Consider the following 115,343-nt stretch of genomic DNA (forward strand, 5'->3'; position numbering starts at 1 on the left):
AGCGTTCAGTATATTTATTTCTCACCCGAGTGCCTCGAAGGTTGGAGTAAAGTGTCCAACTTTCGGGGGGCAGTTCACGCCCGCGGGTGCCTCATATCGTTCGTCCCTCACGAGATTCGTTACCCGCGCTACAGTATGCAATAAGTTGAATCTGAAGGTGTTGTAGCGCGAGTAAGCCTACGGCGCACCCGCGGGGCAGCGCGCAGCGGTGCCGGGGTTGGTGAATAACCTTGGTGCTCCCAATCAGCGGTAGGTGCCGCCGCCCGCGGGTGCCTCATATCGTTCGTCCCTCACGAGATTCGTTACCCGCGCTACAGTATGCAATAAGTTGAATCTGAAGGTGTTGTAGCGCGAGTAAGCCTACGGCGCACCCGCGGGGCAGCGCGCAGCGGTGCCGGGGTTGGTGAATAACCTTGGTGCTCCCAATCAGCGGTAGGTGCCGCCGCCCGCGGGTGCCTCATATCGTTCGTCCCTCACGAGATTCGTTACCCGCGCTACAGTATGCAATAAGTTGAATCTGAAGGTTTTGTAGCGTGGGTAAGCCTACGGCGCACCCGCGGGGCTTTGTGCAACAGTGGGTGCCCCATAATTTCGTTACGCCACGCTACATGATTATGTTTATCTGTTTGCTTTTGCGCTGGTACATTGCTTCCAGTTCCTGCTTAAGTGCGGTTTTGGCGGTGTTTTCACCGTGTACCAGACGGATAGTGTGCGGCCAGCGACGCATACGTTTTACGAAATTGAGCAGGTTTTTTTGATCGGCGTGGGCAGAGTAGCCGTTAATAGTGGTAATGCCTGCTTTAATGTCGATACGTTGGCCATCTATTTCTACCCAGCCGCCCTGCGGGCCGTATTGCTGAATAGCCCGCCCTGGGGTACCTGCACCTTGGTAGCCTACAAACAATACTTGGTGGCGCTCATCGCTTAGCATGGCTTTTAGGTAATTCATAATGCGCCCGCCTGCGCACATACCGCTGGCGGCAATAACAACCGCCGGGCGACCAGTTTTCGCTAAGTACTGTACGGTTTGTTCGTGAGCTTCGTGGCTTTCTACTGTGTAGAGGTTTTCGAAATTGAGCGGATGACGGCCACTACGTAGGCGCCGCTGGGCTTCCTTGTCCCAAAAGGGTTTTAGTTGACGGTAAACATGGGTAAAACGGGCGGCAAGGGGCGAGTCGACAATTATTTCCAGGTCTTGCCACTGCCCTTTCTTGGCCTTGCGTTTGGCGTCAAACACAATGCCCTCTAATTCGTAGAGTAGCTCTTGGGTGCGGCCTATGCTGAAGGCAGGTACCATCACTGTGCCGCCGTTAATAAGCGCTTGCTCTATGGCATTTTTCAGCGTGGCGCAGCGTTGGCGTCGGTCTGGGTGTTGGCGGTCGCCGTAGGTGCTTTCCAGTACTAACTGCTCACAGCCGTAGGGCGACTGCGGTGCAGGTAGTAGCGGCGCATAGGGGGCACCTAGGTCTCCACTGAATATCACCCGCTCTTTTTCACCACCAGCATACTGGTGGGCAACTTCTACGTAGCAGGACCCGAGAATGTGGCCTGCACGTTTGAGTTTGATACGGGTGGTGATTTCGCCCTTCACGCCCTTTTCAGCCACGTTATGCCATTTGCCGTAAGGAACGCTGACGATTTGGGATTCCAGCTGAGCTTGAAAGCGCTGGATTAGCTGCGCATTACGAGTGAAACCGATTTTTAGAGCGTCTTCAATGACTAGTGGCAGCAGCTTGGCCGAGGGAATAGAACAGATGATTGGTCCGGTAAAACCTGCGGCCAACAGGTAAGGCAATCTTCCTACATGGTCGATATGTACGTGAGTGATGATCAGTGCCTTAACGGTGCTGATATCGAACTCAATTTGTAATTGCTCGAAGCTATCTTCTGTGGCGTCTTCACCCTGGAAGAGACCACAATCCACCAGCAGTGAGTGTTCGCTGTCGAGTATGAGCTGGTGGCAACTACCCGTTACCCCGGTTGTGCCACCGTGGTGGATAATATCTAGCATCGAAAATTCCTTTTTCGGTGGCGTTAGTTGGCGGCTTCACTGCCGCCACAAATGGTGTAATAAGGTTGAGCTTAAAGGTTTTGTAGCGCGGGTAAGCCTATGGCGCACCCGAGAGAGCCTTGCCAGGGTTGGTAAATAGCCTTGGTGCGTCCAATCAGGCAGTAGGTGCCTTCGCCCGCGGGTGCCTCATATCGCTCGTCCCTCACGAGATTCGTTACCCGCGCTACAGTATGCAATAGTTAGAATCTAAAGGTTTTGTAGCGCGGGTAAGCCTATGGCGCACCCGCGAGAGCATTGCCAGGGTTGATAAATAACCTTGGTGCGCCCAGTCAGGCGGTAGGTGCCGTCGCCCGCGGGTGCCTCATATCGTTCGTCCCTCACGAGATTCGTTACCCGCGCTGCAGTAATGCAATAGTTTGAATCTAGAGTGCTTGTAGCGCGGGTAAGCCTATGGCGCACCCGCGGGCGTAGCAGTACCGGGGCTATCACCTTCTCCCTATCAATCCCTGTGGTCCTTCACGATCATGATGATCATGCTGAGGATAAAGGCCAGGAAGATGGTGATGATAGCGAATACACTGCTGTTATAAAGGCGGTTAGGCTCTGTCGGGTACTCGGGGAAAAGCGGGCTTTGCAGTACGCTAACCTGCTTGAGCTGCCGCGCAGATTCTAAGCGTGTGTTTTCCAGCGCGGCAAGTGCGCTTGAATAGGTTTCCTGAGCAAACTGGGCCTGTAGCTCTAAGGTTTCATACTCTGCGGAAACGCGGTTGAGCGAGTTGCCCGCAGCTTGCGCTAGCCGGTCACGCTGCTCAATGATTTGGTCACGGAGCGCTTCGATATTACGCTCTACTTGGCGCATCTCTGCAGATTGTGCGCTTTGGAAACTCGATAATGCGTTGCGCTGTGCCTGTAGGCGCGCTAAATCGCCTTCCAAGGTGGCAACCACCTGGTTAATGCTTTCAACTGTTGAGGTTGGCGATACTAGGCCGTACTCATTTTGGAAATCGAGCAACTGGGTGCGAGTTTCATTAAAGCGCTCTTCTAAACGTACCATCTGCTGCTCGAGAAAACGCACTTGCTCGTCTGCTAGCCGATGCCCCATCTCATTCATGTGGTTTTCGCCAGCTTCCAGCAGCAGCGTTGCCATGTCGTGGGCAAACTCTGGCGTGTAGCCCTGCACTTGAATATTGAGTACACCGGCATACTCATCCAGGTCTACCTTTACGCGGCGCAGATAGTATTTGTGCAGATCTTCAATGGGTGCATCAGCATCGCGAAGCTTGGCAAAGAAATCGCCGTGCTCACTGTAGTGCTGGCGAATACCTAGCTGCTTATCAAGTAACCGCAGCATATCGACTGAGAGCAAATGTTCACGCAGTAGTAGAAGATCAGCTGAGCTACCGCCACCGCCTCCCATTAACGAGGCAAAACTAAATTCTGGTGTAGCTACTTGAGGGCTTTCCAACACCACTGTGGCACGAGAAACGTAACGCTCTTCTGCCCAAACAGACCAGTAAAAAGAGACGACCAGAATAGCGGCAATGGCAATAGCCCAGTGCGGCGACGTTTTAACAAAACGACCTAATGAAGCTTGCATGAATTATTTCGCCTTTAACCGATCAACAAAGCGCAGGTGCATCAGCAGCCCTACTGAAATTAGTGTGAGAGTGAATAACCAGAAATAGAGCATGCTGGTGCCGTGAACGACCTGATAGGTTTCAAAAAAACCTAGCCGAAGTGTTTCCAACCCATGGGGAATGGGGTTGAGCATCAGGTATTCAAGCAGCCAATGAGGCAACCTATTTAACGGAACAATTACCCCAGATAAAATCATCAGGGGCAAAGATAACATACGGATTACCTTACCAACCTCTGGCACTAGTGTTGCCGCTACAGAGGTCACCAGCCCCAGGCCTAGCCCGAGGCACCATAAAGATAACCACGCGGCCATTACACGTACGGCGTTATCTGGGTACATATCTAACCCCAGCATCAGCCCGCCACCAATAAAGATCAGGAAAACCAGGCTGCGCAACGCACCCTCTAGAAAGTTGCGCACCAGCACTGGGTCCACAGGCTGTACTTGGCGATAGGCGAAAAGCGCACTGTTGCCTTCAATAGCCCCCATACCACGCAGCATTCCCTCACGAACCAGCATAAACCCCATCAAGCCGGCAATAAGCCAGGGGATAAATTCAGCATTCACGACTAACCTGCCGCCGCGAATAAAGCTGCGTATGGAAACCATAATGCCCACAAAGGCGACAGGTTCGAAAATCATCCAGAACCAGCCCATACGGTCAGCCATGGTGCGCGAAAGCGCTTCCCGCATGAACATGGCGTACCATACGCTACGCGTTACCTGCCAAGGCGTGCGGGCGCCTTTTGGCGCCCCTTTTACATTAGCCATAGCACTACTTTTAAATTGATGAAGAGTGGATGCATGGAGGTGTCAGGTAGAGGGGCATTCACCCCTCATCTGTTACAAATCCAATGCGACTCGGGTGGTAACGGCAATGTGGAACAGAAGCTGGGCAAGTGTGGATGCTAACTGTAGGTTGTGAGTTGGTGCTCTGGGCATGATGAGGATCTCATCCCCTGGGCGCAGCGGCGAGTTGCGAGCATGCTCAACAGCACCGTTTTGGCGAACCAGCAGGATGTGGTCTTTATCCGCACGCTCGGTAAAGCCACCGGCACTTTCTACATAATCGATCACGCTCATCCCTGGGCGATAAACGGCCGCTTGGGGAACGAGAATTTCGCCGCTAATGAGTATGGAGTCGCTAATTTCAGGAATGGTGATGATATCGCCATCCTGCAAGCGAATATCAGAAATACCATCGCTTGAAGCAACAACTAGTCGGCCGCTTGGCTCTAGCTCACGGGCACGTTCGATAAAGCGCTCAATCAGCTCAGCTTCTTGAAGGCGGATTTGCGCTTCTTGATCAGTACGCGATGAGGCACCCAGGTAGGTAGTCTCCAAGCGGCGCAGGCTATCTTGAAGTGACTGCGCTTGCTGCTGGCGAACACTTTCACGCTGGAGGGAGATGCTTTCAACGGCGGTCATGTTTTCTGGCACAGCGATGGCGTCCAGCAATTCACTTAACCGTGCGTCGCGAGGTAGTGCAAAACGTGATGGGCCGTAGTAGCTGCCTTCCAGTTCAACCACGATGGTTTCGCTGCGCTGGTCAGCGCTGAACAGTACTTCATCACCACTGCGAATGGTTTGGCCATAAAACATATCGATGGGGAAGTATTGTGCGATGGGGCCATCTGCACGATCGCCGCGTAGCAGCACGTGGGATACGCCACTCCGTAGACGGGCCAGAGCCACTATTTCAGCACCACTCAGCCGGCTGCCTACTAGCTCGTAACGGTGCTCCCGATGCACATCACCACCAACCGCAATTGCCGGGCCACGCTCTTCCACAACGATAGTGTCGCCGTCTTGGAACTGTGGACGAGCGATAGTGCCGTTAATCAGGAAGTCATAAAGATCAACGGTGGCTACAGTGCTGTCGTTGCGCACTACCCGTATTTGGCGATAACTACCTAGGTCTTGGTCGATGCCACCAGCTTGATCAAGAAAGTAAAGTAGTGAGTCGTTGGGCGTACCAGCATAGCGGCCTGGGTTTTCAACATAGCCCGTTACAAATACAGCAACTGGTTGAACGCCCTGGAGGTTGGTGTAGACCTCTACGTTATCAGGGTATACCGAGGTAATCGCTCGGCGGACGCTATTATCAACTTGCTGGCTATTTTGCCCTTGTACGTTCAACGGGCCAGAGCCAGGAATAAAAATATTACCTTGGGCATCTACCGGTAGTACTCGGTCGAACTCAAATGCCCCCCAGGCGCGTACGGTGACCTGATCGCCGGGCTTAACTCGGTAGTCTGCATTTAGGCCATCACCCATGGCGCCGCGGAAGCCACCGGTGAATAAGTTAGCCCCAAACGGTGGTAGCTCATCAAGACTTTGCGTCGGCAAGGAGACAGGTCCGTAAGTGCCACTACGCCAGTCGGCACGGGGAGTGTCATCTACTTCCTCTTGCTGCTGGCCGCTCTGCCCACTTCTTCCGCTCTGCTCAGGCAAAACAGTGTTAGCAAGGCTAAGTGACTGTGCTGAGGCAGCCCCCGCCACAAGTGTACCTAGCATTAACGTGACGGTAAGTACGCTATATTTTAACGACGCTTTTAGAGAAGCCGCTAAAGAAGCTTTTACAGGAACATCTACAGGAGCTTCTACAGGAACCTGGGATATCGGCAGCATCATCTTCATTAGGAGCGCCCCCTTACTACCTGAGTCACAAGACGCTGGTTTACCCAGCCGTTTGGCGTTTCACACACCAGCGCTGTACGCGTACTTCCTGTTGCTTCTATTACGCGTAGCTGCCGGCATTTTCGGCCACTAGCAGCCAGGTAGGCAGATTCAGCGACAATTTCGACATTATCGCCCCATGGGCTGCGCGCCATGGTATGAACGCCGCTGGCAGGCGCCTGTGATAGAAAGCGGTTGAGTGATTCGTCTCCCAGCAGCGTTGCAGCATCGTTAGTGAGCACGTACTGGGCAGTTTGTTGTGAGCTACCAGAGGGGTAGTTGGTGGCGCAGCCGCTAACTACGGCAACGCTTAACGCTGCCAACAGCATGCGAGCTGACCGCGATACGTAAGTAGGGGTATCTAACATTATGATTTCCATTAAAAAGGCACGCTACCGCCCAGGGATTATAACGGGCGCATTCCCTTGCCCTACGCTGTGCGGATGAAATTAGTTAACCTGTGCTATTAAAATACACACGCCATTGTAAGGTATTCGCTTGTTTGGCTCTACATTGACAAGCCTTATACAACAAATTAATGCTCTTTGACTGCTAACGAATGGCTGAAACAAACATGCCGATCTTTTGATCGGCATGTGCTTAACAACTTAATCTTTTTCTCATTACTGGAAGGTTAAGTTCTTTCTGATATTTTGGACTGATTAACAATAACTCCCCACAACACTACCAAAATAAAAGCGTACATCATCACCCCGCTATTATGGGTAAGAAACGCTTGGGAAAGGCCAAAGTCTATGTACGTAACAGGGAGTAAAACTCCCGCAGTTGCTACGCTTCTTGTTGCTAGGTTTTGCGCGTGCAGCTGGCGGGCAAAAAGGCGCATAGGAATAAAGTAAAGTGCTAATAAAGCACATAAACCAATAATTCCTCGCTTAGCAAAGGCATCTACAAACTCATTATGAGCATGACCATATTGAGCGGCTTCAGTATGGATAACACCCTCTTCGCCAAGTTGCCACATGGCAGACTTATAGCCGCTAGAGCCCCAGCCGGTAATGGGCTTTTCCTGAATCAGTAGTGCTGCACCACGCCACATCTCAAACCGGGCACCCACCGAAGTGCCACGATTTTCACCAGAAATGTATAACCCAATATCCTCCACTGCCTGATGGACTCGCCCTTGAACCCCTATTTGAGGCACAGCGTAAGCAATCAAGCCACCTAGTAGCACTATTCCCACAGCCAGCACTTTCAACTGGGTAGCCAAATGAGTACCGTAGGCACGGTAAAGCACCAATAACACAATGGGGAAGCCAACCCAGCCACCGCGACTGCCAGAGAAGAGTGAGCCAAGAATACCCGCCAACGCACCCAGCGAAAGCAAGCAGACCCAAGCCCGGCGATGAGGGTGCGCCACAGCCCACCCCAAGCCCGCCAGACATAGCACGCCCAGCAACATGCTTAGATTACCGAACTGAATAACGTGGGTATGTCCTTGGGCTCGATCAATACCGACAAACAGTTTTTGCCAAGCAGCCCAACTGCCAGCTAACAGTGCGCCTAACGCAAATCCGCTCCAGAGAAACTCAAGCCGCGGCGGAGCGCGCAACACCCATAGTAGCGCCGGTATCGCCAATAGGAAACGGCTGGGCTTGTCGAGCCCTCTGCTACCCTGGCCATCCCACCAGACTTCAGCAATCGCAATCAAGGCGTAGCAAAGCAGCGCAGCGACTACCCAACAGCTTTCTTTCGAAAGCGCAGACACCCTTCCGGTGACCAATGCCGCAAGCCCACCCAGCAATAACAGCACGGCACCCACCGAGTAACCACTGGGCACTACCAGTGAAAGAGCACCTAGCAGAAATACCGCCACACTGGTATATAGCTGCGGTATATTGCCGTGATTTTCCTCACTATGAGGATCAGAAACCAATTTCAAAGCGCACATCCTTTTAATGACGGGCTGGCACCCAGCGAGGAAGCGATACTAGCATAAACCGCTGCCGTTCCCAGCGGCCTCCTTCGCTACGAACTGCTGCCACCGCCAGGTATCGTGCATCATGTCCATCAGCGTTTTTTCCGCCCGCCATCCCAACTCACGCTGTGCCTTTTCGGCACTGGCCCAGAACGCGGCCAAGTCCCCTTCGCGCCGAGGAGCAAAGCGATAAGGCACGGTTACCCCTGTGGCTTCCATAAAGGTATCGACCATCTGTTTAACTGAGACGCCATTTCCCGCACCTAAATTGAAGCAGCTCACACCGGGCTGTTCCAAGGCTTGCAGTGCCATACGGTGCCCAACCGCAAGATCTACCACATGTAAGTAGTCACGCACGCAGGTGCCATCTTCAGTGGGGTAATCATTACCGTAGATCATCAGCTCAGGCAGCACTCCAGCAGCCACTTGGCCGAGATAGGGCATTAGATTGTTGGGAATACCCTGAGGAGACTCTCCGATATAGCCCGAAGGGTGCGCACCAATCGGGTTGAAGTAACGCAGAATAGTAATGGACCAGTGCGGATCACTGCTGCTTAGGTCTTCGAGCACCTTTTCAACCATGGCCTTGGAGGTGCCATACGGACTGGTGCATTGACCTCTTGTCATGGTTTCGACATACGGCGGTTCTGCTTCAACACCGTAGACGGTGGCCGATGAGCTGAAGATCAACTTCTTCACACCAGCCTGCTCCATGGCACGACACAGGGCGATGGCTCCAAAGACATTGGCATCATAGTACGCCAGGGGCTTGGCAACACTCTCGCCAACCGCCTTCAGGCCAGCACAGTGAATAACAGCACTAATCTGGTGGGTATTAAAAATAGTTGCCAGCAGCGCGCTATCGCGCACATCCCCTTGGTAAAAGAGTGGCTCAAGCTGGGTAATGCTTTCAATACGCGCCACAACAGAACGGTCGCTGTTAGAGAGATCGTCCAGAAGAACAACCTGATGCCCCGTCTGGAGCAACTCAACCGCTATATGTGAGCCGATATAGCCAGTGCCGCCTGTCAATAAAATCATAGCGTCACGACATCAGTAAGCATTTGCATGCTTAAAGCCCTTAAAGACCGTCATAAAAATAATTTTTAAATCCAACCAAACCGACCAGTTATCGATATACCAAAGATCGTATTCGACGCGCCGCTGCATTTTTTCCAGCGTATCTGTTTCTCCACGCAACCCATTCACTTGTGCCCAGCCGGTAATACCGGGCTTCACTTTATGCCTACGCATGTAGGACTCTACCAGCTCTTTGTAATATTCATTATGCGCCAGGGCATGGGGCCGAGGCCCTACAATTGACATGCGCCCCTGCAGCACATTGTAGAATTGTGGCAGCTCGTCTAGCGAAGTGCGCCGCAAAAAGGCGCCTATAGGGGTTAGGCGATTATCGTTTTTTGTCGCCTGAGTAACCGCTCCATCTTTTTCCTGATGCACCTTCATTGATCTGAATTTGTAGACTTTAAACACCTTCCCATTCGACCCCGTTCTATATTGCTTAAACAAAACCGGACCAGGAGATGTGAGCTTGATCAATACCGCAATCACCAGGCAGATAGGGGCAATCATTAGTGTTATCAGGCCACCCAGCACAATATCTTCGGCTCGCTTTACAAACCTGGCCATACCACTGATAGGCGAAACACTTAGGTCTATCGCTAAGTGCCCGGCCACTTCACTGGTACGGTGGTTAAGCAAGCGCATATCCTTGAACTCAGGGATAAGGCGTATCTCTTCAGTATGGTTACGCAGCACATAGAATAGGCTGTGAACCGTGTCGCCCATTTCCAGCGGCACACAGATCCAAACCTCAGCGGCACCGGAGTCGCTAATTCTGGCAGCAATTTTCTCCAACTGCTCTTGGCAAGGCACGCCATTCAGGCGCTCAACACCCGCAATAGAGTGCCCTTCCCAGGCAGCTGCCCGTATACCACGGGCGACGTGCAGTACATTCTTTGAGGGGCCCACCAGAAATACTGGCCGCCGGGCGCCACCACGAATGCGAATGCGGCGCAGGCCATACTGCACCAATGCTCTAGCACTCGCTGCGAGCAGAAAAGAGAGCAGCAGCGTCAGGCCAACCCACAGCCTGGAGTAACGTTCAGCAGCGTGAGCAAAATAGATGATCGAGGTAACAATAATACCGACCACCAGCCAGACCAGCATTAGTTTGGTCACGATGTAAAAGGTCGATGAAATCCGCCAACGCTTGTAGCTTCCTGTTGAGTTATTGATTACCACAACCAACAGCGACATACAGAACAGAGCCAGTGCATAGCGCTCGTGCAGGTGTATAGTGCCGAATCGAAGCAGGTAGGCCAGTACGCCACATAGCAGTACTACCAGCAAGTCGAATACCGGGAAAATAATTTTGGGCGGGTAGCGCTCTGAAAAAATCACTCCTCGCTTCTGAGCGGCTCTCGGCTTGCTCTCTGAGTGCATATCTCGTTCTCTATAGTCTAGTTATGAATGACTTGCATCTAGCTGTATATATCTTTTATCAATCGCTTCTTCCCTTGCTCTTGCCCAAGATAAAAGATCATTGAGAGCATAGCGAAGACGCTATTAAAGGCAGAAACAGATAGCGACGACGCAAGTAAAGCACCCAGCACACACAAGGTATCCATCCATGTATAGCCACTCTTTCTAAGAGCACACACGGTGAATGACATCAGGAACACAAGCCCAAGCACACCATGGTCGAAAATAACTCGTATGATGTAGGAATGCAGGATAACCGAGTAACAACTGCCATCTCCTGAAAAGCTGTACATGTCGCTCCAGAAGGAGAGCGCCTCACAGGTTTCTGGCGATAGGGGTGTCAACGGCTGCGTGCCAAGCATGACATTCCACCAACGCCACTCCTCTGTATCATCTAGAAAGTATAGGAGGAACCGCACCCTATCGATGGAGGCACCACGCTCCAGCAAAGAACGAATGCCTCCGCCCTCCGCCTCTAAGCCAGGAGGGGTATCTAACGCAGGCGGATCAGGCTCTGATAAAAGCTCTTCGAGCCCGTCACCTCCAATAGAGATATTCATTCGATCATTGGCGATGCCATATACCAACACGATTAACAGCGGAAACAACAATAGCCACTGTTTTATGAACCCCTTCCCCAACCTGAATACACTGAAAAAGTAGATGACTAGAAAACAAAGAAAGGCGCTTCGCGAACCTGACAAGAAGATAATGAGCATAACCGTGACAAATGAAACACCTTTCCATCGGATATCAGGCAGCACCAGATAAAACAGTAGTATCAGGAACAACAGCTCAAAATTATTTTCTGTAAAAATACCCGGCCGAGAGCTGACCCATGCATCTAGGCCAATCAGTCGTGAATAACTATACTTAATAAAGAAAAGAGCCAGCAGCAAGTAAAAAAACTTGGCCATGTGCTCTTTTTTGAATAGCGGCTCTCCGATGAAGGAGCATAAAAGCACTACATAGAAAAACGCCTTGTAGGCTTGCATGTAATCCAATATATGAGAACGACTGACGAAGTAGGCAATGCCAAACGTGATAGCTAGGTAAGCGCCCGCCACCAGTACAAATAACCAAGAAACCCGACTTTTGGGTGGACACACCATAACGGAGAGTAATAGCACTACTACCTCCAGCACAGGAACCGCTGGCAACACGTTGTAATCATAGGGCGAGAACACTCCAACAACTCCCAGCCCCAGAATAACAACCATCAGCAGCATTGCCACAAGCGACCGGCCCTTACTGAGATAGATCAAGTATGTGCCTTCATACGGATGACGACGTTGCATCCCTTACTCCCAAGAGCCTCGAACAACAAATTAAAATCCCTGGCATTTGTGTTGCACAGGCATTTATTTAAAGAGTTTTCTCAATACTTTCTCGACCACGCCCATTTTCCAGCCTTTCCCCCAGTGGTGGATCAGGTAGGTGTCACTTTCGATATAGCAGTGCATAAGCTGCTTGCGGTCATGGACCTTGGCGTATGGATTATAGGGATAAAAGAAGTGCCAAGGCTTCACCTCGATATCATTCCCATCCTTTTCTACACAGGCATTCGCTACCTCTGGTGCAATAAGAAAAGGCTTCTTCTGCTGGTGGCGCTCTTCGATCAACGCCATGGCGTTCTTGAAGAATGGGTGCCCAGGCACACCGCCAATGACAGCGGTATTCAAACGGTCTTTATCCTCGTAGCCGAGAAAGCACTTACAATCCAACAGAGGCTCTAGCGACTGAACAGCCTCCATATCGACATCCAGGTAAACCCCTCCTTGCTCGTGCAAGGCTGCCATGCGTACGTAGTCTGAAAGGAAGGCCCACCGTTTATTCTCCAAACAATACGCTATGAACGGATTGCTCTTATCGATGTTACTTTCGTTCCACTCAATGATCTCGAAATCAGGCATTTTCTGTTTCCATGTCGCTATACACTCCTTGTAGAGCGTCGACATGGGATTACCGCCAAACCAGCAAAAATGTAATTTTTTAGGAATCATAATTCACTCTATCTTATTTCCGTATTTGATCAGGTTATGGGGGTAATCTTTCAGATAGCGCTTTAGTAGGCGTTTAGGCTCCTTTAGCATGCGGTATAACCAGCGTAGGTTCAGCTTATCCACCCAAGCTGGGTAGTAGAGCTGACCTTTAGCATGAACGAACTGGTCAAGGTAGCCCCCACAGGTAAAGCCCGTGCCTTTCCACCCCGCTTCCCGAAGATCAAGTAGCATACGCTCTTGCTTACCCGCCCCCATGCCAACGACCAGGATATCGGAATGCGCAGCACTCTCAAGACACTGCTGATACTCTTCGGGACTAGCGAAATAGCCGGACCTCACGAAGGCAATAGATAAGCCAGGATACTTTTCTTTAAGTAGCTGCGCTGCTTGGCAAATATTTTCTGCTGTACCCCCTACCAGCGAAACAGTACGGCCGTGTTCTACTGCATGCTTAAAAACGATGGGAGCGATAGACGTATCATCAAAACTAGTACGTACAATCTTCTTGCTTTTGAACAGACGGGCATAGGCGACAACAGCAATACCGTCAGCATAGAATCTTATACGTTTACACTCTTGCTCATTAAACGTTTGCGCCACTACTCCTAATGAAAAGGGGTTAATAAAGCTATAATCCACCCCCTCTTCAAGTTGAAACTCGCTTTCAAGTTTAATCATCAAAACTCACCATCATTTAATTCAGGCACGACTTCGTGGCGATACGACATGTCGCCAGTCGGTCATTAGAAAACCGAACTTCTTTTTTACTACATAGACAGCAGCAACGTTTTGTAGCAACAAGCATATTAGCAGCGCGTAAGCAGCACCTTCGGCACTGTAGCGAGGAATCAGTAGCAGCGATGCAATACCACCCACCACTACGGACCATATGAGTATATTTCGAGCGGCCTGCTGCTGGTCTACCATCAAAAGTAGCAGTATGACGGAGCCTGTCATCACATTAATCAACTGACCTACCACCAGAATTCTCAGAACGCTGGTTGCGCCACTATAGTCAGCATCAAACAGCATTAGTATGGACTCGGGCCATATAACAAAAAAGATGGCTGGGATCAGCGAAAAACAGGTCATCTGAAAAGCGCTTTTTTGGGCAAGACTTCTCAAGCCATCACTGTTACCTTCGTGGTGCAGCCTTGAAAAACGCGGCCCCAGGATACTGTCATAAACTGTCAGTATGAAGCCAATGATCATGGCTAGGCGCAGCCCTAGGCTGAATATGGCGACATCACTTTCGTTGTGAAAAAAACCCAACACGATGCCTACGCCCCACTGAGTGTAATAGAAAATAATTCCCACTAGTAAGAAGTCGGGCAAGCTACGATAAAACCCTTTTGTGAAGCTGACGCCTTCTTTATTTACCAGTTGGCTGTTACGGTAAAATAGAAAGACGATAAATAAAGCAATAGCAAGATAGCCCAGCAAGATACAGGCTAGCGAAGCCATTAATGCCAGTGCACTGAGCGTTATTCCCAGAAAAGCGCAAATCACCACGACGCCGCTTAGAACAATGGAAATACAGCCGATCTCGAACAGGCAGGAAATATTTGCCTTACCCCAGCCTTTCATCAGGAAATTGCAGAGATAAATGACGCTGTACAAAGGTGAGAGTAATGCAGTGACTCTCAACGTTTCAACGGCATTGTCAGTAGCGGAAAGCAACACAGCCGACAGCGCTGGAGCGGCAAACCAAAGCACCCCCCCCAAAAGACAGCCAACCACAATATTGACGAGCATTACGTGCTTATAAATCCACGCAACTTCGCGCCTGTTATTGTTTGACGTAGCAATACCCATGTACTTCAAGGTTGCCCTGTCGGTACCCAGGCTAGCAAATACCTGCACGCCAATCATGATAGACAGGCACAGCATAAATGCCCCAAATGCCTGCACGCTGACAAACGTGGCCAGAACATAAGAGAGCAAAAAGGTACCGCCTGCTGCCAAACCTCTGGCACCAAAAGTGGTCAGAAGCTGACTCTTCAACAGTTTATTAATCATCCATGAATCTCAAAGCAGTCAATTTATTGACTTGTGGGGGCGCAGAGCCACTGCATGAGAATAGCGAGCCTGCCTATTCCCCTCCCCATCCAATCACACAAACCCGGTCTTATACATCTATTCTTATAAAGTCACTTTTATAAACCAGCTTTTATAAACCAGCTTTTATAAACCCGCTCCTACAAGCTTACCTTGTAAAACAGCTTTACAAAAACAGTCTGACAAAAACAGCGCCCGAATAGTACGCATCTAAGTTGTGTCGGGCATGAAGAAAAAAACCGACCCCAATGAGGTCGGTTTCTTTTCTGCTTTTTGGCAGTGTTACAACTTAAAGCAAGGCGTTTTGGCCAGGCTTAGAAGTGGTAACGAGCGCCAGTCAGCCAGTATACGTTGTCAGTCAGGTCGCCCAGAGTGACGTCACGGTCAACGCGAGGTGCGTCGCCGTCGGCAACTTCAGCAAACACGTCAAAGTTGCTGGAAACTTTGTAGTATGCACCAGCAGACCATGCATTGCTGTTGTCTACGTTACCATCACGATCGATGTGGTAGTAATCAACGTTGAATGCCCAAGGACCGGTAGTGTAAGTACCACCCAGACCCCAAGTGTCGTAGCCGCCGCCGCGAGTATCGCTGTTTTTACGACCTTCGTAGCCCAGACGAGCAGAGAACTGGTCGTTGATCGCGTAAGAACCGATCAGGCCGCCCATCAGCTTGCCGTTACCGCCGCCACGCACTACGTCGTCAACAAAACCCAGACCTACAGTGATCGGGCCTTGCTCGTAACGAACACCACCTTGCGCTGCAACTACGTTACCTTCATCACGAACCGGCTCAAGTTCGCCACGCTCGCTGTAGTGCTTGAGCTGCAAGAATGCAGTGAAGCCTTCGATTTCAGGAGTGTAGTAACCGATAGAGTCGCCGCGAGACTGCTTCGGATGACCAGCGAACTCTAGGCCCTTGTCGATGTAAACATCGAACGGCTTAGATACGAAGGTGTTGTAGAAGCTGTCGAAGTTACCGCCTTGAACAGTACCGTACTGCTTGCTTTGCAGACCGATGTAGCTCTGACGAGTCTCACGGAAAGCTTCGCCAGTGCGACGCTCGTCAGCACGGAAACGCCACTCGAGGTGACCGAAAGCAGTCAGGTCAGCGTTAACTTCCTGGCTCATGCGCAGACCAAGACGAGAGAAAACGTCTACGAATTCAGCGCTGTTGTCAATTTCTTGACCTTCATCGTTGAAATCGGGGCCACCACCGGCGATACCCATAGCGATACGGCCGTAAACGTCAAGCTTGGTACCGTCCTGGTCATATACAGTTGCTGCTTGAGCGGCAGCAGAGGCACCCAGGGCGCCAATGATAGCAGTCGCTAAAAGTGTCTTTTTCATGGTATAGGTTCCTTAACTAGCTTACTGTTTCGATCGTTGCTACAGGTTTTAAATAAACCTGCAGGTGGCTCGCGGGTCGCGCTCTTTTTCGCATCCTCCGGTTTTTCCCGGGGTATGTGGCACAACCTCGGCTAAGCCTTGTTATATTCCAATGCTCGCAGGTCAAACTTTATACTGGGATTCCTATGAACGCAATAGAAAAAAACAGTGTTTTTTTACGAATTGCGCTTTTTTGCGGAACCCAAGCGGGTTTAGTAGGTCTCAGTGCGCTTTAAATTTTTGCTGAAGACCCTTCAATTTCTCTTCTAAGCTATTTCCCAAACCATTTCCCAAACCATGAGATTTTGCTTGGCCACTCTTTTCTGTATGGCTCGTTTTCACTTCTGCGCGCACTTCTGTATTTACTGCTTCTACTTCTGCATGGTTCTTGCTTGAATTGCGATTGCTTTCACCCTGAACACCCTCCCCCCGAAAAGAGGAGCTAGCAGCAGACTTTATTTTAGCAGCGTTCCTCTGAGTTGCCACAGAGTTTGTTGCCACAGAGTTTTGTGTCGCGTTAGACGCTTCAGTGACTGGCCGCTCTTTTCGCCGCTCTCGGGCATGCAGTGCAGCCTCTTTATCGACTTTTCCTGCTGGGTTACCGTCCAGGTCAACACGCTCAGCCCCTTCACGCATCGATTTTACATAGCGGGGTAGGTTCACGTAATTAGCCAACGCTCGACGAATCAGCTTGCCAGACCATGGCTCGCTCTGAGCGAGGTCATGATGTATGCCAACTTTGAGCGGTTTGGTATGCCCTTTAAAGAAGGCCTTCGGGTAGCGTTGATACCACTGTTTCAGTAACGCCTGAGGCGACGGAGCCTGGGATACAGGGACCTGGGATGCCTGTGTTTGAGGTGCTTCGGTTTGAGGTACGACAGTCTGAGGTGCTGCTGTTTGAACTACAGCAGCCTCGGGCTCGGCTTGGCAAGACTCCTGATGGGACTCTTCAGGCGCTACGACACCATCTCCATCATGACCATCCTTCTCATAACCATCTCCCTCATGGCCTGGGCTATGCTCATCCCCTTGGCTATGAAAGGAGGCAGCATGACGCTGCGTACTCTCGTCGCTTTTATCACTAGCAGCGCGCTGCTGAGCAGCCAACTGCTGCTTAAGCTGAGCATTTTCTTCTCGCAGTGCGTCTAGCTCGGCTTTTGTTCGCTCAAGCCGTGCCTCTAGTGACTCTAATAAGTGCAGTACGCTGGCGGTCATGATCCCCTCCTTTGACCTAATCAGTCGTTAAGCGCTCGTATACGACGAAGTCATACCGGGGCTGCCCCTCCGCTGGCTTACCCGCTACTCGCTGCACTTCACGCCAATCATCTAAGGAAAACTCCGGGAAAGCAGCGTCGCCATCAACGTCAATATCCACTTCTGTAATATAAAGCCGCTGTGCGAAAGGAAGCGCTTGACGATAAATTTCACCGCCTCCCATCACCATAATTTCTTCAGCCGCTTCGATGGTAGCCTGCTGATCAGCCAGCTCCAGCGCGGCGGAGAGATCGTGGCATACCCGCGTGCCTGCTGCTTGGAAGCTTGTATCACGCGTTACCACAATATTAAGCCGATTAGGTAGCGGCTTGCCAATAGAAGCGTAAGTTTTACGCCCCATCACCAACGGCTTAGCCTGCGTCATACGCTTAAAGAATTTTAAATCTTCAGGCAAGTACCAGGGCAATTTTCCGTCTACCCCTATAATTCGGTTTTTTGCCATCGCGACTATCATGGCTACCGGCACTAATGACTCAAATGTATTTTCTGAGGGGGTCATACGGCCACTTCTGCTTTGATATGGGGATGCGATTCGTATCCTGTGATTTGGATATCGTCAAAAGTAAAATCAAATAAGCTTGCAACACTAGTGTTAAGCGTAAGCGCAGGCGGTGACATGGGAGTACGTGCTAGCTGCTCTTGGGCTTGCTCTATATGGTTGCTATATAAGTGGGCATCACCAAGCGTGTGAATAAACTCGCCTGGCTTTAACCCCGTTACCTGGGCAACCATACACAACAGCAGCGCATAGCTGGCAATATTGAACGGTACACCTAAGAAAATATCTGCACTACGCTGGTAAAGCTGACAGGAAAGGCGGCCATTTGCCACATAAAATTGGAATAAGCAGTGGCACGGCGGGAGCTTCATTTCATCTACTTGGCCTGGGTTCCAGGCAGAAACAATCAGGCGACGTGACTGAGGAGCTGTACGAATCTGCTCTAGCACATTGGTAATTTGGTCTACGCTGCCACCTTTGGGGCTAGGCCAACTGCGCCACTGGTAGCCGTATACCGGTCCTAAGTCGCCCTTTTCATCCGCCCACTCATCCCAAATTCTTACGCCGTTTTCTTTGAGATAACCAATATTGGTATCGCCTTTTAAAAACCACAAAAGCTCATGAATGATAGAGCGTAAATGCAGCTTTTTCGTGGTCAACAGCGGAAAGCCTCGCGAGAGATCGAAACGCATTTGGTGGCCAAATACCGAGCGCGTACCGACTCCGGTGCGATCATTACGGTCAACGCCGTGCTCCAAAACAGTGCGCATCAGATCAAGGTAGGGTTGTTCAAGCGCAGCAGTAGCTGGCGGCGTATCCTTCGTTGGCGCGGGCGTTGTAGCAGTCACAGAAGTTCCAGAGTTACAGGCAATTTGGAAATGTATTCTAGGCCGCTATAAAGCAACGGTCTAGCCCACCCACACAGGCAGAAACGATACGAGGCACATATCGAGCCCTCTCGTAGCGCGTGGTAACGAATCTCGTGAGGAACGAACGTATGAGACACCCGCGGGCGGTGGCACCTACTGCCCGATTGGGCGCCCAGGGTTATTCACCACCCCCGACACCGCGGCCTGGTCGCGGGTGCGCCGTAGGCTTACCCGCGCTACAGCTCTCTTAAGCCCAAGCTATTGCATACTGTAGCGCGGGTAACGAATCTCGTGAGGAACGAACGTATGAGGCACCCGCGGGCAGTGGCACCTACGGCCCAATTGAGCACCCAGGGTTATCCGCCAACTCCTGCACCGCGCCCTGGTCGCGGGTGCGCCGTAGGCTTACCCGCGCTACACCCCCTTAAGCTCAAGCTCTTACACACTGTAGCGCGGGTAATGAATCTCGTGAGGAACGAACGTATGAGGCACCCGCGGGCGGTGGCACTTACGGCCCGATTGGGCGCCCAGGGTTATGTACCAACTCCAACACCGCGGCCTGGTCGCGGGTGCGCCGTAGGCTTACCCGCGCTACAGCCCTTAAGCTCAAGCTCTTGCATACTGTAGCGCGGGTAACGAATCTCGTGAGGAACGAACGTATGAGGCACCCGCGGGCGGTGGCACTTACGGCCCGATTGGGCGCCCAGGGTTATCCACCAACTCCTGCACCGCGGCCTGGTCGCGGGTGCGCCGTAGGCTTACCCGCGCTACAACCCCCTTAAGCCCAAGCTATTGCATACTGTAGCGCGGGTAACGAATCTCGTGAGGAACGAACGATATGAGGCACCCGCGGGCGGTGGCACTTACTGCACGATTGGGCGCCCAGGGTTATTCACAAACTCCAGCACCGCGGCCTGGTCGCGGGTGCGCCGTAGGCTTACCCGCGCTACAAACCAAGCCCATTGCGTACTGTAGCGCGGGTAACGAATCTCGTGAGGGACGAACGATATGAGGCACCCGCGGGCGGTGGTACCTAATGCCCGATTGAGCGCCCAGGATTATGTACCAATTCCAGCACCGCGGCCTGGTCGCGGGTGCGCCGTAGGCTTACCCGCGCTACAAACCAAGCCCATTGCGTACTGTAGCGCGGGTAACGAATCTCGTGAGGGACGAACGATATGAGGCGCCCGTGGGCGGTTGCACCTACTGCCCGATTGGGCGCCCAGGGTTATGTACCAACTCCAGCACCGCGGCCTAGTCGCGGGTGCGCCGTAGGCTTACCCACGCTACAAACCAAGCCCATTGCATACTGTAGCGCGGGTAACGAATCTCGTGAGGAACGAACGATATGAGGCACCCGCGAGCGGTGGCACCTACGGCCCGATTGGGCGCCCAGGGTTATTCACCAACTCCAGCACCGTGGCCTGGTCGCGGGTGCGCCGTAGGCTTACCCGCGCTACAACTCCCTTAAGCTCAAGCCCTTACACACTGTAGCGCGGGTAACGAATCTCGTGAGGAACGAACGATATGAGGCACCCGCGAGCGGTGGCACCTACTGCCCGATTGGGCGCCCAGGGTTATGTACCAACTCCAGCACTGCGCCCTGGTCGCGGGTGCGCCGTAGGCTTACCCGCGCTACAAGCCCAGCCCATTGCGTACTGTAGCGCGGGTAACGAATCTCGTGAGGAACGAACGTATGAGGCACCCGCGGGCGGTGGCACCTACGGCCCGATTGGGTACCCAGGGTTATTCACCAACTCCAGCACCGCGGCCTGGTCGCGGGTGCGCCGTAGGCTTACCCGCGCTACAAGCCCAGCCCATTGCGTACTGTAGCGCGGGTAACGAATCTCGTGAGGAACGAACGTATGAGGCACCCGCGGGCGGTGGCACCTACGGCCCGATTGGGTACCCAGGGTTATTCACCAACTCCAGCACCGCGGCCTGGTCGCGGGTGCGCCGTAGGCTTACCCGCGCTACAAGCCCAGCCCATTGCGTACTGTAGCGCGGGTAACGAATCTCGTGAGGGACGAACGATATGAGGCACCCGCGGGCGGTGGCACCTACGCGCCACCGATCAGCATATTAAACTTTGGCGTCGATAGGCTTATTCCGCGACCACGCTATTAACACTAGCCCAAAGAAAATCATTGGTAGCGTCAGCAGCATGCCCATGGTGAACCAATCAAAAGCAATAAAGCCGATATGAGCATCAGGCAGGCGTACAAACTCCACCATAAAGCGGAACACACCGTAGCCAATCAGGAATAACCCTGACACTAGACCACGCTTGCGGGGCTTGGCTGACACCCACCACAGGATTACAAACAGCACTAAGCCTTCCAGCACCGCTTCATATAACGCGGAGGGGTGACGCGGCTCCGGTCCCAAACCAGGAAATGGCATTCCCCAAGGCAATGATGTAACCCGCCCAGGCAATTCGTGATTGATAAAGTTACCAATGCGCCCTGCCCCCAAACCAATTGGCACCAGAGGTGCAATAAAGTCGGTGAGGGTAAAAAACGCCAGCTGTTTGCGACGAGCGAAGAGCCATGCGGCAAGCAGGACACCTAGCAGCCCTCCGTGAAAGCTCATCCCGCCATCCCACACGCGGAAGATCCACAGCGGGTCTGCTGACCACTGCCCCAAACCATAAAACAGCGCATAACCAAGGCGGCCACCGGCGACCACGCCTACGGCGCAGTAGAACATCAAGTCGCTAATATCATCTTTGGTTAGCCCTATGCGCGATGCCCGCTTACATCCGAGCCACCATGCAGCTACAAAGCCAACCACATACATTAGGCCATACCAATGCACTTGTAGCGGGCCGAGTGAAATCGCAACTGGGTCTATCGTTGGGTAGTTGATCATTAAAAATCTCTAAGCGAAAAGAAGTAAGGCAGCCAATGAGAAAGCAGACGTTGCTTCATGAAAGTGGTTCAGAAATAAGTGTGTTACAAACCCTTATGCAAAGATAAAACGCAGGCCAACCACGCTCAAAAGCCCTGCAAAGGAGAAGCGTAACACTTGGCTAGGCAATACATGGGCAAGCCTTACCCCTAGCCGAGCAAAGGGTACGCTAGTTAGCACGATACCTAGAAATGCAGGCCACATGACAAAACCGGTGGCCCACGGCGGTAGCAGCGGATGCCCCCAACCAACAATGATAAACGTAAGGGCCCCCACAACAGCGATTGGCAAACCACAGGCAGCCGAAGTTCCTACGGCCTGGGTCATGGAAGCGCCACAACGCGATAGCCATGGAACGGTCATCGCTCCACCACCAATGCCAAAAAGCGCGGAAACTGCACCGACAACAGCGCCTGCAACCACCATTGCAGTCCGACCCGGCTGTACCGTCCCTGGCTTGGGGTTAAGACCCAACACCATCTTGGCCGCCAGTAGCAGCACAAAGATGCCGAATAGTGTACCCAGCACCGTGCCGGATAAGTTACCAGCAATAAACACGCCGCCGATCGCCCCCAACATCAACCCTGGTAGTAACGCCATAAACCATGGGCGATATACACTTCCTCTACGAAAATGACCAAGCGCTGAAGATGCCCCTGTCACCACAATAGTGGCCAACGAAGTGCCTACCGCCAAGTGCATCGTAATTTCAGGGGCGACGTTTTGGATACCGAAGGCGAACACCAGTACTGGCACAATAATAAGGCCACCGCCTACACCAAATAGACCAGCCATTGTGCCCGCCACTGCACCTAACGCTAAATAACCCGCAATAATCGCTATTGCTGTCATATTGCTATTACTGTCATGAAGAAGAAGTCTCGTTATTAGCGGTAGGCACCCACTTGGTAATCATGCCCACTAGTGTTTCAGGTTGGTAGGGTTTTGCTAGCACATCGTCTATCCCAGAGGATTCACAGATGCCACGACCAGCATTATCAACATTTGCCGTAAGAGCGACCAGCACACTACGAGGGCTATTGTTTGCACGCTCATGGTTACGCCAACGCCGAGCGGTTTCAAAGCCATCTAAGGTTGGCATAAAAATATCCAAAAATACCAAATCATAAAATGTGGTTTGTTGTCGCTCCAGCGCTTGCTCGCCACTACTTACCCCGTCAACGTAAAACCCCTGGGTCTCTAACATTTGGCGTGCCAACATCAAATTAACCGGGCCATCATCAACTACTAGTACTTTCAATTGCCGCTTAACGTTTGGTGGCGATATTTCACCACCATCTACTTTACCAAAGCTTTCTTGGCCTTCTTGACTTTCTTGGGCAAAGCTAGCCAGCAGGGCACGGATGTCGGCCAGCCGATTTTGCATATGGCTAATATTTTGCTGGCACTCTTCGCAACTACCCTTCTGCACTAAATCATTCAGGTAGGCAAACAGACTATCGGCTTCACGCTGAAGAAGCGTTAGATAGTCTGACTTTAAGCGCGATTCTTCTCTTGCCCGGTCACGCCCTGCCATCAGGTGTTTTAGCTGTTGCTGTTGATGATGCAAGTCGTCCAACAGCGTTTTCTCATGCTTGGTCTGCTCAGCGACTACAGGGGCTGTAGACACCCTTCCTCTGAAGCGTACTAACTCCGCAAGCCGCTGGTTGACACCAGATAAGCGATGCAGAGGCATCTGGAGCGCCTGTATTGAAGGCTGTTCTGGCTGTTCATTATGTGCTGCTTGCGACACGACGCTGTAGAGCGCCTCAGCATTGCACTCAAGCTCTGCTAGCCCTTCCATAAGCAGCGCGTCCTTATGCTTAGCCCGTGTCTTTAACAGCATCAGAAAGGCACCAACATTCATACAGCTGCCCAATAGTAATGCCAAGGTAAGCCAAAGCGTCGCGCTCCAGGAAACCTGATTTGGTGACATACCCCAGATAAATAACCCAACCAGCACACACAGCATAACCAGAGCGGCTTGAGCAAGCAGCAAAGGCCATAGTATTGGCCAGACAACGGCATTCCAAAAGTGCTCTCGCGCGTAGGGTTGCATAGTTTGGGTCCTGGGTTCCGGGCAAGCATCTGTGGTCAAACACCCTAAAGTAACGTTAGTGTACGTCTACACTGCAACGCTGTCATGCCACCCTTTCAGAGGGTAGTATCTTCCTTGCCTGAACTTAGGGGTTAAAAGAATTCGCGATGTGTCTGATCACCTTTGCCTGGAACCCAGGCAGCGCTCAACCTCTCCGCTTAGCGGCTAACCGTGATGAGTTTCACGCACGCCCGACTGCTCCTCTCATGGCCTGGCATGAACCTACAGGGCTGATAGGTGGACGGGACTTAGAAGCAGGGGGCACTTGGTTAGCGGCCAACCAGAAGGGGCAGGTAGCAGCGTTAACCAATGTGCGCGACCCTCGGCTTGCTACTCCAGTAAACGCACCCAGTCGAGGTGAGCTAGTTGCTAGTGCTCTACAGAGTGACGATATTGAAGCTTGGCTAATGACATTAGCCAAGACAGAAGCTGAACGCTACGCTGGTTTTAACTTGTTGGTCGCGACTCAAGACCACTTATGGCACTTACACAGGGGATATAGTGGCGTTGCACTGACTGAAGTAGCAAAAGGCGTACACGGCCTTTCCAACGCAACACTCAACACTCCCTGGCCGAAATTAACCGCCGTAAAGCATGCCTTAGCCCATAGCAGCCCTGATAACTGGCGCAGCGCTACTCAAAATGCTCTGCATAATCCGTCACAGGCCGCCGACGCCCACCTACCCGATACAGGCGTGGGCCTGGCGCTTGAGCGCCAGCTCTCCGCAGCTTTTATTATCGGCGAACAGTATGGAACCCGCGCTACCAGTTGGCTAACACTTAACCAACAGGGGGATGTGGAGATAACCGAACAGCGCTTTGGGCCGCTCGGTCGTTTTGAGGGAGAAACCATGCTCTCAACAACATTCTCTACAATGCTTTCAACGACGCTTTCAAAATCAGGTAACGTTTAAACGCAGGCCCTCATGACTTGCCCCTATAACCTTCTCTTATGGCTTTCTCTTATGACCCTCTCTTATGGTTAGTCTCTTGGTGGCAGCAGGTGCGAGAGCTGCCACTCATCCATGCGTGCATTTAAGTGCGTATGCACTTGGGAGGGGGTATCCAGCTGCATAATCTCCTGGAGCAGTGCCTGTGCATCCGTGAAGCTTACCCGACGAATTGCCGCCCGCACTTTGGGCAAGCTGGGGGCATTCATGGAAAGACTGGTGAACCCCATGGCCATTAATAGCAGCGCGCCAGCAGGATCCCCGGCCAGCTCTCCACACAACGAAACCGGCTTATTGAGCCGCTTGGCATCCTGGGATAGCTCTTGCAAGGCGCCAAGCAACGCTGGGTGCAGCGCATCATAAAGGCTAGAGACACGCGGGTTGTTGCGATCTACCGCCAACAGGTATTGGGTTAAATCGTTGCTACCTACCGAAAAGAAATCAACCCGCTTGGCCAGTGCATCCATCTGGTAAATCGTTGCAGGCACTTCAATCATTACGCCTACTTGGGGCCTTCTGACGACAATACCCTCCTCGCCCAGCTCCACAATTGCGCGGTCCAACAGCCGAAGCGCCTCGTCTACCTCATCCACATTGGTAATCATCGGGAAGAGCACGTGGAGGTTATTTAGGGCGTGGGAGGCTTTAAGCATGGCACGCAGTTGCACCATCAATACTTCGGGGTGATCAAGAGTCACCCGCATGCCGCGCCAGCCCAAGAAGGGGTTGGCTTCTTCAATGGGGAAATACGGTAAGTCTTTATCGCCACCAATATCCAGGGTGCGCATAACCACCGGCAGCGGCGCAAAGCCTTCAAGCTGTTCGCGGTACATGCGCATTTGCTCTTTTTCGCCCGGGAAGCGCTCTGTAATCATAAACGGCACTTCAGTACGATAAAGCCCTACACCACCAATACGGCTTTTAAGCAGCGCGCTGGCATCTACCGCTAAGCCAGTGTTCACCATTAGCGGCATGGCGTGACCATCCGGTGTTTCACTGGGCAGGTCTTGCTCATGCTCCAGCACTTCGCTGAGGGCTTCTTCCTCGGCGATTAAACTGGCGTAGCGGGCTTTTAACTCGGCAGCTGGGCGCACAAACAGGCGGCCCCGGTGGCCATCCAGCACCACGGGAGCGCCATTTAAGCGAGGCAGTGGTAAGTCTACCATTCCAAGCACGGTGGGTATGCCCATGGCTCGGGCAACAATCGCCACATGGGAGGTGCTCGAACCACGTACCGATACTAAGCCTTTGAGCTTATCTCTCGGCACTTCACCCAGCATCGCCACACTGATTTCGTCACCGACTAAAATGGCGTTATCGGGATAGGTCTCTGGTGTTGAGGGAGTGTCTTCCTGCAAATGCGCCAATACACGGCGACCAAGATCGCGAATATCCGCCGCTCGCTCACGCAGGTAGTCATCGTCAACCCGCTCTAAGTACTGCACGTGGCGGCGTACTACATCGGCCAGCGCCCCTGGCGCCCACTGACCTTCGCGGATACGTTTTTCCACCTCTTCCGAGAGTGCCGCTTCGCCAAGCATTTGTTGATAAACATCAAAGAGCGCGAGTTCCTGAGCAGAAATACGGCTCGCCAAGCGTTCGGCTGCTGCGCGAATTTCGCTACGCGTTTTGCCGATGGCTTCTTTCAGGCGCTCAATCTCATACTCCTGATCGCTAGGTATTAGGTCTGGCACGCTATTGAGGTCAGCGGGCGGAGAAATCACCACCGCCTCACCCATCGCCATACCGGGAGATGCTGCTACACCTTTAAACATCGCCTGACCACCCGGTAACGCAGGACGGGTCAGGTTGCCGGTGGCAAGCGCGTGAGCCAGCACGCCCGCCAACTGGGCTGCCATGGTAACCAGGAAAGCTTCATCTTCATCGTCGTACTGACGCTTTTCCGCCTGTTGTACAACCAAAACCCCCAGCATTAACCGCTGGTGGATAATCGGTACTCCCAAGAAACTTGAGTAACGCTCTTCGCCGGTGGCTTCAAAATAACGAAACTGCGGGTGGGCCTGAGCGTTTTCTAAATTGAGAGGCTCACTACGCTTGGCCACAAGCCCCACAAGCCCCTCCCCTAGCGGCAGAACTACCCGACCTACCGCCTGGGTACGCAAGCCGATGGTTTCCATTAGCACCAGCGACTCGAGCTCTTTGTCGTACAAATAGAAAGAGCACACGTCGGTCTGCATGGCTTTGCGTATACGACGTACCATGGTTGACAGCGCGGCGTCGAGGTTGCGCGCACCATTCACTTCCTGAATAACGCGGCGTAGCACCTCAAGCATGGGGGTTTTACTGTTCACTATTATTTGCCTCGCTGAGGGGTTCCCGGCTGGCTCTGCAACCCAACTGGGGCAGCAAAGCACGCATTATCCTTCGTTATCTTGTGCTAGACGCTGTACACGTGGAGAAAGCTCTCGCAGCGCGCGCCGATATACCTCTCTTTTAAACGGCACTACTTGCCCCAAAGGGTACCAGTAGCTTACCCAACGCCAGCCATCAAACTCTGGTTTGGGTGTGGCCGTCATGCAGATTCGGTTCTCTTGACAGCGAATCTTAAGTAAAAACCACTTTTGCTTCTGACCAATACAGACCGGTCGCGAGTGGGTACGAATCATGCGTCGTGGAAGACGGTAGCGCAGCCAGCCCCGGGTGCAGGCAACAATATCAACATCGTCGGCGGTTAGACCGATCTCTTCGTGAAGTTCACGAAAAAGCGCTTGTTGTGGAGTCTCACTTGCTTTAATGCCTCCCTGGGGGAATTGCCACGCATTTTGTCCTACACGACGCGCCCAAAGCAGCTGCCCCTGGCTATTGGCAATAATAATGCCAACATTGGGGCGAAAGCCGTCAGCGTCGATCACGGACATCACCTTCATAAATTTTCAGTTATGCCCATTTTTCCACAAGGGAGACAAGCGTATCAATACAATATAACGCTAAGTGGTTAAACCAGGGCGACTCTGCGATAATCCGCCGCTTTGTGTCTCGCTATCAACGACCAACACTAACATAAGGGGAGCGCCGTGAGTCTGGCCATTTTCGATTTGGATAATACGCTGCTATCCATCGACAGCGATCACGCCTGGGGGGAGTTTTTACTCGAACAGGGAGCCGTTGATCCTATTGCTTATCGCGAAGCCAACGAACGCTTTATGGCCGACTACAACGCGGGCACCTTGGATATGGCAGCGTTTCTGGAAGTGGCATTAAAGCCGCTGGCAGATAATACACCGGAACAGCTTACTGCCTGGCACCAGCAGTTTATGGCTAGCAAGATTGAGCCCAACATTTTACCTAAGGCAGAAGAGCTGCTGGCTCGTCACCGCACCAAAGGCGATACACTGCTGATTATTACCGCAACCAACCGCTTTATCACCGCACCAATTGCGGAGCGCTTGGGTGTAGACGATTTAATTGCCGTTGAGCCTGAAATACTTGACGGCCGCTATACCGGACGCGTTTCAGGCGTACCTAGCTACCGTGAAGGAAAAGTCACCCGTTTAAAGCAGTGGCTTGAGAATCAGGAACTCACCATGGATGGCGCTTGGTTCTACAGCGACTCCCACAATGACCTGCCGCTGCTTGAGCAGGTAGAGCACCCGGTTGCCGTCGACCCCGACGACACTCTCCGCCAAATTTCCGAAGAACGTAATTGGCGGATTATGAGCTTACGAGATTGATATCGAGCTCTCCCGCGGGTGCGCCGTAGGCTTACCCGCGCTACAAATCCCCTAGATTCAAACCATTACATTACTGTAGCGCGGGTAACGAATCTCGTGAGGAACGAACGATATGAGGCACCCGCGAGCGGTGGCACCTACCGCCTGATTTAGCACACCAAGGCCATTCACCAACCCCAGCACCGCTTCGCGATGCTTTCGCGGGTGCGCCTTAGGCTTACCCGCGCTACAAATCCTCTAGATTCAAACTATTGCATACTGTAGCGCGGGTAACGAATCTCGTGAGGGGCGAGCGATATGAGGCACCCGCGAGCGGCGGCACCTACCGCATGATTTGGCGGTACAAAGTTTATTCACCACCCCTTGCACCGCTGCTTGGTCGCGGGTGCGCCGTAGGCTTACCCGCGCTACAAGTCCTTTAGACTCAAACCATTGCATCACTGTAGCGCGGGTAACGAATCTCGTGAGGAACGAACGATATGAGGCACCCGCGAGCGGTGGCACCTACCGCATGATTTAGCAAACAAAGGCATTCGCCAACCCTGGCACCGCTGCTTGGTCGCGGGTGCGCCGTAGGCTTACCCGCGCTACAAGCCCTTTAGGTTCAAACTATTGCAGACTGTAGCGCGGGTAACGAATCTCGTGAGGAACGAGCGGTATGAGGCACCCGCGAGCGGCGGCACCTACCGCATGATTTAGCACACCAAGGTTATTCACCAACCCTTGCACCGCTTCGCGATGCTTTCGCGGGTGCGCCGTAGGCTTACCCGCGCTACAAGCCCTTTAGGTTCAAACTAGTGCATCACTGTAGCGCGGGTAACGAATCTCGTGAGGGACGAACGATATGAGGCACCCGCGGGCGGTGGCACCTACCGCCTGATTTGGCCCACCAAGGCCATTCACCAACCCCAGCACCGCTTCGCGATGCTTTCGCGGGTGCGCCGTAGGCTTACCCGCGCTACAAGCCCTTTAGGTTCAAACTATTGCATCACTGTAGCGCGGGTAACGAATCTCGTGAGGGACGAACGATATGAGGCACCCGCGAGCGGCGGCACCTACCGCATGATTTAGCAAACAAAGGCATTCGCCAACCCTGGCACCGCTTCGCGATGCTTTCGCGGGTGCGCCTTAGGCTTACCCGCGCTACACGTGTGTGTCTGCAAGCTGTATTCGCGATTACGCCAACAAAAAACCCGCAAGCGTGGCTTGCGGGTTTTTGCATTTACTGAGCGTTACTAAAAGAACGCTAGCAGACGCGCTTAGCCGAGCAGGTGCTCAACTGCAGCGCGCTCTTCACGCAGTTCTTTCTCAGTAGCTTGCATTTTCTCTTTGCTGAACTCGTCCAGTTCGAAGCCTTGAACGATTTCATATTTACCACCCTGGCAGCGAACCGGGTAGGAGTAGATGATGCCTTCTTCAATGCCGTAGCTGCCATCAGACGGAATCGCCATGCTGACGATGCCGTCGCAACCCAGCGCCCAATCACGCACGTGGTCGATGGCCGAAGAGGCTGCAGACGCCGCAGAAGATGCGCCGCGTGCTTTGATGATTGCTGCGCCGCGCTGCTGTACGGTGGGGATGAAGTCGTTTTCGTACCAGTCGCGCTCAACCAGATCGAAAGCCGCTTTGCCGTCTACTTTGCACTGGGCCAGATCCGGGTACTGAGTGGCACTGTGGTTGCCCCAGATAATCATGTTTTCAACATCGGTGACGTGCTTGCCAGTTTTCTGCGCCAGCTGCGTCAATGCACGGTTGTGGTCCAGACGAGTCATAGCAGTGAACTGACCAGCATCCAGGTCCGGCGCATTGCAAGAAGCAATCAGCGCGTTGGTGTTAGCCGGGTTACCTACTACCAGTACTTTCACGTCACGGCTTGCGTGATCGTTCAGCGCTTTACCCTGTACAGAGAAGATTGCTGCGTTGGCTTCCAGCAGATCTTTACGCTCCATACCTGGGCCACGCGGACGTGCACCCACCAGCAGAGCGAAGTCGGCGTCTTTGAACGCTACGTTGGGGTCATCGGTAGCCACAACGTCTTGTACCAGCGGGAAGGCACAGTCATTGACTTCCATCACCACGCCGTTCAGGGCGTCCATCGCTTGGGGAATTTCCAGAAGCTGGAGAATGACAGGCTGATCCGGCCCCAGCATGTCACCAGCGGCGATGCGGAAAATAAGAGAGTAGCTGATTTGGCCGGCACCGCCGGTAATCGCAATACGTACTGGATCTTTCATCATTGCTCCTTGATGGTTTGCCTAATATAGAGGCTCACCTGAGGGTGGTCGATAGAACTCAAGACGCCAAGATGGTATGCCCAGACGTGCAAAAACTCAATCAGACATGAGACTACTACCCATTCGCGCTGACGCTTGGTACTCGCCGACAAGCTCTGGTTGCGCTATTGTGTGGCAGGCAATTCTACCCTGCCTTCAGCGCTGCTGCGTAAGATTAGAGTAAGAGTTCACCTATTACTGTTATTAAGACTGTTAATACTGCTTTTTGGCTTATACGGATATAGCTCCCTCATGCGACGAATTCCTTTCTCTTATGCCCTCGCTAGCCTGCTGGTATTGGCGCTAGTGATGTGGCTTGCCTTGGGCGATTTTCAGCATTTTCAAACTGCCCCACCCGAGACGAATAACGCTGAAAGCGAGGCTCTCCCACGGGTCGAGGTAAAGATCCAGCAAAGCGCGCTTTATGTTCCTCAGCAGATTATTCAAGGTCAATTAACCGCTGAGCGTGAAATCACCTTACGCGCCAATGTAGCTGGGTTTGTGGCACAAAAGCCTATCGTTCAGGGGGCTGTAGTGGCCCAAGGCGACACCCTGCTAGTACTGGATAGCGAAGCTCTGCCCGAGCGACTGAAACAGGCAAGGGATGAATTGGCTGTAGCAGAAGCAGAGTTTGCTGGGGCACAGAACCTACGCCGCCGGGAGCTAATTTCACAGCCAGAGCTACTGCGCTTACAGAGTTCTCTAAGCGCAAGTGCTGCCCAAGTGGCTCAGCTAGAGAAACAGCTAAACGATACTCGCCCTACCGCGCCTTTTGCAGGCGTGCTTGACCGGGTGCAAGTTGAGTTAGGCGACTTGCTGCAACCCGGTGACGAATGGGGACGCTTAATTGATGACCGCCGTTTAACCGGTACCGCTTGGGTATCTCAGCAGCAAATAGGCGAACTAAGTATTGGGCTACCGGTCACCGCTCGGTTGTTAAACGGCAATTCGGTGAGCGGAGAGATAACACATATCAGTAGCCGCGCAGAGGAAGCGACTCGCACATTTTATATTGAGGTGACACTGGATAACCCCGACCGGCAGCGTCTGGCAGGGGGCAGCGCAGAGTTCACTATTACCCTGCCACCACGTCAGGTCCACACTCTTTCCCCTGCACTGCTTAGCCTTAACGATCAAGGCCAACTGGCCGTTAAGCATGTGGCAGATGAAAACCGGGTTGCTCAAACCGCTGTTGAGCTTGTCAGCACAGATACCGAACGCGCCTACGTAACAGGCCTGCCGGATCCGCTTCAGCTGATTACCCTAGGTGCTGGTTTAGTCGCTCCTGGCGAGACTGTCACACCAGTACCCGCAGCTGAACAGGAAGGTGGTAATGCGCCAATTAATTAATGCGGCGCTTACCCACACGCGCACCACACTGCTCTTACTGGCAGGACTGCTGTTAGCAGGCATCGCCGCTTGGCAAACAATTCCCAAGGAAGCGAACCCCGACGTCACAATCCCTCTTATTTACGTCTCACTGTCACTGGAGGGCGTCAGCCCCGAAGATGGTGAGCGGCTGCTAATCCGCCCTATGGAGCAGGAGCTACGGGGCATCGAGGGGCTACGTAAATTGACCGCGCAGTCCAGCGAAGGGCATGGCTCGGTGACGCTTGAGTTTGACCCTGGGTTTGACCCGGACACAGCGCTTTCTGATGTACGCGAGCGGGTTGATATCGCCCGCAGCAGCTTACCGGACGAAGCCGATGAGCCGCGCGTTATGGAAGTTAACGTTTCAGAGTTTCCGGTGCTCAGTATCGGCCTATCCGGCGACCTGGATACCCGCGAGCGCATGGCGATTGCACGGCGTTTGAAAGAAGAAATCGAGGGCATCGCCAATGTGCTGGAAGTGGATATCGCCGGGGAGCGTGAAGATCTTTTGGAGATCGTCGTCGACCCACTAGTGCTGGAGAGCTACGGGGTTGATTTTGATACGCTGTTCAACCAAATATCACGCAATAATCGGCTCGTTGCCGCTGGCAGCCTGGACACAGGCGCTGGGCGTTTAGCGCTCAAAGTACCGGGCATCATTGAATCCCTTGAAGACGTCATGCAGATGCCGGTAAAGGTTGAAGGCGACCAAGTGGTTACCTTTGGCGAGGTGGCATGGATTCACCCTACCTATAAAGACCCGGAAGGCTTTGCCCGCATTGATGGGCAGCCAGCCGTAGTGTTGGAAATTTCCAAGCGGGCCGGTGCCAATATTATCGCCACTATTGAAGCGGTGCGGGAGCGCTTTCATCAAGCCGGTAGCCTGCTGCCAGAGCAGCTAAGTATTACCACCATTATGGATGAGTCAGTGACGGTTCAAAGCATGCTCTCTGAGCTGTTGAACAACGTACTCACTGCCGTGGTGTTGGTGCTTATCGTGATTGTGGCCGTGATGGGTTGGCGCATGGCATTACTGGTTGGTTTAACAATCCCTGGGGCATTTTTAACCGGCATTCTACTGGTGTGGGCATTTGGTTTTACGCTCAACATTGTGGTGCTGTTTGCCCTCATTCTGGTAGCAGGCATGTTGGTGGATGGCGCCATTGTGGTCAGTGAGCTGGCTGACCGCCACTTGCATGAGGGGCAATCGCCTCACCAGGCATGGCTAAATGCAGCATCACGCATGAGCTGGCCTGTCATTGCGTCCACGGCTACCACCCTGGCAGTATTTATGCCCTTGCTGTTTTGGCCCGGCGTGGTGGGGCAGTTTATGAAGTACCTACCCGCCACGGTGATTTTATGCCTGCTAGCCTCGCTGGCTATGGCTCTGATCTTTCTCCCCACCCTGGGGCGGCTGGTAACCCGTCCGACAAAACCCGCTGCGGAGGACGGGGCTGCCGCTGCTGATGGGTCCGTAAGCCTCCCCGAAAGCACAGCGTTGGGGCGCCACTACCGTAGTTTGTTAGCACGGCTGCTACGCCACCCTGGCTGGGTGCTGCTGTTCGCCCTACTGTTGATCGGCCTACTCTATACCGGCTATGCCCGTTTTAATCATGGCGTTGACTTCTTTCCTAACGTGGAGCCGGACAGCGCCCAGGTATTAGTGCGCGCTAGGGGCGATTTCTCGGCCATGGAAACCGATGCGATCCTGCAACGGGTAGAGCACCGCCTGGGTGAAATGAGTGAAGTTGAAGCCCTTTATGCCCGCTCCTTTGCCGTGCCCAATCAACAATTGGGCAACGATGTAATCGGTATGCTGCAGTTCCAGTTTGTGGACTGGCACCAACGAAGGCCAGCCCGTGCAATTCTGGCCGATATGGCTGAGCGTACCCAGGATATTCCCGGCATCATCCTGGAGTTCCAAGAGCAGGATATGGGCCCTGGTGGCGGCAAGCCGATAGTGCTGGAAGTCAGCGCCACCGACCCTGACATAGCCAACGCAGGCGTTGACCAAATCAGCACGTTAATGCGTGAGCTAGGCGGCTTTACCAACATTCAGGATAACCGTAGTCTGCCTGGGGTGGAGTGGCAGGTGAACGTTGATCGCGAAGCGGCTGCCCGCATGGGTACCGATATCACAACCATCGGTAGTGCGGTGCAGCTGCTCACCACGGGACTACAGGTTGCCAGCTACCGCCCACCGACAGTAAACGATGAGGTGGATATTCGTGTCCGTTTGCCCGAGCACTGGCGAACGCTGGATCAGCTTGAGCGATTAACCATTAACACCCAGCGCGGCCAAGTGCCTATTTCCCACTTCGTGACGCTTACCCCAGCACCTAAAGTAGGCACGTTGAACCGAATTGATGGGCGGCGAGCGATTACCATTGAGGCCGATTTAGCCCCAGGCTACCTAGCCGATGAGCGTTTACGGGCATTGTTGGCGGCAGGTAACAATCGGCTGCCTGATGGGCTAATGATTAATGTGGCAGGCGAGCAGGAAGACCAGCAAGAAGCCATGCAGTTTTTGATTAGTGCGTTCTTGGTCGCTATCGGGCTGATGGCGCTTATTTTGGTCACTCAGTTCAATAGCTATTACCAGGCGGCATTGGTGCTTTCTGCCATTGTATTTTCAACCGCTGGGGTACTAATGGGTCTGCTGATTACCGGGCAAGCCTTTGGCATTGTGATGGTGGGCATGGGTGTTATCGCCTTGGCAGGTATCGTGGTAAACAACAATATTGTGTTAATTGATACTTACAACGAGATGCGCCGTGCCGGAATGCCCCCTACAGAAGCAGCACTTGAGGCGGGCTGCTTGCGCCTACGTCCGGTACTGCTTACGGCGATTACCACGGTGCTGGGCTTGATGCCCATGGTGCTAGGGATCAACGTAAACCTATTTGCGCCAGCCTTGGGCTTTAACGCCCCTTCTGCCCAGTGGTGGACACAGATGTCGAGCGCCATCGCAGGGGGCCTGACCTTCGCGACTGGCCTTACCCTATTGCTAACGCCGTGTATGCTGGTGCTCGGGAGACGCTAGCCTACTCTCCCTAGCGCCTGGCTTCACCTATGCATGCTATCCAACAAGGGCTATGTAAGACAAAAGGGCTACTTAAGAATAATTCACAAGCACTGTTAGTTAGTGCTGTGCTAGCAAGTGCTGTGTCAGTAAGTGCTGTGTCAGTAAGTGCTATGTTGTGAGCAAGTACTATGCTAGCAAGCACTTTACTGGGCAAAAAGGCTAAGCTATAGCAGTAAAATTATCGTAGTGAGGCCATTGCAGTAAAACCATCGCAAAAACCCATTGCAACGGGCTGCCACTGTGCTAGTCATATTGTTATTTAACTACATTAGAGGTTAACCCACGTTAGCGAAACTGCAGCGTTAGCCTTATGCAATACAATAAGTTGCCACACATACTAGGGTCTGTTGACGCTGCAACATGGTTTGCGATAAGGCATTCACAATCCCTAGCACGATGTTACTAGCAACAAGCCGGGGTAATCTTTATTATCTGGCGTCTTTTTACTAGGTTAGGAGCGCGACATGGATAAGCGAGCACCTTGGGTTATCACGCTCTTATTAGTAACAACCGCATATACCACACAGGTATTTGGTAATACCTCACTAAAGATCATCGCATCATTCACAGTGATTGAAGATTTAGTTAAGCGGGTAGCTGGCAACAACATCAGCATTAAGACCGTTGTTCCGGCCGGGGAGGATGTCCATCGCTGGGAATTAACGCCCCCCAATGTATTGGCCATTGAGGAGGCCGATATTGTTTTTTTTAACGGGCATGGTTTAGAGCCCTGGATGCGCCACGTAGAAGCGATGGCCCATGACAGCCTCACTCTAACCGCCCTTGCAGAAAATGCCGACTATAAGCCTTTACCAATTTTAACCGGTCAGTACAAAGGTAACCCAAACCCCCATATGTGGATGGACCCTAAAGGAGCAGCTGCTTACGTGGAGGTCATTGCCAAAACCCTAAGCGAACACTACCCCGAACACGCAGCAGCATTTAATGCGCGAGCAACTGGTGCAATCGAAGATTTAACGCTGCTGGACCAACAGCTATCAGAGCGCCTAGAGGGCATTCCCCAAACCAATCGCCTGCTCTTTACCAGTGAAGCTGGGATGAGCTATTTTGCCCGCGCTTATGACTTTGAAGAGGCGTCCATCTGGGGGCTAAATCATGAAACGCTAGGCAGTGCTCAGGCCATGGAATCAATGAGCCAGCGGCTGGTTGACAATCGCCCACAGGCGCTATTTTATGAAAGCACCGTTCCCTTTATTCACATGGATGCCCTTGCCCGTGAGGTCGGCGTGCCCCTTAAAGGCCCACTGTATGTGGATACCCTGAGTGCCACAGACGGCCCTGCCTATAATTACCCCGCAATGCTGCGCCACAACGTGGAGCAGTTGCATGAAGGCCTTGGCGGAGCACGGGCAGAGTAGCCCCAGGCTCACTCCATCAACGCTGACAGTGAGCTAATTAACAAATCCGGCTGGCTCTGCTCTATTGGTTCGCCATGGTTATAACCATAGGGCACCGCCACGGTGGTAAAACCTGCGGCTTTTCCCGCTGCTATATCGTGGCGGGAGTCACCCACCATCACGCTTGCTGAAGGCGCTATATCTAACTGACCTGCAGCGTGCAGCAACGGCAGCGGGCTGGGCTTCTTCTCAGCTAATGAGTCGCCACCTAGGCAAAGAGTGAACTGCGACAGTAGCTCGAAGTGGCTTAAAATCGGGGCAATAAAGCGTTCCGGCTTATTGGTGATTAATACCAGTATGTATCCCGCCGCATGCAAGGCATTAAGCGTCTTCCGCACCCCAGGATAAAGCTGAGTAAGTGCATTGGGCGCCGCGTCATAGTGGCGCATAAAAGCATCATAGGCTCTAGCCTGTAAAACTTGATCCGGCACCTGCTCCAGCGCCCAGTTAAGCGCTCTTTCTACCAGCACTGGTGCGCCATTACCCACCCAATCGCGCACATTAGCTTCACTGGGCGCAGAGAGTCCCACTTCCCTCAGGGCTTTTTGCACGGCTACCGTCAAATCCGGCACAGAATCAATTAAGGTGCCATCTAAATCAAACGCAACTAACCGCTTTCCCTGCAAAATGGTATGCACGCTGCTGCTCTCCCGTTTGGCCATTGCGGCGCTTAATATCCAAGGTAATCACTATTACTTTTGCTATCTTACCTAGGGCATTTCATCCGGCAAACTAGAATCAGCGGACTAGCATCGACAAGCTAGAAAGCTCTATGCTGTGATTATCTTAAGCAAGGGGAGCGTTATGGCTATACCACGAATTGTAATTGTGGGCGGCGGTGCGGGAGGGCTTGCACTTGCTACACGCCTTGGGCGCACGCTAGGCAAAAAAAAGCGTGCTGAAGTCGTATTACTAGACCGTAATGCTACTCACGTATGGAAGCCGTTGCTGCACGAACTTGCCACTGGAGTCCTTAATTCCAGCATGGATGAGGTGGACTATCGTGGTCACTCCTCAACCCATCACTATCGCTACCAACGCGGCTCACTGAACGGCCTGGACCGAGAACAGAAAGTCATTCATCTCGCTCCGATACTGACCGAGGATGGTGAGGAAGTTCTTCCTGCCAGGGAGCTGCACTACGACTACCTGGTGCTGGCCCTTGGTAGCGTTTCAAACGATTTTGGCACCGAGGGCGTCGCTGAACACTGCCACTTTATCGACTCGCCCCAGCAGGCTAAGGCGTTCCAGCGCGATATGATTAACACTTTTTTGCGCTATACCGACCCCAAGCTACGCCAGCATACTCAATTAACTATTGGTATTGTCGGCGGTGGCGCCACTGGTGTAGAGCTTTCTGCAGAGCTGTTAGACGCCTCGCGCCTGCTTAACGCCTACGGTGTTACCGCCCTTGATCACCAAACTATCAGCGTCCATTTGATCGAAGCTGCCCCACGCTTACTGCCCGCCCTTTCTGAGCGAATTAGCCAAACCGTTCAGCAGGAGTTAGACAACATGGGGGTATCCGTACACGTAAACACCTCTATTCAGCAGGCCCAAAAGTACCAATTAGTGACGGGTGATGGGGAGATTATTAAAACCGACCTAAACGTATGGGCTGCGGGTATAAAGGCACCGCCCTTCCTGGCTGAACTTGGTTTAACAGCGAATAACAAGAACCAAATCAAGGTGACTCAAACGCTTCAGAGCGTGGATGATCCGCATATTTTCGCCATGGGTGATTGCGCCAGCTGCCCCCAGGGGGAAGAGAGCACTGTACCGCCCCGCGCCCAGGCGGCCCATCAACAGGCCAAATTGTTGGCTAAAAACCTGGTCAACATACTAAATAGTAAGCCGCTAATAGAGTTTACCTACCGCGACCACGGCTCACTGGTGTCGCTCGCTCGCTATGACGCAGTAGGTAACTTAATGCGTAGCTCCGCTTCCCGCGGGCTATTTTTAGAAGGCTGGCTGGCGCGCCAGTGCTACGCATCGCTTTATCGTATGCATCAGCTGTCTATTCATGGCGCGCCTAAAACGGGGCTGACATGGCTAGTCGATAAGCTAAACCGCTACCTAAAACCCCGCATGAAGCTGCACTAACAAGCTGCTTTGGCCTGTTGGTTTGAATTGCGGGTTTGAATTGCTGGTATGAACTGCTGGTTTAGCGCTTCACCTTGACCAGTTCGTTACGCAGTTGCTGAATAACGCTGTCGTAACCATGGGGGTCTTTGGATTGGTGGGCATTGAAAATCGCCGAGCCAGCGACAAAGGTGTCAGCCCCTGCAGCAGCGATATCAGCAATGTTGTCTACCTTTACACCGCCATCAATCTCTAACCGGATCGGACGGCCAGAGGCATCAATGCGTGCCCGCGCTTCACGCAGTTTATCCAGCGTTCCAGGGATAAACGACTGGCCACCAAAGCCAGGGTTAACGCTCATCAGCAAGACCATATCGATCTTGTCCATAACGTAATCCAGGTACGCAAGCGGGGTTGCTGGGTTAAACACCAGCCCCGCTTTACAGCCACCATCGCGGATTAGCTGTAGCGAACGGTCAATATGCTCAGAAGCCTCTGGGTGAAAGGTAATATAATCCGCCCCTGCCTCAATAAAGTCGCTGATCATACGGTCAACCGGCTTCACCATCAGGTGCACATCAATAGGTGCAGTAACGCCGTGCTGGCGCAGCGCTTTACACACCATAGGGCCAATGGTCAGGTTGGGCACATAGTGGTTGTCCATAACATCGAAGTGAACAATATCAGCACCGGCAGCCAACACATTATCGACCTCCTCACCAAGCCGCGCAAAATTAGCGGAGAGAATCGAAGGGGCTATCAGAAAGTCGTGCGCAGCGGACATAATGCGTTCCTTGGTTAGCTGGGGTAGTAAGCGCATATCTTACCAGAGCCATCCACGAAGCCCCATCATCACTCGCCAAGCCCTATTATCATTTGCCAAGCCCTATCATCATTTGCCAAGCCCGTCATGCTGTCCCCGCATAGGCGAACGTAGCAGCACACTTATATTCCCAAAAAGAATATAAAACACAATTGTAATTCCACAATTACAGGTATAACCTTAGTGCCATTGCGATAAAGTCGCCCCAGAATTTAAGGAATCAGCCATGTCTCTGCCAACTTTTTCACGTACTCACTTCCGCCGTAGCCTGCTAACTATTGCCCTTGGCGCAGCGGTAGCGAGTGCTGCAGTATCCAGTACGGCGGCTGCCCAAGAGCGGGAGTTACTGAACTCCTCTTACGATATCGCCCGTGAACTCTTCAGCGCTATCAACCCTGAGTTTCAAGCTTGGTGGCAAGAAGAGCACGGCGAAGAGATTGGTATCAACCAGTCCCACGGTGGCTCTTCCGCACAGGCGCGCGCGATTCTGCAAGGCTTACGCGCTGACGTTGTGACCTTCAACCAGGTTACCGACGTTCAAGTACTTGCTGATGCCGGTTTAGTGGCTGAAGATTGGCAGGAGGCCTTTGAGAATAATGCCTCCCCTTATTACTCTACTACCGCGTTTTTGGTGCGCAAAGATAACCCCAAGGGCATCGAAAGCTGGGATGATTTGGTGAAGGAAGACGTTCGCATGGTCTTCCCTAACCCTAAAACCTCCGGTAACGGCCGCTATACCTACTTAGCTGCCTGGGGCTTTGCTGAGAACGAGTTCGACGGTGACGAAGAGCAAATCCAAGACTTTATGCGCACCTTCCTGCGCAATGTAGCAGTATTTGATACTGGCGGCCGTGGTGCCACCACAAGCTTTATCGAGCGCGGCATTGGCGATGTACTGATCAGCTTTGAATCGGAAGTGAACAATATTCGCAGCGAGTATGGCAGTGATGACTACGAAGTGATCGTGCCGCCGGTCAGCATTCTGGCCGAGTTCCCGGTGGCGGTGGTTGGCCCCAACGCTGAACGTAATGGCAATAGTGACCTGGCCCAGAGCTACCTTGAGTATCTCTACAGTGAAGAGGCCCAGCGTCTGTTGGCAGGATTTAACTACCGCGTGCACAACGAGACCGTGGTCGCAGAGTTTGCCGACCAGTTCCCAGAAACCGAGCTGTTTGAAGTGGAAGATGTGTTCGGTAGTTGGGAAGAAGCCATGGAGGCCCACTTTGCAGGTGGCGCCCTACTTGATCAACTGCAGCGTCGTTAACGGAACATCATGCGCCAATTAGCATTATGGCGGCCCGGCAGCACTCGCGTGCTGCCGGGCTTTGGCCTTTCAATGGGTATCAGCGTGCTGTTCATCTCGCTGGTACTATTACTGCCAATTACCGGCCTGTTTGGCCAGTTGGCTGGGCTTAGCCTTGCCGAGTACTGGGCCATTATTACCGAAGGCCGTGTTGTGGCCAGTTACATGGTTACTATCGGCGCTGCGGCAGTTGCCGCCCTGGTCAATGGGGTATTCGGCTTACTGCTAGCCTGGGTGTTGGTACGCTATGAGTTTCCAGGCAAGCGTCTGCTGGATGCCTTAATGGATTTGCCCTTCGCGCTGCCTACTGCAGTTGCAGGTATTACGCTTGCCACGCTTTATGCGAGCAACGGTTGGATGGGCAGTATACTGGAACCCCTAGGCTTTCAAGTAGCCTATACCTGGGTAGGTATTGCACTGGCCATGGCGTTTACCAGCATTCCCTTTGTAGTGCGTACGGTACAGCCAGTACTCGAAGATTTACCTGCCGAGGTAGATGAAGCGGCAATGTCGCTTGGGGCAACGGATGGTGTAGCGTTTCGCCGGGTCATCATGCCGCACCTGTGGCCTGCGCTAGTCACCGGTACCGGGCTTGCCTTTGTACGCTCGCTGGGCGAGTTCGGGGCGATTATTTTTATCGCTGGCAATATGCCCTACGAGACTGAAATTACTGCATTGATGATTTTCGTCAAACTGCAGGAGTACGACTACGCAGCAGCCTCGGCCATTGCATCCGTGGTGCTATTTGTGTCGCTTGCTCTGCTGTTGGCAATCAATATTTGGCAAGGCCGATTTGTGCGCCGCTTGCACGGAGGTAAGGGGTAATGCGTAGAATTGGTGACGCGCCCTCGGTGCGGCGTTTATTGATTGGCGCTGCGCTTTTGCTATCAGCGCTATTTTTGCTGCTACCACTAGTCGCTATTTTCGCTCAGGCGTTTTCCCAGGGCATGGCAGTATTTTGGGCTAATGTGAGCAATACGTTTACCTTACATGCGATCGGCCTCACCCTCATTATTGCCCTGCTGACGATCCCCATTTGTTTGGTATTTGGCGTTGCGCTGGCATGGCTGGTTACCCGTTTTAGCTTCCCTGGGCGGCGTATTCTACAAACGCTGATTGATATTCCGTTTGCCGTTTCACCCGTGGTAGCAGGGCTTATCTACCTACTGCTCTATGGTCGTAATGGCTGGATTGGCGGCTGGCTAGATACTCATGATATCCAGCTAATGTTCGCCTGGCCCGGCATTTTAATGGTGACGATTTTTGTTACCTGCCCGTTTGTGGCGCGGGAACTGATTCCGTTAATGCAGGCCCAAGGCTCCCGTGAAGAAGAAGCGGCTGTGACGCTGGGTGCTTCCGGCTGGACTATCTTTCGCAGGATCACCCTTCCCAACATCCGTTGGGCTTTGCTGTACGGCATTATCCTTACCAATGCCCGGGCAGTGGGTGAATTTGGTGCGGTATCGGTGGTCTCAGGTGCTATTCGCGGGCGAACCAATACGTTACCGCTGCATTTAGAGCAGCTCTACCAGGACTATAACGCCGTGGGCGCCTTTGCCAGCGCTTCACTACTGGCCCTAATTGCTCTGTTAACCCTTGCGGCCAAGGCAGGCCTGGAATGGCGCGCGTCGCGTCGGGAGGCTTTGTTATGAGTATTCGTTTAGAGCGTATTGCCAAGCACTTCGGTAATACCCAGGCGCTTGAACCAATCAATCTAGATATCCAGGAAGGCGAACTTGTCGGTTTGCTAGGCCCTTCTGGCTCAGGCAAAACCACCCTGCTGCGCATTATTGCGGGGCTTGAGAGCGCTGATCGCTCGCCTACGCCGGGTAAAATTATCTTTGGCGACCGTGACGTGACCAATGTTCACGTGCGCGACCGTCGTATTGGCTTTGTTTTCCAGCACTACGCGCTGTTTCGTCATATGAGCGTGTACGATAACGTCGCGTTTGGCCTCACCGTTATGGCTAAAAAACATCGCCCTTCAAGCGGCGAGATTCGTGCACGAGTATTTAGGCTACTGGAAATGGTGCAGCTGCAGCACTTAGCAAACCGTTTGCCAGCCCAGCTCTCTGGCGGCCAGCAGCAGCGTGTATCGCTTGCCCGCGCCCTGGCCGTTAAGCCTGATGTACTGCTACTTGATGAGCCATTTGGCGCACTTGATGCCAAAGTGCGCCAGGACCTGCGCCGCTGGTTGCGCCGACTACATGAAGAACTGAACTTCACTAGCGTGTTTGTCACCCACGACCAAGAAGAGGCGTTGGAGCTATCCGACCGTGTCGTGGTGATGAGCAATGGTCGTATTGAGCAGATCGACACACCCGACAAGCTCTACCGCTCGCCGAAAAACCGCTTTGTGTTTGAGTTTTTAGGCGATGTGAATCATCTGGAGGGGCGTGTTCAAAACGGCGTACTCACCTGCGGTGATGCCCACTTGAACGTTGAGCTACCCGACGGCGATGAAGAGCTGCTGCTACGACCTCACGAAGTCCGCCTAACCGAGCAACCCAGCGCTGAAAGCCACTTACCAGTCACCATTACCGCTATTTCACCGGTGGGTGCGGAGGTACGCGTTGAGCTGGAAGCCGACTGGCTGGCGAAACCATGGCTAGCAACCGTGCGCCATGCGGATTTTGAGCGCTTAGAGATGCGCCGTGGCCAGCGCTTGTTTGCCCACCCACGCCAGTGGCATCGGTTTAAAGACACGTCTCCTCAGCCGTCTGAACAAACACACGTCGCTTAATATCTTTTCAGTAGAAACGTAGCGGCTCGGTAGAACATAGCGACTCAGTAGAAACATAGCTGCCTCCTAGTGGGGCGGCTAAGCCTTGATATTGATTTTGGTTGACTCACATACGCATTTGCCTAAAGGTCAGGCTAACCCTAGGCCCTACGTTTTTCTTGGTTTTAGGAAGACTGTGTAACCAATTTTTCTGAGTCGTGCTTTTCATGATTAACAAACTACCGTGAGCTAGATTCAGCGATACACGTTCACCGGACTTTTTATGTTTAAACGAAAATCTTCTTTCGCCACCTAAGGTCAACGCCCCAATAGCCCCATTGTCAATCAACTCCTTCTCGCCATCACTGTGCCAACTCATGCCCTCGTCGCCTGAGCTATAAAAATTACACAGGCACGAGTTGAATAACTCTCCGCTGCTATGCTCTACCCGCTGTTTAATCTCCTGCAAGAAATCAGGCCATATTAAAGCCACTTTTGTATGACCGGAATACTTATAGGGAACAGGCTTATCCGCATACCATGCCACCTTTCTTTTGGTGATAATTTCTTTCCCATAAATAAAAGCGCGATCACTCTCCCAGTTTAAGCTATCTATACATTGGGCCAGATACAGATCAGCCGTAACAGTGTCTAGAATGTTGCCGCAATAATAGACCTCACCCTCTTGTGGAAGTAGATTAATCAATTTTAAATCTTTATTTTCAAAAAGATCATTATGCATCATGCGTTAGCACCCTTTTTGCCCCTTGCACCCTGTCCTCAATGCCTCTTTGAACCCGATTCTCGCAAGGAGATCAGCGGCAATACAATCTTAGCGTATCAAATCTACAAACTTAAAACCCAAAACGACAAGTGAGCAAGAAACGGGTTTTTTCGACCGTGTCAGCAGGTAATACTCACTGTCATTGAGCATCAGCAAGAAAAGCAGTTAAACGCAGCCAATTACCTGGCTATTACGAATGGTTGCCCCAGAAGGAGAGGCACGGCAATGAGAACAATAGACTATATGCGACTACTCTCTTTAGCCGCTATCTGGGGAGCAAGCTTTCTTTTTATGCGGATTACGTCACCGGAAATCGGAGCAGTTAACACAGCATTTTTTAGAGTTTTTTTTGGTCTCACCGGGCTGACTATACTTATCTTTTCTATACAAAAAAGCCTAGAGTTCAGGGGGAAATTAGGTAAGATTTTAATTCTTGGCACTATTAACTCAGGCATTCCATTTCTTATGTACGGAATAGCCGCCACACTGTTACCTTCTGGCTACTCCGCCATTTTAAATGCCACAACGCCTTTAATGGGTGCCATGATTGGCTTTTTTGTCTTTAGTGAGACTTTATCCATTAGAAAATGGCTAGGTATAATGCTCGGTATTATTGGCATTGCCGTCATTACTACTGTGGGTGACTCAAATGTAGCAGGCAATATATTCATTGGCGTTATCGCCTGCATGGTAGCCACTATTGGCTATGGTTTTGCCAGTTTTTTAACAAGGCGCTGGATAACTCAGCAGGGAGGGCTAGATTCAACGCTGGTTGCATTTGGCAGTCAATTAGGCGCGACTATATTTCTGACACCCTTCTTAGTGTGGACGATTGCAACCGGCCCCAACATCGACTGGTTCCAAGGTGACATTTGGCTTAGCCTGCTGGCACTTGGTTTTGTATGCACCTCTCTGGCTTATCTCCTTTATTTTAGATTAATCGCAGACATCGGTCCGTTACGCTCTCTGACCGTTACTTTTCTCGTGCCCCCTTTCGCTGTGTTATGGGGTTTTTTAGTGCTCGACGAAACGATTTCCAGCGGCTTTTTGCTTGGGTCTCTCATCGTTTTACTTTCAGTTTGGTTAATTGTTAGCCCCGACTCCCAAACACAAAAAATAGCATAGTGTATTCAAGCATTGATGACGTTACATACCGTCAACGCAGCACTCGCGCTATACTGGCGTTTTAGAATAGCGGAGGAAAACCAATGCGTCGGCGTCATTTTTTACGCTTTTCTGGCGCGCTGCTAGCCAGCGTTATGTTGGTTGGTTGTGCAAGCCCTCAGTATCTTCAGCTTAGCCCCCAGCGAAGCGCTAGCGTACCGCAAACCGGCTCTGGGCAGCAGGTTACGGTCATTGTGGCAGACGCCAGAGACAGTGAAGTGATTGGCACTCGATCGGGTGGTAATATGTCGACCGCTCAAATTACCGTAAATAGCCATGAGCTCATTCCGCGCTTGCAGGCAGAAACCGAGCGAGCCGTTCGCGACATGGGCTTTAACCCAACTCGTGAAGCCGCTCAGGGGCGTCCTTCCTTGAAGCTTGAGTTGGCCAGCCTCCATTATGGTCGTGGAGATAGTGGACAACCGCTGGTAGATGAAGCACGCATTGAAGGGGTGTTCCGGGCAATTGCCCAGAACAAAGGCTCTACCTATACGGGAACTTACACCTCACGGCGTACCCAAGGCTATGCGATCAAGCCCGGCGAAGACGCCAACACCCGCATGCTGAACGACCTGTTAAGCGATGGGCTCAACCGTGCATTCAGTGATCCAGAACTTGGCCGCCTACTCGCCCGCTAGAAGAGTCGCTAGAAGAGTATAAGCTGCTATATCAGGCGTGGCTCTCTTAAACGAGCGGGCCACGCCGCTTTAATGCCCACACACTTTCACAACGCCCCCGATCGTCCGCCTCTCCATTTTCAAGCAGTTCAAGACGAAAATTAGGTGTCATCAAGCGTTCAATTTCCTGGCCCGATACACTGAACGGCGGCCCTGCCTCCTGATCATCGTGGGTTAAGCTGATTAATAGGCCTTGAGCCCCGGGTGGTACTAGCTGGGCTAAATGAAAGGCGTAGCGCTCACGGGTTGCTGGTGGCAGCGCGATTAGCGAAGCACGGTCATAAAATGCCCCGACCTCCGCTGCCTGCTGAATATGTAAATGAAAAAAATCGCCGCACCACAGCTCTACATTGCCCTGACGCGACACATCAAACCCTGCCTGGGGATAACGGGCAACACCGGCGCTACGCTGGGCAAAGAACTGCTCTATCGCTTCCGGCGCGAGTTCAATGCCCAACACTGGGTGCCCCTGTTCAGCCAACCAGCGCATATCCAGGCTTTTGCCACATAGCGGCACCAGCACCTTGGCCCCAGGCCCAACCCCGAGCGCAGGCCAATAGCGGACCAGCGCAGGATGCGTTTCATGCAAGTGAAAGCCGATACGCCCCTCTTTCCAGCGCTGCCGCCAGGGGTTTTTCATTACTATACCCCCTCGCTTAGAACCAACGGTCACGCTTTTTACGACGGCGCGGTAAGTGCGGGACAATCAGCCCCAGCAGTAAGCCTGCGCCAGCCACGCCACCACCATACATAAAGTAGCGCATTAGCAGGTCTTCTTCCTGGGTATCCAAGCGCGCTTGTAGTGCACGCACTTGTTGGCGAGACTGCTCCGCCTCACTGTCTAGCTCGCGGTTGCGCGCTTCTAGCTCGGTAATGCGCTGCTCGCGGATTTCCAAGGTTTCCCGCATGGAGCTAACGCGCTGCTCCCAGGTATCATTAATTCCCTCTAACTCTTCGGTGAGTTCACCGACCTGGGATTCAAGTACCGGCAACTGCTCACGCGCACTGGGCGTTTGCTGCAACTCGCCGCTTAATACCCACACCGTATCGCCATTGTTACTGCGCACACGAGTGTAGTTACCGCTGGTTTCAAGCACTTCAACCTGCTCACCGGCATTGAGCGTTCCCACAATACGATACCCATCCGTGGGACCGCTGCGTACATAGGTGCTCAATTCGTCGCTTACCCAAGCCTGGCTATCAGACTGGGCAAACGCAGCAGTGCCGCTAACACTTAACAACACGCCAACGGCGGCTGCATAACAACTCGAACGAAATTTCTCTACTGGCATGACGTCATGTCCTGATCATAAAACGTGCGTTGGCCGACGAAGCCACCCGCACGTATCGCTTATAGCATTGCGCTTGTCTTAGGCGCTTACCCTTCTCCGCGGGGAGGCAGCGGAAAGGGACGAGGAAACTCCGCAACGCGGGCATCGCTTTTTACTGCCTTTAAAGGGCCTTCGCGCTCTACTTCATCAATACGCACAATCGCATTAAGCGGTAGATAACTGCGCTTCACTCCTTCAAAGGTCCGTTGCAGCTTTTCCGCTCCAGGATCAACAACTACCCGCGAGGCATCATCGAAGACAAACTCCTCGACTTCAATAAAGCCCCAGAGTTCGCTTTGAAAGATCTCTCTTACATATAAATCCCAAATTTCACCCTGCTGGTGAACCACCACACGATAGATCGGCTTAGCCGCCATCTTGGCCTATTCCTCTTGCCATTTGAAGGTAACGTTTTCACGACTAGCCTACCATATTCCAGTGTAGCCCTTTAGCAGACATCACCAAATGCAACGAATTCCCACCCATTTTCCTTTCAGTGGTTACTAATTAGCAGACGGTAGGCCCCGTCGTGTATGGTGAAAGAAGTGGTAAGGCAATTTTATTCACCCACCCACAGGAGTTACCATCATGCAAAAGGATCCCAAGAAGGGCTATATCGCCCTACTAGGCTGGAGCCTCAATGCGATAGAAGCGGCGGAGAATTTTGACCGACGCTACATAGTGGTTGCACCAGATTGGGCCGAAGAGTATTGCCAAAAGCACGATATTCCTTATGTTCCCTGGAATTTTGAGCGTCTCAATGACCGTTCGATCGAAATTGCCGAAACGCTGAAAGAAAAAGGCGTTGACGTCGCTATTCCGCTATTTGAAGAAACGGTGGAGTGGGCAGGCGCAATTAACTCCGTGCTGCTGGACAACCCACGCCTTTATGGCCAGTCGCTACTGCTGCGCGACAAAGCGCTCATGAAACGCCGCGCCCAATTAGGCGGTATTCGCGTGGGTATTTTTGAAGAGGCCCACGATAAAGAAGACGTTATCCGCTTTTTGAAGCGCGTCAACCAGACCCTGCTTAAGCTGGATGGCGACCCCAACGACCCAATTCACCTGAAAGCCTTTGATAAGGCAGGCTGCCTTGGCCACCGGGTCATTCGCACCCCGGACGAAGTCGATATGATTCCCGATGAGGAGTTTCCGGTGCTGATGGAATCGCACCTGGACGGCTGGGAATTCGCGGTGGAAGCCTGGATACACAATGGCAAAATCGCCTTCCTGAATATTTCTGAGTATGTCACCCTCGGTTATTCAGTATTTGTGCCTGCGTCACCAGAACTTGAGAAGTATCGCGAGCAGATCACTGCGCAAATCGAAAAGCTGATCAAAGCGTTTGATATTGAGTTTGGCCTGATTCACCCTGAGTACTTCGTCACCAGCGATGGCGAGATGTACTTTGGTGAAGTCGCCTACCGACCACCGGGCTTCAAGGTTTTTGAGCTGTTGGAACGTGTTTACGGCTTTAACGCTTACCAAGCGTCCATGCTGGTCTTTGATCCTAAAAGTACCCAAGAAGAGGTGGCGGCGTTCTTCCCCAAAGAAATTGTTGATGCTGACGGCTTCGCTGGCTGCTTTGGCGTGTACCCGCGTCGTCGCGTCGTCAGCCGCCTGGAAATCCCCGAAGAGACTGAAGATCACCCATACTTTGAGTCTCATGAGCTGACGCCACCGGCTGAAGAGACGGTCACGAAGCGCACCGCCTTTGGTACTCACTGGGGCTTGATTTACTTTAAAGGTGAGGATGCACACACCATCCGCGACCTACTCAAACGCCAAGAAGATCTCGACTTCTATGTATAATCCCCGCTACGGCAAGGATAAGGAATCTATGTGACGACCAATCAAGAGGCATCTTCTTCTGAAGATGGCAAGCTCAACGGATTGCTGAGTAAATTTGATGATGCGGTGCGCCTGCTTTCTCAGGCGCCAGCATTTTCTAAACCGGCAAAGCTGCCCCGCGTACTAGATACCGCGCGCCGAATCTTGATGCAAGATGGCGGCCCTGCTGGCCTTGAAACACGCGCCGCAGATTTTGAATCTGCGGGCGTGTTTGCAGGCTCTGATTGGGACACCCCCCAATACTTGATTCCTACGTTCACAACGTTTTCCCTAAAAAGCGCTGATGCCAATGTCGTGGTAATAGAAGCCTTGAGCGAACTGCGGCTATTGGCCGTTGCCAAGGGTAAGTACCCGCACTCTCTCGTCTCTCAGGAGCATGCTCACCATTACCTGACCCAGGTGATGGCCATTAACCTGTGGCTACTGTTTAATGCGCCAAGTGAGGCCGAACGGGAAACTCAGGGAAAGCTGGCCATTATTCCTCGCCAGCTTTTCCAGCACTTGGCTGAACGCATTGGCTACGAGCACGTCATCGACCAGCTGATCGACGAAATCTGGCGAATTCTCAAGCAGCGCCCGATTCAGGTCGATGCCATCAAGCAGATGATTACCCAAATCGCCCTGTGCCAAGCAAACCCTGAGATTGATCTAGGCGCCAGTGGGCAAGGTGCCGACCGGTTGGTCAGTTCGCTTTTCGGGCCGACCCAAGCCTGCCGCGAAGACCCTGGCATTGAGCTTTATCGTGAGCGACTGGAGCGCATGGACAGTGCGGCACTGCAGGCAGAGTCCACCGGTTTTGCCCGTGCTATGCACGATACTGGTTTGGTTTCGCCCTACCACGCCGTGCTACTGCGCCACCTCCTTGAGGAGGGAGATCATCTGCTGTCGGAAGCACTGGGGCTTTCTGCAACTGGCCGCGACTGCCTGTTGTGCTACCGTGAGCTGGTGCACGCGCTGATTCGCAGTGGCGTTTACCCTGCAACAGCCCAGGCTGTTTATGGCCTAGCACTGCTGCTTGAAAGAGGCATTTTTTATCAGCCACCGGTAGCACCGGCCATGTGGCGCCAGCTTAATCTAAAGCTCTCAGAATGGGCCCAGGCACGGCTGAACGTTGCCTACGGCACTACAGCATCGCCCAAAGCGCGGTTAATAGAAGGTGTGCTTTGTATGTTGGGGCTACCGCTAGGCGTTGGCCAGGGCAATAACCCTACTTGCCAGTCAGCCCGCGCACTTTCCATGTGGGCCTACAATGACCCTGATTATCTACTGCAAATGGTGACCTGGGCGGCGCGAGACGACGAAATCATTATGCATTTCGAAGGTCAACCAATCTCCTCTATGGAGAGCGCTCTGGGCGTTGCCTCTGAGCTTCCCATGGACCTGGATCCTGTTTCGCTGATTGTCGTCCCCCACTTAGATCGTATTTATGCGGAAATGGGCCGTCGCTGCATTGGCCGTGAGGGTGATCCACACCGCTGGGTAAATCCTGAATTTCATGGCTGGTGGTCGGGCCGTGGCTTTAGCATCAATGTGGACGTTGCCACTGGCCAGCTCTGTGATGTTGATAACTTTGTGCGCCACTTCTATGCAAGCTATCACCCTTACTACAACGGCAACCAACCGCTGATTCATCCCCAGCCAGCAGGTATTGCGGTAACTGACAGCGCTGCCCGCTTTATTGGCTGGCACGCTATTACAATTTTGCGGGCCTCATTGGGCCCAACTGATGTAATGCGTGTCTACTTCTACAACCCTAATAACGATAGCGGGCAAAACTGGGGTGATGGCGTTAAGGTAAGCACCTCGGGTAACGGTGAACGCTTTGGCGAGGCATCTCTTCCCTTCGACCAATTCACCTCCCGGCTGTATATTTACCACTACGATCCGCTAGAGCGGGGCGAGCTTGCTGACGTTACGTGCGAAGAGCTTGAGTACGTCAAAGGCTATCTGCATCGTAGCTGGGGAGCAGCCCGTCTACCGCCGACGGACCTTCAGGCCGACGAAGGCCCCCTGGTGCCGCCAGAAGACCTCTTATAGCCGCGTAAAGTGACCTTATAAACCCCATGATTAGACTTGATCAACTGCTGGTCAGCCAAGGGCTGGCCAACTCACGTACCCGTGCCCAGCGACTTATTCGTAATGGGCGCGTTTATCACACGGATGGCCGTACGCTCACCAAACCTTCGGAGAAGTGGCCCTTAGATACTGCTTTACGTATTGAGGATGATCCTGAGGAGCGCTATGCCTCCAGAGCGGGGTTGAAACTTGAAGGCGTTCTGAAAGCACTGGAGTTACGCTTAGATGGGCGGGGCGTGCTGGACATTGGCCAATCCACTGGCGGCTTCACTGACTGCGCGTTGCAGTTTGGTGCACAGCATGTAGTCGGCGTGGAGGTTGGTCATGGACAGCTTGCAGAAGCGCTCCGCGACGACCCCCGCGTTACCTGTTTAGAGGGCCTAAATGCCCGTCAAATGAGCCAATCTCCGGCGCTTCAGGAAGCGCTAACCAAGCACCCTATTGACCTTGCCGTCATGGATGTCTCATTTATTTCGCAAACGTTGATTTTACCTGAGATTGCCACTCTGCTCCCCCTACAGGGGCAGCTCCTTTCGCTGGTAAAACCGCAGTTTGAGCTTGAGCCTGGCGCGCTGGATAAACGCGGTGTGGTACGTAATCCCAGCCGCTATGCCGAGGTAGAGCAGAAAATCCGCACCGCTTGTGCGCACTGCGGGCTTAGCATTAGCCACTGGCAAGAAAGCCCGATCACCGGCGGCGACGGTAATCGGGAGTTTTTATTGCTGGCGGTTAAACACTAGCCGGGCCGGATTAGCATTGATGCCATTAACTCAGATTGGCAGGTGGTAGCTTCTTGGCTGACTGCACTTTGACCGATTTTCCGTCGTCAGGGTGCAGCCATACGTCCATTTGCTCAAAGGCAACCCTTACTCCCGCATCACGGAACAGTTCATCCACCCGGCAGTTAACTTCATCGGCGGCAAACAGCCGATCAACCAAGTCGTTAACGAAGATGCGTAGCTCAAAGTTTAGACTGTGCTGCCCATAGCTTAAGCAGAATACCTGGGGTTCCGGGTCCGTTAGTACTCGCTCGTTTTCATCGGCTGCTTGGCGTAATAGTTGGTGCACTAGCGGCAAGTCAGAGCCGTGGGAAACGCCATAGGTGAGCACCACCCGGGTAACGTTATCTGACAGTGACCAGTTAATAAGCTGGTCGGTAACAAAGGTCTTATTGGGAATAATAATCTCTTTGCGGTCGAAGTCGGTCACTGTAGTAGCCCGTATACGTATCCGGCTAACGGTACCGTGAAGATTGCCGAGCGTAATAGTGTCACCAATACGTATAGGGCGCTCAAATAGAATAATCAGACCGGAAATAAAATTAGCAAATATCTCCTGTAAACCAAAGCCTAAACCAACGCTCAGTGCCGCTATCAACCACTGCAACTTATCCCAGGAAACACCAAGTGTGGCCAGAGCCATGACCACCCCAGTACCGACAATCGTGTATGAGAGCAGAGAGCTGATGGCATAAGCACTACCTTGCTTTAATACCAAGCGTGACAGCACCATCACTTCCAACAGCCCTGGCAGGTTTCGAGCCATAATAAATGTTAGTGCGATAACCAGCAGTGCAGCAAAAACATCCGAAATAGACAGTGTATCGCCGACGAGGTCTCCCTCTTCAGCATCCCATAACGACACTTGATCCAAGTAGCCCAGCACCGCCAATAGATCCGACCAAACCAAATACAGCAGCGTGCTGAAGCCAATGAGCAGTATCAGTTTAGAGAGCCGTAGAGACTGGGTGTTGATCTTTTCCATATCCAGCGGCGGCTCATCTACTACTTCCAGCCCGCCTTCGGCGCCCTCTTGCACCTGGGCATGACGCCTAGCCAGCGCCCGCCGGTAAGCCAGCCTACGCGCAGCTACCGCAAGGCTGCGCACAACGGTGGCTTCAACCACCACCCACAGCCCTAACAAGTAAAGAGTGATGGCAAAACGCCCTATTAAGCGCAAAGCGGTGTATTCATAACCCCATGCAACCAAGCCTAGTAGGATTAGCGGCACTGCCGCCATTGCAAGCCCCAGCATCAAGCGAAATAGTCTGACGCCAAAGAATGGCACGTGGGATAAAATCAATTGCGCCAACCACCAGCTCATCGCTAATAAACCTGCTGCCAGCACTCCTATCGCGACTGGCCGCAGTGCTAAGGGGGTTTCCATCTGCCCAGACATCGCTGCAATCGCCACCACCGGCGCTAACGCTACACCTAGCCCCCCCAGTAGCTTACGCAGCCGTGCGTTATAGGCTGGCGACCAGGTAAAGTGCCGCTCTGCAACACCATCGGGCACCAGCAAACGACGCCCGAGAGCCACCACTCCCCAGCTTAGGCCCAGTTGTAACAGGGCTGGCGCTACGCTGTGTGCCAGCGCACCCTCTGCCGCCTGAAATCCAACGCCCATACCCGCCAAGGCAAGTGGTCCTGGAATAGCCAGGAGGGCATTTAATAGCACGGCTTTTGGAGTGTGCAGTTGGGTATCACTTTTCAATCGCCCAATTTGCGAGTGAATCAGCGCTAGGCGCGCCTTAATGCGCCGACGCAGCCCAACCAGCAAAAAGCTCATTAACAGCAACGGCGCACCCACTAGCATTTGCCACGAAAACCCTTGCCAGTGAGCAGGCAAAATGGCACGCCACTCCCCTTCACGCCACTCTAGCCGAAGGTTTTGGGGCAATTGACGAAACCAGTTCATGTCCAGCGGGCGACTGTTGGCGACCCAAAACAGATGTTCATCGATGGTGGCGCGCAAGCTACGCGTGGTCGTTAGTAGCTGTTGCTGATTAAGCTGTAGCTCAATTGCCGCACTGAGCAAACTACCGTAGGACTGCTCAAGCTGCTCTACCAGCTCACGGCGAGACTGGTAAAGCCGTGTGAGAGAGTCCAACAAGCCAGGAGTGACTTCTAATCCCGCCTCTTGCAACCGCTGGCTGGCTAGGCGCTCGCCTTGGCGAAGTTGGTCACGCTGACGGACCAAATCAAACTGCTTTAAACGTAGGTCTGCAATTTCGTCCTGCAAATCGCGGCGAGGAGCAATAGAAGGAAGTGACTGACGCTGCTCACGTAAGATGCGCGACAAAAGCTGGCTGCCACGAATTGCCTCTAGCTGTTCATTGAGACTACGCTGTAGCTGGCGCACTTGCTCCAGCTGGCGTTGTGCTTCGATATTTTCCCGTACGATACCATTGGCACGGTCTGTGGCACGCAGTAACTCTAGACTTAGCTCTTGGTTAACTTGCTGGGCACGCAGCACCACCGGATGCCCTTCGGCAATAAGTGGGTCGTCTCTGGCGGCATCGGCAATGGCCTGCTCTGACTGCAGGCGCCGCTGACGATCAATGACCCCTTGAAGTAAGTTGAGTTGCTGCTCTAAATGGTCAATTTGCAGCGACAATAAGTCACGCCGCTGCTGAGCTAGCTCACGTAACCGGCTGTTAGCGCCCAACTCACGTTGATTCAAGCTTACTTCACGCTCAGCCAGCGCCCGCTCAAGGCGCAGCTGGATCAGTCGTATGTCGTTTTGCGCAGTAAGTTGCCGTCCTTCCAGCAATGCTTCCCGCTCGTCGTGGTCACGACGCAGGCTTTCAGCGCGCTGCAGTGCATCGGAAATAGCTTGCTGGGCACGCTCGGGTAGCGTCTGGGCAGCAAGTAGCTGGGAGTTAACATCCGCTAACTGGCTCTGTAACTGCTGAAGCTCTACCACGGCTCCCGCTTGCTGGGATTCCAGCGCCTCCAATGGCATATCGCTTAAATCATCGACTGAGCGCTGCTGGCTCGCTTCCTCTGCCTCATTCTGCTCACGCTCTAAGCGCAGTAATAGCTCAGGCGCTTGGGCAATACGCTGCTCCAGCGCGCTTAAGCGCTCATCAACGGCAACCAATCGATCGTAGGCATGCAGCGCCGCCTCCAAGGCCTCCATGTCACGTCTCTGTTGTGCGCTTAGCTCACCTTCTTGTGTTTCAAGCTCGGCTAAGCGAACGGACAATTGCTCCTTGGTCGGCACGCCATCGAGGGAATCAGCACCTACCGCAGTGACGCTGCTCCCGATAACCAAAGCTAATACCCAAACGATTTTTATGACCACCTTGACTGCGAATCTCACCACGTCTCATAAACCTCATCGGCACGGAAAACCCGCAATTTCGGGAAGAAGCGCCATTGTCAGGCGTTCTCTTCTGCAGCGCAATCTAGAGTAGTTGACTTGTGCCTATAGACTGTATAGTAACGACGCTGATAACTGTTTAATCTTTATTTGCGAGCCACGTTGATGGTCACCCGAAAACTGCTGTTTACAGGATTTATCCTACTCTTAGGCGCACCAACGCTCGCTACTAGCAGCGCACTAGCCGACTCTAGAGAGGAAGTCGAAGCACGTATTCGTGCTTTAAATACCGAGCTTCATCAACTGCACCAGCAGCTGCAGCAAATTGATGAGCCAGAAGATGCGGCATTGGATTTGCCGGTGGAGCTTCTTCCCGAGGAAATGGCGCTTGAAGACCTAAATGAGCGTCGACAACTTGAGCAAGCGTCTTCCCGAAACCCTTTTTCGATAACGACTCACCGCGCTAACTATTTATTCCCTGTGAGCTATAACACTCACCAAAATGCTGAAAACTTTCGCAATATCACAGAAGATAGCTCTCCGGACAGCGCAGAGGTAAAGTTCCAGTTTAGCGCCAAGTTCAATCTGGCTGAGAATGTCTTTGGCGATATTGGCGATGTTTACTTTGGCTACACCCAGCGTAGCTGGTGGCAAGCTTACAATACCGATGCCTCTTCGCCTTTCAGGGAAACTAACTATGAGCCAGAAATCTTCATCGATTTTGACAACGCATGGCGCGCACTGGGTTGGGTAAATACCCGCAACCGGTTTTCCTTTAACCACCAGTCTAACGGTCGTTCAGACCCGCTGTCCCGTAGCTGGAACCGAGTGTATATGGAAAGCACCTTTCAGCGCGGTGATTGGGCGCTTACCCTGGCCCCCTATTGGCGTGTACCTGAGTCCGACAACAGCGATGACAACCCTGATATTCATCGTTTTATGGGCTATGGCGACATCCGACTAGCTAGACGACTAAGTAATAACCATGAAATTGAAGGCTTAGTCCGCGGAAACCCTAGCGCTGGCAATTACGGCACCCAAATCGACTATAGCTGGCCTGCTTTCAATAGCGTGCGGGCACACCTGCAGTACTACTATGGCTATGGCGAGAGCATGATCGACTACGACAACCGGGTACATCGTGTGAGCATTGGCTTCAGCTTGAACCCTTTATTTAGTGCTACAGGACTGAACCGCTAGAGATAAGAGGTTGTCTACTGAGCGACGGCTGCTATGCTTAGGCTGAAGCCGTATTTATTCACTCGTCAAAGGAAGACATCATGGCTAAACGTAACACTGACTCCTCCACTCGCGCTGACCAGCTTAAAGAAGATCTACGCCATCTCAGCGAAACTGTTGAAGAGCTAGTCAACGCTACTTCAAAAGACGCAAGCGGTGAAATGCGCGATTTACGCGAGCGTGCTGAGCGTCGTTTAAAAGATACCCGCTCACGGTTAGAGGCAAAAGGCGAGCGTCTTTATGACGAAACACGCGAGACCCTCTCTAACCAAGTTGATTGCTGCGACCGTTACGTGCATGAAAACCCCTGGACAAGCATCGGTATCGGTGCAGCCGCTGGCTTGATCGTTGGTATGCTGATCGGTCGTCGCTAATGGCTTTGGGGCCAACCCAACGCGTATTCTCTGCCGCCAAACGCTTACTAAAGTCACTGATTGCTAATGGTGAAACCCGCCTGCGTTTGGCGGTTTTAGAGCTAGAAGAGGAACGCGCACGTCTACTGACCCTAATACTTTTAGCGGGCGCTAGCCTACTGCTTCTTCTATTGGGCATCGCTACGTTAACAGCATTGGTGGTCGTGCTTTTTTGGGATACTTATCGTCTCACCGCTATCGCTGTAAGTGCGTTTGTTCTGATTGCGATGAGTTTCTTGCTTGCTTTTGTTGCGCTACGCCAAGCTAAACGTCATACACTGCTAAAGGAGACGTTAAAACAGCTGGCTGCCGACCGTGCGTTACTGGAGACAAATGACGATGACATCTCCCAAAGTCGCCGCTAAACCGCTAACACGCGCAGAACGCAAAGCTGCTCTATTAGCTGATTTAGAGCAGCAACGCGTTGATATCTTAGTGAATAGCGATCACCTGCTACGCGCATCGGCCCCCTTAGATCGACATTGGCGTAGCCTAAAAATCCCTCTATATGTTATCGGCGGCGTCGCTGCTTTTAGGTTAATACGCCATCCTGGTGGTGCAATGGCAGCAGGGCGTAAAGCGCTAGCAGGCTATATGCTATTTCGTAAGTTTAAGCTGTTAGCTAGAGTGACTTCTTAGCAAACGTTAGCTCATTAGCAGAAGCCAGCTCACTGGCAAAAGCAACCTCTTGGCAGTAGCTACCCGACAACAGCACGCCAGCCGCCTTCTTAAGCCGCATCAACGGTTTGCCATCACCGGTGCGGCTAACAGGATTCTCCACAGGCAACACCACTCGCCCACGCCCACTGGAAGTTGTACCCTCCCAACTCACCGGTCACATCAAGCACCTCTCCAATAAAGCGTAGCTGTGGCAGGCTTTTCACTTCAAACGTTTTTGAAGAAACGGCGTCTGTACTAACTCCTCCCATCGTTACTTCAGCCGTCCTCCACCCTTCTGTACCCGCTGGTTTTAGCTGCCATTGATTCAGCCGTGCTGCCCAGCTATCCAACGCATCATTGCTATAGTGTGCCAAGGGCCGAGTCAGGTCACTGTCAGTCCCCCACTCAAGTAGCGCCTGTGTGAAACGTTTAGGAAAGCGTTCACCAAGCCAAGTAGACAACTGACGCTTAGGGGTACTGTTACGTGCCTCGCGTAGCGAAGCGGCTGCATTTTCATCCGGCAGTAAGTCAATTTCAATTGAGTTACCCGGCTTCCAAACGCTGGATATTTGCAACATTGCAGGCCCGGAGAGCCCCCGGTGGGTGAACAGCATCGGTTCGACAAACCGACGCCCGTTACAGCTAACGGCTGAGGGCAGACTGATTCCTGAAAGCTCGGCGGCCCGCTCTTTCCAAGTATCGCTGAGCGTAAACGGCACTAAGCCAGGGCGAGTAGGCAGCACCTCCAAACCAAACTGGCGGGCAAGCTCATAGCCAAACCCCGTTGCCCCCATCGTCGGAATTGAGAGTCCACCCGTCGCGACCACCACCACTCCCGCATCAATACTGCCAACGGAGGTGGCTAAACGCATACTATCGCCCACACGCTCCACAGAAGTAATATGAGTACTTAGCGCTATCTCTACCCCTGCCCACTCACACTCTGTTAGCAGCACACGTAAAATTTCTTTAGCAGAAGTCGCACAAAATAACTGGCCAGGGGCTTTCTCTACGTACTCAACGCCATGGCGCTCCACCAGCGAAACAAAATGCTCCGGTCGATAACGCTTTAGCGCTGAAATACAAAAATACGGATTTTCAGAGTAAAAGTGCTGAGGTGTAGTGCCAAGGTTGGTAAAGTTGCAGCGTCCACCGCCCGACATCAGAATTTTTTTGCCTGCTTTTTTGGCATGATCGAGCACCAGAACACGCCGTCCTGCGTAGCCCGCTTGAGCTGCACACATTAAGCCTGCAGCACCGGCGCCGATTACTACGACGTCATAAACCATGAAAGAGGCTCCCAGCATTTAAAGCCGCGCATTTTAACAGGTATAAGGGGGATAGCTTGCTGTACTTCAAAACTAGTGCGTATAATTTATGTATAAATTTATTCTCAAGCAGTTAGTCACTGTCGAAGCCAAACGCAATAGACCTCCTGTTTAGGCACTTTTTTAGGTACTTTTTTTAAGTACTTTTTTAATCCCCTGAGACGCCCATGCACGTTAATAGATGTACTGCACTGTTTGTTCTGGTGACGCTGCTCTGCCCCTTGCCTGTACTCGCACAGTCACCTCCCACGGTGATTGGCAGCTATGTCCAATCCACGACCTGGTCAGACCCACTGGAAGCGCTAGGTACGCTCAGCGCAGATGAGAGCGTTACGCTATCTGCTACCGTCACGGAGACAGTTGCTGAAATCAACTTTCAAGATGGTCAGCAAGTTGAGCGAGGTCATCTGCTTATCCGGTTAGAAGACGCAGAAGAGCAGGCACAGCTTAGAGCAGCCCAGGCGCTGCGTGATGAACGGCGCAATGCATCAGGACGAGCCGATCAGTTACAGCAGCGTAATTTAGCCGCTCGTGCCGATGTCGAAGACGCTCAGGCACGGCTTCGCCAAGCAGACGCCGATGTGCAAGCGCTGGAAGCGCGACTTGCTAACTATAGAATACAAGCGCCTTTCAGTGGACGCGTTGGTTTTCGCAATATCAGTGTCGGTGCGCTCGTTACCCCAGGCATGGAATTAGTAACTCTCGATAAACTAAACGTCATGAAGCTTGATTTCAGTGTTCCAGAGGTTTTTCTGGGGCGCTTGTCACCAGGACTAGCATTAAGCGCTAAAACTGCGGCCTTTCCTGATGAGATTTTTAGTGGTCAGATCGCCAGCATCGGAACTCGTATTGACCCTATCTCGCGCAGCGTGAGCGTACGCGCAGAGCTTGATAACCCAGGATTGCGCCTGCGCCCTGGTATGCTGATGGAAGTGATTGTCCAGCAGCGGGTACGCAATGCATTAGTACTTCCCGAGTCGGCCCTTGAGCCCAGCGGTGATCGCCACTATGTAATGCTGATTCACCAACACGATGGCGCTACGCGCCTTGAGCAACGAGAAGTGAGCATTGGCGAACGGCGCCATGGCGAAGTGGAGATCATTGAAGGCATTGCCCCAGAAGACCTCGTGGTAGTGCATGGCCTTCAATTAGCCCGAGATGGCCAAGAAGTGCGCCTGTTAGGGGTTGTCGATGATGACACGAGCATTCGCGCGCTGTTAGAGGCTGATCGCTAATGCGCTTATCAGATATTTCGGTTCAGCGCCCAGTGCTTGCAATGGTGATCGCTGCGCTTATCGTTGCTTTTGGGTTACTGGCGCTCAATCGACTGCCACTACAAGAGTACCCTAGCGTTGACCCACCCATCGTAAGCATAGACACCCGCTATCCAGGCGCGTCTGCAAGCGTTGTGGAAACCCGTATTACCCAAGTGCTTGAAGACCGTATCGCGGGTGTAGAGGGGATTGAGCTGATCACTTCCCAAAGTGAGGATGGTCGCTCACGCATTGAGATCGAATTCGCGCTCACCCGAGATATTGATGCGGCAGCTAACGATGTGCGCGACCGCATAGCCGGGGCTCTGCGCAACTTACCCGATGATGCCGATAACCCTGAAGTCACCAAAGCCGACAGTAGTGAAACGATTGTGATATGGCTAAGCCTTTCCGGGGAAAATTATTCCATTACCGAATTGACTGACTATGCCAATCGCTTTTTAGTCGACAGCCTCTCTGTGCAACCAGGGGTTGCGCGGGTACGGGTGGGCGGTGGCCGAGATTATGCGATGCGGGTCTGGCTAGACCGCAATGCCCTCGCTGCTCGCGGGCTAACCGTCAGTGATATTGAGAGTGCGCTACGCGCTGAAAACGTCGAGCTACCGGCAGGCTCTATTGAGTCCATGGACCGTCAGTTTATTGTTCGTTTGCCACGTAGCTTTGCCACCGCTGATGACTTTAAGCGCTTAGCCCTAAACCAAGGGGATGACGGCTATTTAGTGCGCTTAGCCGATGTAGCCAGAGTGGAAGTTGGCTCGGTGGAGGACCGTTCAGTGTTCCGCGCTAACGGTGTGCCTATGGTGGGCCTGGGCATGATTATGCAGTCTACTGCGAACATCATAGAGCTATCGGAAGCAGTACAACAGGAGATGGTGAGGCTACAGGGTACGCTACCTGAAGGGATGTCGCTTAATCTAAACTTTGATGCCTCGGTATTTGTCTCGGGTGCTATTCAGCAAGTGGTCATGACGCTATTTATCGCCATGGGACTTGTCGTCGTGGTGATATTCATCTTTCTGGGTAACTTGCGAACAACCCTGGTGCCCGCGGTAACGGTTCCCATTGCCGTAATTGGTGCCTTCACCGCGCTGGCGGCGATGAACTTTTCGATCAATTTGCTAACACTTCTGGCACTAGTGCTAGCGATTGGCTTAATTGTCGATGATGCCATTGTAGTGCTTGAAAACATTAACCGTCGCATGCATGACTATGGCGAAACACCACTGGTAGCCGCATTCCGCGGTACGCGTCAAATCGCCTTTGCTGTCATTGCCACTACCTTGGTGCTGGTGGCGGTGTTTGTACCATTAAGTATGCTGCAAGGCGACATCGGCCGGCTATTCTCCGAATTCGCCCTCACCATGGCAGCGGCGGTGGTAATCTCAACGCTATTAGCGCTCACCTTAACGCCCATGATGGCGTCTAAAATCTTAAAGCCCGGCATGCACGATAGTCGCATTGGCCAAGGCGTACAGTGGCTGTTAAGCGGCACTCAACGCCGCTATCAGCGCGCATTAGAGATAGTACTGCGACTTAAATGGTTGGTCGTTGGACTCTTTGCTTTGCTAATTGCAGCAACGGCGTGGCTCGCATCTGAATTGCCCAACGAGTACACCCCTCAAGAGGATCGCGGTAACTTTATCATTCTGGTGAATGGCCCTGAAGGGGCAACATTTGACTACATGATGGACTACATGGATGAAATTGAAGCTCGATTAACGCCCTTCGTTGAAGACGGTGAGCTTGAGCGCATTGTGGTACGTGCGCCAAGGGGATTTGGTAATATAGAAAACTTCAATAGCGGTTTTATTATCGTCAATATGGCGGACTGGGGAAGCCGTCGCAGCGCCTGGGAAATTATGGCCGACGTTCGTAAAACGCTGAACTCGTTACCGGGTGTGCAAGCATTTCCGGTAATGCGTCAGGGCTTTGGCCAACGCACCCAAAAACCCGTGCAATTTGTTCTTGGCGGTGGCACTTATGAACAGCTAGCCCGCTGGCGAGATACTCTGGTTAACCATGTTCAGCAAGATAACCCTCGCCTAACTGCGCTGGAAAGCAACTACAACGAAACCCAGCCCCAGTTACGTGTAGATATTAACTATGAACGCGCAGCCGCTCTGGGAGTTACCGTCACGGAAATCGGCCGTACACTTGAAGTACTGCTGGGGGGACGCAATGTCACTCGTTATGTGGATGATGGTGAGGAGTATGATGTCATTTTAGAGGGCGACAGAGGCCGTCAAAACAGCCCGCGGGCACTGGATAATATCCAGGTGCGTTCGGCACGCTCAGGGGAGCTGATCCCACTCTCAAGCCTGGTCACCCTTTCCGACTTTGCAGGCGCCAGCACGCTTAACCGTTTTGATCGGGTACGGGCGATTACGATTGAGGCAAACTTAGCGGATGGCTACCCATTGGGTGAAGCGCTCGCTTATCTTCAGCAAACCGCTGACGATATCCTGCCAGAGGAAGCCCAAACCAACGTGGCGGGGCCATCGCGGGACTTTCAACAGGCCAGTGGCGCCACAACCTTCTTGCTGGTACTTGGTGCAGTGGTTGTCTTCCTGGTGCTTGCTGCGCAGTTTGAAAGCTTGATCCACCCCTTTGTTATCATGCTTACCGTACCTTTAGCCATGAGTGGCGCCCTGCTCGCCCTGCTATTAACCGGGCAGTCGCTTAACATCTATAGCCAAGTGGGGCTGGTTCTTTTGATTGGTCTTGCCGCTAAAAATGGCATCTTGATTGTTGAGTTTGCTAACCAGCTACGTGATGAGGGCCAGGCATTTCGCTCTGCTCTTATCGAAGCGTCAGTGACACGGCTACGTCCAATCCTGATGACCGCGGTGACCACTATGGCTGGCGCGATCCCGCTGATTGTTTCAAGCGGCCCCGGCTCAGAGTCTCGCTTGGTGATCGGTACGGTGATTATGGCGGGTGTCGGAGCAGCCACAGTTTTCACCCTGTTTGTGGTGCCAGTAGCCTACGATCTGCTTGCTCGCCATACAGGCTCGCCGGGAGCGGTGAAACGCAGGCTTGAAGATGAGATTGCAGATGCCCCAACAGCGCCTCACGAGCCACTTGAAGCACAGGAGCGCTAACCCCGGCAGTAGATCTCCCTAAAGAAGACTAAGGGACCTTGAAAGACTAAGGGACCTCAAAAAACTAAGGGCGCCCCATATTTAGGAGGCGCCCTTAGTTTTACTACGGCGTTGACTTAGGAGTGACCGTTAAGAACGAGCTTGTTGGCAACTCGATACAGCGAAGCAGCCTCAGCGCAGCTCTTATTGGCAATTGCCAATGCGCTCGCCTTCAATCACAGTATTCATCGTCAATTCACCCATGGGGGATTGGGTAAAGATATCGACGCTGCCTTCGATTTTTTCGCCCATAAAACGCATCTCGCCATCAATGGTCGCTTCACCACCTTCAGCGCGGCATACCATGCTGTAGGAGAGACCATCGGCATTCATATCCTGGTTGAGCAGCTCGCAGCCCTCTTCCTCTTCAATAAAACCAAACTCAGCACCATCTAGCTCTTCTTGGGTAATACACTGGCGCTCGGTTTCGGTTTGGTCTGGGATCTGCATATCGCCACTCATGCTGGTCACGCTGACGAACTCCCACTCGCCAGGCGTTACGTTAGGTGTGTCTGCCAGGGCGACCATCGGGAAAGCCAAAAAGGCTGCTACTGCCATGTTACGTATCATCATCGTCATTCTCACTGCGTTGCTTTAGAAACCCGTCAATATCCTACCTGATTCGGCAAAGCGATGCCCACTGAGAAGAGGCACTGCTACACTCACCATAGAGTATTTATTAAAGGAAAGCCTGTATGCAAGATGATGCTTTGGTTAACCACGCGTTTCACTGCCCGTACTGCGACACAGCGCTTACCTTTGTCATCGATACCTCCCAGGGAAGCCACGACACCTGGGAGGATTGCCATCAATGCTGCGCACCTATCCAACTGCAGGTGATTATTTCGCCGATAACGGGTGAGCTAGAGAGCGTGCTAACCGGCCGTGACGATGATGTGCTTTAAGCTAAGCACTGTGCCAACCAAGTGCAATTCAACTGGCAATGTGAACTAGGCGTTATCGGCCTGCTTTAATAGCGTTAAGCGTTTAGCCTCGCTGCGGCGCATAAAGTACCACGCTAATAAGGTGACTAATGAAACCGTCAATATAATCAGCGTCGCCAGGGCGTTGATCTTCGGCGAGACCCCCATACGTACCGATGAAAACACCACCATCGGTAGCGTGTTTGCCCCTGGGCCAGAGACAAAACTGGCAATGACCAGATCATCTAGCGATAGAGTAAACGCCAGTAGCCACCCTGCCGCCAAGGCGGGCGAAATGACCGGTAGTGTTACAAAGAAAAATGTTTTCACTGGTGGCGAGCCAAGGTCCATTGCTGCTTCTTCAATCGAGCTGTCAACTTCGCGTAGACGAGCAGCCACTACCACTGCCACATAGGCACTACAAAACGTGGTATGAGCAATCCAGATCGTCACCATTCCTCGGTCAGCGGGCCAGCCAATGAGCTGAGCCATCTGCACAAACAGCAACAGCAAGGAAAGCCCTGTAATAACTTCCGGCATCACCAACGGAGCCGTGACCATACTAGATAGCGCCGTTTTACCGCGAAAGTTGCCATAGCGCGTCATAACAAATGCTGCAACGGTACCTAAACACACGGCCATACTGGCGGAGAAGAAAGCGATTTCAAGACTGGTCCAAACCGCAGCCAATATTTGCTTATCGCGAAATAGCTCCACATACCATTGGGTAGAGAACCCCGCCCAAACGGTGACCAATCGTGAGGCATTGAAGGAGTAAACCACCAACACCACCATCGGTAGATAGAGAAACAGAAGGCCCAGCACCAGCATCACTGTCGTAAAACTGGGACGACGGCGAGCGCTACTCATTTTTCAAGCTCCCGGGATTGGTAACGGTGGAACAACACGATAGGTATTAACAGCAGCAATAGCATTACCATCGCCAGTGCAGAAGCTACCGGCCAGTCGCGATTTAAGAAAAACTCTTCCCAAAGCACTTTACCGATCATCAGTGTATTGGGGCCTCCCAGTAGCTCGGGGATGACAAACTCACCAACAGCGGGAATAAATACCAGCATAGAGCCCGCAACGATTCCTCCCATAGAGAGCGGCAGCGTGACCATTAGAAAGGTATTGAGTTTGCGCGAACCAAGATCAGCAGCAGCCTCTAGTAGAGAGTTATCAAGCCGCGTTAAGTGCGCATAAAGAGGCAGCACCATAAACGGTAGGTAGGCGTACACGATCCCAATAACGACGGCAAATTGGGTATTCATCATGCGCAGCGGTGAGTCAATGACCCCTAACCCCATCAGTAAATTATTGATTAAACCGCTGTTGCTCAAAATCCCCATCCAAGCGTACACACGGATCAAAAATGAGGTCCAGGAAGGCAGCATCACCAGCAATAGCAGGATAAGCTGCCAGCGAACCGGTGCCCGTGCCATGGCGTAAGCCATTGGATAGCCAATTAGCAAACAGACGGCAGTAGAAATAAACGCGGTTTTGATCGATCCCCAGTACGCCGCAACATACAAAGAGTCCGACAGCAAAAAAAGATAGTTTCCCAAATTGAGAAACACCTGCAGCGTTTGGTCAGCGTACTCCACCAAAGGCCCATAGGGCGGAATGGCAATCACTGACTCAGACAAGCTGATTTTGAGCACTAACCCAAAAGGCAGCAGAAAGAACAGCGTTAGCCAGACGAGAGGAAGCGCAATCACCGCACGACGGCCTAATTGTAGGCGTTTCATCAAACCAGCGACACGAGACAGCATCATTTAAGGCGATCTCCTAAGGGCCAACAAGGCATTAGCGGTTCAGTACGATAGCGCTATGGTCTTCCCAATAAACGTAGACGCTATCCTCCCAAGTGGGACGATCGCCACGACGCTCAGTGTTAGCCATACTGACTTTGATTCGCTGCCCGGACGCAGTGCGTACGTAGTAAAGTGAGTAGCCACCTAGATAGGCGATATCATCTACCTTACCCGCTTCCCAGTTGTACTCTGCCGTGGGTTGTTCGCGGGTCAGCCAGACTTTTTCCGGGCGAAGCGCAGCCCATACCCGGCGGTCTACTGCTTGGGTCGTAATACCATGGTCAATATAAATTGGCCGGGAGAGCACAGGCGAGGCAATTCGGCAGTGGTCGGCGGCATCTTCTACAATCTCGCCTTCGAACAGATTCACGGTACCCACAAATTCCGCCACCATACGACTGGCCGGGCTTTCGTAAATATCTACCGGCGAGCCCACCTGCTCAATCCAGCCGTCTGCCATGATGGCAACGCGGTCAGCCATGGTCATGGCTTCTTCTTGATCATGGGTCACCATAATGCAGGTAACCCCCACCTGCTCGATAATCTCCACCACCTCTAGCTGCATTTCTGTGCGCAGCTTTTTGTCCAGCGCGCCCATAGGCTCATCTAACAACAGTAGTTTGGGCCGCTTGGCTAACGAGCGCGCCAAGGCTACCCGCTGGCGTTGACCGCCAGAGAGCTGGTGCGGTTTACGTTTTGCGAACCGCTCCATATGCACCAGCTTGAGCATTTGGGCCACCCGCGCCTCGATCTCTGCTCTGGGTAGTTTGTCTTGCTTTAACCCGAAGGCAATATTTTGTGCAACGTTCATATGCGGGAACAGCGCATAGGACTGAAACATCATATTAATCGGGCGTTTATGGGGCGGCATATTAGTAATATTTTCGCCACTTAATAAGACCTTACCTTCGCTGGGTGTTTCAAAACCTGCCAACATTCTCAGCAGAGTGGATTTGCCCGATCCCGATCCACCCAATAGCGCAAAGATCTCGCCGCGCTTTACCTGCAGGTTCACGTCATCCACCGCTAGGGCATCATCAAAACGCTTACTCAAGCGCTTTACCTCCAGCACGACATCCTCGGCAAACCGTGGGGTTTTACCCTGAGGGCGTGCAGCAGTCGAGGCTAAGGGTGCAGAGGAGGACAACTCGTTCGACAGGGGCGTAGTGACCATTAGTCACTCCCATCAAAAGGCCCAGATAACCGGGCGTTTAAAAGACAAACAGCGAGCCAAGCAAAACGCTTGGCTCGCCGTCAGGCGATGAATAGATTAACGGCCGGATTTAACGCGGTTCCAGATACGGGTCAGTGCGCGTTGGGCGTTTTGCGGTTTCTCCAAAGGCACAAATAACTTCTGCATAATGTCGGCTGCAGGATAAATTGCCTGGTCTTCAAGTATCTCTTCCGGCAAGTAAGCATTCGCGGCGCTATTAGGGTTGGCATAGCGCACATAATCAGTAATTTCTGCGGCGATCTCAGGATCAAGGATAAAGTTGATAAACGCATGTGCGTTTTCAGGATTCGGGGCATCTGCCGGAATGGCCATCATGTCGAACCACAGCTCAGCGCCTTCCTTGGGGATGCTGTAGGCGATCGTAAAATCACGCCCGGCCTCCTCTGCGCGCTCTGCAGCCTGGAAGATATCGCCGGAGTAGCCAGCGGCTACGCAGATGTCACCATTCGCCAGATCAGAGATATAGCGGGAGGAGTGAAAGTAGGTTATATCGTCCCGAATACGAGTAATGACCTCCCCTGCGGCCTCCAGGTCATCGCTATCGTTGCTTTGCGGATCCAGCCCCAGATAAGCCATCGCAGCGGGTAGCATTTCAATACCCGAGTCCATCAATGAGATACCGCAACCCGCACTACTCAGCGCGCTGGTTACGTCGGGATCAAAAAGAAGTGCCCAGCTATCGACGGGGGCATCTTCGCCCAGAATCTGTTCGATACGGTCGGCATTATAGCCAATGCCATTGGTGCCCCACATGTAAGGAATAGAGTACTCGCTATCCCCATCAATATGTTCCAGGCTAGCCATCAATTCGGAATCAAGGTTGCTAAGATTGCTCAATAGCTCATGATCCAGGGGCTGATAGACACCCGCATTCAGCTGGCGGGTAAAGAAGTGGGTAGAGGGTACGACAACATCGTATCCAGAGCGGCCTGATAACAGGGCTGCATCCAGAACTTCGTTGCTATCGTAAACATCGTAGGTGACGCTAATACCAGTACGTTCGGTGAACTTTGCCAGTGTCTCTGGTGCAATATAGTCTGACCAGTTATAAACCCTCACTTCATCAGCGTGGGCTACTGCGGCCGTTACGACAAAAGATATGGCCGTAACGGCCCCAGAAAGTTTGTGAATATTCCCCATTCCACTGCTCCTCATCTCAAAATCTAACGATCACCAAACATCCAGCGGCCAGCAAATCTCCCATAACCACCTAAGTTCCCATAACCACCTAAGCTCCCATAACCACCAGAGCTATCGAGCATAGCCGTCGCACAAATCTAGCCCCCTACCGTCCAGTCATCTTGTCGGAGCTAAAAACAGCGTAGGCAATTATGCGAACCGTGCGAATTTTGCGGTGCAGCGCGGTCTATCGCAAGTCAATGTGAAAAATTCTTGCTATATAGCCGCAGCGCCCCCACCTACAGAGTCGTGACGTCAATGCAGCGTCATTATTTAAATTAGCTATCAGTAGAATTATTTTTTACAATTTTAGCTATTAGTCGTAGGGCGGTATAGTGTCTTACAAATTTTCCCACTACCGATCACATCAAATGGAGATTATCTAAATGTCTTTGATCAATACTGAAGTAAAACCGTTTAAAGCGACTGCTTACCTGAACGGCGAATTCGTTGACGTTACTGAAGCAGACTTGCAAGGTAAGTGGTCTGTGTTCTTCTTCTATCCCGCTGACTTCACCTTTGTTTGCCCGACAGAGCTAGGTGACCTCGCCGATAACTACGAAGAGTTCAAAAAGCTGGGCGTTGAAATCTACAGCGTCTCAACTGACACCCACTTCACTCACAAGGCTTGGCACGACAGCTCCGAGACTATCGGCAAACTTCAGTACCCGATGATCGCGGATCCGACGCTGCAAATTTCTCGCAACTTCGAAGTACTGATCGAAGAAGCTGGCCTGGCTGAGCGCGGCACTTTCGTTGTTGACCCAGACGGCAAAATTCAGATTGTTGAAATCAACGCTGGCAACATCGGCCGTAATGCTGAAGAACTGCTGCGTAAAGTAAAAGCCGCTCAGCACGTTCGCGCCAACCCGAACGAAGTTTGCCCGGCTAAATGGAAAGAAGGCGAAGAGACATTAGCTCCGTCTTTGGATCTTGTAGGCAAAATCTAAGCTGTCTATCGCTGCCAAGTAAGGGCTGCCAAATAAGGATTATTCCTTATAAGGGTTACCCCCTTAGGTAGCACGACACCCGGGCGCTAGGCTCGGGTGTTTTTCTTTGAGTGCTCGTTCTAACACTCCCAGCGTTTTCCCTAACACCTTTGATGGCTACTGTGATCTAAGCACAGTAAGCGGTGTTTTAGGTTGAGAACTTTATACTGCTGACTATGAGGAACCACTGTCATGTTGGACGCCAATTTAAAAAATCAGTTGAAAGCTTACCTAGAAAAAGTGACTCAACCGTTCGAGATCGTTGCGTCCCTCGATGACGGTGCCAAGTCACGTGAACTGCTAGGGCTATTAGAAGATATCAGTAGCTTAAGCGACAAAATCACGTTGCAGACCAGCGGCCAGGATAGCCGCACGCCATCGTTTGCCATTAACCGTCCTGGTGAAGAGACCGGTGTGGTGTTTGCTGGCATCCCCATGGGCCACGAGTTTACCTCGCTGGTACTAGCGCTGTTGCAAGTAGGTGGGCATCCACCCAAGACATCGGAAGAACTGCTTAATCAAATTAAAGGCCTCGACGGTGACATGCTGTTCGAGACCTACTACTCGCTCTCCTGCCAGAACTGCCCAGACGTTGTGCAAGCGTTGAACCTGATGGCGATCTTTAACCCCAACGTTCGTCACGTTGCTATTGATGGCGCGCTGTTTCAGGACGAAGTGGAAGCACGGGAAATTATGTCGGTCCCCAGCATCTACTTGAATGGGAAGCCCTTTGACCAGGGGCGTATGACCCTGGAGCAAATCTTAGCCAAAGTAGACACAGGTGCTACTGAGCGGGAAGCCAAAAAACTAAGTGAGAAAGCTGCCTTTGATACGCTAGTGATTGGCGGCGGCCCGGCTGGTGCATCAGCAGCCATTTACTCTGCCCGCAAAGGTATTAATACCGGCGTTGCGGCAGAGCGTTTTGGTGGCCAAGTAGCCGATACGATGGGCATTGAAAACTTCATTTCAGTCACCCATACCGAAGGCCCCAAACTGGTCAGCGCACTGGAAGAGCACGTTAAAGAGTATGAAGTTGACGTGATGAATCTACAGCGTGCAACCTCTTTTAAAGCTGCAGAAACCGAAGGCGGCTTGCATGAAGTGAGCTTTGAGTCAGGTGCCAAGCTGAAAAGTAAGACACTTGTGCTGGCCACCGGCGCACGCTGGCGTGAGATGAACGTACCCGGCGAGCAGCAGTACCGTAACAAAGGCGTTGCCTATTGCCCCCATTGCGACGGCCCGTTGTTTAAGGGCAAGCGGGTTGCCGTTATTGGTGGCGGTAACTCAGGCGTGGAAGCGGCGATTGATCTTGCCGGTATCGTTAGCCATGTAACGCTTGTGGAGTTTATGGGTGAAATGCGTGCTGATGCCGTACTTCAGAAAAAGCTCAAGAGTCTGCCCAATGTAGACATTGTTTTGAACGCGCAAACCACAGAAGTCACCGGCGATGGCAGCCGCGTCAATGGCCTGACCTACAAAGACCGCAACACAGACGAAGTTAAAAACATTCCTCTGGAAGGTATCTTTGTCCAGATCGGCTTGGTGCCTAACACGGAGTGGCTGAAAGGCTCGCCAATTGAAATGTCACCACGCGGGGAAATCATTGTGGATGCCCACGGTATGACCTCGGTACCCGGCGTATTTGCCGCTGGGGATGTCACCACCGTTCCGTACAAACAGATCATTATCGCCATGGGAGAAGGCGCAAAGGCATCACTGGGCGCCTTTGATTACCTGATTCGTAATTAACTAGCTAAAAGAATCAGCCAAAGGGCGGCCCCCACCTGCTGCCCGTTGGACTGTCCCTTTTGACGCAAAAGACCGTGACGTCACGCCCGCTATCTAGCGGGCGTTTTTTTGAGCACTTAACCGCCCTGCCCACACACCGTACAAGCGGGGTCACGGGGTACTTGAAAGTGGCGCCATTGACCACTTAAACCCTCAAAGGTAGAGAGCCCTTGATGGGGTTTTCCAGCCCCACTCAATAACTTAAAAGCCTCAACCGCTTGAAAGCAACCGATCAATCCAACCAGCGGTGCCATCACACCACTTTCAGCACAGCTAAGGGCTTCGTCATCGCTGTCATTGGGCGGGTAAAGGCAGGCGTAACATGGGCTGGCCGAATCGCGAGGGTCAAATACCGCCAGTTGCCCAGAGAAGCGTATCGCCGCCCCCGAAACAAGCGGCACACCCGCTTGCTGCGAGGCTGCATTAATAGCGTAACGGCTGGAAAAACGGTCGGTACAGTCCAGCACCACATCCGCCGCCGCCACTAGCGCTAGCAGTTGCTCCCCTTCTGCGTGCTGCTCCAAGGCAACCACCTGACATTCTGGGTTCAGCGCTTGCATGCTGGCTTTAGCAGAGCGAGCCTTGTTAATACCGATACTTGCCTGTTGATGAGCAATTTGGCGCTGCAGGTTAGAAAGCTCCACCACATCCGCATCGGCAATCGTGATTTTTCCGACGCCTGCAGCGGCTAAATAGAGCGCTGCAGGCGAGCCTAGCCCTCCACCGCCAATAATCAGCGCGTGGGCGCCACGCAGGCGCTCCTGCCCTTCAATATCCACCTCGGGCAGCATAATTTGGCGGCTATAGCGCAGCAGCGCCTGATCGTCCATCATCGGCTTACTTATCCTCAAATTCCTCAAAGTCGGGTATGTGCAGGCTAAAGCTCTCTTTCACCTCTTCCATCACCACGTAGCTTTTCGACTCTTTCACTCCCGGCAGGGTCAGCACCACATCGCCTAGCAACTGACGGTAGGCCGCCATTTCAGGAATCCGGCACTTCAAAATATAATCAAACTGGCCAGACACTAAATGACACTCTTGTATCTGAGGCAATTTTTCTACCGCCCGGCGAAACTCATCAAACACTGCCGGGGACTGAGTTTCCAGGCTAATCTCTACAAACACGAGTAGGTTAGCTTTTAATGCTCGCGGGTCGAGAACCGCCTGGTAGCCACGAATAATACCCGCTCGTTCAAGGCGCTTGACGCGCTCTAGGCAAGGGGTTGTGGATAAGCCAACTTCTGATGCAAGGTCTACATAGGAAATACGCGCATTTTCCTGTAGGCAGCGCAAAATCTTAAGATCGATACGGTCCAGCGTTCTATTTTTAGGTTTCATGGCAGGATCCAATACTGATGAATCAGGCAGTTATTAAAGGTGCCCTAGGGTAACCCGTTCATGGCCGCTGATGTCTTGCACACTTTCAACGTTGTGATAGCCAGCGCTAACCAGTGCTTCCCGCACATGGCTCGCCTGGGTATAGCCGTGCTCTAGCGCCAACACTCCTCCCATTGATAGATACTCTCTTGCCGCATCGACCAAATGTATCAAATCAGCCATGCCGTCCGCCTCGGCTACCAGCGCAGATAGCGGTTCAAAACGCACATCCCCCTCGCGCAAGTGAGGGTCATCGGCGGCAATATAGGGCGGGTTGCTAACAATAATATCGAATAGGACTGTTGGCTCAGAGGAAGAAAAAGCACTAAACCAATCGCTTTGTATAAACTGTGCGTTGGCAATAGCAAGCGCCTTAGCATTGCGAGCAGCGAGCTGAGCCGCTTCGGGGCGAATATCGGCACCGGTCACCTTCCAGCCAGGTTTTTCACTGGCGAACGCTAATGCAATCGCGCCAGTTCCCGTGCCTAAATCAAGCAACCGACCGGTCTCTGCTGGAGTACGGGCCAGCACAGCCTCAACTAGCGTCTCAGTATCAGGCCGTGGGATAAGCGTGTCCGGAGAGGTGGCTAACCGCAACCCCCAAAACTCCCGCTCACCAGTTAAATAAGCGACTGGCTGTCCTTGGGCACGGGCGGCAATTAGCGCATCGAAGCGCGCTTGCTCCCAAATAGCACACTCTCTGTCACCCCAGGTATAGAGCCAAGTACGATTATGCCCCGTAGCATAGCTAAGCAGCACTTCGGCATCGATTCGTGCTGAGGGCGAGCCCGCCTCACTAAGCCGCTGTGCCGCCTGTAACAGCAGAGCATCGTAGGTCACATCACCTACCACCATCAGGCCTCCTGAAGGGCTGAAAGCTGCTCGGCTTGATATTCATGAATCAGCGGGTCGATGACTTCATCCAACTGTTCGCCACTGATCACTTCGGTGAGTTTATACAGTGTGAGATTAATGCGGTGGTCGGTAATACGACCCTGGGGGAAGTTGTAAGTACGAATGCGCTCACTGCGATCCCCAGACCCTACAAGTGAACGACGGGCATCCGCTTGCTCTTGGCGCTGAGAGTCTACCGCATTACGTTTGAGCTTCGCGGCTAGCAGAGACATCGCTTTAGCACGGTTTTTGTGCTGACTGCGCTCTTCCTGACACTCTACGACGACACCAGTGGGTAGGTGAGTAATACGAATAGCGGAGTCGGTGGTATTAACGTGCTGACCACCAGCTCCACTGGAGCGATAGGTGTCTACACGTAGATCGGCGGGATTAATATCAATATCGCCGACATCATCCACTTCTGGCATCACTGCGACTGTACAGGCTGAGGTGTGAATCCGCCCCTGAGACTCAGTGGCCGGTACACGCTGCACTCGGTGTGCGCCAGACTCAAACTTCAAGCGCGCGTAAACGCCATCGCCCTTAACTCGGGAAATTACCTCTTTATAGCCGCCCTGCTCGCCATGGCTGGCACTAACCACTTCAACGCGCCAACCGCGTTTTTCGGCATAGCGCGAGTACATGCGAAACAGGTCTCCTGCAAAGATTGCCGCTTCATCACCGCCAGTACCTGCGCGCACTTCCAGAAACACGCCACGACCATCGTCTGGATCCTTCGGCACCAGTAAGCGCTTAAGCTCAATATCCAGGCTTTCAAGCTGCTCCCGGCCGTCGCTAATTTCCATTTCTGCGAGTTCGCGCATCTCTGGGTCGTTATCGCGGCTAAGCTGCTCGGCCTCTTCAATGCTATTTTCAACCTCGCGATAACGCTGCCAGGCAGCAACCAGCTCATCTAACTCAGCGTACTCACGGGAGTAATCACGAAAACGCTGTTGGTTGTTGATCACCTCAGGATCAGATAGCAGCATTGCCAACTCTTCAAAACGGTCAGCAAAACTATCTAGGCGTTGGCGCAAAGTCTCTTTCATGCGGGTGTATTATCCTTCTGGCGTTTTACCGAGCACGCAGGCTGCTCAAAAGCAGGTTTGGCAGGCAACAATAAATGCGGCACAGCATTCAGCAGTTCGTGGTTTTCCTGAGAGGCAGCTTCTCGCAACGCAAGCGTTGGGTGGTGCATCAAGCGGTTGGCTAATTGATGCGCTAAGCGCTCGATCACTTTAGCAGGGTCTTCACCACGGGCTAAGCGTTCAAGCGCCTGCTCGCGGGAGTGGTCACGGATTGCCTCGCCGTGGCGACGGTAGTCGCGAATCAGCTCGCCGCCCTTACGAATGCGACGCTCGTGTAGCCAGCTCCCCACACCGTGCTCAATCAGAGACTCGGCTTGGTCAGCAGCTACCTGACGATGACGGCGATTCTCTTCGATAACTTCTTCAAGATCATCAACAGTGTAGAGAAAGACATCGGCAAGCTCCCCCACTTGTGGTTCGATATCCCTCGGCACTGCAATATCCACCATAAACACAGGACGGTGCCGACGCTTTTTCAGCGCTCGCTCCACCATCCCTTTACCCAATATGGGCAGTGGCGAGGCGGTAGAGGAGATGACGATATCGGCATACTCCAAAGCATCCGGGATTTCAGACAGCGTGATTGCAGTGCCCCCCAACGGGGAAGAGACTTGCTCTGCACGCTCACGGGTACGGTTTGCTACCGTAAGTTGACGCACCCCCGCCTCATGAAGATGACGGGCAACCAGTTCTATGGTTTCACCAGCCCCGATCAGCAGCGCTCTGGCACGGCCAAAATCATCAAAAATACGGCTGGCCATACTCACAGCAGCATAAGCTACCGACACTGGGTTTTTACCAATGCCGGTTTCTGTGCGCACTTGTTTAGCTACCGCAAACGTGTGCTGAAAAAGGCGCTCTAACTCACCACCTAACCCATTTGCCTGGCGCGCCTGTTGATACGCTTCTTTTAACTGGCCAAGTATTTGCGGTTCGCCCAGCACCATAGAGTCCAGGCCAACTGCCACACGCATCAGATGTCGCGCAGCATCGTTGTCTAGGTAGTGATAAGCACAACGTGAAAGGTCTTCGACACGTAAATTATGAAAGCGCCCAAGCCAGTCCAACACAGCCTGCTCCCCGGCGGCATCCGTTACGCAGTAAAGCTCGGTACGGTTGCACGTCGATAGCACGGCTGCTTCGTTGATTTGCGGTAGGCTACGCAGTTCCACCAACGCGCTTTCGAGCTGCGTCGGGGTAAAAGCCACCTGTTCACGCACGGCCACACTGGCAGTACGATGATTTATTCCCAGGGCAAGAAGCGTCATGCGTTATGCGTCTTCGCTAGTGGATCGGTCGTCACGTCACTGTCGGTCTATGTGTCTCGGGCTTACGAAAGAGAGAGACAGCATTAAGAAATTGTAATGGTGCTGCTCTTTTTCAAGGTGAAATATTCTATCACAGCACAGCATGATCTGATGCACACCACTTTGCCGCAGGCGGCCAAGCCGCTATGCTGAACACTCGGCCACTTGATCGAGAAACGCATGCCCCTTCGCGCAACACTATCGGGTTTACCCCTGCTGCCTTTGGCCGCCACGCTATTAATGAGCGGTTGCCAGTCTACGCCCTCTTTTTATGAGGACGGGTTAATGCCCTATTCAGGCGACCCCATGCAGTCGGCTCCCCCCATTACCCGTGGGCTTGATGCGGCTGGACTTCGCACGCTGCTGGCTGCCGAGCTTGCTGGTCAGCGAGGTAACTACCGCTACGCCAGCCAGGGCTACCTGGAGGCTGCCCAGCGCTATGGCGTACCAGCGCTTGCCGAGCGCGCGACCTTTGCTGCGCGATTTGGCAATGATATTGCGCTAATAGAAGCATCTGCGCTGCGCTGGCATGAGCTAGCTCCTCAAGCAGAGGGCCCAAACCGTCTACTTGCGACCCTTTCCCTGCAACGCGGTGATTGGTATGACAGCCTAGAGCAGCGCTTGGTGATTGTTCAAGCGGGTGGCAACGGGGAAATAGCGGCATTTGCTGAAATTGCCATAGCCGAAGAAGCTCCTCTCCATCTGCTGATGCAACCTCTGCAGGCACACCTTGACCAACCTGGCGCCGACCAACTTGAGTTTCACAGTGACGTACTACTGGGCACGGCACTCATTGAAGCTGCGCTTGGTAACCTGCAAAGCGCTCAGCTGCGACTGGACCAAGTCGCCCGCCAGGATCCTGAATCAACATCACTATGGTTAGCCAAGGCGCGTCTTGCCTTGGAAAGCGGTGATCACCCTGCAGCCCAGCGCGCCGCTCGACAAGGGCTGAACCTAGCTCCTGACGATGTGCGCTTTTTACTAATGCTTGCTCAGGCTGAAATCCGCCTAAACAATATTGCCGCCGCCGAAGTGCAAACCAACAGCCTGCTGGAAAACCACGGTGGCAATCAGGATCTACGCATCGCACTTGCTCAGCTCTATTTGGAAGAGGGTCATAGCGAACCTGCCTACAGGTTGCTACAGCCCCTTATTGGCCAAGGTAGTATTCCCAATATCGCCTATTACCTGCTGGGAGCGATCAGTCAATCCCAAGGCGAAATAGATGACGCCCTGCTCTACTATCGCCAAGTAAGCGAAGGTGACGAGTTTCTGCCCGCCCTTGCCACGGCAGCACGCATGTTGATCGAAAATGATCGCCTTCTTGATGCACGTGCACTGCTACGTATTGAGCGGATGCGTAATGAAGACTATTTCGGCGACCTAGTGATGTTAGAGGTACAGCTATTAGACGAGTTAGGTCTTCAGGAGGATGCTACAGCACTGTTAAACCGAGAGCTTACCCGCACCCCCGACGACACTAACCTGCTATATTTAAGGGCAATGCGCTTCTGGGAAATGGGCGACTTTAACGCCATGGAGCAGGACTTGCGTCAGATACTGCGCACCGAGCCTAACAACGCCATGGCCCTGAATGCACTGGGCTATACACTGGCTGACCTTAACGTGCCAGAGCGACTTGAGGAGGCCCGTGAGTTAATTGAACGCGCCTACGAAGCCGACCCAAACAACCCAGCGATTCTTGATAGTATGGGCTGGGTATACTTCCGGCTTGGCAAGCCCGATGAAGCACTAGCATGGCTAGAAAGCGCTTACGCTCAGATGCCCGACCAAGAGATCGTCGCGCATTTAGCCGAAGTATTGCATGCTCTCGGGCGCAGTGATGAAGCCCGTCGGCTACTTCAGCAGGCACGTAAGCGTACCTCACAGCACCCACAAATCGATGAGCTGCTTGAGCGTTTCCCTGAACTAACGCCATCCAATACACCCTAACGCCGACTTTATTAACCACATCGATTAGCCGTATCAACTTTAAGCAACACTGACATGGAGCCAGTTTATGTTGACCAAACACCTTGCTTTTTCCCGCTGTGACAAGCTTCGCCTGGCCGCGCCTTGCCTCCCTAAGCTGATACGCTCCAAGCTTACGCACTCAGCACGCCTACTAATTACTAGCGCTGCCCTATTGGTAATTGCCGGCTGTGCCAGCCAAGTACCGATTGATGAGAGCGGCCGCCAAGCAGGCCAATGGGAACGCCAGCAAGCCGATGTTGAGGCATTCGACACATGGACAATGGTGGGAAAAGCGGGACTGAGAACACCCCAGGAAAATACCAGCGCTAATTTAGACTGGAACCAGCACCCCTACTATTTCCGCATGTTGATTAGCGGGCCATTCGGTGGTGGCCGTAGCGTGCTGGAAGGCCGCGAGGGGCGCTTCTCACTCACTACCAGCGATGGCCGCTTTGAGGCAGAAACCCCCGAGTCGCTGATGGAAGAGCAGCTTGGCTGGTCGTTGCCAGTTAGCGCCATGCCAGACTGGGTTCGCGGCCTGCCTAGTAACCACTCCAGTTATCAGATAGAAACAGATGAGCTTGGTTTTCCCAACCACCTTCAACAAGATGGCTGGGAAATCGATTACCGCGACTGGGAACAGGTAGAAGGCATGTGGTTACCCCGCCGACTAGTAATGAACTACGCCGATGTGCGTATTACGCTGGTGGTCAACCAGTGGCGTCCTTCCAACAGCTGACACACTGACTGAGAGCCGGAATGCCAGCTACCATGTTAATGCCAACCTCTACGTTAATACCATCCTCTACGTTAACGCTTCCCTCCCCCGGGAAGCTAAATCGCATGTTGCATATTGTGGGCCGTCGTCAAGACGGCTACCACGAACTGCAGACCATTTTTCAGTTTATCGACCTGTGCGACCAGCTTCACTTTTCACCTCGCCACGACGGCGTCATTGAGCTTACCAACGCTATTACCGGCGTCGCCCACGATGACAACCTGATTGTGCGAGCGGCTAGGCTTCTTCAGCAAGCAAGCGGTACGCGCTTAGGCACATCTATTAGCATTGACAAAAACCTGCCCATGGGTGGTGGCCTCGGTGGCGGGAGCTCTAATGCGGCAACGGTGCTGATGGGGCTTAACCATTTATGGAAGCTTGGCCTTACCAAGGCTGAGCTAGCCAGGCTTGGGCTTACTTTAGGTGCTGACGTCCCCGTCTTTGTGCATGGACATAGTGCCTGGGCAGAGGGTGTAGGTGAAAAACTCACCTCAGTGACACTAGACACCCCCTGGTTTGTGGTCATTCACCCCAGCGTAAGTGTTGCGACACCAGCCATCTTCCAAGACCCAGAATTGACACGCGACAGCCACCCCATTACTATGGCGCGCGCATTGCAGGGGGGAGCGTCAGAGTGGCGTAACGACTGCGAAGCTACTGTCAAAAAACGCTACCCGCCCATTGCGGTAGCCCTTGACTGGCTCGCGCAGTATGCACCTAGTCGACTGACCGGTACCGGCGCCTGTTTGTTTGCGGCCTTTGATTCACAGCAAGCCGCACAAACTACTGTCGCTGGATTGATGCATCAACAGAAGCATCAGCACTGGCAGGCGTGGGTAGCACGCGGACTCAACGCTTCCCCCCTACAAGATGCTCTGGGCTGCTGAAAGCGCCCGGTCATCGCATTAGGTTTATTGCTGGGGTATCGCCAAGTGGTAAGGCACCGGTTTTTGGTATCGGCATTCCCAGGTTCGAATCCTGGTACCCCAGCCAACCTAATTATGATCTGCGTTTTCTCCCCTGATCCCCAACACTGCAAAGGTGGCTGCGCGTGTCAAAATTGATGGTTTTCACCGGGAATGCCAATCCCGAACTCGCTCAAAAGATTGCCGAGAGCTTAGACAGCCGTATGGGTAATGCGACGGTTGGTCAATTTAGCGACGGCGAAATCGCGGTCGAGATCAATGAGAACGTGCGTGGTAAGGATGTCTTCATCCTTCAATCCACCTGTGCACCTACGAATGACAACCTGATGGAACTGATCCTGATGGTCGACGCATTACGTCGTGCCTCAGCCGCTCGAATTACCGCGGTAGTTCCTTATTTTGGCTATGCCCGCCAAGATCGTCGCGTACGCTCCGCCCGCGTTCCCATCTCAGCAAAAGTTGTCGCTGACATGATGGTGAAAGGCGGCGTTGATCGCGTTATGACCATGGATCTGCACGCTGACCAAATCCAGGGTTTCTTCGACGTGCCGGTTGATAACGTTTACGGCTCGCCCATTTTACTTGACGACATTGAGCGCCAAAACTACGACGATCTCGTAGTGGTATCGCCCGATGTAGGTGGCGTTGTTCGCGCTCGCGCTATTGCCAAGCAGTTAAACGCTGACCTGGCAATTATTGATAAGCGTCGCCCTCAGGCTAACCAAGCCCAAGTCATGCATATTATTGGCGAAATCGAAGGCCGCACATGCGTGGTCGTCGATGACATGATTGATACTGCTGGCACGCTATGTAAAGCCGGCGAAGCATTAAAAGACCACGGCGCTGCACGCGTCGTGGCCTATGCCACACACCCGATATTGTCTGGCCCTGCGGTCGACAACATCACGAACTCTGTGCTGGATGAAGTTGTCGTGACCGACACTATCCCACTCTCTGACTATGCACGCCGGAGTGGGAAAATTCGCCAGCTGAGCGTTGCCGGACTGATTGCGGAAGCGATCCGCCGGGTTAGCAACGAGGAATCCGTTAGCGCGATGTTCCACTAATCGTCTGACGTTACAGCCCCCTAATGGGCCCTGGAAGCGTCGTCGCCTGGTCGCGGTCGGCGATGTTTCCTTACTTAAACCAAGAGGCAAATTACATGTCTGATTTTATCCTGAAAGCCAGCGTTCGTAACGACCTGGGGAAAGGTGCGAGCCGCCGCCTGCGTCGTGCGAACCAACAAGTACCGGCCGTTGTATACGGCGGTACTAAAGGTGCGCAGTCAATTTCTGTAGAAAAAACTGCGTTCTACAAAGCAATTGAAGACGAGTCTTTCTTCTCTTCGGTAATCAACCTGGTTATCGACGGCACAGAAGAGCAAGTGGTTGTTCGTGATCTGCAGCGCCACCCGTTCAAACCGCTTCTTACTCACGCTGACTTCATGCGTGTTGATGCTACTCACGCCATCACTATCAACGTGCCGCTGCACGTTCTTAATGAAGAGAAGTGTGTTGGCATCAAAGACCAAGGCGGCGAACTGCACGTCCTGGCTAACGAAGTGGCTATCAGCTGTTTGCCGAAAGACCTTCCTGACTTCCTGGAAGTTGACATCAGCAAAGTTGAGCTGGGCACAACCCTGCACCTGTCTGACCTGACCCTGCCGGCCGGCGTCACTTCTGTTGACCTGTCCCACGGTGAAGAGCATGACAATGCCGTTCTTAGTATCACCAAAGTGAAAGTGCGCGGCGGCGATGCAGAAGAAGGCGAAGAAGAAGCCAGCGCTGAATAAGCTCTGGTAGTCAGCACCTTGTGGATTACTCCACCAAGCAGTGCTGAGCTTGGGCTACCCTCATTGCCCAAGAATGCTAAAATCAAGCGCCTCGGCGCTTGATTTTTTTTGCGGCCTGCCAGCCGCTGACACGATGTCAAAATTTCTCCCAGACGTTTTGGAGGCGGGAAAATGAGCCAGGTAACGGCCATTATCGGACTAGGAAACCCCGGTCCAGAGTATGAAGCCACACGCCACAACGCTGGTTTTTGGCTGGTGGATGCCATTGCCCGCAGCGCCCATACAGAGCTTCGTCCTGAGAAAAAGTTTTTGGGCCTCTACGCCAAAGCACGCATTGGCGAACAGGACATACACCTGCTCAACCCCACCACCTTTATGAATCGCAGCGGTGCTGCGGTGGCAGCGCTGGTTCAGTTTTTTAAGCTAGCGCCCGAAAACCTGCTAGTTGTTCACGATGAACTGGACCTACCTCCGGGGCAAGCCCGCTATAAGACTGGCGGCGGCCACGGTGGTCATAATGGCCTACGCGATATCATTAGCGCGTTAGGCAACCAAAACCAGTTTCACCGCGTTCGCGTTGGCATCGGCCACCCCGGCGAAGCACGCCAGGTCACTAACTATGTGCTTGGCCGCCCTGGGAAAGTCGAGCAAGAAGCCATTGAACGCGCCTTGGACGAGTGCCAAGCTACTCTACCTTTTGCGCTATCCGGCGAATGGGCCAAAGCCATGAACCGCCTGCATAGCGTAAAATAGCGGCACACTTAAAAGTACACGCTTTTAGCACCTTCTTTTTCAATTTGGGCAAGCGCCTCGTTAATGGCGCCGCCCCAGCGGCCAGGAAGTAACTTATGGGCTTTAACTGTGGCATCGTCGGTCTACCCAACGTAGGCAAATCCACGCTTTTCAATGCACTAACAAAGTCAGGCATTGATGCAGAAAACTTTCCGTTCTGCACCATTGAGCCCAACGTAGGCATCGTCCCAATGCCTGACCCCCGCCTTGATAAGCTTGCCGAGATCGTCAAGCCACAAAAAGTGCTGCCGACCACGATGGAGTTTGTGGATATTGCAGGCTTAGTGGCCGGCGCCTCCAAAGGTGAAGGGCTAGGCAACAAATTCCTGGCCAATATTCGCGAAACCCAGGCTATCGCCCATGTAGTACGCTGCTTTGATAACGATAACGTTATCCATGTCGCCAACCAGGTCGATCCACGCGCAGACATCGAAACCATCAACATTGAGCTAGCGCTTGCCGACTTAGATACCGTTGAGAAAGCCAGCCAGCGCCTGGTTCGGTCCGTGAAAGGCGGCGACAAAGATGCCATCGCCACCAAGGCAGTGCTAGATAAAATCCAGCCTCACTTAGCTGAAGGTCAGCCACTGCGCAGCTTTGACCTCTCAGACGATGAGAAGCGCCAGGTAAAGAGCTTTGGGTTCTTAACACTCAAGCCCACCATGTACATTGCCAACGTCAATGAAGATGGTTTCGAGAGCAACCCTTACCTAGATATCGTCAAAGAGATTGCCGCTGAAGAAGGCGCGGTGGTCGTGCCAGTATGTAATCAGCTAGAAGCAGAAATTGCCGAGCTGGACGACGAAGAGCGCAGCATGTTCTTAGCCGAAATGGGCATGGAAGAGCCGGGATTAGACCGTGTAATTCGTGCAGGCTACGCCCTCCTAGGCCTGCAGACCTACTTTACTGCTGGCGTGAAAGAAGTACGCGCCTGGACAGTTAAGCAAGGCGCTAGCGCACCGGAAGCAGCGGGCGTCATTCACACGGATTTCCAGAAAGGCTTTATTCGCGCAGAAGTCATCGCGTATGACGACTTCGTCTCACTTGGCGGCGAGCAAGGGGCCAAGGATGCCGGCAAGTGGCGCTTAGAAGGCAAAGAATACATCGTGAAAGATGGCGACGTGATCCATTTCCGCTTTAACGTTTAACCATCACAATAAAAACTTGACGGGCAGCTAAACACTGAGTATCATTCGCCCCCGTTGAATGGCTACGTAGCTCAGCTGGTTAGAGCACATCACTCATAATGATGGGGTCCCCTGTTCAAATCAGGGCGTAGCCACCAAACGAATATAGACAGAATATTGAAAGGCCGCTGACACTGTCAGCGGCCTTTTTGTTTACAGCCTCACTAGCGCAGCGTACGACGGTTCAAGAACACCGTTAGCGCCTGAGTTAAGTAATCGACATCTTTTGTACCTGCAGTCTCACGAATGGAGTGCATCGCCCACTGCGGAAGCCCAACATCAATTGTTGGCACACCTACTTCCGTCGCGGTAATTGGCCCAATCGTGCTACCACACCCCATGTCCGCCCGAGTCACAAACGTCTGCACCGGCACGCCCGCTTCACGGCACACATCACGGAACAGCGCCCCTGTGACACTGTTAGTGGCATAACGCTGACTAGCGTTCACTTTAATCACAGGGCCGCCGTTAATTGCAGGACCATGGCGCTCATCATGCTTATCCTGAAAGTTTGGATGCAGTGCATGGGCATTATCACAGGAGATCATCAACGAGGACTGAATCAACTGAATCAGCGACTCTTCAGAGCCACCTCCCACTTGAGCATTTAAACGCTTGAGCACATCACCCAAAAATGGCCCCTGGGCACCACAAGCGCTGGCACTGCCCACCTCTTCGTGGTCATTGGCAACCAGCAAAGCACCCTGACTTGCATCACTCTCGAGCAACGCCTCTAACCCGACAAAGCAGGACAACAGATTATCCAGCCGGGCACTAGCAACCAACTCCTGACGCAGACCAACCAACGATGGCGGCTGAACATCATAGAAACCCAGTTCAAAATCCACTACCTCTACGGCACGCAGGCCATGCTGCTCCTCAAGCCACTGACCAATCAGATCGTTTAGTTGAGAAGTATCACTCTGCATTAGCACCGGCGACATCTGGGTTTGCGGGTTAATTACCCGCCCGGCATTCACTTCGCGGTCCATATGAATTGCCAAACTGGGGATCATCGCAATAGGGCGATCAACATTTAACAACACACTTTCTAAACGCCCATCAGCATGGCGTACATGAACCCGGCCCGCCAAGCCCAAGTCACGATCAAACCAAGGAGACAACAGCACCCCGCCATACACCTGTACGCCTAACTGCATCCAGCCAGCTGCATACTGAGTCGCATTAGGCTTCAAATGCAGCCCAGGACTGTCAGTATGGGCACCCAACATACGTAGACTGGTTAACTGGCCATCAGGCAATTGGAAGGCAATAACAGAGGAGTCGTTACGCGTCACGTAGTAGCGCTTTCCCGACTCCAGCTGCCAGCTCGCCATCTCATCTAAACGCTGAAAGCCCGCCTGCTCTAAACGCTGCGACATACAGCGTGTTGCATGCCATGGTGTAGGCGACTGACGCAGAAAATCACATAGCCGCGTTAAACGTTCTGCGTTGAAAGCTTCGGACATGGAAATCCTCATAACTGTAATGATTGAGTCTCACAGGCGAAATGACCTGCTACAATGCTCCCTCGGCCTACGCAACTCATAGGCCATCTGCGAGTCTAGGGAAGAATGAGTTTACACAAATCCGGGAGAGCTTGACTGATGAGCTTGTTTGCAACGCTTTCGCGCTCGGTCGCCCTTGCCGTGATGCTGGTCATTACCAGCCCGGCAGCGCTGGCGCAACTTGCGCCGACCGACGAACAACGCCAAGCGGCAGTGGAAATTGCGGACTCGCTCCGTTATGGCCACTATGCTGATATTACCTTCGACGAGCAGTGGTCTCAGGAAGCTTTCCAGCGCTATCTAGACATTCTAGATGGCCAACGGAGCTACCTTCTAAGCCGTGATATCGAGCCCTACCGTCATTTGGAAAGCAGCATGGCGGAAATGCTGTTCGAGGGCAATCTAGACGATGCCTTTGAGCTTTACAACCGCCTGAGCGAACGGCATATCGTGCGTCTTGAATGGCTTCTTGAGCGCCTGGATGAAGGACTCACCTTCGAGTTTGAAAGTGATGAACGCCTAGAAATTGATCGCGAAGAAGCCCCCTGGGCCACCCGCGACAGCGAGCTGGATGAGCTATGGCGTAAGCGATTGAAAAATGATGCTCTCACACTGGCCTTAACAGACCAGGACGATGAGCAAATTGAAGCTAATTTACGCCAACGCTATGAAGGGCAGCTCAAGCGTATTCGCCAAACAGAATCTGAGGATGTCTTTGGGCTATTGATGGCGTCAGTTTCCAGCACCATCGACCCTCATACAGGCTATCTCTCCCCCCGCCAGGGCGAGTCTTTTGATATTCAAATGAGCCTCTCCCTAGAAGGTATTGGCGCGCTACTACAAGCCGATGGCGAATACGTCAAAGTATCCAGCTTAGTGCCCGGCGGCCCTGCCGACCGTGCAGGTGTGCTGGAGCCGGCCGACCGCATTATTGCTGTTGGCCAAGAAGATGGCGAGATGGTCAACGTTATAGGCATGCGCTTAGATAACGTGGTGGATCTGATTCGCGGCCCGAAAGGCTCCGTGGTGCGCCTTGATGTAGTGCCTGCCCAAGCAGTAGACATGACCCGCTCGCAGATTGTCGAAATTACTCGCGACACGGTAAGCCTGGAGGACCAGGCGGCCAGTAGCGAAATAATCGAAGTACTGCGCGATGGCGAACCTCACCGCATCGGCGTTATTAGTATTCCCACCTTTTACGTAGATTTTGATGCCTGGCAGGCCGGCGAAGAGGGGTACCGCAGTACCACTCGCGATGTTGCCCGCGAGATACAAAGCCTCAAAAAAGAGGGTATTGAGGGCATTGTACTTGACCTGAGCAACAACGGCGGTGGCGCGCTACAGGAAGCCAACTCACTAATTGGCCTATTTATTGATCGTGGCCCTACCGTGCAGGTACGTGACGCCCAAGGCCGCATTCAGCTCTACGGCGACACGGAGGCAGGAACACTCTACGATGGCCCGTTGACCGTACTGGTAAACCGCCTTTCTGCCTCTGCCTCGGAAATTTTCGCAGGTGCAATTCAGGACTATGGTCGCGGCATTGTCGTGGGCTCCCCCACCTTTGGTAAAGGTACGGTACAGACCTTAAACGACTTGAGCCATGGGCAGATTAAGCTGACTCGCGCCAAGTTCTACCGCATTTCCGGCGACAGCACCCAGAACCGCGGTGTCGAGCCGGATATCACTTTCCCGAGCTTAATCGACCCTGATCGCATTGGCGAAAGTAGCCTGGATAACGCACTAGCCAGGGACACAGTGCAAAACGTTCAGTACCGCCGCTACGGCTCCCCTGAGGACGTCCTAGCCACACTGATTACACAGCATAAAACCCGGGCTGAGCAGAACCCCAATTTCCGCTACCTGGAGCGCCAGTCTACGCTTGCCCGCCAACTACGCGAGCAGCATACCAGCGTGAGCCTTAACCGCGAGCAGCGCCAACGTGAGCTAGATGCACAGGAGGCAGAGCAACTATCCCTTGAAAACCAACGTCGACGCGCCCTGAGCCTACCAGAGCTAGAGGAGTGGATGGATGCTAGAGGCGACGGCAGCGAGCCTGACGCTACTGACGAGGACGATAACAACGACGAAATGCCCGTTGATCGTGCTCACGTGCTAGAGGCCGCCGAAATTCTACTTGATTATGCTCACCTACAAAATATACAGCGGATGGCCAGACGCTAACACGCCTCCCCATCAATGTAGGTAAGCGCACCACTAATGCCAGCCTGTTCACGCTTAATGACAGGCTGGCGTTTTTATGCGCTTAACTAACTTTTTATGCACTTAACTAACTTTTTATGTATTTAACTAACAGAGCACAGCTCGACGCGCTGGCCGATCTCCCATTTTAGCGAGTCGCTGGTGGAGCTTATCTACGCGCACCGCGCTACCCACAGCAGCAGCGTTGATAATAGTTTGCGCCCACTCAGGCAGCTGAGGCGCCAAGCGGTAGTGCACCCATTGCCCTTCCCGCTGATCACTCAGCAACCCACACTGACGCAACTGAGCCAAATGGCGCGACACTTTCGGCTGCGACTCTTCCAGTGCAAAGGTCATCTCACAGACGCACAGCGACTGCTCCTTAGCAATCAAGAGAACCAGCATCAAGCGCGTTTCGTCGCTTAAACACTTCAACACCTGCAACGCTTGCAGGCTAGCCGCTTTACCCACGACACCCTTCCCAACCAGTGAATGATAGATATAGTTTACGCTACTGAAACGGCTAACGGTAAGGCACAAAAAAACACCCAAGGCACCACTCGGCAGCAGGTGTTATGATCGATACAAAGGAGTAGCACAAGAAAGCCAGCCAGTTATAAAATCGGCAAGCTGTAAAGTCGGTAAGCTATAAATGGAGAAAATATAAAAAATTGAGAAAATATAAATGGGAACGCTATAAAAACACGGGATCTTAAAACAGGAAGGTGAAAACAGACATTGTGAAAATGGCGCTTTCAAAGCAGAGATCTAACACGAATTAAATGGCTCCCCGAGCAGGACTCGAACCTGCGACCCAATGATTAACAGTCATTTGCTCTACCAACTGAGCTATCGGGGAATGTTTACCGTGTAAGGTAAATACAGCAGAACAGCAATATGGCTCCTCGAGCAGGACTCGAACCTGCGACCCAATGATTAACAGTCATTTGCTCTACCAACTGAGCTATCGAGGAACATTACGTATTGCCTTTATGTTTTAAACAGAGCCTTGACACCACCACTTATTTGGCAATGTATTGGCTCCTCGAGCAGGACTCGAACCTGCGACCCAATGATTAACAGTCATTTGCTCTACCAACTGAGCTATCGAGGAACTGCTCAAACACGGTGCGTAGTATACTGATAGAAACGCTCGGGTCAAGTATCGTTTCTAGGTGAATGCTAGCCCCTGGTTTCTTGTGCCCGTATAATGCAGCCATTCAACGGCAGCGCATTAAGCTGCTTATTACTGCGTTTTTCTATTACTACGTTTTCATTCATCCCTCGTCCCCCCGACGACCCATAGACGACAGGTACCGATGGCGAAGAAGCTTTTCATCAAAACGCACGGCTGCCAAATGAACGAGTACGACTCCTCGCGTATGGCGGACCTACTCGGCGAATCTCACCAGCTGGAATTGACCGATAACGAGAAAGAAGCAGATGTCATTCTGCTGAACACCTGCTCAATTCGCGAAAAGGCGCAGGATAAGGTCTACCATCAGTTGGGGCGCTGGAAAAAGCTTAAAGACGCCAACCCCAACCTAGTCATTGGTGTAGGTGGCTGTGTGGCTAGCCAGGAAGGCGAAGCTCTGCGTAAACGCGCACCCTTTGTGGATATGATTTTCGGCCCGCAAACGCTCCACCGCGTGCCGAAGATGCTTGACGCTCGCAACAATAACCAAATTGCAGCGGTGGATGTCACCTTCCCCGAAATCGAAAAGTTTGACCACTTGCCACAGCCAAAGTCTGATGGCGCAACGGCATTCGTTTCAATCATGGAAGGCTGCTCGAAATACTGCACTTTTTGCGTAGTGCCTTACACTCGTGGCGAAGAGGTATCCCGGCCTTTTGAGGCAGTGATGGATGAAGTCATTCACCTGGCTGATCAAGGTGTGCGCGAAATCAACCTATTGGGGCAAAACGTCAACGCTTACCGTGGTAGTAATGACGACGGTGATGAGATTGATCTTGCCGAGTTGATTGCCTGCGTGGCCGCGGTAGACGGCATAGATCGTATCCGCTTTACCACCTCGCACCCGGTGGAGTTCACTGACAGCCTGGTGGACGCCTTTGCCGATATTCCAGAGCTGGTCAGCCACCTGCACCTGCCGGTGCAATCTGGGTCAGACCGTATACTGAGCGCAATGAAGCGTGGCCACACTGCCGAAGAGTACATCGAAAAAATGGAGCGGATTCGTGCTAACCGCCCTGACATCAGTTTCTCTTCTGACTTTATTATCGGCTTCCCCGGCGAAACCGAAGAAGACTTCGAGGCGACGATGGATCTGATCCACCGCATCGGCTTTGATCACTCTTTCAGCTTTGTTTACTCAGCTCGCCCAGGTACGCCAGCATCAGGCTTGGCAGACGATACGCCGGAAAGCGTTAAGAAACAGCGCCTAGCTATTTTACAGGAGCGCATTCTTCAGCAAGCGGCACAAATCAGCCGGCGCATGGTAGGCAGCACGCAGCGGATTCTGGTGTCTGGCTTCTCTCCAAGAGATCCAGGCCAGCTCTCAGGACGCACCGAAAACAATCGCGTGGTTAACTTCCGTGCGGCCAACCCTACCGAGCTAATCGGCCACTTTGTCGACGTAGAAATTACCGAAGCGCTGCCCAATTCGCTGCGTGGTGAACTTGTTTCTGCTGAGCGTTATTAATTATTCACTTATCCTAGGTAATTGCCCCGGCCGAGCCGGGGCAGTAAGCTGAGACTCACATACATCAACTAACGGATTCCCTACTCTTGAGCCAGCCATCACCTCAGGCCAATCGCATTATCACCCTAAGCCTTGAACCCAATGATCCGCAGCGGCTTGCTAGCCTATGCGGCCAACAGGACGAGCATCTGAAGCTGATTGAGAGCCGCCTGGACGTGACATTGCGCAATCGTGGCAATATCTTCCAACTAGCCGGTGCCGCCAACCGCATTAAAGCCGCCGCTAACGTACTTGAACATCTTTACCGCGAAACTGCGGCAGAGGAGCTTGAGGCCGATACGGTTCACCTATTCCTTCAAGAGTCTGGCCTGGAAGCGCTAGAAGAAGAGGATGATGGCGAAAACAGTGGCGACGAGGTGGTGATGCGCACTCCGCGCACCATGATCAAGCCCCGGGGTTTAAACCAACAGCGCTATGTGCAGAGTATCCGCGAGCACGATATCAACTTCGGCATTGGGCCTGCTGGTACTGGTAAAACGTACCTGGCTGTTGCAGCCGCCGTGGAAGCACTTAATCAGCAGGAAGTTCGCCGTATTCTACTCGTACGCCCGGCGGTGGAGGCTGGTGAAAAGCTCGGCTTTTTACCCGGCGATCTTGCCCAGAAAATCGACCCTTACCTACGCCCGCTGTATGACGCGCTGTACGAGATGATCGGTTTTGAACAAGTTGCCAAACTGATTGAGCGGCAGGTGATTGAGATTGCACCGCTGGCCTATATGCGTGGACGCACGCTGAACAACTCGTACATCATTCTGGATGAGAGCCAAAACACCACGCCGGAACAGATGAAAATGTTCCTGACCCGAATTGGCTTTGGCTCAACAGCGGTAATTACCGGCGATATAACCCAGGTGGATCTCCCCCGTGGGCAACGCTCCGGTTTGTCTCAGGTGCTAGACGTACTGAAAGAGACACCTGGGATTGGGGTTACCCACTTTGCCGCCAAAGATGTGGTGCGGCATCCGCTGGTACAGCGCATTATCGAAGCCTATGACGAGTTTGAATCCCAGCAGGAAGTGGAAGAGCGCGCGCGTCGCGAGACTCGCCAGCAGGAGCGTGAAGCACGCATTCAGCACCGCGATGCTTATGAGCGCTCTTCTGGCCATTCAGGGAACGCATCATAATGAGCAATATCATCATTGATCGCCAAACCGCAATTAATGAGCAGCAGTTGCCCACCCTTGAGCAGCTCACCCATTGGGTGGGCTGCGTATTTTCGCGCCATCCAGACGATGAACGTAAAGAGCTGACCATTCGCTTCGTAGATAATAGCGAAAGCCAAGCGCTTAACCGAGACTATCGTGGCAAGGACAAGCCTACTAATGTGCTGTCTTTTCCCTTCGAGAACCCGCCAGGTATTGACCTCCCCCTGCTGGGTGACCTGATTATTTGCCATGCAGTCGTTGCTCAAGAGGCCTGCGCGCAGCAAAAGTCACTTACTCATCATTATGCCCATATGGTAATTCATGGCACCCTGCATTTAATGGGGTACGATCATATTGATGAACAGGAAGCAGAGGAGATGGAGCAACTTGAACGTGAGCTGTTAGCTACGTTGGACATTCCTGATCCTTATCATGCATAAGCTGTTACCCTGAGCAATAACTGCTTTTTAAGGTGGTGGATAATGCCGCGCAGTGATAAAACAGCAAGCTACCTGCTTATAACTCGCCACACCTAATATATTTGCCCGTAACAATGAGAGATTTGACGCAATGAGCGAAGACAGATCGAGCAACCCTAATCAAAAATCCTGGCTCGAGAAACTCTTTAGCGCCCTTTCTGGAGACAATGACGAACCCAGCTCGCGAGATGAGCTGATGACGTTTTTACGCCACACCGCAGGCAAACTGAAGCTTGATCAAGATGCCATTATGATTATTGAGGGCGCACTTGAAATTAGCGACCAACAGGTCCGTGAAATCCTCATTCCGCGCTCTCAGGTCTCAGCAATTGCACTTGATCAAACCAGCGATGGCTATCTGCCGCTCATACAGGAAACCGGCCACTCACGTTATCCAGTCATTGGTGAGAACCTTGACGATATTAAAGGCATTTTACTAGTTAAAGACCTGCTTCCCCTGCTGTCTCAGTCCCAAGAGCATCGCGATGCTTTTAAGCTGGAAGATGTGCTACGTCCCGCTATGTTTATCCCTGAGTCTAAACGCCTGAATAGCCTGCTCAAAGAGTTTCGTGATACCCATAACCACATGGCGGTTGTGGTGGACGAATACGGTGGTACCGCAGGCATTGTGACGATTGAGGATATTCTGGAGCAAATTGTCGGTGACATTGAGGATGAGCATGACACGGATGAAGAGGACGATATTCGTACACTGGAAAATGGCCACTTTGCTATTCGCGCCTTAACCCCCATTGAAGACTTTAACGAACGCTTTGGCACCGAGTTCTCTGATGGTGAGTTCGATACCGTTGGCGGCCTTGTTATGCAGCAGTTCGGCCACTTACCTGGACGTGGCGAGCATACTTGTTTTGGCGGTTGGCGTTTTGTGGTACTCAATGCCGATAATCGTCGTATCCGCTTACTTGAAGCGTATCCAGATAAGAGCTCTGATAGCGAAGACACAGGCAACAACTAACCTACTTGTTTACATCACACCTATCGATAGGATATCACCATGGGGTTGATGCCCTCTTTTGCACTACAGCTGCTGGCTGCCCTTATTGCAGGCGGATTTACCACACTAACTGCCTCCCCCTTTGAGCTATGGTGGCTAGGGCCAGTAGCTATTGGTCTTTTATATATTGGCTTGCACACGTTAAGCCCTGCACAAGCCGCGCTGAAAGGCTGGCTATATGGCGTGGCGCTGTTTGGTAGCGGGACTTCTTGGGTATATGTCTCTATTCATGATTATGGCTATACCGGTATGCCCCTCGCAGTGTTTCTTACCGCACTGTTTGTGGCGGTATTAGCGCTCTTTTTTGCAGGTACTTTTTGGCTCTATCGGCGTTTTTTTGGCCCCCGCTGGGCACTACTCACCTTTACGGGCGCCTGGGTCTTAGGGGAAGTGCTACGCACTTACCTGTTTACCGGCTTTCCATGGCTCCTGATAGGATCTAGCCATGTCGACTCACCGCTCGCCAGCTGGGCTCCTATCGGTGGTGTTTACCTACTTTCACTCCTTGTTGTATTAACAGGTACGTTAGGGGCAGAGCTACTGCGCCGCCAGTGGTGGGCGGTACTGCCCCTGGCGGCTATCTGGCTCGCTCCACTTGCCCTACCCAACCACTGGACCACACCAGCTAGCGAGCCTACCCGTGTCGCGTTATTACAAGGCAATCTACCTCAGTTGCTAAAGTGGACGCCTGATGGTCAGCGAGTGGCGGCCAATACCTATAGCAATTTAACCCGCGAAGTTGCCGACGACGTTGACCTCATCCTGTGGCCTGAAACTGCGCTACCTATGATGGAGCACCAAGCCAGACCTGTACTTGAACGGGTTCAGTCCACCCTGCCGCTAGATGTCGCCCTAATGACCGGCATCGTTCAGCTGGATGAGCAAAATCGCTATTTTAATAGCGTAATTGGGGTCGGTAATGTGGAAGGCAGTTACCAAAAAGAGCACTTGGTACCCTTTGGTGAATATCTTCCGCTGGAGAGTGTATTACGTGGCGCTATCAACTTCTTCGACTTACCTATGTCGAGCTTTACTAAAGGTGCTTCCGCACAGGCGCCTATGCAGGCTGCAGGCGTTAGCATTGGTAACGCTATTTGCTACGAAATCATTTACCCACAGCTAGTGGCGCGCCGCGCGGTAGATAGCGAAGTTATTGTCACTGTCTCTAACGACACCTGGTTTGGCGCGTCGATAGGGCCACACCAGCACTTACAAATGGCTCGCCTGCGCGCGCTTGAAAATGGCCGCTATGTGGTACGTGCTACTAGCAATGGTATTACTGCAATTATTAACCCAAGAGGCGAACTTGTTGATCGCGCTCCGCAGTTCGAAACCACCTTTTTGACCGGTGAATTCTACGCCATGGAAGGGTTAACACCATTCACCCGCACCGGCAGCTGGCCTGCATGGTTACTCGCCGGCTTACTACTGTTGCCAGGTTTAGCTCGTCGGCGCTAACGACCAGCTACGCCTTAATTTCTGGTTAGCTCATCTTTATAAATTCGACCGCCTTTCATGATCATTCGAAAATTACGCTCGGGGTCGGTAAGAAAATCTAGACGTTGGCTTGGATCACCATCAACGACCAATAGATCAGCCAACGCCCCAGGTTCGATACGTCCAATAGTACCTGGGTAAGGGTTACGTGGTCCTGAGAGCGACAGTAAATCGCCGTTGTGACCAGTTGCCATTGCCAGCACCGTAAGCGGATCATAAAAGCGCGTTAACTTAGCCAAGTGGCGTAGCTGGTTAGGTGTATTTTGAGGGCTAAAGAGAATGTCAGTCCCCCAGGCGGTTTTGACATTAAAACGCTGCGCCATTTCATAAGCACGAACCGTTCCTTCAGCTACTTGGCGTTGGGATTCACGCCGCGCAGCATCTGGATAAACATTGGCATCTTCATCTTGTAGGAAAGGCTGAAGGCTCCACCAAGCGCCCTCTCCTGCCATCATTCGCACGCTCTCTTCATCGGCCAGCTGGCCATGCTCGATCGACTTAACACCGGCACGCAGAGCTCGTTGAATGCCTCGGGGTGTATACACATGCACCATCACATAGGTGCCCCAATCATCAGCAGCTTCAACCGCGGCACGCAGCTCCCGCTCGGTAAACTGGGTACTGTCTAACGGGTCATAAAGTGATGCAACACCGCCACCAGCCATCAGTTTGATTTGAGAGGCGCCTAGCATCAACTGCTCACGAGTACGCCTAAGCACTTCAGTTTCACCATCAGCAATCATGGCTACACCTTGGCGCTCTGCTTCGCTTAGCGGCGTTGTGTTACCGCGAGGAATGTCATGGCGCATTCTGAAATCACCATGCCCCGACGTTTGCGAAATCATTGCTCCTGCAGGAAATATCCGAGGTCCATTAACAATACCTTCATCAATGGCGCGCTTGAGAGCAAAAGAGGGCCCTCCCACATCACGAACAGAGGTGACACCACGCATAAGCGTCCGCTCTGCTTCTCTAGCAGCCACAAGGTGTACATAGCCTATATCAGCGGTCATTGCCTCCATTTGAGAAATAGCGGCTAAGGTTGTATGCCAGTGCGCATCAATTAACCCAGGCATCAAGACGCGACCACCGCAGTCGATAACGTCTTCTCCTTTCGCTTCACTCCCATCATCAAGAATCGCGTCAATACGCCCATTGTCTATCCGAACAGACACTCCGTCGCGCAATGGGCCACCATGGCCGTCAAAAAGCTTTAGGTTGGTTAAAAGTACGGGGCCATCATTACCAGCCTTTGACTGCTGCCCGACAGCAAAAGGTACATGAAGCCCTGCAAAAAGTGCCATTACCGCTGCCGCCCCACCGATCATTTGTCGCCGTGTGATTTCCGCCATGACGCGCTCATGGAAACGCTGCAAAATCGGTGAACCACAGCAACAGGGACCGTGGCTGTGATGAGTGTGAGTATTTAGTACTGGAGAAAATAAAGGACGGGCGGTAGGCGGCATGGTTAAAGCCTCGTTTAAAAGAAGGGAGCACAAGCAACTCGCTTCAGGATAAGTAAATCTTACATTGGTTCACACTGAGCAATATATCCAACAGGCCAGCAAGCGATTATATAGCGCACTTATCAGAGAAGTTATCAGACACTTACATAACAGCTGCTTTATCGAAAAATTTCAATAAAAACTAGTCAGCCAACATAAACTCCCAAAGCTACTGAGTAAGACCAACGGAATACCCACGATTAATTAGCAAACATTTATCCGTTTATTTTATTTAGCACCCAAACGACATTAGCAATTGTAATACACAACTTAGTTACTCTGATTCCAGTCAAACCCGGCACACAGAGATATTTGGCGGTTAATTGTATGGGCACGCCATTCACCAGCACCGGGCGGGCAATCAGCATACTGCTTGGTTTATGCATGCTGTAGGCAGTTGGAAATACTTGTAGCGCTATTGAAAATAACAGGCTAATCAGGCGCTTCTGGTATGGGGAGTTTAGTGCGGAAGATACTGCCAGCTCACAACTGGCAGTGGATAGTACCGTAAGGTTTTTTCCTTACGCTCACCACCCACCGCCCTTTATTTAACAATTCAAAGGTACCACTAATAGCTAGCTGCTTATTGAGATGCTGGGATCTCACCTAGTACTTCGGGAATAGTCATTTTCACGTAGCGCCCAGGGGCACTCTCGATAACGCTTAATCCACCCTCTCCTGGCTGCCGCACGGGCACCATTTTTTCTGGATCAGGGTCAGCATAGCCATTTTTAGTCACCCATGACTGCCAGTGTGGCCACCAGGAGCCCTCATTAAAGGTTGCCTCCTCTTGCCATTCTTCATGGGTCTCAGGCAGCGTATCGTTCGTCCAGTAGCCATACTTATTTTTGCTAGGTGGATTCACAATACCAGCAATATGACCAGAACCACCCAGCACAAACGTCACCGGCCCTTTTGGTAATAATGCGCCATAGTAAGTGCTATTCCACTTAGCGATATGATCTTCTTTGGTCGACACAAAATAACATGGGGCGGATATCTTGCGCAGATCGATTTTGACCCCATCCAACTCAATACCACTTGGCTCTACTAAACGGTTTTCCAGGTACATATGGCGTAGGTACCAGGCATGGGTGCCTGCGGCCAAATTAGTTCCATCAGTATTCCAGTACAATAAGTCAAAGGCTGCAGGAATTTCCCCTTTAAGATAATTATTGATATAGAACGACCAGAAAAGATCGTTTTCACGCAATAAATTAAAGGTATAGGCCATTGAACGGCCATCTAAATAGCCCTTCACCTGCAACGTCTGTTCGATCCCAGCAACAACGCGCTCGTTAAGGAATACGCCTATATCACCTGGGTCACGAAAGTCTTGCAGCGTCGCCATATAGGTCACTGACTTCACTTTACGGCCACGTCGGGTACTGGTGAGGTAAGCCACGGTAGACGCTGTTAGCGTGCCGCCCACACAGTAGCTCAACAAATTAACTGACTTCTCACCGCAGGCTTTTTCAATCGCCTCCATTGCGCTGATCGGGCCCATCTGCATATAGTCAGCCCAAGTAATATCACACTGCTCGGGGCCAGGGTTACGCCAAGAAATGAGGAATACGGTATGCCCCTGGTCTACCATCCACTTCACCAGCGAGTTATCTTCCCGTAAATCAAGAATGTAGTATTTATTAATCCACGGCGGCACAATCAAAAGGGGCGTTTTGAAGGTTTTTTCCGTGGTTGGTGTGTACTGAATCAGCTGAATTAGCTCATTTTCGTAAACCACCGCACCTGGGGTAATGGCAATATTGTCGCCAACACCAAAGGCACTACGATCAGTCATCCGGACGTTGATGCCTTCTGCTGAATTGGCCAGATCCTCCCGCAGACGGGTGAGGCCATCCACTAGATTTTGCCCACGGGTTTCCAGTGTACGTCGCATAACTTCAGGGTTGGTAGAGACGAAGTTAGTGGGCGACATAGCGTTAACCAACTGGCGGGCATAAAAAGCCAAGTTACGCTTATGGGTGGGATCTAGCGTATCCAGCTCTTCGATTAGCTCCTCTACCATCTGCGAAAATAGCAGGTACTGCTGCATAATTGCTAAGTAGTAGGGCTCTTGAGTCCATGCGTCGTCTTTAAAGCGGCGATCGCTTTTATGGGGCGTAATCAGGGGTGCTACCTGCTCGCCAGCCATAGCGCGAGCTCCCTGCTGCCAAAGCAGCCACTGATCTTGCAGCAGTCGTGATTGTGTCTGCCATAGCAAGTTAGGGTCGCTCATTAACGATTTCGCGGCCGCTTCAAAGCTTTCGCGCATATCGCTATAGATGGAGTCTGCAGCTTCACTGGGTGCTATCCGCGACAGCAAGTCCTCAAGCAGACCTCTATACTGTTCACCGATATCGCTAATTTGCGCCTTCCATGCCTCGATATCATCTTGAGACATACCTTGAGACGGCATTTTCCACCCTGACTGCATACTCGCTCTCCCCTAGCCTGCTTATGTGGCGTAGCATTCGCCCAGGCAACATTCATAACAATCATAACAACACGGCGCCTAAAAGGCGCCGCGAACACTGCTACGTTTAGTTTTTGCGCGAAGCCTGGCTGGAAGCTTTCGCGGGCTGCTCACTTTTAGCAGCAGAGGATGTAGCAGCGGAGGATGCCTGCTCACTCATTTTCTGCCCAGCTTCACTGAACAGCTTTTCCATTTCGGATTTAAACTGTAGGCTCATTTCGCCCATCACACGAGCATCTTCCTGCATTTGCTGGGATAGCTCGTTCATCATTTCAGCTTGTTTAGTACCAAAATCACGCAGGCTTTCTGCGTCTTTAATTTCAGTTGCACTACGAATACGCTCGGTACCCATTTGGCTGTAACGCTTCATTGCTTCTAGCTGGTATTGCGTCAGCTTTTCCATATTGTTGAGCATTAGCGAATTCATTTGACGCATTGGCTCAAACATCTGGCGGGTTTGAGTATTGAAAGCGTCCATTATTTTATCTTGCATTGTGTTTGCTCCTGTCTCTCGTTCCTTGGCTTGAGCCTAGAGTGGCTCGTCACACTGCGCATTGCTGCACTGCAAAAAGAGTAGCCGCTGGCATGCTGCTTTGCAACACTCTTAAGTGCCCTTACCACTTACCCTTTTGCCCGAGAGCGAGAAGAGGCAGTTGTCTTCGCCTTACTGCCTCTCTCACTCGTGGTACTTTTGCTGGCATCTTCTTTACTGTTTTCGTTATTGTTTGTATCACTATCGCTGCTACCGCTGTTACTGGAACCTGCTTGGCGCAGCATATCCAGCATCATCTGTTGATAGGTACCAAAGTTAGCAAGCCCCTGAGAAAGCCCTTGCTGCATCATCGGCTGCTGCAAGAAGGGCCGCATCAAGCTCATTGGATCGTAGCCTTCTACGCCAGACTCCATTTGCCGCTGAATATTTTCCAACAAGCTTTGCTGAAATGCCTCAACATCGGGCAGCCCTAATGACTGCCGAAACTCGTCCGGCGTCAGGTCAAACTCAACGTTAATTTTCATAGGCGATTCCTTACCATTTTTATTGAGTGTAGCAGTGAACCACCTCCCCTACCGTTTGTTATCGCTGAACTAACCGCGGCGTATCAACGCTAACATCGGCATTTTGACCACGGTGGCGTAACCAGTGATCAAGCAGCGTAATCGCCATCATTGCCTCAGCAATCGGGGTTGCCCGAATGCCCACACAAGGGTCATGGCGGCCTTTAGTAATCACTTCAACCGGCTGCCCCTGCACATCAATTGAGCGTCCTGGCGTGGTAATACTCGACGTCGGCTTAAGTGCCAAGCGAGCCACAATTGGCTGACCACTGGAGATTCCACCCAGCACGCCGCCTGCGTGGTTAGAGAGAAACCCTTCTGGAGTCATCTCATCGCGGTGTTCACTACCACGCTGGGCGACAGAGCCAAAGCCTGCACCAATCTCGATCCCTTTTACCGCATTAATACTCATTAAACCGTGCGCTAGATCAGCATCCAAACGATCAAATACCGGCTCACCTAACCCCACCGGCACGCCATCAGCAATTACGGTTATTTCTGCACCTACGGAGTCCTGGTCTCGACGCAACTGGTCCATATAGGCTTCAAGCTCAGCGACTTTATCCGGGTCAGGGCAGAAAAATGCGTTCTGACCTACCGCATCCCAGGTTTTAAAGTCGATTTTGATTGGCCCCAACTGGCTCATGTAGCCGCGTATTTGAATACCTTGAGCTGCCAAAACTTTTTTAGCGATAGCGCCAGCGGCAACGCGCATCGCAGTTTCCCGTGCGCTGGAGCGACCACCACCGCGGTAATCCCGGTGACCATACTTATGATGATAGGTATAGTCGGCATGGGCAGGCCGGAACTGATCTTTGATTTTTGAGTAATCTTTAGAGCGCTGGTCGGTATTTTCAATTAACAGACCAATCGAGGTGCCGGTAGTTTTACCTTCAAAGACGCCAGACAGAATTCGGACCTGGTCAGGCTCCTTACGCTGGGTAGTGTGGCGAGAGCTGCCAGGGCGACGGCGATCTAAATCACCCTGCAAATCTTCTTCGCTGATCGGAATGCCCGGAGGGCAGCCATCAACAATGGCGCCCAAGGCAGGGCCGTGGCTCTCACCAAACGTAGTCACAGTAAATAGTTTGCCAAACGTATTGCCAGACATGGGCGTTAATTCCTCACGCAAAAGACGCCGCATGGGCGTCGAGTTCAGCGGCGCTCAAGGCAAATACACCCTGGCCGCCACGCTCGAATTCAAGCCAGATAAAGGACACATCGGGGAAAGCGGCCTCTACATGGCGGTCAGAGTTGCCAACTTCAACAATCAGCCAACCCTCGTCGGTTAAATGCTGCCGCGCATCACGTAGAATGCGCCGCACAATATCCAACCCATCACTACCTGCACCTAGCGCTAGCGCCGGTTCATGACGAAACTCAGCGGGCATGGTGGCTAAATCACGGGCATCCACGTAGGGCGGGTTAGAAACAATCAAGTCAAAACGCTGGCCTTCCAGGCCGTTAAACACATCAGATGCCACCACCCGTACCCGGTCGCCTACATCGTGGCGGGTTATGTTTTTTCGGGCAACAGCCAGTGCATCTTGGCTAATATCTGCCAAAGCGACTTCGCAGGTAGGCAGCACCAGGGCAGTGGCAATGCCGATACAGCCAGAGCCGGTACATAAATCCAGCACGCTAGCGGGCGGCTCTTCAGGGAACCAAGCGGTAAAGCCATCTTCAACCAGTTCGCCAATAGGCGAGCGTGGAATCAACACCCGTTCGTCTACGCTGAAGGGGTAGCCAGCAAAGAAAGCTTCACCTAGCAGGTAGGGTAGCGGTCGCCGGCTAGTCACCCGCTCACGTGCCAGGCGAATAATACGTTCACGCTCAATGGGCAAAAGTCGTGAGTCTAGTACAGCGGGATCAACATTCCACGGCAGGTGCAGCGCGCCTAAACAGAGCGCTACCGCCTCATCCCAGGGAGATTCTGTGCCGTGTCCATAGTGCAGCCCCGCCAGGTAGAACTCGCTGGTCACCCAGCGCAGATAGTCACGCAGTGTTAAAAGATCGCTAAGTAGCGTTGAGTCTGGCAACAAAAGCGTTGAGTGGGAGGTCTCATCATTGAGATGCGTAGTCACGGCGGCTCCGGGCGTAATAAGTTCGTAGAAGGATTGTACCTTTGACGCCGCTCGGTTCACAGCAGCGTGGCCACTGTCTAGCGGTTCTCAACCAAGTGGTTCACAGGCACGCCAGTATCGCTATACTGTGCACCTCTCAATTATGCTTCTTCGCTAACCGTTTATCTTTGCCATTTGAGCCGACCATGACGCGACACCTGCCTAACGACGACGATATCAGTGCCTTTCGCCAAGCGCTGCAGGCAGCAGGCGTACGCCGTATTGCCACCAACCAAGCGGACCCTGGCAAGCCTAAGCGCAATGATGATGCCCAGCAGGCGCGACGGCGGGCTGCAGTGGAAAACAGCACAACACAAGCCAGTGGGCGCACCTCCGATGGCCGGGTAGAGGCTGTTCGGCCTTCGGAGTATTTAGAGTTCAGCGTTCCCGATCTGCCCTGGCGCACCTTTAGTCAGCTCAAACGTGGTCATACCGCTTGGCAGGCCGGACTTGACCTACACGGCTACACGTTAGAGGAAGCGCGCATTGAGCTTGAAAGTTTTCTGCGCGATTCTGCTGCCCAGGGACTTCGCTGCGTGCTGGTAGTCCACGGTAAAGCTTGGGGGACTACCTCGGACTTCCCAGTGCTCAAAAGCCACACCAATGCGTGGTTGCGCGAATGGCCTGGGGTACTAGCCTTCTGTTCAGCCACCGATATCGATGGTGGCACTGGGGCGGTGTATATACTGCTGCGCAAACGTGGCCTGTAGGCTACTGCGTAGCATCTGAAGCAATGCTAGGCATTCTGCGATCCAACGCTTGGCCTGCCAAATGCCGTCCCAGCCGGATTAAGTCTTTGGCACGGTGAAACTCGTAGGTACTGCAGACTGTTTTGGGGATTTCGATTAACACATCCGGTGGGTAGCCAGCGATTTTGTACTTTGCCAGCGCCGCTTGAGTAATATCAAACGACTCTAGAATCATATCCAGCTTACCCCACTCCCGCCTGCCGCGAAGGTCAACCGTTTCATCAACGTCACTCACTTCGCCGCTGCCGCCACCCAACTCATCCCATAGCCGCCGTGTGGTAGCACGTACTTCATCCATCCAGCCACCAATATTGGCATCCCGGTCACGCTCTAAGTCGGTGCGAGTGTCATTGGCCTCTTCACGGGGCAGTAACTCTTCCAATGTTACCGGTTGAGGGCTATGCGCGGTGACGTTCACAGCTACGACAAAGTCTGCTTCATGGGCGGCGAGTATTGGCATCATCGGCAATGGATTCAGCAACCCCCCATCGACTAGTACTTGATCGCCGACATGCACCGGCGTAATCACACCGGGCACTGCAATAGAAGCTCGAATCGCTCTCAGCAGTGGGCCATTCTGAAACCACACTTCGCGCTGACGCACTAAGTCAGTGGCTACCGTAGTGACAGGAATAGGTAAGTCTTCGATCAGTGCATCGCCTACCAGGGATTCCAGCTTACTCATCACTTTGTTCGCCCGCATGGCACCCATCGGGCTCCAGGTGACATCGACTAGCTTGAGCACATCCAGATAGTCCAGGTTACACACCCACTCCCGGTACTCTGGCAACTTTCCTGATGCATAAATGCCAGCAATCAGAGCCCCCATGGAGCACCCGGCAATAGAAATTATTTCAAAGCCACGCGCTTCAAGTTCCTCAATAACGCCTATATGGGCGTAGCCCCTGGCTCCACCACTACCCAGTACCAAAGCCACTTTGTTGCCGCTACGCTCACCACCCTTGGTGCTACTAGCACTCGCATGACTTTCTGCGACGTGAGTTAGTTTATTCATGTCGTTAGCCCTACTGCTGCCCAGCATCTTCTTTATAACCATACTGAATCACCACATTGGCTACCTGATCAACGGCCTGGGGTTCTAAGTGCAGGTGGTGGCCTCCTACGAGCACACGTCGGGTTAAGTGAGGTACCGCTTGGCGCGCCTTAACCGCCCAGGTTCGGTCACCAAGAATACCGCGCTCCCCTTCTATCAATAACACTGGCGCTTGAATACCTGATAGTAGTGCTAACACCTGCTGTGGCGTAAAGCGCACCAACGAAGGCTTTAGCAGCCGGCTGTCTGTACGCATTCGCACATGTCCATCTGCCGTGGGCTCGGTATTGCGCTCCACCAACGGAGTAGCGGTCATAATATCTAGCGGGGTTACCCCACCAGCCACTCTTGCGGCAACTGCACTTTCAATATCAGGATAGCGAGGCGCACGGGAAAGTGGGCGCCGATAGGCTAATAACCCTTTACGCAGTTGACTGGTGGTCTCTTCAGCTTCGGTATTTAAAGCGCCTAAACCATCCAACAAGATCAACTGCTTAACGCGCTCTGGTAGCGCTGAAGCGAGTAAACATGCCACCGCAGCCCCCATGGAGTGGGCAAGTAGCACAGCCTGATCAATTGCCAGGGCTTCCATGGCATCCAACACGTCATGGGTATAGTCCCACAGCGCATAATCGGCGCCTGCAGGTATATGAGCAGAGTGGCCATGGCCACGAAAATCAAGCGCAATAATCCGTATATCTAGCGCTTCCACTAAGCGTGGCGCAAGTCGTGTAAAGCTCGCCGCATTATCTAGCCAGCCATGCAGTGCTAGCCAGGTAGGCGCATCGGTACGCCCCCAGCTCAGTGCAGCCAAACGTCCTTGGGCTAGAGCAAGCGGCTGTGCTGTTAAGGCTGCTCTCATCACGTTTGCGGGTTCGGTCATAAGCGGTTTCTCTAAGCGAAAGTGCTGAGTATTTGTTTGGTATCAGCAGGCTAGTTTAAGCGTTGTAAGGATGACGCTATACGACGTAAACGTTACCATGCCCCGCATTAGTCTTCCGCCGTTTTCACACCCACTACTGCTATGGAGTTTGCCATGAAACCCCGCCGCGACACCCGTGCCCGTAACTTAGTGTTCTTCATCACCATCGTAAGCGCCTTAGTCGTAGGCCTTTGGCTGGCACGCTAATTTAGGTTTGCCAAGAGAGGTCGCTTGCATTTTTTTGCTCATGAATAAATACTGTTTATAATAACTGTATATAAACACACTATTTACTCATGAGGATGCTAATGATGTCGCTAACGTCTCAGCCGCTGCCTTTTCCAGCACTACATGGCCGCGCTGGCTTTAGCGGCTTCCCTTCTCCCGCCCAGGATTACGAGCATCGCACGCTGGATCTCAACGTGCGTCTAATCAAAAACCCCACCCAAACGTTTTACCTTACGGCCAGAGGCGACAGCATGGAGGGCTGGGGTATTTTCGACGGTGACCTGCTGGTGGTGGATCGCAGCGTACAGCCTCGCTTAGGCCATATATTGGTGGCTATGTTTAACGAAGAAGTACTGATTAAGCGTTACGCATTACATCACGGTGCGCCGCACCTCTGCTCTTCTCACCCCCATTACCCGCCGTTACCTCTGGACGACACCGAGTGCCAACTATGGGGGGTGGTACGTGCCGTAGTTCACGAGTACCTGCCATGATTGGCCTCGTAGACGCTAACAACTTTTATGTCAGTTGTGAGCGGGTATTTAGCCCCGCACTTGAAGGCAAAGCCGTTGGCGTAATGTCCAACAACGACGGCTGTGTCATTGCCCGCTCGGCCGAAATGAAAGCCTTGGAGATTCCGATGGGCACGCCAGCCTTTCAGCTAGAAGGGTTAAGGCGGCGTGGCGCCATTCACTTAGTGTCATCCAACTACGAGCTGTATGGCGATATGTCAGCGCGACTTGCTCAGTTATTACGGGACGCCTGCCCAAAGGTGGCCCCTTACTCTATTGATGAGATGTTTATCTATTTAGATGGGCTGGGTACTACCAAGTGTCTCGCCATCGGCGCAGCACTACGTCGGCGCATTCGTCGCCACTTGGGGCTACCCGTGTGTGTAGGACTTGCCCCCACCCATACACTGGCAAAGCTCGCTAACCATGTAGCGAAAAAACAGCCTCACTACCAGGGCGTCTGCCTACTCAGCGAAAATAGCAGCGCCACAACAGCGCTACTCAAGCAACTTCCGGTCAGTGATGTATGGGGCATAGGAAAACGGCTTGCCAATCAGCTAGCCATAAATGGTATTCATACCGCGTGGGATCTGCGCAAGTGCGACCATAAACGGCTGCGCCAACAATTTTCTGTGGTACTGGCTCGCACAGCCCTAGAACTGCGCGGAACGCCCTGCCTGCAAATGAATGCGCTAGAGCAACCGCGCCAGCGGATTATGACCTCGCGCTCGTTTGGCAAAGCGACAGGCATAAAGGCCGAGTTATACGGTGCGCTGCAGTGCCACGCTCAGCGCAGTGCTGAAAAACTACGCCAACAGCGTAGCTTGACCCGCGCCGTACTGTTATTTTTGAGTACCAACCGCCACCGCAAAGATCAGCCTCAGTACTTCCCCCGGGCGATGGTTCCTCTTCCCACTCCCAGCGACGATACGCGGATTATTCTTGCTGCAGTACGCGAGGGTCTAGAGCAGATATACCGCCCCCATCATCACTTTATAAAGGCCGGTGTGATGCTGGTGGATTTAGTTGATACACAGCAGCAACAGCTTTCACTACTCCAGAGGCCTGCTAAGACACACCCGCACTTGATGGAGACAGTCGATGCCATTAATCAGCGCATGGGCCAAGGCACGATACATTTCGGAATGACGGATGCACAAGCACCATGGCAACTACGCTGTGCCCATCGTTCAAAGCGCTATACCACACGGTGGGATGAGCTGATGGAGGCTGGCACGCATCCAGGTGCTATACAGGCGTTTACATCGCCCCCGTAACCGTTACCGAGGTCCACGCAAGCGACTTTTAAACGACATTTCCCCCACCAGCCAAACGCCGCTAAGGTGGAAATCATCTCTCAGCAGCGGCGCCTGTTATCTGGACAACGACTCTAATGCGTTACGCAGGCTTGAACGCTTGGCGCAAGCGTGGGCTAAAGGTTTCCCCCACCGTCGCCATTACTACTAAAATCCCTAGTAGCCACGGCCAATGGATGGCAAACGAGACTTGGTAAAGCCCTAAGGCGTCCACAAAAATAACCAAAATCCCCAGTGGGCTAACGTAACGCACCATGGTTAACCACAGTGCGTAAGGCAACGGCGCTAACCCAAGCTCATCGCGGAAAGTTTCACTTTTCAGCACAAAGCCCGCCAGCACAACCATGCCCAGGCCGCCAAGCGGCATCATCCAACGGGACGTTAAATAATCCAACCAATCGAAGAATGTTCTGCCTGCCAGCGTCCAATCAGCTCCCAGGTTAAACGACAGCATGGCCAAGGTGCTGATCAACCACAGTACAATTCCCGTCGCCCAGGATGCCGACTTACGGGTCATACCTTTGTTATCGCATAGCCAAGACACCGTGGCTTCCACCATGGAAATAGAAGAAGTTAATGCGGCCATCGAGAGCATTAAGAAAAACAGAATGCCAAACAGCGTGCCCAGCGGCATTGCCTGAAAGGCCAGCGGTAGGCTCATAAAAATCAGCCCTGGACCTTCGCCAGGATTCATCCCGTTAGCAAAAATTATCGGAAAAATGGCCAACCCCGCCATTAGCGCCACGACGGTATCAGCTAACGCAACACTGACCGTAGTGCGACCAATAGAGGCCTCTTTTGGCAAGTAGCTACCGTAGGTAAGGATGGCACCAGAAGCTAGGGAAAGAGTGAAGAAGGCGTGGCCTAGCGCCGCAAGCATCCCTTCACTTGAGAGGCTGTTCGCGTTGAACGAGAACAAAAAGCTCACTGCATCAGCAAAGCCGCCGGAGAACATACCAAAACCAATCAACACCACCAGCATGATGACCAGCCCCGGCATCATCCAACTGACGCTCTTTTCTATGCCCTCCTGCACACCTTTACCCACAATCAGCATAGTGAGTAGAGTCACTAACGTGCTCCACCCCCCTAAATTGAACGGGTTGGCATTGTTGGCACCAAACACGGTGGCCATTTCATCGACACTGCCGCCGCTTAAACCACCGGTTACCATTTTCCACAGATAAGAGAACGACCAACCCGCCACTACTACATAAAACGACAGGATCATAAAGCCGCACAGCATGGCCATCCAACCAATCAGCGACCAAGCAGAGGAGCGGCCCGACTCATTCACCACGCGCCGTATCGCATCAATTGGGCTACCGCGACCACGGCGGCCAAAGGAGATCTCGGTCATCATTACCGGTACGCCCACAGCCAGGATGCACGCTAAATAAACCAGCACGAAGGCGCCGCCACCATACTCCCCGGTGATGTAGGGGAATTTCCAAATATTGCCCAGCCCCACCGCCGAGCCGGTGGCTGCCAACATAAAGCCCCAGCGGCCCAGCCACTGAGTGCGAGGTTGCCCAGAAGAGGTCATTTGCCCAGTTATCCTGTTAGAAAAAGGCGCCTATCCTAGAGGATTTTGCGACGAAACCCCAAACCTCTCCTGTGTAATAAGCCCACAATTCATGCTTTGGTTAGGGTTTCGCCTCAGTATCCAATCGCTGGGCAGTATGGTCGACCTGGCGCGGCCATACTGACAGCACGCTGTAAGGCATTTCAGGCAGCGCGTCATGACCACCTAGGTCGGGGTGCGGCTAGATATAGACCTCCAGACTTAACAGTAAAAACGACAGTGTTTTGCCATGCCCGTCCAAGTTAAGCGCACCATTAACACCGCCCTGCAACACGTCATCAATCACAAAGTTCATACCCGCCAAATTGGGCAAGGGGTAACGCCGTACTCGGCTGGCACCACGGTGGGCAAACAGTGCTAGCACCCGCTCTTCGGTCACTTGTTCCAGCAAGGTGGAATAATGATCGGCATCATAGGCAAACAGTGCCACATTAAGGCGTTCGCCCTTATCCCCTGCGCGGGCATGTGCTAATTGGTGAAGAGTCACTGCGGTATGAGAACATTCGGTGTGCAGATTGTGTTCAGTTTGCAGCATGGCGGCCACTCCTCCTAACACCTATTAGAGCCGTTTCAAATAGGCTGGCATAGGCCTGAATATCGCTACGCTTTACCAAATAAGAGGCGGTAAAAACCCGCCGTTGAAACTGGCGACGTACACCGCCTCCGCCAGCAGGTCCTACACAGTAAAGCGCTAATAGCTCTTGGGTGGCGCGTGCTACCCAGCGCCGCTCGCTATGCTCGGCTGCTAACCGCAGTCGGTAATCGCCGCTTGTGGAAGTTGCTGCGCTGCGCTGCAGCTCACCGCTGTCACTGTCAAACACGCTGGCAAGACCAATAATATCCAAACGGGTGCGTAGCTCGGCGGGGGCACGAAACATTAGCCGTTCACGCAACACCTGTGCTGCAAGCTGCGCCCGAGCCAACGCATTGGGGCCTGCATAGGATATTTCCGCCTCGCCCTGCCAGCCACCCTCGTAACACACCGTGGTTTTTAGCCGCTCAGGGGCAGGCTTGCCGCGAATCCCCGTCACCGCTACACGATTGGGCGAGAGCTGGCGTACTTCAGCATGAGAAAGATCCACCGTGACATCCGGAGTCAGGTAATTAGCCGGGTCGTGAACCTCGTAGAGCAGTTGCTCTTTCACCGTTTGCTCTGTGACGCAACCTCCAGTATTGGCAGGTTTGGTAATGAGCAGGCTGCCATCCTGCTCTACTTCGATAATCGGATAGCCTACCGTAGCGAGCCCAGGCACGTCTTTAAAGCCAGGATCAGCAAAATAGCCACCACTCACCTGAGCACCACACTCCGCCAAATGCCCCGCCATCATGCCGCAGGCTAGGCGATTCCAGTCGTCCCAGCGCCAATCAAAGTGGTGCATCAACGGCGCCAAAAACAGCGCTGGATCGGCAACACGTCCAGTGACCACCACGTCTGCTTGCATGGCTAACGCATCGGCTAACGCTTTTGCGCCCAGGTAAACATTGGCTGAAATCAAGGCGTCATCACCTGGCATATCGAGCCGCTCGGCCTCCCAACGCTGTAAATCCAAATGATGTAACTGCTGACGGATATCGTCACCATGCACCTGAGCAATACGTATATCAGTACGGCCAAGCTCGGCGGCCAAATCAGCAATCACCTGGCAAGCACCACTTGGATTAGCCGCACCGAAGTTGCCTAAAACTTTAATATTGTTATCTAGGCAATCACGCAGTACCGGCGCCAGCAGTTCATCCAACAATGGTTCAAACCCGCTTTCAGGGTCATCACGCATCGTCCGATGAGCCGCCGCCAGCGTGCGTTCGCCCAAGGTTTCAAACACTAACGCAGATGGCTGCTGACGTTTAATTAATTCAGCGACCACCGCGACGGCGGCATCGGTACGGTCACCGGAAAAGCCTGCTCCACTGCCTAATAGAAAACTCATAGCTGTGTCTCCTTGGCTTGGAGGGAATGGCGGTCGTTGGGGAGAGCCACTACCTCGTTATCCAGCAGCGTATGACGGCGAATAAACAGCCCAATGATTAACCCCAGAGCAGCTAGCGTAGAGAGCCAACCAGGTGTAAGCGCAAGTCCAACCACCACAATTAGCGCTATCACATCAATCACGCGCTTACCCGTCATTGCGACACGCGACATAAGCGAAGCAAACGCCACCACAAACACCACTCCCTGGCAGCTGGCTAACGCAACTGCCCAGGCGGAACCAAACCCTGCCAATGCTGGGTAAATCAGCAACAAGAAAGGGATGACATAGATAGCCGCCGCCAAACGTACTGACTCAATAGCAGCAGGCAGCCAGTTAGTACCAGCAATCCCTGAGGCGACAAATACCGCAATGCAGACAGGAGGCGTAATCACCGATAACGTAGCGAAGTAAAAAACAAACAGGTGGGCAATAAGCGGCTCGACGCCTATCGCTGTAAGCGCGGGGGCCAGTACAGAAGCCACCAGTACGTAGGCTGCGGTGGTAGGAATCCCCATGCCCAAGATCAAACAAACGCCGCCAACGATAAAGGCAACCAGGAACAGTGACTCACCGCCCACAGAGACAATAAGACTGGCTAACGTCACGCCGATGCCGGTCATGCCAATCATTGCGACCAATATCTGCGCCCCGGCAAGCAGCACACCGATAATCACCATGCCTTTACCCGCGTCTACTAATCCCGCCACCAGCTTGCCCACAATCTCGCGCAGCGGCATTTTGGCCATCAGCGCAAAGGGTACAAAGGTGAGGATGGTCATGAAGATGCCGTAGAACGCCGACATCTGAATCGAACGGCCGCTAAGCACGCCGTAAAACAACCCACCTAAGGCAGCTAGAATGGGAATAATGCGCTCAGGCCGAATTACCTCAGACCAGGCGGGCAGCTCATCTTCAGGTACCACCTGTAACTGGCGGCGTTTAGCCACTAAGTGAATGGTGACAAACACCCCAAGATAGAACAGCGCCGCGGGCAGTAAGGCCGCTAACGCAATACGTAGGTAACTTTCCCCTAAAATTTCCGCCATGATAAATGCCGCAGCGCCCAAGATTGGTGGCGCAATTTGTCCACCGGTGGAAGCCACCGCTTCCACCCCTGCGGCGAAGGGACGGGGGTAATTCAAACGCTTCATCATCGGAATGGTAAAGTTGCCAGTGGTCGCCACATTGGCCACCGCACTGCCGCTGACCATGCCAAACAGCCCAGATGCCACCGTTGCTACCTTGGCAGCGCCACCCGGTGAACGGCCGCTAATGCGCAGCGCCAGATCCATAAAGGTATTGCCGCCCCCAGTATGCAGCAATAAACAGCCGAACAGCACGAAAGCAGCAATGGTAGTAGCGGCCACACCCACCAGCATGCCCCATACCCCCAAATCACCGAGGTAGATGGTTTCGGTCATGTAATAAAGGTCGAACCCACGGTGGCCAAGCGGCCCTGGGATCGCAGCACCCAGCCACGCGTAAGCTAACCCCGCCAGTACCAGCAGTGGAAAAATAATCCCAATGGCACGCCGCGAAAGCTCTAAAATAGCCGCCAGCAGCACGCCGGTTAGCAGCATATCCCGGGATGTTGCCCAGGGCAGCTCAACCAGAATGCGTTCATGATTGAGAGCCACATAACTGCATGCCAGTACAACGCCCATGGCTAGTACCACATCAATAACAATCCCAAGCGGGCGCCAGCGCTTGCCAGCACCTAGGGGATAAACAGCAAGTCCCAGCAAAATGACCAGCGCAAGAAAGATGCTCCGCTGAATCAAACTCTCGAAAGGTCCCGTCGCAGAGGTGTAAAGGATTAGACCGCCCAGCAGGAGCGCTAAGCCTTTGGTGACTATCTCACGCATGGTCATCTTCTCCACTTTGCCTTACTCAACAGGCTGCAAGGCATCGGGGATGTCATACCCCTGCTCTTCAAAATAGCGCGCCGCGCCAGCATGTAGCGGCACGGTACCTACTTCTAAGGTCATCTTCGCTACATCCGCATCACGCATAGCAGAAAAGGCGTTGACCTGTGGCTCAGGGTTTTCCATCACCGCTTTTACAATTTGGTAGGCAGTCTCTTCATTCATATTCGGGTGGGCATGTACGGCAACGCCAAATGCCCAAGTGGTGTAACCAGGAATCCCCTCTGCCGCACCTTCAGGCACATCTACAATCGCCACATCAGGCATTTCAGTGCGTAATGTTTCCGCTTCTTCTTCATTGAGCGACAGCACGCTAATCGGCGTAAAGGTGGCAATATCCATGGTGGAGCCATCTAACCGCTCACCTACTCCCGACTTTACCGAGCCCATCACGCGTCCATCCTTCATAGCATCCACCATGTCACTGGTAGAACCACGCACGTAGCTGGGCTCAATACCTAACGCTCGCATGACCGCTTCGGTGGTTTTTTCGGTGGCAGAGCCGGTAATACCTGGGTTGAAGCGAACACCCTCTAAATCAGCAAAGGTGGCCACATTGGCATCTTGGCGCATCACAGCATTTTGCGGCGCCACGGTGTAGACCCAAAGCAAGCGGTTATCAACCGGTCGACCTTCAAAGTCTTCCTCGCCTGCGTAGGCATGATACCCCGTGTTAGTAGTCACCAAGCCCATATCTATCTGGTTACGGCCTAAACGACGCAGGTTATCCACCGTGGCACCGGTTTCCGCCACAGACGAGCTCACTCCTTCAACTTGGTTGTTAATAATTTGATTAACCGCGACAAAGTAGCTGTAGTGGCTTGAGGAGCTTGAAGTGGAACCAATCAGTAGGCGCTCATCGGCGTGAGTGGTAGCGGCGACCAGCACACCGGCGCTCGCCACCATGGCGGTAAGTAGCGTTTTCATTGTGTCTCCGAAGCTCGCGCAACGAGCTATTTGTTTTTATTAAACGTGGTGATCGCGACGCTTGTTGCATGCGATAGAACAAGCATGATTCGAGAGATTAATTTTGTATATTGAATAGTTTTTAATTTATGTTTTACTTTCTAAATGAATCCAAGCATCCAGCAGTTGCGTGTTTTTGTCGCCGTCGCCCACTCCCGCAGCCTTGCGGAGGCTAGCGAGCAAGTGCATCTTTCCCAACCAGCGATCTCTATAGCGCTGCGCAAACTTGAAGAGAACGTAGGTGGTGCACTATTTACGCGCACTAGTCGCCAGCTCGCTCTCACGCCCGAAGGCGAAGCATTCCTACCAGTCGCGGTACGATTATTAAATGATTGGAACGAAGCCTTTGAAGACCTCAATGATCGATTTTCCAAACAGAGGGGTAAGGTGACCGTGGCTGCGCTGCCCACTTTGGCAGCGGGGTTATTTCCACGGGTGATAAAGCGTTTCCACGAAGCTTACCCACGTATTAATCTGAGCCTACACGATGTACTGGCCGACCAAATTAACCAGATGGTGCGTGAAGGCCGTGCCGACTTTGGGCTTTCGGTTCCCCCCAGCGATGCTGACGATCTCACGTTTGAGCCTGTACTCGAAGATAGCTATGTGGCTGTTTGCCCCTGTGGGCACCCCCTATTGGCGCAATCTTCAGTGCTCTGGAGCCAGTTGGCCGCCTATCCATTTATCGGCATCAATCGCCTTTCCAGTTCACGCCAGGATATTGATCACATTATGCAGAGTGTAGGGGAACGGCTGGATATCTTGTGCGATGCACGCCAGATCGCTACGGTAGGCCGTATGGTAGCTGCTGGCTTAGGAGTGAGTGTGCTGCCCTCATTAAGCTTTCGACAAATTTCTACCGATGGCATCGAACACCGCCCACTGATAGAACCGACGATCCGTCGAGAATTGGGCATTGTACATAGTCGTTACCATCCTCCCTCTGCCGCAGCAACAGCATTACGCCAGTTGATCCACTGTCACGATTAAAAAGGAGTACGGATAAAAGGGAGTACGGATAAGCATTTTCAATGCTGCTTTCTCTACACACGTGGCTGGAATCTGGCAGACTAAACGTGATTAACACCCACCGTCATAAGTGAGCAAACACGATGAGCGATACCGCACAACCCTGGACGCAGCCAATGCCCGACGCGCAATTCAATATCATGCGCGATATTCTTGCTGCTCCCAGTCCCGTTGGCCTGGAAGGTGCCATGACCTATGGCGTACTAAAGCCCTACTTTGAAAGTTTCGCGCCAAGCGACTGGCATCTGCATCAGTTTAAGGGCAATGCTGGTGTAGTGCTGGATACTCATCCCGGCCGTGATGATATGTTTAAACTGATGATCATCGGTCATGCGGATAAGATCCGTATGCAGGTACGCTCGATTGGCGAAGATGGCAAAATCTGGATCAACACTGACTCCTTTCTGCCTACTGTGCTGATCGGCCATGAGGTAAAACTGTTCAGCGAAGACCCCGACGCCCCTGGCAGCTACCGCAGCATTGAGGGAGGCACAGTGGAAGCACTGGGCGCGATTCACTTCTCTGACCCTGCTCAGCGTGATGGCAGCAAAGGCATCAAGAAAGAGCAAATCTATCTTGACCTGCAAATTCACGGAGAGAACAAAAAACAGCAAGTACTGAACCTGGGTGTACGACCGGGTGACTCCATTATTTTCAACCGTCCTATCCGCCCAGGCTTTAGCCCCAACACCTTCTACGGTGCCTATCTGGATAACGGCCTGGGCTGCTTTGTTACCGCTGAAGTGGCAAAGCTAATTGCTGAAGCCGGTGGCACAGAAAAAGTTCGCGTGATGTTTGCCATTGCCAGCTACGAAGAAATTGGCCGTTTTGGCAGTCGGGTTTTGGCTGGCGAACTAAAACCTGATGCACTGATTGGTGTAGATGTAAATCACGACTACGTAGCTGCTCCCGGCATCAGCGATAAGCGGATGCAACCGCTAGAAATGGGCAAAGGTTTTACTATGTCTGTTGGCTCCATTGCCAGTGAGCAGCTCAACCGCATTATTGCCAACGCTGCAAAAGAGCAAGACATTCCGATGCAAAGAGATATGGTGGGTGCAGATACTGGCACCGACGGCATGGCAGGCGTACTAGCCTCCATCGACAGCGCCGCTACGTCAATTGGCTTCCCTATCCGCAACATGCATACCATTTCTGAAACTGGTAACACCCAGGATGTGCTCGCTGCTATCCATGCGCTGACCCACACCATTAAAGCGTTGGATGCACTACCCAACCTTCAGCGAGAGTTTCTAGACAACCATCCTCGGCTTGATCAAGCTAGCCCACTTAGCCACCAAGGCAGCGCCAAGCCGGATAGTGACGAAGAGAAAACAGCCTAATTAGCAGCAAAAAAAACCCCGGCCATCACTGGCTGGGGTAGCAGTAACTCCTCCGTAATCCTTCTTCACAAACTTCCTGTTTGTGCATCCATGGCCTTTCAAGCAACCCCTGCTTGCTCTACTCCTGGCACCTTTCCCTGTGTTACTACCCACAATGCGCCTTCTATATGTCAACTTTATTAACGCCAGATAAAAAAACCCCAGCCATCTCTGGCCGGGGTTTCATCAGGTCCTCCCTAATCCCACTTCACGAACATCCTGTTCATGCATCCCTGTGCACCGCAAGCACTCCCTGCTTGCAATTCCTTTTAACGCCGTCCCTGCGCTATACACACAGTGCGCC

99 protein-coding genes and 5 tRNA genes are annotated in these 115,343 nt (G+C 52.7%); 45 read left to right on the forward strand and 59 right to left on the reverse strand.

Features of this window, described 5'->3' with window-relative positions:
* Positions 1 to 604: 604 nt before the first annotated feature.
* From CPA45_RS12755 to CPA45_RS12830, 16 genes are all read right to left on the reverse strand, one after another.
* On the reverse strand, positions 605 to 2,011 hold the full coding sequence (locus CPA45_RS12755) for an MBL fold metallo-hydrolase RNA specificity domain-containing protein (RefSeq protein ID WP_096651960.1): 1,407 nt from the start codon (positions 2,009 to 2,011) through the stop codon (positions 605 to 607).
* 499 nt (positions 2,012 to 2,510) lie between these two features.
* On the reverse strand, positions 2,511 to 3,608 hold the full coding sequence (locus CPA45_RS12760) for a KpsE/RkpR family capsule polysaccharide export protein (protein ID WP_096651962.1): 1,098 nt from the start codon (positions 3,606 to 3,608) through the stop codon (positions 2,511 to 2,513).
* A 3-nt stretch (positions 3,609 to 3,611) separates the two neighbouring features.
* The gene (locus CPA45_RS12765) at positions 3,612 to 4,421 is read right to left on the reverse strand and encodes an ABC transporter permease (RefSeq protein ID WP_096651963.1); all 810 of its coding nucleotides are present in this window, start codon (positions 4,419 to 4,421) and stop codon (positions 3,612 to 3,614) included.
* A 72-nt stretch (positions 4,422 to 4,493) separates the two neighbouring features.
* Positions 4,494 to 6,167 carry a polysaccharide biosynthesis/export family protein gene (locus CPA45_RS12770; protein ID WP_096652190.1) on the reverse strand — a complete coding sequence of 558 codons (1,674 nt, stop codon included), beginning with the start codon at positions 6,165 to 6,167 and terminating at the stop codon, positions 4,494 to 4,496.
* 122 nt (positions 6,168 to 6,289) lie between these two features.
* Complete coding sequence (locus tag CPA45_RS12775) at positions 6,290 to 6,697, reverse strand: DVU3141 family protein (RefSeq protein WP_096651965.1); 408 nt, start codon at positions 6,695 to 6,697, stop codon at positions 6,290 to 6,292.
* A 266-nt stretch (positions 6,698 to 6,963) separates the two neighbouring features.
* A complete protein-coding gene (locus tag CPA45_RS12780) occupies positions 6,964 to 8,229 on the reverse strand; it encodes an O-antigen ligase family protein (RefSeq protein WP_244287602.1) in 1,266 nt (421 codons plus the stop codon).
* 48 nt (positions 8,230 to 8,277) lie between these two features.
* Positions 8,278 to 9,306, reverse strand: coding sequence for a UDP-glucose 4-epimerase GalE (gene galE / locus CPA45_RS12785; RefSeq protein WP_096651969.1), 1,029 nt, complete (start codon positions 9,304 to 9,306; stop codon positions 8,278 to 8,280).
* Positions 9,307 to 9,318: 12 nt separating this feature from the next.
* Positions 9,319 to 10,728 (reverse strand): undecaprenyl-phosphate glucose phosphotransferase, encoded by a 1,410-nt coding sequence (locus tag CPA45_RS12790; protein ID WP_096651971.1) that lies wholly within the window; start codon positions 10,726 to 10,728, stop codon positions 9,319 to 9,321.
* 38 nt (positions 10,729 to 10,766) lie between these two features.
* Positions 10,767 to 12,065 carry a hypothetical protein gene (locus CPA45_RS12795; protein ID WP_096651973.1) on the reverse strand — a complete coding sequence of 433 codons (1,299 nt, stop codon included), beginning with the start codon at positions 12,063 to 12,065 and terminating at the stop codon, positions 10,767 to 10,769.
* A 63-nt stretch (positions 12,066 to 12,128) separates the two neighbouring features.
* Positions 12,129 to 12,770, reverse strand: a complete 642-nt coding sequence (locus CPA45_RS12800; RefSeq protein WP_096651975.1) for a glycosyltransferase family 32 protein — start codon at positions 12,768 to 12,770, stop codon at positions 12,129 to 12,131.
* A 3-nt stretch (positions 12,771 to 12,773) separates the two neighbouring features.
* Entirely contained in the window at positions 12,774 to 13,448 is a 675-nt protein-coding gene (locus CPA45_RS12805; RefSeq protein WP_096651977.1) for a WecB/TagA/CpsF family glycosyltransferase, read from the reverse strand.
* Between the two features lie 21 nt (positions 13,449 to 13,469).
* Entirely contained in the window at positions 13,470 to 14,789 is a 1,320-nt protein-coding gene (locus CPA45_RS12810) for an oligosaccharide flippase family protein (protein ID WP_096651979.1), read from the reverse strand.
* Positions 14,790 to 15,142: 353 nt separating this feature from the next.
* A complete protein-coding gene (locus tag CPA45_RS12815; RefSeq protein WP_096651981.1) occupies positions 15,143 to 16,177 on the reverse strand; it encodes a porin in 1,035 nt (344 codons plus the stop codon).
* Positions 16,178 to 16,438: 261 nt separating this feature from the next.
* Positions 16,439 to 17,431, reverse strand: a complete 993-nt coding sequence (locus tag CPA45_RS12820) for a ProQ/FINO family protein (RefSeq protein WP_096651983.1) — start codon at positions 17,429 to 17,431, stop codon at positions 16,439 to 16,441.
* A gap of 16 nt (positions 17,432 to 17,447) precedes the next feature.
* The gene (locus CPA45_RS12825) at positions 17,448 to 17,990 is read right to left on the reverse strand and encodes a dihydrofolate reductase (protein ID WP_096651985.1); all 543 of its coding nucleotides are present in this window, start codon (positions 17,988 to 17,990) and stop codon (positions 17,448 to 17,450) included.
* Positions 17,987 to 18,838 carry a thymidylate synthase gene (locus tag CPA45_RS12830; protein ID WP_096651987.1) on the reverse strand — a complete coding sequence of 284 codons (852 nt, stop codon included), beginning with the start codon at positions 18,836 to 18,838 and terminating at the stop codon, positions 17,987 to 17,989. The genes CPA45_RS12825 and CPA45_RS12830 overlap by 4 nt, the downstream gene beginning before the upstream one ends.
* A gap of 1,548 nt (positions 18,839 to 20,386) precedes the next feature.
* Between CPA45_RS12830 and CPA45_RS12835 the strand changes: the two genes are divergently transcribed.
* Positions 20,387 to 20,692 (forward strand): hypothetical protein, encoded by a 306-nt coding sequence (locus CPA45_RS12835; RefSeq protein ID WP_096651989.1) that lies wholly within the window; start codon positions 20,387 to 20,389, stop codon positions 20,690 to 20,692.
* Positions 20,693 to 20,941: 249 nt separating this feature from the next.
* Here CPA45_RS12835 and lgt read toward each other — a convergent pair whose 3' ends face one another.
* From lgt to CPA45_RS12850, 3 genes are all read right to left on the reverse strand, one after another.
* The gene (gene lgt / locus CPA45_RS12840) at positions 20,942 to 21,730 is read right to left on the reverse strand and encodes a prolipoprotein diacylglyceryl transferase (RefSeq protein ID WP_096651990.1); all 789 of its coding nucleotides are present in this window, start codon (positions 21,728 to 21,730) and stop codon (positions 20,942 to 20,944) included.
* A 93-nt stretch (positions 21,731 to 21,823) separates the two neighbouring features.
* Complete coding sequence (locus CPA45_RS12845; protein ID WP_096651992.1) at positions 21,824 to 22,621, reverse strand: sulfite exporter TauE/SafE family protein; 798 nt, start codon at positions 22,619 to 22,621, stop codon at positions 21,824 to 21,826.
* Positions 22,622 to 22,634: 13 nt separating this feature from the next.
* On the reverse strand, positions 22,635 to 23,828 hold the full coding sequence (locus CPA45_RS12850; RefSeq protein ID WP_096651994.1) for a response regulator: 1,194 nt from the start codon (positions 23,826 to 23,828) through the stop codon (positions 22,635 to 22,637).
* Between the two features lie 146 nt (positions 23,829 to 23,974).
* On the opposite strand from CPA45_RS12850, the gene CPA45_RS12855 reads away from it, so the two are divergent.
* A complete protein-coding gene (locus tag CPA45_RS12855) occupies positions 23,975 to 24,781 on the forward strand; it encodes an NRDE family protein (protein WP_096651996.1) in 807 nt (268 codons plus the stop codon).
* 68 nt (positions 24,782 to 24,849) lie between these two features.
* Here the strand turns inward: CPA45_RS12855 and ptsP are convergent, their stop codons facing one another.
* Entirely contained in the window at positions 24,850 to 27,111 is a 2,262-nt protein-coding gene (ptsP, locus tag CPA45_RS12860; protein WP_096652193.1) for a phosphoenolpyruvate--protein phosphotransferase, read from the reverse strand.
* Between the two features lie 84 nt (positions 27,112 to 27,195).
* The gene (locus CPA45_RS12865; protein ID WP_009096477.1) at positions 27,196 to 27,690 is read right to left on the reverse strand and encodes an RNA pyrophosphohydrolase; all 495 of its coding nucleotides are present in this window, start codon (positions 27,688 to 27,690) and stop codon (positions 27,196 to 27,198) included.
* Between the two features lie 162 nt (positions 27,691 to 27,852).
* On the opposite strand from CPA45_RS12865, the gene CPA45_RS12870 reads away from it, so the two are divergent.
* Positions 27,853 to 28,509 carry a histidinol-phosphatase gene (locus CPA45_RS12870; RefSeq protein ID WP_096651998.1) on the forward strand — a complete coding sequence of 219 codons (657 nt, stop codon included), beginning with the start codon at positions 27,853 to 27,855 and terminating at the stop codon, positions 28,507 to 28,509.
* Between the two features lie 1,259 nt (positions 28,510 to 29,768).
* Here CPA45_RS12870 and CPA45_RS12875 read toward each other — a convergent pair.
* Positions 29,769 to 30,743 (reverse strand): malate dehydrogenase, encoded by a 975-nt coding sequence (locus CPA45_RS12875; RefSeq protein ID WP_078087001.1) that lies wholly within the window; start codon positions 30,741 to 30,743, stop codon positions 29,769 to 29,771.
* Between the two features lie 291 nt (positions 30,744 to 31,034).
* Between CPA45_RS12875 and CPA45_RS12880 the strand changes: the two genes are divergently transcribed.
* The 3 genes from CPA45_RS12880 to CPA45_RS12890 all read left to right on the forward strand — a co-directional run bounded on the left by CPA45_RS12880 (position 31,035) and on the right by CPA45_RS12890 (position 36,617).
* Positions 31,035 to 32,132 carry an efflux RND transporter periplasmic adaptor subunit gene (locus tag CPA45_RS12880; protein WP_096652000.1) on the forward strand — a complete coding sequence of 366 codons (1,098 nt, stop codon included), beginning with the start codon at positions 31,035 to 31,037 and terminating at the stop codon, positions 32,130 to 32,132.
* Entirely contained in the window at positions 32,116 to 35,196 is a 3,081-nt protein-coding gene (locus tag CPA45_RS12885) for an efflux RND transporter permease subunit (RefSeq protein ID WP_096652002.1), read from the forward strand. Before CPA45_RS12880 ends, CPA45_RS12885 begins: the two co-directional genes overlap by 17 nt.
* A 506-nt stretch (positions 35,197 to 35,702) precedes the next feature.
* Positions 35,703 to 36,617: a metal ABC transporter substrate-binding protein gene (locus CPA45_RS12890; protein ID WP_096652004.1), complete on the forward strand. Its 915-nt coding sequence runs from the start codon at positions 35,703 to 35,705 to the stop codon at positions 36,615 to 36,617.
* Between the two features lie 8 nt (positions 36,618 to 36,625).
* Here the strand turns inward: CPA45_RS12890 and CPA45_RS12895 are convergent, their stop codons facing one another.
* Positions 36,626 to 37,294 carry a phosphoglycolate phosphatase gene (locus CPA45_RS12895; RefSeq protein ID WP_096652196.1) on the reverse strand — a complete coding sequence of 223 codons (669 nt, stop codon included), beginning with the start codon at positions 37,292 to 37,294 and terminating at the stop codon, positions 36,626 to 36,628.
* 166 nt (positions 37,295 to 37,460) lie between these two features.
* Here CPA45_RS12895 and CPA45_RS12900 point away from each other — a divergent pair, with 166 nt between their 5' ends.
* Positions 37,461 to 38,759, forward strand: coding sequence for an NAD(P)/FAD-dependent oxidoreductase (locus CPA45_RS12900; protein ID WP_096652005.1), 1,299 nt, complete (start codon positions 37,461 to 37,463; stop codon positions 38,757 to 38,759).
* Between the two features lie 61 nt (positions 38,760 to 38,820).
* Here the strand turns inward: CPA45_RS12900 and rpe are convergent, their stop codons facing one another.
* Complete coding sequence (gene rpe, locus CPA45_RS12905) at positions 38,821 to 39,522, reverse strand: ribulose-phosphate 3-epimerase (protein WP_096652007.1); 702 nt, start codon at positions 39,520 to 39,522, stop codon at positions 38,821 to 38,823.
* Between the two features lie 265 nt (positions 39,523 to 39,787).
* Between rpe and cysP the strand changes: the two genes are divergently transcribed.
* Genes cysP through CPA45_RS12925 form a run of 4 tightly spaced genes read left to right on the forward strand, consistent with a single transcriptional unit; the run spans position 39,788 to position 43,607 of the window.
* The gene (cysP, locus tag CPA45_RS12910) at positions 39,788 to 40,825 is read left to right on the forward strand and encodes a thiosulfate ABC transporter substrate-binding protein CysP (protein WP_096652009.1); all 1,038 of its coding nucleotides are present in this window, start codon (positions 39,788 to 39,790) and stop codon (positions 40,823 to 40,825) included.
* A 9-nt stretch (positions 40,826 to 40,834) separates the two neighbouring features.
* Positions 40,835 to 41,689, forward strand: coding sequence for a sulfate ABC transporter permease subunit CysT (cysT, locus tag CPA45_RS12915; protein WP_096652011.1), 855 nt, complete (start codon positions 40,835 to 40,837; stop codon positions 41,687 to 41,689).
* A complete protein-coding gene (gene cysW, locus CPA45_RS12920) occupies positions 41,689 to 42,516 on the forward strand; it encodes a sulfate ABC transporter permease subunit CysW (RefSeq protein ID WP_096652013.1) in 828 nt (275 codons plus the stop codon). Before cysT ends, cysW begins: the two co-directional genes overlap by 1 nt.
* Entirely contained in the window at positions 42,513 to 43,607 is a 1,095-nt protein-coding gene (locus CPA45_RS12925) for a sulfate/molybdate ABC transporter ATP-binding protein (protein ID WP_096652015.1), read from the forward strand. The genes cysW and CPA45_RS12925 overlap by 4 nt, the downstream gene beginning before the upstream one ends.
* A gap of 106 nt (positions 43,608 to 43,713) precedes the next feature.
* Here the strand turns inward: CPA45_RS12925 and CPA45_RS12930 are convergent, their stop codons facing one another.
* Positions 43,714 to 44,331, reverse strand: a complete 618-nt coding sequence (locus CPA45_RS12930) for an alpha-ketoglutarate-dependent dioxygenase AlkB family protein (RefSeq protein ID WP_096652017.1) — start codon at positions 44,329 to 44,331, stop codon at positions 43,714 to 43,716.
* A 264-nt stretch (positions 44,332 to 44,595) separates the two neighbouring features.
* On the opposite strand from CPA45_RS12930, the gene CPA45_RS12935 reads away from it, so the two are divergent.
* Positions 44,596 to 45,495, forward strand: a complete 900-nt coding sequence (locus tag CPA45_RS12935) for a DMT family transporter (protein ID WP_096652019.1) — start codon at positions 44,596 to 44,598, stop codon at positions 45,493 to 45,495.
* Positions 45,496 to 45,578: 83 nt separating this feature from the next.
* Positions 45,579 to 46,172: a YajG family lipoprotein gene (locus tag CPA45_RS12940; RefSeq protein WP_096652021.1), complete on the forward strand. Its 594-nt coding sequence runs from the start codon at positions 45,579 to 45,581 to the stop codon at positions 46,170 to 46,172.
* Between the two features lie 46 nt (positions 46,173 to 46,218).
* Here CPA45_RS12940 and tmpT read toward each other — a convergent pair whose 3' ends face one another.
* From tmpT to CPA45_RS12955, 3 genes are all read right to left on the reverse strand, one after another.
* Positions 46,219 to 46,851 (reverse strand): thiopurine S-methyltransferase, encoded by a 633-nt coding sequence (gene tmpT / locus CPA45_RS12945; RefSeq protein ID WP_096652023.1) that lies wholly within the window; start codon positions 46,849 to 46,851, stop codon positions 46,219 to 46,221.
* Positions 46,852 to 46,867: 16 nt separating this feature from the next.
* Positions 46,868 to 47,503, reverse strand: coding sequence for a TIGR04211 family SH3 domain-containing protein (locus CPA45_RS12950; protein ID WP_096652025.1), 636 nt, complete (start codon positions 47,501 to 47,503; stop codon positions 46,868 to 46,870).
* Positions 47,504 to 47,589: 86 nt separating this feature from the next.
* Entirely contained in the window at positions 47,590 to 47,919 is a 330-nt protein-coding gene (locus CPA45_RS12955; RefSeq protein WP_009100748.1) for a DUF1820 family protein, read from the reverse strand.
* 211 nt (positions 47,920 to 48,130) lie between these two features.
* Between CPA45_RS12955 and CPA45_RS12960 the strand changes: the two genes are divergently transcribed.
* Genes CPA45_RS12960 through CPA45_RS12970 form a run of 3 tightly spaced genes read left to right on the forward strand, consistent with a single transcriptional unit; the run spans position 48,131 to position 52,209 of the window.
* Positions 48,131 to 49,354 carry a carboxylate--amine ligase gene (locus CPA45_RS12960; RefSeq protein ID WP_096652027.1) on the forward strand — a complete coding sequence of 408 codons (1,224 nt, stop codon included), beginning with the start codon at positions 48,131 to 48,133 and terminating at the stop codon, positions 49,352 to 49,354.
* A 30-nt stretch (positions 49,355 to 49,384) separates the two neighbouring features.
* Positions 49,385 to 51,430, forward strand: coding sequence for a hypothetical protein (locus CPA45_RS12965; protein WP_096652029.1), 2,046 nt, complete (start codon positions 49,385 to 49,387; stop codon positions 51,428 to 51,430).
* Positions 51,431 to 51,456: 26 nt separating this feature from the next.
* Positions 51,457 to 52,209 (forward strand): TlyA family RNA methyltransferase, encoded by a 753-nt coding sequence (locus CPA45_RS12970; protein WP_096652030.1) that lies wholly within the window; start codon positions 51,457 to 51,459, stop codon positions 52,207 to 52,209.
* Positions 52,210 to 52,234: 25 nt separating this feature from the next.
* On the opposite strand, the gene mscK is transcribed toward CPA45_RS12970, so the two are convergent.
* Positions 52,235 to 55,576, reverse strand: a complete 3,342-nt coding sequence (gene mscK / locus CPA45_RS12975; RefSeq protein ID WP_096652032.1) for a mechanosensitive channel MscK — start codon at positions 55,574 to 55,576, stop codon at positions 52,235 to 52,237.
* A gap of 162 nt (positions 55,577 to 55,738) precedes the next feature.
* Between mscK and CPA45_RS12980 the strand changes: the two genes are divergently transcribed.
* The 4 genes from CPA45_RS12980 to CPA45_RS12995 all read left to right on the forward strand — a co-directional run bounded on the left by CPA45_RS12980 (position 55,739) and on the right by CPA45_RS12995 (position 57,864).
* On the forward strand, positions 55,739 to 56,773 hold the full coding sequence (locus CPA45_RS12980; RefSeq protein ID WP_096652034.1) for a phospholipase A: 1,035 nt from the start codon (positions 55,739 to 55,741) through the stop codon (positions 56,771 to 56,773).
* Positions 56,774 to 56,853: 80 nt separating this feature from the next.
* Positions 56,854 to 57,186 carry an ElaB/YgaM/YqjD family protein gene (locus CPA45_RS12985; protein ID WP_096652036.1) on the forward strand — a complete coding sequence of 111 codons (333 nt, stop codon included), beginning with the start codon at positions 56,854 to 56,856 and terminating at the stop codon, positions 57,184 to 57,186.
* Positions 57,186 to 57,590: a phage holin family protein gene (locus CPA45_RS12990; protein WP_096652038.1), complete on the forward strand. Its 405-nt coding sequence runs from the start codon at positions 57,186 to 57,188 to the stop codon at positions 57,588 to 57,590. The genes CPA45_RS12985 and CPA45_RS12990 overlap by 1 nt, the downstream gene beginning before the upstream one ends.
* Positions 57,559 to 57,864 carry a YqjK-like family protein gene (locus CPA45_RS12995; protein ID WP_244287603.1) on the forward strand — a complete coding sequence of 102 codons (306 nt, stop codon included), beginning with the start codon at positions 57,559 to 57,561 and terminating at the stop codon, positions 57,862 to 57,864. Before CPA45_RS12990 ends, CPA45_RS12995 begins: the two co-directional genes overlap by 32 nt.
* On the opposite strand, the gene CPA45_RS22840 is transcribed toward CPA45_RS12995, so the two are convergent.
* Both CPA45_RS22840 and CPA45_RS13000 read right to left on the reverse strand, forming a co-directional pair.
* Positions 57,848 to 58,006, reverse strand: a complete 159-nt coding sequence (locus tag CPA45_RS22840; RefSeq protein ID WP_165771556.1) for a hypothetical protein — start codon at positions 58,004 to 58,006, stop codon at positions 57,848 to 57,850. The two genes, CPA45_RS12995 and CPA45_RS22840, sit on opposite strands and share 17 nt — an antisense overlap.
* Entirely contained in the window at positions 57,990 to 59,174 is a 1,185-nt protein-coding gene (locus tag CPA45_RS13000) for a BaiN/RdsA family NAD(P)/FAD-dependent oxidoreductase (protein WP_096652042.1), read from the reverse strand. The genes CPA45_RS22840 and CPA45_RS13000 overlap by 17 nt, the downstream gene beginning before the upstream one ends.
* Before the next feature lie 206 nt (positions 59,175 to 59,380).
* Here CPA45_RS13000 and CPA45_RS13005 point away from each other — a divergent pair, with 206 nt between their 5' ends.
* Positions 59,381 to 60,448, forward strand: a complete 1,068-nt coding sequence (locus tag CPA45_RS13005; protein WP_096652044.1) for an efflux RND transporter periplasmic adaptor subunit — start codon at positions 59,381 to 59,383, stop codon at positions 60,446 to 60,448.
* Positions 60,448 to 63,588, forward strand: a complete 3,141-nt coding sequence (locus CPA45_RS13010) for an efflux RND transporter permease subunit (RefSeq protein WP_096652046.1) — start codon at positions 60,448 to 60,450, stop codon at positions 63,586 to 63,588. Before CPA45_RS13005 ends, CPA45_RS13010 begins: the two co-directional genes overlap by 1 nt.
* A 183-nt stretch (positions 63,589 to 63,771) precedes the next feature.
* On the opposite strand, the gene CPA45_RS13015 is transcribed toward CPA45_RS13010, so the two are convergent.
* The gene (locus tag CPA45_RS13015; protein ID WP_078086975.1) at positions 63,772 to 64,200 is read right to left on the reverse strand and encodes a DUF3617 domain-containing protein; all 429 of its coding nucleotides are present in this window, start codon (positions 64,198 to 64,200) and stop codon (positions 63,772 to 63,774) included.
* A gap of 122 nt (positions 64,201 to 64,322) precedes the next feature.
* On the opposite strand from CPA45_RS13015, the gene CPA45_RS13020 reads away from it, so the two are divergent.
* A complete protein-coding gene (locus tag CPA45_RS13020; RefSeq protein ID WP_096652048.1) occupies positions 64,323 to 64,532 on the forward strand; it encodes a zinc ribbon domain-containing protein in 210 nt (69 codons plus the stop codon).
* Positions 64,533 to 64,577: 45 nt separating this feature from the next.
* Here the strand turns inward: CPA45_RS13020 and CPA45_RS13025 are convergent, their stop codons facing one another.
* The 4 genes from CPA45_RS13025 to CPA45_RS13040 all read right to left on the reverse strand — a co-directional run bounded on the left by CPA45_RS13025 (position 64,578) and on the right by CPA45_RS13040 (position 68,741).
* The gene (locus CPA45_RS13025) at positions 64,578 to 65,420 is read right to left on the reverse strand and encodes an ABC transporter permease subunit (protein WP_096652050.1); all 843 of its coding nucleotides are present in this window, start codon (positions 65,418 to 65,420) and stop codon (positions 64,578 to 64,580) included.
* Positions 65,417 to 66,328 (reverse strand): ABC transporter permease subunit, encoded by a 912-nt coding sequence (locus CPA45_RS13030; protein ID WP_096652052.1) that lies wholly within the window; start codon positions 66,326 to 66,328, stop codon positions 65,417 to 65,419. The genes CPA45_RS13025 and CPA45_RS13030 overlap by 4 nt, the downstream gene beginning before the upstream one ends.
* Before the next feature lie 31 nt (positions 66,329 to 66,359).
* The gene (locus CPA45_RS13035) at positions 66,360 to 67,541 is read right to left on the reverse strand and encodes an ABC transporter ATP-binding protein (RefSeq protein ID WP_096652054.1); all 1,182 of its coding nucleotides are present in this window, start codon (positions 67,539 to 67,541) and stop codon (positions 66,360 to 66,362) included.
* A 96-nt stretch (positions 67,542 to 67,637) separates the two neighbouring features.
* Positions 67,638 to 68,741: a polyamine ABC transporter substrate-binding protein gene (locus CPA45_RS13040; RefSeq protein ID WP_096652056.1), complete on the reverse strand. Its 1,104-nt coding sequence runs from the start codon at positions 68,739 to 68,741 to the stop codon at positions 67,638 to 67,640.
* A 425-nt stretch (positions 68,742 to 69,166) separates the two neighbouring features.
* On the opposite strand from CPA45_RS13040, the gene ahpC reads away from it, so the two are divergent.
* Positions 69,167 to 69,730, forward strand: a complete 564-nt coding sequence (ahpC, locus tag CPA45_RS13045; protein ID WP_096652058.1) for an alkyl hydroperoxide reductase subunit C — start codon at positions 69,167 to 69,169, stop codon at positions 69,728 to 69,730.
* 231 nt (positions 69,731 to 69,961) lie between these two features.
* On the forward strand, positions 69,962 to 71,518 hold the full coding sequence (gene ahpF / locus CPA45_RS13050) for an alkyl hydroperoxide reductase subunit F (protein WP_096652059.1): 1,557 nt from the start codon (positions 69,962 to 69,964) through the stop codon (positions 71,516 to 71,518).
* A 116-nt stretch (positions 71,519 to 71,634) separates the two neighbouring features.
* Here the strand turns inward: ahpF and CPA45_RS13055 are convergent, their stop codons facing one another.
* The 5 genes from CPA45_RS13055 to hemA are packed head-to-tail and all read right to left on the reverse strand — an operon-like array spanning position 71,635 to position 76,184.
* Positions 71,635 to 72,390 (reverse strand): HesA/MoeB/ThiF family protein, encoded by a 756-nt coding sequence (locus tag CPA45_RS13055; protein WP_096652061.1) that lies wholly within the window; start codon positions 72,388 to 72,390, stop codon positions 71,635 to 71,637.
* A 4-nt stretch (positions 72,391 to 72,394) separates the two neighbouring features.
* Entirely contained in the window at positions 72,395 to 72,895 is a 501-nt protein-coding gene (locus CPA45_RS13060; RefSeq protein WP_078086966.1) for an Lrp/AsnC ligand binding domain-containing protein, read from the reverse strand.
* A gap of 33 nt (positions 72,896 to 72,928) precedes the next feature.
* Entirely contained in the window at positions 72,929 to 73,774 is an 846-nt protein-coding gene (prmC, locus tag CPA45_RS13065) for a peptide chain release factor N(5)-glutamine methyltransferase (protein WP_096652199.1), read from the reverse strand.
* A gap of 14 nt (positions 73,775 to 73,788) precedes the next feature.
* Positions 73,789 to 74,877, reverse strand: a complete 1,089-nt coding sequence (prfA, locus tag CPA45_RS13070; protein ID WP_096652063.1) for a peptide chain release factor 1 — start codon at positions 74,875 to 74,877, stop codon at positions 73,789 to 73,791.
* On the reverse strand, positions 74,874 to 76,184 hold the full coding sequence (gene hemA / locus CPA45_RS13075; protein WP_078086964.1) for a glutamyl-tRNA reductase: 1,311 nt from the start codon (positions 76,182 to 76,184) through the stop codon (positions 74,874 to 74,876). The genes prfA and hemA overlap by 4 nt, the downstream gene beginning before the upstream one ends.
* A 219-nt stretch (positions 76,185 to 76,403) precedes the next feature.
* Between hemA and CPA45_RS13080 the strand changes: the two genes are divergently transcribed.
* The 9 genes from CPA45_RS13080 to CPA45_RS13120 all read left to right on the forward strand — a co-directional run bounded on the left by CPA45_RS13080 (position 76,404) and on the right by CPA45_RS13120 (position 83,770).
* Entirely contained in the window at positions 76,404 to 78,176 is a 1,773-nt protein-coding gene (locus tag CPA45_RS13080; protein WP_096652065.1) for a tetratricopeptide repeat protein, read from the forward strand.
* 67 nt (positions 78,177 to 78,243) lie between these two features.
* Positions 78,244 to 78,936 carry a lipoprotein insertase outer membrane protein LolB gene (gene lolB, locus CPA45_RS13085; RefSeq protein WP_096652067.1) on the forward strand — a complete coding sequence of 231 codons (693 nt, stop codon included), beginning with the start codon at positions 78,244 to 78,246 and terminating at the stop codon, positions 78,934 to 78,936.
* A 104-nt stretch (positions 78,937 to 79,040) separates the two neighbouring features.
* The gene (ispE, locus tag CPA45_RS13090; protein ID WP_422822036.1) at positions 79,041 to 79,862 is read left to right on the forward strand and encodes a 4-(cytidine 5'-diphospho)-2-C-methyl-D-erythritol kinase; all 822 of its coding nucleotides are present in this window, start codon (positions 79,041 to 79,043) and stop codon (positions 79,860 to 79,862) included.
* A 31-nt stretch (positions 79,863 to 79,893) separates the two neighbouring features.
* Positions 79,894 to 79,968 (forward strand) — tRNA-Gln (locus CPA45_RS13095).
* 58 nt (positions 79,969 to 80,026) lie between these two features.
* Positions 80,027 to 80,968, forward strand: coding sequence for a ribose-phosphate pyrophosphokinase (locus tag CPA45_RS13100; protein ID WP_192930590.1), 942 nt, complete (start codon positions 80,027 to 80,029; stop codon positions 80,966 to 80,968).
* 95 nt (positions 80,969 to 81,063) lie between these two features.
* A complete protein-coding gene (locus CPA45_RS13105; protein ID WP_096652069.1) occupies positions 81,064 to 81,693 on the forward strand; it encodes a 50S ribosomal protein L25/general stress protein Ctc in 630 nt (209 codons plus the stop codon).
* A gap of 171 nt (positions 81,694 to 81,864) precedes the next feature.
* Positions 81,865 to 82,446: an aminoacyl-tRNA hydrolase gene (gene pth, locus CPA45_RS13110; RefSeq protein WP_096652071.1), complete on the forward strand. Its 582-nt coding sequence runs from the start codon at positions 81,865 to 81,867 to the stop codon at positions 82,444 to 82,446.
* Between the two features lie 95 nt (positions 82,447 to 82,541).
* Positions 82,542 to 83,633 carry a redox-regulated ATPase YchF gene (ychF, locus tag CPA45_RS13115; protein WP_078086960.1) on the forward strand — a complete coding sequence of 364 codons (1,092 nt, stop codon included), beginning with the start codon at positions 82,542 to 82,544 and terminating at the stop codon, positions 83,631 to 83,633.
* Positions 83,634 to 83,693: 60 nt separating this feature from the next.
* Positions 83,694 to 83,770, forward strand: a tRNA-Met gene (locus tag CPA45_RS13120).
* Positions 83,771 to 83,836: 66 nt separating this feature from the next.
* Here the strand turns inward: CPA45_RS13120 and CPA45_RS13125 are convergent.
* A complete protein-coding gene (locus CPA45_RS13125) occupies positions 83,837 to 85,141 on the reverse strand; it encodes a M18 family aminopeptidase (RefSeq protein WP_096652073.1) in 1,305 nt (434 codons plus the stop codon).
* 138 nt (positions 85,142 to 85,279) lie between these two features.
* Between CPA45_RS13125 and CPA45_RS13130 the strand changes: the two genes are divergently transcribed.
* Positions 85,280 to 87,364: a carboxy terminal-processing peptidase gene (locus CPA45_RS13130; protein WP_096652075.1), complete on the forward strand. Its 2,085-nt coding sequence runs from the start codon at positions 85,280 to 85,282 to the stop codon at positions 87,362 to 87,364.
* Positions 87,365 to 87,490: 126 nt separating this feature from the next.
* Here the strand turns inward: CPA45_RS13130 and CPA45_RS13135 are convergent, their stop codons facing one another.
* From CPA45_RS13135 to CPA45_RS13150, 4 genes are all read right to left on the reverse strand, one after another.
* Positions 87,491 to 87,853, reverse strand: a complete 363-nt coding sequence (locus tag CPA45_RS13135; RefSeq protein WP_096652076.1) for a metalloregulator ArsR/SmtB family transcription factor — start codon at positions 87,851 to 87,853, stop codon at positions 87,491 to 87,493.
* Positions 87,854 to 88,165: 312 nt separating this feature from the next.
* Positions 88,166 to 88,241, reverse strand: a tRNA-Asn gene (locus CPA45_RS13140).
* 39 nt (positions 88,242 to 88,280) lie between these two features.
* Positions 88,281 to 88,356, reverse strand: a tRNA-Asn gene (locus tag CPA45_RS13145).
* Between the two features lie 64 nt (positions 88,357 to 88,420).
* Positions 88,421 to 88,496, reverse strand: a tRNA-Asn gene (locus tag CPA45_RS13150).
* Between the two features lie 205 nt (positions 88,497 to 88,701).
* On the opposite strand from CPA45_RS13150, the gene miaB reads away from it, so the two are divergent.
* The 5 genes from miaB (at position 88,702) to lnt (ending at position 94,202) form a co-directional block, all read left to right on the forward strand.
* Entirely contained in the window at positions 88,702 to 90,045 is a 1,344-nt protein-coding gene (gene miaB, locus CPA45_RS13155; RefSeq protein WP_096652078.1) for a tRNA (N6-isopentenyl adenosine(37)-C2)-methylthiotransferase MiaB, read from the forward strand.
* Positions 90,046 to 90,131: 86 nt separating this feature from the next.
* A complete protein-coding gene (locus tag CPA45_RS13160; protein WP_096652080.1) occupies positions 90,132 to 91,229 on the forward strand; it encodes a PhoH family protein in 1,098 nt (365 codons plus the stop codon).
* Positions 91,229 to 91,690: an rRNA maturation RNase YbeY gene (gene ybeY, locus CPA45_RS13165; RefSeq protein WP_096652082.1), complete on the forward strand. Its 462-nt coding sequence runs from the start codon at positions 91,229 to 91,231 to the stop codon at positions 91,688 to 91,690. The genes CPA45_RS13160 and ybeY overlap by 1 nt, the downstream gene beginning before the upstream one ends.
* Before the next feature lie 130 nt (positions 91,691 to 91,820).
* Positions 91,821 to 92,705, forward strand: a complete 885-nt coding sequence (locus CPA45_RS13170) for an HlyC/CorC family transporter (protein ID WP_096652084.1) — start codon at positions 91,821 to 91,823, stop codon at positions 92,703 to 92,705.
* 39 nt (positions 92,706 to 92,744) lie between these two features.
* Entirely contained in the window at positions 92,745 to 94,202 is a 1,458-nt protein-coding gene (lnt, locus tag CPA45_RS13175; RefSeq protein ID WP_096652086.1) for an apolipoprotein N-acyltransferase, read from the forward strand.
* Positions 94,203 to 94,216: 14 nt separating this feature from the next.
* Here lnt and CPA45_RS13180 read toward each other — a convergent pair whose 3' ends face one another.
* The 6 genes from CPA45_RS13180 to prmB all read right to left on the reverse strand — a co-directional run bounded on the left by CPA45_RS13180 (position 94,217) and on the right by prmB (position 101,362).
* Positions 94,217 to 95,593 (reverse strand): metal-dependent hydrolase family protein, encoded by a 1,377-nt coding sequence (locus tag CPA45_RS13180; RefSeq protein WP_208858511.1) that lies wholly within the window; start codon positions 95,591 to 95,593, stop codon positions 94,217 to 94,219.
* Between the two features lie 736 nt (positions 95,594 to 96,329).
* Positions 96,330 to 98,183, reverse strand: coding sequence for a class I poly(R)-hydroxyalkanoic acid synthase (gene phaC / locus CPA45_RS13185; RefSeq protein WP_096652092.1), 1,854 nt, complete (start codon positions 98,181 to 98,183; stop codon positions 96,330 to 96,332).
* Positions 98,184 to 98,289: 106 nt separating this feature from the next.
* Positions 98,290 to 98,715, reverse strand: coding sequence for a phasin family protein (locus CPA45_RS13190; protein ID WP_096652095.1), 426 nt, complete (start codon positions 98,713 to 98,715; stop codon positions 98,290 to 98,292).
* Between the two features lie 128 nt (positions 98,716 to 98,843).
* Positions 98,844 to 99,239 carry a hypothetical protein gene (locus CPA45_RS13195; protein ID WP_096652098.1) on the reverse strand — a complete coding sequence of 132 codons (396 nt, stop codon included), beginning with the start codon at positions 99,237 to 99,239 and terminating at the stop codon, positions 98,844 to 98,846.
* A 58-nt stretch (positions 99,240 to 99,297) separates the two neighbouring features.
* A complete protein-coding gene (aroC, locus tag CPA45_RS13200; RefSeq protein WP_096652101.1) occupies positions 99,298 to 100,389 on the reverse strand; it encodes a chorismate synthase in 1,092 nt (363 codons plus the stop codon).
* A gap of 13 nt (positions 100,390 to 100,402) precedes the next feature.
* Positions 100,403 to 101,362: a 50S ribosomal protein L3 N(5)-glutamine methyltransferase gene (prmB, locus tag CPA45_RS13205; RefSeq protein ID WP_096652104.1), complete on the reverse strand. Its 960-nt coding sequence runs from the start codon at positions 101,360 to 101,362 to the stop codon at positions 100,403 to 100,405.
* Between the two features lie 185 nt (positions 101,363 to 101,547).
* Between prmB and CPA45_RS13210 the strand changes: the two genes are divergently transcribed.
* Positions 101,548 to 102,111: a Smr/MutS family protein gene (locus CPA45_RS13210; RefSeq protein ID WP_096652205.1), complete on the forward strand. Its 564-nt coding sequence runs from the start codon at positions 101,548 to 101,550 to the stop codon at positions 102,109 to 102,111.
* Position 102,112: 1 nt separating this feature from the next.
* On the opposite strand, the gene CPA45_RS13215 is transcribed toward CPA45_RS13210, so the two are convergent.
* Together CPA45_RS13215 and CPA45_RS13220 are read right to left on the reverse strand one after the other, a co-directional pair.
* A complete protein-coding gene (locus CPA45_RS13215; RefSeq protein WP_244287604.1) occupies positions 102,113 to 103,165 on the reverse strand; it encodes a patatin-like phospholipase family protein in 1,053 nt (350 codons plus the stop codon).
* Between the two features lie 10 nt (positions 103,166 to 103,175).
* Entirely contained in the window at positions 103,176 to 104,087 is a 912-nt protein-coding gene (locus tag CPA45_RS13220; RefSeq protein WP_244287605.1) for an alpha/beta fold hydrolase, read from the reverse strand.
* A 350-nt stretch (positions 104,088 to 104,437) separates the two neighbouring features.
* On the opposite strand from CPA45_RS13220, the gene CPA45_RS13225 reads away from it, so the two are divergent.
* Positions 104,438 to 104,848 (forward strand): LexA family protein, encoded by a 411-nt coding sequence (locus tag CPA45_RS13225; RefSeq protein WP_096652214.1) that lies wholly within the window; start codon positions 104,438 to 104,440, stop codon positions 104,846 to 104,848.
* The gene (locus CPA45_RS13230) at positions 104,845 to 106,143 is read left to right on the forward strand and encodes a Y-family DNA polymerase (RefSeq protein ID WP_096652107.1); all 1,299 of its coding nucleotides are present in this window, start codon (positions 104,845 to 104,847) and stop codon (positions 106,141 to 106,143) included. Before CPA45_RS13225 ends, CPA45_RS13230 begins: the two co-directional genes overlap by 4 nt.
* A 121-nt stretch (positions 106,144 to 106,264) precedes the next feature.
* Here CPA45_RS13230 and CPA45_RS13235 read toward each other — a convergent pair whose 3' ends face one another.
* The 5 genes from CPA45_RS13235 to CPA45_RS13255 all read right to left on the reverse strand — a co-directional run bounded on the left by CPA45_RS13235 (position 106,265) and on the right by CPA45_RS13255 (position 112,589).
* A complete protein-coding gene (locus tag CPA45_RS13235) occupies positions 106,265 to 107,728 on the reverse strand; it encodes a sodium-dependent transporter (RefSeq protein ID WP_096652109.1) in 1,464 nt (487 codons plus the stop codon).
* A 220-nt stretch (positions 107,729 to 107,948) separates the two neighbouring features.
* The gene (locus tag CPA45_RS13240) at positions 107,949 to 108,302 is read right to left on the reverse strand and encodes an AtuA-related protein (protein WP_096652112.1); all 354 of its coding nucleotides are present in this window, start codon (positions 108,300 to 108,302) and stop codon (positions 107,949 to 107,951) included.
* Positions 108,289 to 109,695, reverse strand: coding sequence for an acyclic terpene utilization AtuA family protein (locus CPA45_RS13245; protein ID WP_096652114.1), 1,407 nt, complete (start codon positions 109,693 to 109,695; stop codon positions 108,289 to 108,291). Before CPA45_RS13245 ends, CPA45_RS13240 begins: the two co-directional genes overlap by 14 nt.
* Positions 109,692 to 111,602, reverse strand: a complete 1,911-nt coding sequence (locus tag CPA45_RS13250; RefSeq protein ID WP_244287606.1) for a TRAP transporter permease — start codon at positions 111,600 to 111,602, stop codon at positions 109,692 to 109,694. Before CPA45_RS13250 ends, CPA45_RS13245 begins: the two co-directional genes overlap by 4 nt.
* A gap of 21 nt (positions 111,603 to 111,623) precedes the next feature.
* Positions 111,624 to 112,589 (reverse strand): TAXI family TRAP transporter solute-binding subunit, encoded by a 966-nt coding sequence (locus tag CPA45_RS13255; protein WP_096652120.1) that lies wholly within the window; start codon positions 112,587 to 112,589, stop codon positions 111,624 to 111,626.
* 144 nt (positions 112,590 to 112,733) lie between these two features.
* On the opposite strand from CPA45_RS13255, the gene CPA45_RS13260 reads away from it, so the two are divergent.
* Both CPA45_RS13260 and CPA45_RS13265 read left to right on the forward strand, forming a co-directional pair.
* The gene (locus CPA45_RS13260; protein ID WP_096652124.1) at positions 112,734 to 113,618 is read left to right on the forward strand and encodes a LysR family transcriptional regulator; all 885 of its coding nucleotides are present in this window, start codon (positions 112,734 to 112,736) and stop codon (positions 113,616 to 113,618) included.
* Between the two features lie 122 nt (positions 113,619 to 113,740).
* Positions 113,741 to 115,000, forward strand: coding sequence for a M20/M25/M40 family metallo-hydrolase (locus CPA45_RS13265; protein ID WP_096652127.1), 1,260 nt, complete (start codon positions 113,741 to 113,743; stop codon positions 114,998 to 115,000).
* Positions 115,001 to 115,343: the final 343 nt, after the last annotated feature.

The sequence above is a fragment of the Vreelandella nigrificans genome (genome assembly GCF_002374315.1).
GTDB lineage: Bacteria > Pseudomonadota > Gammaproteobacteria > Pseudomonadales > Halomonadaceae > Vreelandella > Vreelandella nigrificans.

Bases quoted from the DNA above. Each gene is read 5' to 3' on its own strand.
- CPA45_RS12755 (WP_096651960.1), bottom strand. From the start codon at position 2,011: ATGCTAGATATTATCCACCACGGTGGCACAACCGGGGTAACGGGTAGT.
- CPA45_RS12760 (WP_096651962.1), bottom strand. From the start codon at position 3,608: ATGCAAGCTTCATTAGGTCGTTTTGTTAAAACGTCGCCGCACTGGGCT.
- CPA45_RS12765 (WP_096651963.1), bottom strand. From the start codon at position 4,421: ATGGCTAATGTAAAAGGGGCGCCAAAAGGCGCCCGCACGCCTTGGCAG.
- CPA45_RS12770 (WP_096652190.1), bottom strand. From the start codon at position 6,167: ATGCTAGGTACACTTGTGGCGGGGGCTGCCTCAGCACAGTCACTTAGC.
- CPA45_RS12775 (WP_096651965.1), bottom strand. From the start codon at position 6,697: ATGTTAGATACCCCTACTTACGTATCGCGGTCAGCTCGCATGCTGTTG.
- galE (WP_096651969.1), bottom strand. From the start codon at position 9,306: ATGATTTTATTGACAGGCGGCACTGGCTATATCGGCTCACATATAGCG.
- CPA45_RS12790 (WP_096651971.1), bottom strand. From the start codon at position 10,728: ATGCACTCAGAGAGCAAGCCGAGAGCCGCTCAGAAGCGAGGAGTGATT.
- CPA45_RS12795 (WP_096651973.1), bottom strand. From the start codon at position 12,065: ATGCAACGTCGTCATCCGTATGAAGGCACATACTTGATCTATCTCAGT.
- CPA45_RS12800 (WP_096651975.1), bottom strand. From the start codon at position 12,770: ATGATTCCTAAAAAATTACATTTTTGCTGGTTTGGCGGTAATCCCATG.
- CPA45_RS12805 (WP_096651977.1), bottom strand. From the start codon at position 13,448: ATGATTAAACTTGAAAGCGAGTTTCAACTTGAAGAGGGGGTGGATTAT.
- CPA45_RS12810 (WP_096651979.1), bottom strand. From the start codon at position 14,789: ATGATTAATAAACTGTTGAAGAGTCAGCTTCTGACCACTTTTGGTGCC.
- CPA45_RS12815 (WP_096651981.1), bottom strand. From the start codon at position 16,177: ATGAAAAAGACACTTTTAGCGACTGCTATCATTGGCGCCCTGGGTGCC.
- CPA45_RS12820 (WP_096651983.1), bottom strand. From the start codon at position 17,431: ATGACCGCCAGCGTACTGCACTTATTAGAGTCACTAGAGGCACGGCTT.
- CPA45_RS12825 (WP_096651985.1), bottom strand. From the start codon at position 17,990: ATGACCCCCTCAGAAAATACATTTGAGTCATTAGTGCCGGTAGCCATG.
- CPA45_RS12835 (WP_096651989.1), top strand. From the start codon at position 20,387: ATGAGGCACCCGCGAGCGGTGGCACCTACTGCCCGATTGGGCGCCCAG.
- lgt (WP_096651990.1), bottom strand. From the start codon at position 21,730: ATGATCAACTACCCAACGATAGACCCAGTTGCGATTTCACTCGGCCCG.
- CPA45_RS12845 (WP_096651992.1), bottom strand. From the start codon at position 22,621: ATGACAGCAATAGCGATTATTGCGGGTTATTTAGCGTTAGGTGCAGTG.
- CPA45_RS12850 (WP_096651994.1), bottom strand. From the start codon at position 23,828: ATGCAACCCTACGCGCGAGAGCACTTTTGGAATGCCGTTGTCTGGCCA.
- CPA45_RS12855 (WP_096651996.1), top strand. From the start codon at position 23,975: ATGTGTCTGATCACCTTTGCCTGGAACCCAGGCAGCGCTCAACCTCTC.
- ptsP (WP_096652193.1), bottom strand. From the start codon at position 27,111: ATGCTTGAGGTGCTACGCCGCGTTATTCAGGAAGTGAATGGTGCGCGC.
- CPA45_RS12875 (WP_078087001.1), bottom strand. From the start codon at position 30,743: ATGAAAGATCCAGTACGTATTGCGATTACCGGCGGTGCCGGCCAAATC.
- CPA45_RS12880 (WP_096652000.1), top strand. From the start codon at position 31,035: ATGCGACGAATTCCTTTCTCTTATGCCCTCGCTAGCCTGCTGGTATTG.
- CPA45_RS12885 (WP_096652002.1), top strand. From the start codon at position 32,116: ATGCGCCAATTAATTAATGCGGCGCTTACCCACACGCGCACCACACTG.
- CPA45_RS12890 (WP_096652004.1), top strand. From the start codon at position 35,703: ATGGATAAGCGAGCACCTTGGGTTATCACGCTCTTATTAGTAACAACC.
- CPA45_RS12900 (WP_096652005.1), top strand. From the start codon at position 37,461: ATGGCTATACCACGAATTGTAATTGTGGGCGGCGGTGCGGGAGGGCTT.
- rpe (WP_096652007.1), bottom strand. From the start codon at position 39,522: ATGTCCGCTGCGCACGACTTTCTGATAGCCCCTTCGATTCTCTCCGCT.
- cysP (WP_096652009.1), top strand. From the start codon at position 39,788: ATGTCTCTGCCAACTTTTTCACGTACTCACTTCCGCCGTAGCCTGCTA.
- cysT (WP_096652011.1), top strand. From the start codon at position 40,835: ATGCGCCAATTAGCATTATGGCGGCCCGGCAGCACTCGCGTGCTGCCG.
- cysW (WP_096652013.1), top strand. From the start codon at position 41,689: ATGCGTAGAATTGGTGACGCGCCCTCGGTGCGGCGTTTATTGATTGGC.
- CPA45_RS12925 (WP_096652015.1), top strand. From the start codon at position 42,513: ATGAGTATTCGTTTAGAGCGTATTGCCAAGCACTTCGGTAATACCCAG.
- CPA45_RS12930 (WP_096652017.1), bottom strand. From the start codon at position 44,331: ATGATGCATAATGATCTTTTTGAAAATAAAGATTTAAAATTGATTAAT.
- CPA45_RS12935 (WP_096652019.1), top strand. From the start codon at position 44,596: ATGAGAACAATAGACTATATGCGACTACTCTCTTTAGCCGCTATCTGG.
- CPA45_RS12940 (WP_096652021.1), top strand. From the start codon at position 45,579: ATGCGTCGGCGTCATTTTTTACGCTTTTCTGGCGCGCTGCTAGCCAGC.
- tmpT (WP_096652023.1), bottom strand. From the start codon at position 46,851: ATGAAAAACCCCTGGCGGCAGCGCTGGAAAGAGGGGCGTATCGGCTTT.
- CPA45_RS12950 (WP_096652025.1), bottom strand. From the start codon at position 47,503: ATGCCAGTAGAGAAATTTCGTTCGAGTTGTTATGCAGCCGCCGTTGGC.
- CPA45_RS12955 (WP_009100748.1), bottom strand. From the start codon at position 47,919: ATGGCGGCTAAGCCGATCTATCGTGTGGTGGTTCACCAGCAGGGTGAA.
- CPA45_RS12960 (WP_096652027.1), top strand. From the start codon at position 48,131: ATGCAAAAGGATCCCAAGAAGGGCTATATCGCCCTACTAGGCTGGAGC.
- CPA45_RS12970 (WP_096652030.1), top strand. From the start codon at position 51,457: ATGATTAGACTTGATCAACTGCTGGTCAGCCAAGGGCTGGCCAACTCA.
- CPA45_RS12980 (WP_096652034.1), top strand. From the start codon at position 55,739: ATGGTCACCCGAAAACTGCTGTTTACAGGATTTATCCTACTCTTAGGC.
- CPA45_RS12985 (WP_096652036.1), top strand. From the start codon at position 56,854: ATGGCTAAACGTAACACTGACTCCTCCACTCGCGCTGACCAGCTTAAA.
- CPA45_RS12990 (WP_096652038.1), top strand. From the start codon at position 57,186: ATGGCTTTGGGGCCAACCCAACGCGTATTCTCTGCCGCCAAACGCTTA.
- CPA45_RS12995 (WP_244287603.1), top strand. From the start codon at position 57,559: ATGACGATGACATCTCCCAAAGTCGCCGCTAAACCGCTAACACGCGCA.
- CPA45_RS13000 (WP_096652042.1), bottom strand. From the start codon at position 59,174: ATGGTTTATGACGTCGTAGTAATCGGCGCCGGTGCTGCAGGCTTAATG.
- CPA45_RS13005 (WP_096652044.1), top strand. From the start codon at position 59,381: ATGCACGTTAATAGATGTACTGCACTGTTTGTTCTGGTGACGCTGCTC.
- CPA45_RS13010 (WP_096652046.1), top strand. From the start codon at position 60,448: ATGCGCTTATCAGATATTTCGGTTCAGCGCCCAGTGCTTGCAATGGTG.
- CPA45_RS13015 (WP_078086975.1), bottom strand. From the start codon at position 64,200: ATGATGATACGTAACATGGCAGTAGCAGCCTTTTTGGCTTTCCCGATG.
- CPA45_RS13020 (WP_096652048.1), top strand. From the start codon at position 64,323: ATGCAAGATGATGCTTTGGTTAACCACGCGTTTCACTGCCCGTACTGC.
- CPA45_RS13025 (WP_096652050.1), bottom strand. From the start codon at position 65,420: ATGAGTAGCGCTCGCCGTCGTCCCAGTTTTACGACAGTGATGCTGGTG.
- CPA45_RS13030 (WP_096652052.1), bottom strand. From the start codon at position 66,328: ATGATGCTGTCTCGTGTCGCTGGTTTGATGAAACGCCTACAATTAGGC.
- CPA45_RS13035 (WP_096652054.1), bottom strand. From the start codon at position 67,541: ATGGTCACTACGCCCCTGTCGAACGAGTTGTCCTCCTCTGCACCCTTA.
- CPA45_RS13040 (WP_096652056.1), bottom strand. From the start codon at position 68,741: ATGGGGAATATTCACAAACTTTCTGGGGCCGTTACGGCCATATCTTTT.
- ahpC (WP_096652058.1), top strand. From the start codon at position 69,167: ATGTCTTTGATCAATACTGAAGTAAAACCGTTTAAAGCGACTGCTTAC.
- ahpF (WP_096652059.1), top strand. From the start codon at position 69,962: ATGTTGGACGCCAATTTAAAAAATCAGTTGAAAGCTTACCTAGAAAAA.
- CPA45_RS13055 (WP_096652061.1), bottom strand. From the start codon at position 72,390: ATGATGGACGATCAGGCGCTGCTGCGCTATAGCCGCCAAATTATGCTG.
- CPA45_RS13060 (WP_078086966.1), bottom strand. From the start codon at position 72,895: ATGAAACCTAAAAATAGAACGCTGGACCGTATCGATCTTAAGATTTTG.
- prfA (WP_096652063.1), bottom strand. From the start codon at position 74,877: ATGAAAGAGACTTTGCGCCAACGCCTAGATAGTTTTGCTGACCGTTTT.
- hemA (WP_078086964.1), bottom strand. From the start codon at position 76,184: ATGACGCTTCTTGCCCTGGGAATAAATCATCGTACTGCCAGTGTGGCC.
- CPA45_RS13080 (WP_096652065.1), top strand. From the start codon at position 76,404: ATGCCCCTTCGCGCAACACTATCGGGTTTACCCCTGCTGCCTTTGGCC.
- lolB (WP_096652067.1), top strand. From the start codon at position 78,244: ATGTTGACCAAACACCTTGCTTTTTCCCGCTGTGACAAGCTTCGCCTG.
- ispE (WP_422822036.1), top strand. From the start codon at position 79,041: ATGTTGCATATTGTGGGCCGTCGTCAAGACGGCTACCACGAACTGCAG.
- CPA45_RS13105 (WP_096652069.1), top strand. From the start codon at position 81,064: ATGTCTGATTTTATCCTGAAAGCCAGCGTTCGTAACGACCTGGGGAAA.
- pth (WP_096652071.1), top strand. From the start codon at position 81,865: ATGAGCCAGGTAACGGCCATTATCGGACTAGGAAACCCCGGTCCAGAG.
- ychF (WP_078086960.1), top strand. From the start codon at position 82,542: ATGGGCTTTAACTGTGGCATCGTCGGTCTACCCAACGTAGGCAAATCC.
- CPA45_RS13125 (WP_096652073.1), bottom strand. From the start codon at position 85,141: ATGTCCGAAGCTTTCAACGCAGAACGTTTAACGCGGCTATGTGATTTT.
- CPA45_RS13130 (WP_096652075.1), top strand. From the start codon at position 85,280: ATGAGCTTGTTTGCAACGCTTTCGCGCTCGGTCGCCCTTGCCGTGATG.
- miaB (WP_096652078.1), top strand. From the start codon at position 88,702: ATGGCGAAGAAGCTTTTCATCAAAACGCACGGCTGCCAAATGAACGAG.
- ybeY (WP_096652082.1), top strand. From the start codon at position 91,229: ATGAGCAATATCATCATTGATCGCCAAACCGCAATTAATGAGCAGCAG.
- CPA45_RS13170 (WP_096652084.1), top strand. From the start codon at position 91,821: ATGAGCGAAGACAGATCGAGCAACCCTAATCAAAAATCCTGGCTCGAG.
- lnt (WP_096652086.1), top strand. From the start codon at position 92,745: ATGGGGTTGATGCCCTCTTTTGCACTACAGCTGCTGGCTGCCCTTATT.
- CPA45_RS13180 (WP_208858511.1), bottom strand. From the start codon at position 95,593: ATGGCGGAAATCACACGGCGACAAATGATCGGTGGGGCGGCAGCGGTA.
- phaC (WP_096652092.1), bottom strand. From the start codon at position 98,183: ATGCAGTCAGGGTGGAAAATGCCGTCTCAAGGTATGTCTCAAGATGAT.
- CPA45_RS13190 (WP_096652095.1), bottom strand. From the start codon at position 98,715: ATGCAAGATAAAATAATGGACGCTTTCAATACTCAAACCCGCCAGATG.
- CPA45_RS13195 (WP_096652098.1), bottom strand. From the start codon at position 99,239: ATGAAAATTAACGTTGAGTTTGACCTGACGCCGGACGAGTTTCGGCAG.
- aroC (WP_096652101.1), bottom strand. From the start codon at position 100,389: ATGTCTGGCAATACGTTTGGCAAACTATTTACTGTGACTACGTTTGGT.
- CPA45_RS13210 (WP_096652205.1), top strand. From the start codon at position 101,548: ATGACGCGACACCTGCCTAACGACGACGATATCAGTGCCTTTCGCCAA.
- CPA45_RS13215 (WP_244287604.1), bottom strand. From the start codon at position 103,165: ATGAATAAACTAACTCACGTCGCAGAAAGTCATGCGAGTGCTAGTAGC.
- CPA45_RS13220 (WP_244287605.1), bottom strand. From the start codon at position 104,087: ATGACCGAACCCGCAAACGTGATGAGAGCAGCCTTAACAGCACAGCCG.
- CPA45_RS13225 (WP_096652214.1), top strand. From the start codon at position 104,438: ATGTCGCTAACGTCTCAGCCGCTGCCTTTTCCAGCACTACATGGCCGC.
- CPA45_RS13230 (WP_096652107.1), top strand. From the start codon at position 104,845: ATGATTGGCCTCGTAGACGCTAACAACTTTTATGTCAGTTGTGAGCGG.
- CPA45_RS13235 (WP_096652109.1), bottom strand. From the start codon at position 107,728: ATGACCTCTTCTGGGCAACCTCGCACTCAGTGGCTGGGCCGCTGGGGC.
- CPA45_RS13240 (WP_096652112.1), bottom strand. From the start codon at position 108,302: ATGCTGCAAACTGAACACAATCTGCACACCGAATGTTCTCATACCGCA.
- CPA45_RS13245 (WP_096652114.1), bottom strand. From the start codon at position 109,695: ATGAGTTTTCTATTAGGCAGTGGAGCAGGCTTTTCCGGTGACCGTACC.
- CPA45_RS13250 (WP_244287606.1), bottom strand. From the start codon at position 111,602: ATGCGTGAGATAGTCACCAAAGGCTTAGCGCTCCTGCTGGGCGGTCTA.
- CPA45_RS13255 (WP_096652120.1), bottom strand. From the start codon at position 112,589: ATGAAAACGCTACTTACCGCCATGGTGGCGAGCGCCGGTGTGCTGGTC.
- CPA45_RS13260 (WP_096652124.1), top strand. From the start codon at position 112,734: ATGAATCCAAGCATCCAGCAGTTGCGTGTTTTTGTCGCCGTCGCCCAC.
- CPA45_RS13265 (WP_096652127.1), top strand. From the start codon at position 113,741: ATGAGCGATACCGCACAACCCTGGACGCAGCCAATGCCCGACGCGCAA.